At 68.3% G+C, this 106,546-nt stretch carries 117 protein-coding genes and 1 pseudogene (2 of these 118 running past the window's edge); 54 read left to right on the top strand and 64 right to left on the bottom strand.

The genetic code is table 11. From position 1 onward, the window contains the following. Positions 1-301, top strand: partial view of a hypothetical protein gene (locus ACOZ4N_RS14850; RefSeq protein ID WP_424017144.1) — the 3' portion only. Its footprint begins 188 nt before the window's first position; only the last 301 of its 489 coding nucleotides appear in the window; its start codon lies off the left edge, out of view; its stop codon occupies positions 299-301. Here the strand turns inward: ACOZ4N_RS14850 and ACOZ4N_RS14845 are convergent. Together ACOZ4N_RS14845 and ACOZ4N_RS14840 are read right to left on the bottom strand one after the other, a co-directional pair. Then, positions 298-507, bottom strand: coding sequence for a hypothetical protein (locus ACOZ4N_RS14845; RefSeq protein ID WP_424017143.1), 210 nt, complete (start codon positions 505-507; stop codon positions 298-300). The two genes, ACOZ4N_RS14850 and ACOZ4N_RS14845, sit on opposite strands and share 4 nt — an antisense overlap. A gap of 44 nt (positions 508-551) precedes the next feature. Next, the gene (locus tag ACOZ4N_RS14840) at positions 552-1,739 is read right to left on the bottom strand and encodes an anion permease (RefSeq protein ID WP_424017142.1); all 1,188 of its coding nucleotides are present in this window, start codon (positions 1,737-1,739) and stop codon (positions 552-554) included. 130 nt (positions 1,740-1,869) lie between these two features. Here ACOZ4N_RS14840 and ACOZ4N_RS14835 point away from each other — a divergent pair, with 130 nt between their 5' ends. Both ACOZ4N_RS14835 and cysK read left to right on the top strand, forming a co-directional pair. Beyond that, positions 1,870-2,013 (top strand): hypothetical protein, encoded by a 144-nt coding sequence (locus tag ACOZ4N_RS14835; protein ID WP_424017141.1) that lies wholly within the window; start codon positions 1,870-1,872, stop codon positions 2,011-2,013. A gap of 101 nt (positions 2,014-2,114) precedes the next feature. Continuing rightward, entirely contained in the window at positions 2,115-3,068 is a 954-nt protein-coding gene (gene cysK, locus ACOZ4N_RS14830) for a cysteine synthase A (protein WP_424017140.1), read from the top strand. 16 nt (positions 3,069-3,084) lie between these two features. On the opposite strand, the gene ACOZ4N_RS14825 is transcribed toward cysK, so the two are convergent. The 3 genes from ACOZ4N_RS14825 to ACOZ4N_RS14815 form a co-directional block, all read right to left on the bottom strand. Next, positions 3,085-3,531, bottom strand: coding sequence for a DUF5518 domain-containing protein (locus ACOZ4N_RS14825; RefSeq protein WP_424017139.1), 447 nt, complete (start codon positions 3,529-3,531; stop codon positions 3,085-3,087). 54 nt (positions 3,532-3,585) lie between these two features. Then, positions 3,586-5,751, bottom strand: coding sequence for a catalase/peroxidase HPI (gene katG / locus ACOZ4N_RS14820; RefSeq protein WP_424017138.1), 2,166 nt, complete (start codon positions 5,749-5,751; stop codon positions 3,586-3,588). A 138-nt stretch (positions 5,752-5,889) separates the two neighbouring features. Beyond that, on the bottom strand, positions 5,890-6,615 hold the full coding sequence (locus tag ACOZ4N_RS14815) for a DUF5828 family protein (protein WP_424017137.1): 726 nt from the start codon (positions 6,613-6,615) through the stop codon (positions 5,890-5,892). A 110-nt stretch (positions 6,616-6,725) separates the two neighbouring features. On the opposite strand from ACOZ4N_RS14815, the gene ACOZ4N_RS14810 reads away from it, so the two are divergent. Both ACOZ4N_RS14810 and upp read left to right on the top strand, forming a co-directional pair. Then, complete coding sequence (locus tag ACOZ4N_RS14810; protein ID WP_424017136.1) at positions 6,726-7,412, top strand: type 1 glutamine amidotransferase domain-containing protein; 687 nt, start codon at positions 6,726-6,728, stop codon at positions 7,410-7,412. 70 nt (positions 7,413-7,482) lie between these two features. Beyond that, positions 7,483-8,157 (top strand): uracil phosphoribosyltransferase, encoded by a 675-nt coding sequence (gene upp / locus ACOZ4N_RS14805; protein ID WP_424017135.1) that lies wholly within the window; start codon positions 7,483-7,485, stop codon positions 8,155-8,157. Between the two features lie 152 nt (positions 8,158-8,309). Here the strand turns inward: upp and ACOZ4N_RS14800 are convergent, their stop codons facing one another. Next, on the bottom strand, positions 8,310-8,906 hold the full coding sequence (locus ACOZ4N_RS14800; protein ID WP_424017134.1) for an IMPACT family protein: 597 nt from the start codon (positions 8,904-8,906) through the stop codon (positions 8,310-8,312). Positions 8,907-9,005: 99 nt separating this feature from the next. Between ACOZ4N_RS14800 and ACOZ4N_RS14795 the strand changes: the two genes are divergently transcribed. Beyond that, positions 9,006-10,385, top strand: a complete 1,380-nt coding sequence (locus ACOZ4N_RS14795) for an RAD55 family ATPase (protein WP_424017133.1) — start codon at positions 9,006-9,008, stop codon at positions 10,383-10,385. 1 nt (position 10,386) lies between these two features. Here ACOZ4N_RS14795 and ACOZ4N_RS14790 read toward each other — a convergent pair whose 3' ends face one another. Together ACOZ4N_RS14790 and ACOZ4N_RS14785 are read right to left on the bottom strand one after the other, a co-directional pair. Further along, entirely contained in the window at positions 10,387-10,743 is a 357-nt protein-coding gene (locus ACOZ4N_RS14790; protein WP_424017132.1) for a 2Fe-2S iron-sulfur cluster-binding protein, read from the bottom strand. Continuing rightward, positions 10,740-11,243, bottom strand: coding sequence for an amino acid-binding protein (locus ACOZ4N_RS14785; protein WP_424017131.1), 504 nt, complete (start codon positions 11,241-11,243; stop codon positions 10,740-10,742). The genes ACOZ4N_RS14790 and ACOZ4N_RS14785 overlap by 4 nt, the downstream gene beginning before the upstream one ends. A gap of 142 nt (positions 11,244-11,385) precedes the next feature. Between ACOZ4N_RS14785 and ACOZ4N_RS14780 the strand changes: the two genes are divergently transcribed. Together ACOZ4N_RS14780 and ACOZ4N_RS14775 are read left to right on the top strand one after the other, a co-directional pair. Then, the gene (locus tag ACOZ4N_RS14780) at positions 11,386-12,489 is read left to right on the top strand and encodes a mandelate racemase/muconate lactonizing enzyme family protein (protein WP_424017130.1); all 1,104 of its coding nucleotides are present in this window, start codon (positions 11,386-11,388) and stop codon (positions 12,487-12,489) included. After that, positions 12,486-13,283, top strand: a complete 798-nt coding sequence (locus tag ACOZ4N_RS14775; protein WP_424017129.1) for an SDR family NAD(P)-dependent oxidoreductase — start codon at positions 12,486-12,488, stop codon at positions 13,281-13,283. The genes ACOZ4N_RS14780 and ACOZ4N_RS14775 overlap by 4 nt, the downstream gene beginning before the upstream one ends. A 112-nt stretch (positions 13,284-13,395) precedes the next feature. Here the strand turns inward: ACOZ4N_RS14775 and ACOZ4N_RS14770 are convergent, their stop codons facing one another. Next, entirely contained in the window at positions 13,396-13,686 is a 291-nt protein-coding gene (locus tag ACOZ4N_RS14770) for a hypothetical protein (protein WP_424017128.1), read from the bottom strand. Positions 13,687-13,937: 251 nt separating this feature from the next. Between ACOZ4N_RS14770 and ACOZ4N_RS14765 the strand changes: the two genes are divergently transcribed. Both ACOZ4N_RS14765 and ACOZ4N_RS14760 read left to right on the top strand, forming a co-directional pair. Continuing rightward, positions 13,938-14,369 carry an SCP2 sterol-binding domain-containing protein gene (locus tag ACOZ4N_RS14765; protein WP_424017127.1) on the top strand — a complete coding sequence of 144 codons (432 nt, stop codon included), beginning with the start codon at positions 13,938-13,940 and terminating at the stop codon, positions 14,367-14,369. A 45-nt stretch (positions 14,370-14,414) separates the two neighbouring features. After that, entirely contained in the window at positions 14,415-15,074 is a 660-nt protein-coding gene (locus tag ACOZ4N_RS14760; RefSeq protein WP_424017126.1) for a helix-turn-helix domain-containing protein, read from the top strand. Between the two features lie 157 nt (positions 15,075-15,231). Here the strand turns inward: ACOZ4N_RS14760 and ACOZ4N_RS14755 are convergent, their stop codons facing one another. From ACOZ4N_RS14755 to hisB, 3 genes are read right to left on the bottom strand one after another with little or no spacing between them, the layout of a single operon-like run. Continuing rightward, positions 15,232-15,369 (bottom strand): hypothetical protein, encoded by a 138-nt coding sequence (locus ACOZ4N_RS14755; RefSeq protein ID WP_424017125.1) that lies wholly within the window; start codon positions 15,367-15,369, stop codon positions 15,232-15,234. A 4-nt stretch (positions 15,370-15,373) separates the two neighbouring features. Beyond that, positions 15,374-15,874: a type II toxin-antitoxin system death-on-curing family toxin gene (locus tag ACOZ4N_RS14750; protein ID WP_424017124.1), complete on the bottom strand. Its 501-nt coding sequence runs from the start codon at positions 15,872-15,874 to the stop codon at positions 15,374-15,376. 7 nt (positions 15,875-15,881) lie between these two features. Beyond that, complete coding sequence (gene hisB / locus ACOZ4N_RS14745) at positions 15,882-16,469, bottom strand: imidazoleglycerol-phosphate dehydratase HisB (RefSeq protein ID WP_424017123.1); 588 nt, start codon at positions 16,467-16,469, stop codon at positions 15,882-15,884. A gap of 127 nt (positions 16,470-16,596) precedes the next feature. On the opposite strand from hisB, the gene ACOZ4N_RS14740 reads away from it, so the two are divergent. The 3 genes from ACOZ4N_RS14740 to ACOZ4N_RS14730 all read left to right on the top strand — a co-directional run bounded on the left by ACOZ4N_RS14740 (position 16,597) and on the right by ACOZ4N_RS14730 (position 18,422). Next, entirely contained in the window at positions 16,597-16,782 is a 186-nt protein-coding gene (locus ACOZ4N_RS14740; protein WP_424017122.1) for a hypothetical protein, read from the top strand. Positions 16,783-16,835: 53 nt separating this feature from the next. After that, positions 16,836-17,702 (top strand): rhodanese-like domain-containing protein, encoded by an 867-nt coding sequence (locus tag ACOZ4N_RS14735; protein ID WP_424017121.1) that lies wholly within the window; start codon positions 16,836-16,838, stop codon positions 17,700-17,702. A 63-nt stretch (positions 17,703-17,765) separates the two neighbouring features. After that, a complete protein-coding gene (locus ACOZ4N_RS14730) occupies positions 17,766-18,422 on the top strand; it encodes a hypothetical protein (protein WP_424017120.1) in 657 nt (218 codons plus the stop codon). Here ACOZ4N_RS14730 and hisA read toward each other — a convergent pair. Next, the gene (gene hisA / locus ACOZ4N_RS14725; protein ID WP_424017119.1) at positions 18,419-19,144 is read right to left on the bottom strand and encodes a 1-(5-phosphoribosyl)-5-[(5-phosphoribosylamino)methylideneamino]imidazole-4-carboxamide isomerase; all 726 of its coding nucleotides are present in this window, start codon (positions 19,142-19,144) and stop codon (positions 18,419-18,421) included. The two genes, ACOZ4N_RS14730 and hisA, sit on opposite strands and share 4 nt — an antisense overlap. Before the next feature lie 128 nt (positions 19,145-19,272). Here hisA and ACOZ4N_RS14720 point away from each other — a divergent pair, with 128 nt between their 5' ends. The 3 genes from ACOZ4N_RS14720 (at position 19,273) to ACOZ4N_RS14710 (ending at position 22,077) form a co-directional block, all read left to right on the top strand. Further along, positions 19,273-20,478, top strand: coding sequence for an anion permease (locus ACOZ4N_RS14720; protein WP_424017118.1), 1,206 nt, complete (start codon positions 19,273-19,275; stop codon positions 20,476-20,478). A 91-nt stretch (positions 20,479-20,569) separates the two neighbouring features. Continuing rightward, positions 20,570-20,959: a ferredoxin Fer gene (gene fer, locus ACOZ4N_RS14715; protein ID WP_424017117.1), complete on the top strand. Its 390-nt coding sequence runs from the start codon at positions 20,570-20,572 to the stop codon at positions 20,957-20,959. Between the two features lie 83 nt (positions 20,960-21,042). Next, the gene (locus ACOZ4N_RS14710) at positions 21,043-22,077 is read left to right on the top strand and encodes a prepilin peptidase (RefSeq protein WP_424019962.1); all 1,035 of its coding nucleotides are present in this window, start codon (positions 21,043-21,045) and stop codon (positions 22,075-22,077) included. Here ACOZ4N_RS14710 and ACOZ4N_RS14705 read toward each other — a convergent pair. Continuing rightward, on the bottom strand, positions 22,074-22,589 hold the full coding sequence (locus tag ACOZ4N_RS14705; protein ID WP_424017116.1) for a twin-arginine translocation signal domain-containing protein: 516 nt from the start codon (positions 22,587-22,589) through the stop codon (positions 22,074-22,076). The two genes, ACOZ4N_RS14710 and ACOZ4N_RS14705, sit on opposite strands and share 4 nt — an antisense overlap. A 197-nt stretch (positions 22,590-22,786) precedes the next feature. On the opposite strand from ACOZ4N_RS14705, the gene hisI reads away from it, so the two are divergent. Further along, a complete protein-coding gene (gene hisI, locus ACOZ4N_RS14700; protein WP_424017115.1) occupies positions 22,787-23,161 on the top strand; it encodes a phosphoribosyl-AMP cyclohydrolase in 375 nt (124 codons plus the stop codon). Then, the gene (locus ACOZ4N_RS14695; protein ID WP_424017114.1) at positions 23,154-24,290 is read left to right on the top strand and encodes a DUF7118 family protein; all 1,137 of its coding nucleotides are present in this window, start codon (positions 23,154-23,156) and stop codon (positions 24,288-24,290) included. Before hisI ends, ACOZ4N_RS14695 begins: the two co-directional genes overlap by 8 nt. Here the strand turns inward: ACOZ4N_RS14695 and glmM are convergent. From glmM to ACOZ4N_RS14660, 7 genes are all read right to left on the bottom strand, one after another. Then, a complete protein-coding gene (glmM, locus tag ACOZ4N_RS14690) occupies positions 24,287-25,651 on the bottom strand; it encodes a phosphoglucosamine mutase (RefSeq protein ID WP_424017113.1) in 1,365 nt (454 codons plus the stop codon). The genes ACOZ4N_RS14695 and glmM overlap by 4 nt on opposite strands. Before the next feature lie 41 nt (positions 25,652-25,692). After that, the gene (locus ACOZ4N_RS14685) at positions 25,693-26,580 is read right to left on the bottom strand and encodes a ketopantoate reductase family protein (protein WP_424017112.1); all 888 of its coding nucleotides are present in this window, start codon (positions 26,578-26,580) and stop codon (positions 25,693-25,695) included. Positions 26,581-26,589: 9 nt separating this feature from the next. After that, positions 26,590-26,889 carry a DUF7130 family rubredoxin-like protein gene (locus tag ACOZ4N_RS14680; protein WP_424017111.1) on the bottom strand — a complete coding sequence of 100 codons (300 nt, stop codon included), beginning with the start codon at positions 26,887-26,889 and terminating at the stop codon, positions 26,590-26,592. Between the two features lie 46 nt (positions 26,890-26,935). After that, positions 26,936-27,739, bottom strand: a complete 804-nt coding sequence (locus ACOZ4N_RS14675; RefSeq protein WP_424017110.1) for a type IV pilin — start codon at positions 27,737-27,739, stop codon at positions 26,936-26,938. Positions 27,740-28,003: 264 nt separating this feature from the next. Beyond that, positions 28,004-33,679, bottom strand: coding sequence for a DNA polymerase II large subunit (locus ACOZ4N_RS14670; RefSeq protein WP_424017109.1), 5,676 nt, complete (start codon positions 33,677-33,679; stop codon positions 28,004-28,006). Beyond that, on the bottom strand, positions 33,679-34,101 hold the full coding sequence (locus ACOZ4N_RS14665; RefSeq protein WP_424017108.1) for a PPC domain-containing DNA-binding protein: 423 nt from the start codon (positions 34,099-34,101) through the stop codon (positions 33,679-33,681). The genes ACOZ4N_RS14670 and ACOZ4N_RS14665 overlap by 1 nt, the downstream gene beginning before the upstream one ends. Positions 34,102-34,206: 105 nt before the next feature. Continuing rightward, positions 34,207-34,371 (bottom strand): DUF7556 family protein, encoded by a 165-nt coding sequence (locus tag ACOZ4N_RS14660; protein ID WP_424017107.1) that lies wholly within the window; start codon positions 34,369-34,371, stop codon positions 34,207-34,209. Positions 34,372-34,586: 215 nt separating this feature from the next. Here ACOZ4N_RS14660 and ACOZ4N_RS14655 point away from each other — a divergent pair, with 215 nt between their 5' ends. From ACOZ4N_RS14655 to ACOZ4N_RS14645, 3 genes are read left to right on the top strand one after another with little or no spacing between them, the layout of a single operon-like run. Further along, entirely contained in the window at positions 34,587-35,438 is an 852-nt protein-coding gene (locus ACOZ4N_RS14655; protein WP_424017106.1) for a CBS domain-containing protein, read from the top strand. After that, on the top strand, positions 35,435-37,204 hold the full coding sequence (gene glyS / locus ACOZ4N_RS14650; protein ID WP_424017105.1) for a glycine--tRNA ligase: 1,770 nt from the start codon (positions 35,435-35,437) through the stop codon (positions 37,202-37,204). Before ACOZ4N_RS14655 ends, glyS begins: the two co-directional genes overlap by 4 nt. Then, the gene (locus ACOZ4N_RS14645; RefSeq protein WP_424017104.1) at positions 37,204-37,776 is read left to right on the top strand and encodes a dolichol kinase; all 573 of its coding nucleotides are present in this window, start codon (positions 37,204-37,206) and stop codon (positions 37,774-37,776) included. Before glyS ends, ACOZ4N_RS14645 begins: the two co-directional genes overlap by 1 nt. 3 nt (positions 37,777-37,779) lie before the next feature. On the opposite strand, the gene ACOZ4N_RS14640 is transcribed toward ACOZ4N_RS14645, so the two are convergent. The 3 genes from ACOZ4N_RS14640 to ACOZ4N_RS14630 all read right to left on the bottom strand — a co-directional run bounded on the left by ACOZ4N_RS14640 (position 37,780) and on the right by ACOZ4N_RS14630 (position 40,766). Further along, a complete protein-coding gene (locus ACOZ4N_RS14640) occupies positions 37,780-39,336 on the bottom strand; it encodes a response regulator (RefSeq protein ID WP_424017103.1) in 1,557 nt (518 codons plus the stop codon). Continuing rightward, on the bottom strand, positions 39,329-39,943 hold the full coding sequence (locus tag ACOZ4N_RS14635) for a hypothetical protein (protein ID WP_424017102.1): 615 nt from the start codon (positions 39,941-39,943) through the stop codon (positions 39,329-39,331). The genes ACOZ4N_RS14640 and ACOZ4N_RS14635 overlap by 8 nt, the downstream gene beginning before the upstream one ends. Before the next feature lie 223 nt (positions 39,944-40,166). Next, complete coding sequence (locus ACOZ4N_RS14630) at positions 40,167-40,766, bottom strand: PaaI family thioesterase (protein WP_424017101.1); 600 nt, start codon at positions 40,764-40,766, stop codon at positions 40,167-40,169. Between the two features lie 113 nt (positions 40,767-40,879). On the opposite strand from ACOZ4N_RS14630, the gene ACOZ4N_RS14625 reads away from it, so the two are divergent. Beyond that, entirely contained in the window at positions 40,880-41,635 is a 756-nt protein-coding gene (locus ACOZ4N_RS14625) for a helix-turn-helix domain-containing protein (protein ID WP_424017100.1), read from the top strand. A gap of 73 nt (positions 41,636-41,708) precedes the next feature. Continuing rightward, the gene (locus ACOZ4N_RS14620; RefSeq protein ID WP_424017099.1) at positions 41,709-44,273 is read left to right on the top strand and encodes a DEAD/DEAH box helicase; all 2,565 of its coding nucleotides are present in this window, start codon (positions 41,709-41,711) and stop codon (positions 44,271-44,273) included. Between the two features lies 1 nt (position 44,274). Here the strand turns inward: ACOZ4N_RS14620 and ACOZ4N_RS14615 are convergent, their stop codons facing one another. Together ACOZ4N_RS14615 and ACOZ4N_RS14610 are read right to left on the bottom strand one after the other, a co-directional pair. Then, entirely contained in the window at positions 44,275-45,021 is a 747-nt protein-coding gene (locus ACOZ4N_RS14615) for an Sjogren's syndrome/scleroderma autoantigen 1 family protein (protein ID WP_424017098.1), read from the bottom strand. 72 nt (positions 45,022-45,093) lie between these two features. Next, positions 45,094-46,848 (bottom strand): histidine kinase N-terminal 7TM domain-containing protein, encoded by a 1,755-nt coding sequence (locus tag ACOZ4N_RS14610; protein ID WP_424017097.1) that lies wholly within the window; start codon positions 46,846-46,848, stop codon positions 45,094-45,096. Between the two features lie 299 nt (positions 46,849-47,147). Between ACOZ4N_RS14610 and mdh the strand changes: the two genes are divergently transcribed. Further along, on the top strand, positions 47,148-48,062 hold the full coding sequence (mdh, locus tag ACOZ4N_RS14605; RefSeq protein ID WP_424017096.1) for a malate dehydrogenase: 915 nt from the start codon (positions 47,148-47,150) through the stop codon (positions 48,060-48,062). Positions 48,063-48,379: 317 nt separating this feature from the next. On the opposite strand, the pseudogene ACOZ4N_RS14600 reads toward mdh, so the two are convergent. The 5 genes and pseudogenes from ACOZ4N_RS14600 to ACOZ4N_RS14580 form a co-directional block, all read right to left on the bottom strand. Further along, positions 48,380-49,375 (bottom strand): annotated as a pseudogene (locus ACOZ4N_RS14600) (formate/nitrite transporter family protein); the annotation flags it as partial. Continuing rightward, entirely contained in the window at positions 49,372-49,611 is a 240-nt protein-coding gene (locus ACOZ4N_RS14595; RefSeq protein ID WP_424017095.1) for a hypothetical protein, read from the bottom strand. The gene ACOZ4N_RS14595 and the pseudogene ACOZ4N_RS14600, both read right to left, overlap by 4 nt. A 90-nt stretch (positions 49,612-49,701) precedes the next feature. Then, entirely contained in the window at positions 49,702-50,451 is a 750-nt protein-coding gene (locus ACOZ4N_RS14590; protein ID WP_424017094.1) for an OapC/ArvC family zinc-ribbon domain-containing protein, read from the bottom strand. Then, positions 50,451-50,843, bottom strand: coding sequence for a DUF2073 domain-containing protein (locus ACOZ4N_RS14585; RefSeq protein ID WP_077206245.1), 393 nt, complete (start codon positions 50,841-50,843; stop codon positions 50,451-50,453). The genes ACOZ4N_RS14590 and ACOZ4N_RS14585 overlap by 1 nt, the downstream gene beginning before the upstream one ends. 4 nt (positions 50,844-50,847) lie before the next feature. Next, positions 50,848-51,477, bottom strand: coding sequence for an Era-like GTP-binding protein (locus ACOZ4N_RS14580; protein WP_092663780.1), 630 nt, complete (start codon positions 51,475-51,477; stop codon positions 50,848-50,850). Between the two features lie 1,414 nt (positions 51,478-52,891). On the opposite strand from ACOZ4N_RS14580, the gene ACOZ4N_RS14575 reads away from it, so the two are divergent. Further along, a complete protein-coding gene (locus tag ACOZ4N_RS14575) occupies positions 52,892-54,535 on the top strand; it encodes a Cdc6/Cdc18 family protein (RefSeq protein WP_424017093.1) in 1,644 nt (547 codons plus the stop codon). 46 nt (positions 54,536-54,581) lie between these two features. Here the strand turns inward: ACOZ4N_RS14575 and ACOZ4N_RS14570 are convergent, their stop codons facing one another. Then, complete coding sequence (locus ACOZ4N_RS14570) at positions 54,582-55,268, bottom strand: S26 family signal peptidase (RefSeq protein ID WP_424017092.1); 687 nt, start codon at positions 55,266-55,268, stop codon at positions 54,582-54,584. Positions 55,269-55,374: 106 nt separating this feature from the next. Between ACOZ4N_RS14570 and ACOZ4N_RS14565 the strand changes: the two genes are divergently transcribed. Continuing rightward, on the top strand, positions 55,375-57,078 hold the full coding sequence (locus tag ACOZ4N_RS14565; protein ID WP_424017091.1) for a DNA-directed DNA polymerase II small subunit: 1,704 nt from the start codon (positions 55,375-55,377) through the stop codon (positions 57,076-57,078). A 21-nt stretch (positions 57,079-57,099) separates the two neighbouring features. On the opposite strand, the gene ACOZ4N_RS14560 is transcribed toward ACOZ4N_RS14565, so the two are convergent. Beyond that, positions 57,100-57,483, bottom strand: a complete 384-nt coding sequence (locus ACOZ4N_RS14560) for a hypothetical protein (RefSeq protein WP_424017090.1) — start codon at positions 57,481-57,483, stop codon at positions 57,100-57,102. A gap of 156 nt (positions 57,484-57,639) precedes the next feature. On the opposite strand from ACOZ4N_RS14560, the gene ACOZ4N_RS14555 reads away from it, so the two are divergent. The 3 genes from ACOZ4N_RS14555 (at position 57,640) to ACOZ4N_RS14545 (ending at position 62,426) form a co-directional block, all read left to right on the top strand. Further along, positions 57,640-58,830, top strand: coding sequence for an aspartate kinase (locus tag ACOZ4N_RS14555; protein ID WP_424017089.1), 1,191 nt, complete (start codon positions 57,640-57,642; stop codon positions 58,828-58,830). Positions 58,831-58,953: 123 nt separating this feature from the next. Further along, a complete protein-coding gene (locus ACOZ4N_RS14550; protein ID WP_424017088.1) occupies positions 58,954-60,627 on the top strand; it encodes a hypothetical protein in 1,674 nt (557 codons plus the stop codon). 125 nt (positions 60,628-60,752) lie between these two features. After that, positions 60,753-62,426, top strand: a complete 1,674-nt coding sequence (locus ACOZ4N_RS14545) for a hypothetical protein (protein ID WP_424017087.1) — start codon at positions 60,753-60,755, stop codon at positions 62,424-62,426. Positions 62,427-62,440: 14 nt separating this feature from the next. Here ACOZ4N_RS14545 and ACOZ4N_RS14540 read toward each other — a convergent pair whose 3' ends face one another. Both ACOZ4N_RS14540 and ACOZ4N_RS14535 read right to left on the bottom strand, forming a co-directional pair. Continuing rightward, on the bottom strand, positions 62,441-63,100 hold the full coding sequence (locus tag ACOZ4N_RS14540) for a metallophosphoesterase family protein (protein WP_424017086.1): 660 nt from the start codon (positions 63,098-63,100) through the stop codon (positions 62,441-62,443). A gap of 44 nt (positions 63,101-63,144) precedes the next feature. Further along, entirely contained in the window at positions 63,145-63,723 is a 579-nt protein-coding gene (locus tag ACOZ4N_RS14535) for an IMP cyclohydrolase (protein WP_424017085.1), read from the bottom strand. 90 nt (positions 63,724-63,813) lie between these two features. On the opposite strand from ACOZ4N_RS14535, the gene ACOZ4N_RS14530 reads away from it, so the two are divergent. Both ACOZ4N_RS14530 and ACOZ4N_RS14525 read left to right on the top strand, forming a co-directional pair. Further along, a complete protein-coding gene (locus tag ACOZ4N_RS14530; protein ID WP_424017084.1) occupies positions 63,814-64,236 on the top strand; it encodes a hypothetical protein in 423 nt (140 codons plus the stop codon). Between the two features lie 92 nt (positions 64,237-64,328). Then, positions 64,329-64,982 carry a lactate utilization protein gene (locus tag ACOZ4N_RS14525; RefSeq protein WP_424017083.1) on the top strand — a complete coding sequence of 218 codons (654 nt, stop codon included), beginning with the start codon at positions 64,329-64,331 and terminating at the stop codon, positions 64,980-64,982. 75 nt (positions 64,983-65,057) lie between these two features. Here ACOZ4N_RS14525 and ACOZ4N_RS14520 read toward each other — a convergent pair whose 3' ends face one another. Then, positions 65,058-65,477: a DoxX family membrane protein gene (locus tag ACOZ4N_RS14520; protein WP_424017082.1), complete on the bottom strand. Its 420-nt coding sequence runs from the start codon at positions 65,475-65,477 to the stop codon at positions 65,058-65,060. 81 nt (positions 65,478-65,558) lie between these two features. Here ACOZ4N_RS14520 and ACOZ4N_RS14515 point away from each other — a divergent pair, with 81 nt between their 5' ends. The 4 genes from ACOZ4N_RS14515 (at position 65,559) to ACOZ4N_RS14500 (ending at position 66,842) form a co-directional block, all read left to right on the top strand. Further along, on the top strand, positions 65,559-65,804 hold the full coding sequence (locus ACOZ4N_RS14515; protein WP_424017081.1) for a BolA family protein: 246 nt from the start codon (positions 65,559-65,561) through the stop codon (positions 65,802-65,804). A gap of 62 nt (positions 65,805-65,866) precedes the next feature. After that, positions 65,867-66,208, top strand: coding sequence for a glutaredoxin family protein (locus ACOZ4N_RS14510; RefSeq protein ID WP_424017080.1), 342 nt, complete (start codon positions 65,867-65,869; stop codon positions 66,206-66,208). A gap of 60 nt (positions 66,209-66,268) precedes the next feature. Further along, on the top strand, positions 66,269-66,565 hold the full coding sequence (locus ACOZ4N_RS14505) for a ribbon-helix-helix domain-containing protein (protein WP_424017079.1): 297 nt from the start codon (positions 66,269-66,271) through the stop codon (positions 66,563-66,565). Beyond that, positions 66,555-66,842: a type II toxin-antitoxin system RelE family toxin gene (locus tag ACOZ4N_RS14500; protein WP_424017078.1), complete on the top strand. Its 288-nt coding sequence runs from the start codon at positions 66,555-66,557 to the stop codon at positions 66,840-66,842. Before ACOZ4N_RS14505 ends, ACOZ4N_RS14500 begins: the two co-directional genes overlap by 11 nt. A 36-nt stretch (positions 66,843-66,878) precedes the next feature. On the opposite strand, the gene ACOZ4N_RS14495 is transcribed toward ACOZ4N_RS14500, so the two are convergent. After that, positions 66,879-68,057: an LLM class flavin-dependent oxidoreductase gene (locus ACOZ4N_RS14495; protein WP_424017077.1), complete on the bottom strand. Its 1,179-nt coding sequence runs from the start codon at positions 68,055-68,057 to the stop codon at positions 66,879-66,881. 219 nt (positions 68,058-68,276) lie between these two features. On the opposite strand from ACOZ4N_RS14495, the gene ACOZ4N_RS14490 reads away from it, so the two are divergent. Both ACOZ4N_RS14490 and ACOZ4N_RS14485 read left to right on the top strand, forming a co-directional pair. Then, positions 68,277-68,858, top strand: a complete 582-nt coding sequence (locus ACOZ4N_RS14490) for a hypothetical protein (protein ID WP_424017076.1) — start codon at positions 68,277-68,279, stop codon at positions 68,856-68,858. Further along, positions 68,858-70,228: a cytochrome P450 gene (locus ACOZ4N_RS14485; protein WP_424017075.1), complete on the top strand. Its 1,371-nt coding sequence runs from the start codon at positions 68,858-68,860 to the stop codon at positions 70,226-70,228. The genes ACOZ4N_RS14490 and ACOZ4N_RS14485 overlap by 1 nt, the downstream gene beginning before the upstream one ends. Before the next feature lie 18 nt (positions 70,229-70,246). Here ACOZ4N_RS14485 and ACOZ4N_RS14480 read toward each other — a convergent pair whose 3' ends face one another. The 3 genes from ACOZ4N_RS14480 to ACOZ4N_RS14470 all read right to left on the bottom strand — a co-directional run bounded on the left by ACOZ4N_RS14480 (position 70,247) and on the right by ACOZ4N_RS14470 (position 72,053). Continuing rightward, positions 70,247-70,777 (bottom strand): hypothetical protein, encoded by a 531-nt coding sequence (locus tag ACOZ4N_RS14480; protein WP_424017074.1) that lies wholly within the window; start codon positions 70,775-70,777, stop codon positions 70,247-70,249. 111 nt (positions 70,778-70,888) lie between these two features. After that, positions 70,889-71,341, bottom strand: a complete 453-nt coding sequence (locus ACOZ4N_RS14475) for a cupin domain-containing protein (protein WP_424017073.1) — start codon at positions 71,339-71,341, stop codon at positions 70,889-70,891. 52 nt (positions 71,342-71,393) lie between these two features. Beyond that, on the bottom strand, positions 71,394-72,053 hold the full coding sequence (locus tag ACOZ4N_RS14470; protein WP_424017072.1) for a hypothetical protein: 660 nt from the start codon (positions 72,051-72,053) through the stop codon (positions 71,394-71,396). A gap of 239 nt (positions 72,054-72,292) precedes the next feature. Between ACOZ4N_RS14470 and ACOZ4N_RS14465 the strand changes: the two genes are divergently transcribed. Beyond that, on the top strand, positions 72,293-73,186 hold the full coding sequence (locus ACOZ4N_RS14465) for a DMT family transporter (protein WP_424017071.1): 894 nt from the start codon (positions 72,293-72,295) through the stop codon (positions 73,184-73,186). On the opposite strand, the gene ACOZ4N_RS14460 is transcribed toward ACOZ4N_RS14465, so the two are convergent. Next, complete coding sequence (locus ACOZ4N_RS14460) at positions 73,175-73,651, bottom strand: hypothetical protein (RefSeq protein ID WP_424017070.1); 477 nt, start codon at positions 73,649-73,651, stop codon at positions 73,175-73,177. The two genes, ACOZ4N_RS14465 and ACOZ4N_RS14460, sit on opposite strands and share 12 nt — an antisense overlap. Before the next feature lie 82 nt (positions 73,652-73,733). Here ACOZ4N_RS14460 and ACOZ4N_RS14455 point away from each other — a divergent pair, with 82 nt between their 5' ends. Continuing rightward, the gene (locus tag ACOZ4N_RS14455; RefSeq protein ID WP_424017069.1) at positions 73,734-74,033 is read left to right on the top strand and encodes a DUF7526 family protein; all 300 of its coding nucleotides are present in this window, start codon (positions 73,734-73,736) and stop codon (positions 74,031-74,033) included. Here the strand turns inward: ACOZ4N_RS14455 and ACOZ4N_RS14450 are convergent. Together ACOZ4N_RS14450 and ACOZ4N_RS14445 are read right to left on the bottom strand one after the other, a co-directional pair. Further along, positions 74,030-74,977, bottom strand: coding sequence for a TIGR03571 family LLM class oxidoreductase (locus ACOZ4N_RS14450; RefSeq protein WP_424017068.1), 948 nt, complete (start codon positions 74,975-74,977; stop codon positions 74,030-74,032). The two genes, ACOZ4N_RS14455 and ACOZ4N_RS14450, sit on opposite strands and share 4 nt — an antisense overlap. Positions 74,978-74,989: 12 nt before the next feature. Beyond that, on the bottom strand, positions 74,990-75,823 hold the full coding sequence (locus ACOZ4N_RS14445) for a hypothetical protein (RefSeq protein WP_424017067.1): 834 nt from the start codon (positions 75,821-75,823) through the stop codon (positions 74,990-74,992). 214 nt (positions 75,824-76,037) lie between these two features. Between ACOZ4N_RS14445 and ACOZ4N_RS14440 the strand changes: the two genes are divergently transcribed. From ACOZ4N_RS14440 to ACOZ4N_RS14425, 4 genes are read left to right on the top strand one after another with little or no spacing between them, the layout of a single operon-like run. Beyond that, positions 76,038-76,619 (top strand): biotin transporter BioY, encoded by a 582-nt coding sequence (locus ACOZ4N_RS14440; protein WP_424017066.1) that lies wholly within the window; start codon positions 76,038-76,040, stop codon positions 76,617-76,619. Next, positions 76,616-77,314, top strand: a complete 699-nt coding sequence (locus ACOZ4N_RS14435; protein WP_424017065.1) for an energy-coupling factor ABC transporter ATP-binding protein — start codon at positions 76,616-76,618, stop codon at positions 77,312-77,314. The genes ACOZ4N_RS14440 and ACOZ4N_RS14435 overlap by 4 nt, the downstream gene beginning before the upstream one ends. Continuing rightward, entirely contained in the window at positions 77,308-78,012 is a 705-nt protein-coding gene (locus ACOZ4N_RS14430) for an energy-coupling factor transporter transmembrane component T family protein (RefSeq protein ID WP_424017064.1), read from the top strand. The genes ACOZ4N_RS14435 and ACOZ4N_RS14430 overlap by 7 nt, the downstream gene beginning before the upstream one ends. 48 nt (positions 78,013-78,060) lie before the next feature. Next, on the top strand, positions 78,061-79,017 hold the full coding sequence (locus tag ACOZ4N_RS14425; protein WP_424019961.1) for a hypothetical protein: 957 nt from the start codon (positions 78,061-78,063) through the stop codon (positions 79,015-79,017). A gap of 6 nt (positions 79,018-79,023) precedes the next feature. Here the strand turns inward: ACOZ4N_RS14425 and ACOZ4N_RS14420 are convergent, their stop codons facing one another. The 8 genes from ACOZ4N_RS14420 to ACOZ4N_RS14385 form a co-directional block, all read right to left on the bottom strand. Further along, complete coding sequence (locus ACOZ4N_RS14420; RefSeq protein WP_424017063.1) at positions 79,024-79,161, bottom strand: hypothetical protein; 138 nt, start codon at positions 79,159-79,161, stop codon at positions 79,024-79,026. Then, positions 79,161-80,090, bottom strand: coding sequence for a hypothetical protein (locus tag ACOZ4N_RS14415; protein WP_424017062.1), 930 nt, complete (start codon positions 80,088-80,090; stop codon positions 79,161-79,163). The genes ACOZ4N_RS14420 and ACOZ4N_RS14415 overlap by 1 nt, the downstream gene beginning before the upstream one ends. Next, positions 80,087-81,154, bottom strand: a complete 1,068-nt coding sequence (locus ACOZ4N_RS14410; protein ID WP_424017061.1) for a signal peptidase I — start codon at positions 81,152-81,154, stop codon at positions 80,087-80,089. Before ACOZ4N_RS14410 ends, ACOZ4N_RS14415 begins: the two co-directional genes overlap by 4 nt. Further along, positions 81,151-82,284: a hypothetical protein gene (locus tag ACOZ4N_RS14405; RefSeq protein WP_424017060.1), complete on the bottom strand. Its 1,134-nt coding sequence runs from the start codon at positions 82,282-82,284 to the stop codon at positions 81,151-81,153. Before ACOZ4N_RS14405 ends, ACOZ4N_RS14410 begins: the two co-directional genes overlap by 4 nt. Next, positions 82,281-83,093, bottom strand: a complete 813-nt coding sequence (locus ACOZ4N_RS14400) for a hypothetical protein (RefSeq protein ID WP_424017059.1) — start codon at positions 83,091-83,093, stop codon at positions 82,281-82,283. Before ACOZ4N_RS14400 ends, ACOZ4N_RS14405 begins: the two co-directional genes overlap by 4 nt. Before the next feature lie 220 nt (positions 83,094-83,313). Next, positions 83,314-85,017: a VWA domain-containing protein gene (locus ACOZ4N_RS14395; protein WP_424017058.1), complete on the bottom strand. Its 1,704-nt coding sequence runs from the start codon at positions 85,015-85,017 to the stop codon at positions 83,314-83,316. A gap of 27 nt (positions 85,018-85,044) precedes the next feature. Next, positions 85,045-86,469, bottom strand: a complete 1,425-nt coding sequence (locus tag ACOZ4N_RS14390; RefSeq protein WP_424017057.1) for a VWA domain-containing protein — start codon at positions 86,467-86,469, stop codon at positions 85,045-85,047. Positions 86,470-86,472: 3 nt separating this feature from the next. Then, the gene (locus ACOZ4N_RS14385; RefSeq protein ID WP_424017056.1) at positions 86,473-87,345 is read right to left on the bottom strand and encodes a SipW-dependent-type signal peptide-containing protein; all 873 of its coding nucleotides are present in this window, start codon (positions 87,343-87,345) and stop codon (positions 86,473-86,475) included. Positions 87,346-87,649: 304 nt separating this feature from the next. Here ACOZ4N_RS14385 and ACOZ4N_RS14380 point away from each other — a divergent pair, with 304 nt between their 5' ends. Both ACOZ4N_RS14380 and ACOZ4N_RS14375 read left to right on the top strand, forming a co-directional pair. After that, complete coding sequence (locus tag ACOZ4N_RS14380; RefSeq protein WP_424017055.1) at positions 87,650-88,183, top strand: DUF7344 domain-containing protein; 534 nt, start codon at positions 87,650-87,652, stop codon at positions 88,181-88,183. A gap of 136 nt (positions 88,184-88,319) precedes the next feature. Next, complete coding sequence (locus ACOZ4N_RS14375; RefSeq protein ID WP_424017054.1) at positions 88,320-88,943, top strand: DUF7344 domain-containing protein; 624 nt, start codon at positions 88,320-88,322, stop codon at positions 88,941-88,943. A gap of 95 nt (positions 88,944-89,038) precedes the next feature. Here ACOZ4N_RS14375 and ACOZ4N_RS14370 read toward each other — a convergent pair whose 3' ends face one another. From ACOZ4N_RS14370 to ACOZ4N_RS14355, 4 genes are all read right to left on the bottom strand, one after another. Then, positions 89,039-89,311, bottom strand: a complete 273-nt coding sequence (locus ACOZ4N_RS14370) for a Sec-independent protein translocase subunit TatA/TatB (RefSeq protein ID WP_424017053.1) — start codon at positions 89,309-89,311, stop codon at positions 89,039-89,041. A 69-nt stretch (positions 89,312-89,380) separates the two neighbouring features. Further along, positions 89,381-89,530, bottom strand: coding sequence for a hypothetical protein (locus ACOZ4N_RS14365; RefSeq protein ID WP_424017052.1), 150 nt, complete (start codon positions 89,528-89,530; stop codon positions 89,381-89,383). Positions 89,531-89,535: 5 nt separating this feature from the next. Continuing rightward, positions 89,536-89,718, bottom strand: coding sequence for a hypothetical protein (locus tag ACOZ4N_RS14360; protein WP_424017051.1), 183 nt, complete (start codon positions 89,716-89,718; stop codon positions 89,536-89,538). A gap of 98 nt (positions 89,719-89,816) precedes the next feature. Further along, positions 89,817-90,611 (bottom strand): enoyl-CoA hydratase/isomerase family protein, encoded by a 795-nt coding sequence (locus tag ACOZ4N_RS14355; RefSeq protein WP_424017050.1) that lies wholly within the window; start codon positions 90,609-90,611, stop codon positions 89,817-89,819. A 138-nt stretch (positions 90,612-90,749) separates the two neighbouring features. On the opposite strand from ACOZ4N_RS14355, the gene ACOZ4N_RS14350 reads away from it, so the two are divergent. Continuing rightward, positions 90,750-92,681: a PAS domain S-box protein gene (locus ACOZ4N_RS14350; RefSeq protein ID WP_424017049.1), complete on the top strand. Its 1,932-nt coding sequence runs from the start codon at positions 90,750-90,752 to the stop codon at positions 92,679-92,681. A 79-nt stretch (positions 92,682-92,760) separates the two neighbouring features. Next, entirely contained in the window at positions 92,761-93,039 is a 279-nt protein-coding gene (locus ACOZ4N_RS14345; RefSeq protein ID WP_424017048.1) for a hypothetical protein, read from the top strand. 40 nt (positions 93,040-93,079) lie between these two features. Here the strand turns inward: ACOZ4N_RS14345 and thiE are convergent, their stop codons facing one another. Continuing rightward, positions 93,080-93,712, bottom strand: coding sequence for a thiamine phosphate synthase (gene thiE, locus ACOZ4N_RS14340; RefSeq protein ID WP_424017047.1), 633 nt, complete (start codon positions 93,710-93,712; stop codon positions 93,080-93,082). A gap of 416 nt (positions 93,713-94,128) precedes the next feature. Here thiE and ACOZ4N_RS14335 point away from each other — a divergent pair, with 416 nt between their 5' ends. Then, positions 94,129-94,380 carry a DUF7577 domain-containing protein gene (locus ACOZ4N_RS14335; RefSeq protein ID WP_424017046.1) on the top strand — a complete coding sequence of 84 codons (252 nt, stop codon included), beginning with the start codon at positions 94,129-94,131 and terminating at the stop codon, positions 94,378-94,380. Here ACOZ4N_RS14335 and ACOZ4N_RS14330 read toward each other — a convergent pair whose 3' ends face one another. The 5 genes from ACOZ4N_RS14330 to ACOZ4N_RS14310 all read right to left on the bottom strand — a co-directional run bounded on the left by ACOZ4N_RS14330 (position 94,381) and on the right by ACOZ4N_RS14310 (position 98,174). Further along, the gene (locus ACOZ4N_RS14330) at positions 94,381-95,196 is read right to left on the bottom strand and encodes a hypothetical protein (RefSeq protein ID WP_424017045.1); all 816 of its coding nucleotides are present in this window, start codon (positions 95,194-95,196) and stop codon (positions 94,381-94,383) included. Positions 95,197-95,305: 109 nt separating this feature from the next. Continuing rightward, positions 95,306-96,028, bottom strand: coding sequence for a hypothetical protein (locus ACOZ4N_RS14325; protein WP_424017044.1), 723 nt, complete (start codon positions 96,026-96,028; stop codon positions 95,306-95,308). A gap of 60 nt (positions 96,029-96,088) precedes the next feature. Then, the gene (locus ACOZ4N_RS14320) at positions 96,089-96,334 is read right to left on the bottom strand and encodes a hypothetical protein (protein ID WP_424017043.1); all 246 of its coding nucleotides are present in this window, start codon (positions 96,332-96,334) and stop codon (positions 96,089-96,091) included. A gap of 32 nt (positions 96,335-96,366) precedes the next feature. Beyond that, complete coding sequence (locus tag ACOZ4N_RS14315) at positions 96,367-97,167, bottom strand: ABC transporter permease (protein WP_424017042.1); 801 nt, start codon at positions 97,165-97,167, stop codon at positions 96,367-96,369. Beyond that, positions 97,164-98,174, bottom strand: a complete 1,011-nt coding sequence (locus tag ACOZ4N_RS14310; protein ID WP_424019960.1) for an ATP-binding cassette domain-containing protein — start codon at positions 98,172-98,174, stop codon at positions 97,164-97,166. The genes ACOZ4N_RS14315 and ACOZ4N_RS14310 overlap by 4 nt, the downstream gene beginning before the upstream one ends. 181 nt (positions 98,175-98,355) lie before the next feature. Between ACOZ4N_RS14310 and ACOZ4N_RS14305 the strand changes: the two genes are divergently transcribed. Then, positions 98,356-98,520 (top strand): hypothetical protein, encoded by a 165-nt coding sequence (locus tag ACOZ4N_RS14305; protein WP_217630121.1) that lies wholly within the window; start codon positions 98,356-98,358, stop codon positions 98,518-98,520. Between the two features lie 17 nt (positions 98,521-98,537). Here ACOZ4N_RS14305 and ACOZ4N_RS14300 read toward each other — a convergent pair whose 3' ends face one another. Together ACOZ4N_RS14300 and ACOZ4N_RS14295 are read right to left on the bottom strand one after the other, a co-directional pair. Beyond that, positions 98,538-98,945, bottom strand: coding sequence for a hypothetical protein (locus ACOZ4N_RS14300; RefSeq protein ID WP_424017041.1), 408 nt, complete (start codon positions 98,943-98,945; stop codon positions 98,538-98,540). Continuing rightward, on the bottom strand, positions 98,942-99,706 hold the full coding sequence (locus tag ACOZ4N_RS14295) for a hypothetical protein (RefSeq protein WP_424017040.1): 765 nt from the start codon (positions 99,704-99,706) through the stop codon (positions 98,942-98,944). The genes ACOZ4N_RS14300 and ACOZ4N_RS14295 overlap by 4 nt, the downstream gene beginning before the upstream one ends. Before the next feature lie 86 nt (positions 99,707-99,792). On the opposite strand from ACOZ4N_RS14295, the gene ACOZ4N_RS14290 reads away from it, so the two are divergent. Then, positions 99,793-101,040, top strand: coding sequence for a hypothetical protein (locus ACOZ4N_RS14290; RefSeq protein WP_424017039.1), 1,248 nt, complete (start codon positions 99,793-99,795; stop codon positions 101,038-101,040). Between the two features lie 40 nt (positions 101,041-101,080). Continuing rightward, positions 101,081-102,094, top strand: coding sequence for a sensor histidine kinase (locus tag ACOZ4N_RS14285; RefSeq protein WP_424017038.1), 1,014 nt, complete (start codon positions 101,081-101,083; stop codon positions 102,092-102,094). A gap of 2 nt (positions 102,095-102,096) precedes the next feature. Here the strand turns inward: ACOZ4N_RS14285 and ACOZ4N_RS14280 are convergent, their stop codons facing one another. Further along, a complete protein-coding gene (locus ACOZ4N_RS14280; RefSeq protein ID WP_424017037.1) occupies positions 102,097-105,069 on the bottom strand; it encodes a PAS domain-containing protein in 2,973 nt (990 codons plus the stop codon). Positions 105,070-105,217: 148 nt separating this feature from the next. Between ACOZ4N_RS14280 and ACOZ4N_RS14275 the strand changes: the two genes are divergently transcribed. The 3 genes in view from ACOZ4N_RS14275 to queC are tightly spaced (at most 25 nt apart) and all read left to right on the top strand, a layout consistent with a single transcriptional unit that may run on beyond the window. Beyond that, positions 105,218-105,679 carry a 6-pyruvoyl trahydropterin synthase family protein gene (locus ACOZ4N_RS14275; protein ID WP_424017036.1) on the top strand — a complete coding sequence of 154 codons (462 nt, stop codon included), beginning with the start codon at positions 105,218-105,220 and terminating at the stop codon, positions 105,677-105,679. Next, positions 105,679-106,488: a 7-carboxy-7-deazaguanine synthase QueE gene (locus tag ACOZ4N_RS14270; RefSeq protein ID WP_424017035.1), complete on the top strand. Its 810-nt coding sequence runs from the start codon at positions 105,679-105,681 to the stop codon at positions 106,486-106,488. The genes ACOZ4N_RS14275 and ACOZ4N_RS14270 overlap by 1 nt, the downstream gene beginning before the upstream one ends. A 25-nt stretch (positions 106,489-106,513) precedes the next feature. Further along, positions 106,514-106,546 carry the 5' end (the start) of a 7-cyano-7-deazaguanine synthase QueC gene (gene queC / locus ACOZ4N_RS14265; RefSeq protein ID WP_424017034.1) on the top strand. The gene runs 708 nt beyond the window's last position, so the window shows 33 of its 741 coding nt (coding positions 1-33); it begins with the start codon at positions 106,514-106,516; its stop codon lies beyond the right edge, outside the window.

Genomic DNA, 106,546 nt, shown 5'->3' with positions numbered 1-106,546 from the left:
GGATCTCGGACTGATTCTCGGCGGCGTGGTTCTCGTGGTGGGCGGCGCTCGCGCGAGCAACTACCTCCGTGGGTTCACGAGCGACGAGGCGATTCCCCTCGACGACGTGGTGCGCGTCACGGCCACGGAGGGACGGAAGGGCCTCACGCGCCCGCGGTTCGTGGTCCACTACGACCGGGACGGGACGCGCAAGAAGCGGTACGTGATGATGCCGTCGCTGTGGCTCGACTACGGCGAGGCGGCGTTCGAGCGGGCGAACGCGGCGTTCCGTGAGGCCGGAGTTCCCGTCGAGGACGGTTAACCGCGCAACTGCGCGAGGGCGGCCCGGAACTGGTCGTCGCCGCGGACGACGTGGGCGGACAGGTCCGCGAGACCACCCAGCAGGCCCGCCAGCACGACGCCGGCGGCGAGGTCGAGACCCGCGGCGAGCGCGACGGCAGTCCCGAGCAGGCCCCCGACGACGGCGGCCGCGACGGACTGGCCCGGCGTGTCGCAGTAGGGGATCACGGGCGTCCTACGGTGTGAACGCGAAAAAGGCTGTCTCCGGCCGATCAGACCAGCAGTACGTCGACGGCGGTGAACACGCCGTAGCCCAGGGTGAAGGCGAGGACGAGCGACCCGAGCCACGCGAGGACGGTGTAGCCCATCTTCGAGCCGCTGACGCCGCTGCCGCCGGCGGCGAAGCCGCTCCCGATGATGGCGCTGACGATGATCTCGTTGAACGAGACGGGGATGCCGAAGAAGACGGCGGTCTGGGCGATGGCGAAGGAGGGAATGAGGGCGGCGATGGAGCGGCGCGGCCCCAGCGCCGAGTAGTCCTGGCTGAGCGCCTTGATCATCCGGGGCGCGCCGGTCCAGGAGCCGAGCAGGAGGCCGAACCCGCCGCCCAGCAGGACCGCGACGAGTGGAATTGCGAAGGGGTCGAGCAGTGGCAGGAGGGGGCCGAGCGCTAGCCCCACCTGACTGCCGCCGGCCGAGAACGCGACGAGGCCGCCGAGCGCGAGCAGGAAGTGCCGCTGGCCGGCCTCGGGGCTCCCGCGGAGGTCCCACCAGAGGACGAGAGCGACCAGCGCCGCGGCCGCCAGCGTCACGCCGACACCGACGGCGAGCGACGGGAACTCGGGGAGCGCGGCCGCGGCGACGCCGGTCAGCGACGCGGCCTCGCCGGGCGGGCCGAGGACGACGAACCGGACGTTCGCGAGGATCGCGCCGACGAGGCCGGCCAGCAGGGGGACCGCGAGCGACTCGGGGACGCGCTCGTCCCGGAGCGTCTTGGCGGTACCGTAGGCGATGCCGCCGCCGACGAAGGGAACGGCGACCCACAGCGCGACGATCTCCTGGTACTTGGCCCAGGCGGGGTCGCCGCCCAGCGCCAGGCCGACGCCGACGACCGCGCCGGTGACGGTGAAAGCGGTGGCGATGGGATACCCCGCGAACACGCCGATGGCGACCAGCACCGCCGCGGTGATGAGCGCGACGACGGCCGCGGTGGGCGAGAGCGTCGCGTTCAGGATGAGTTCCCGACCGACCGCCTCGGTGACGTTCGCGCCCTGCAGGACGGCTCCGGCCAGTCCGAGCAGGCCGACGATGAAACCGGCCCGCATCACCGAGATGGCGTTGGCACCGACCGCGGGGGCGAACGGCGTCGACCCCGACGATCCCGCGCCGATGGCCCACGCCATGAACAGACTCGCCGCTCCGGCGACCAGAAACGTCGCGAGCGTACCTCCTGCGACCATTCGATAGACGGCTACTGCCGGCACGCGTAATAACCTGCCGCCATCCGGCGCTCGGCACGGCGGTAGAGGGCGTTTTTTGCGCCGTAGTTGCCGAATAATTATACGTGATGGCGTGGACAGTGGGTGGTAGGTGGGGGCAGTGGTACTCGAACGACTACGGCGGTTCGCCGGACGGCACGGGGAGTACGAGTGTCAACGCTGTGGGTCACAGTACGAGGCCCGGCGACAGGTCTGCCCGGACTGTGGCGGGTTCTCCATCGAACGGGACTGGTGACCGGCCGGGGGAGCGAGGGTCGTCCCCCGCAATGTTTTGGGTGTCGGTTGAGGGGGGCACGGCGACAACTGCTCGTGTGACGAGCGAGCCACGGCGATACTATGAGTGAGACGAGTCTGTCCGACGACGCGCGGAGTACAGGGACGGTCGAGGCCGCCGAATCGGCGACGGACCTGATCGGTGGGACCCCGCTGGTCGATCTCTCGGCGTTCGCGCCGAACTGTTACGCCAAGGTCGAGGCGGCCAACCCCTTCTCCGTCAAAGACCGGATCGCCCGCGAGATGATCGCACAGGCCGAACGGGAAGGGCTGGTCGACGAGGGCACCCACGTCGTCGAGCCCACGAGCGGCAACACCGGCATCGGACTGGCGTTCGTCTGCGCCGCGAAGGGGTACGACCTGACGCTGACCATGCCCGCGTCCATGAGCGAGGAGCGCCGCCAGTTGCTCCGGGCGCTTGGCGCGGACCTGGAACTGACGCCGGCCGACGACGGGATGTCCGGCGCTATCGACCGCGCCGAGGCACTGCTGGCCGAGGCCGACGACGGGTTCATGCCCCAGCAGTTCGAGAACGACGCCAACCCACGGGCCCACCGAAAGACGACCGGCCCGGAGATCTGGCGGGACACCGACGGCGAGGTCGACGCCGTCGTCGCCGGCGTCGGCACCGGCGGGACCATCACGGGCGTCTCGAAACACATCGAGGACGACCGCGGGGCGTCGCTGCGCTCGGTCGCCGTCGAACCCGCGGGGTCGCCCATCCTGTCGAAGGGGGAGGGCGGCTCACACGGCATCCAGGGCATCGGGCCGAGTTTCGTCCCCGACACCCTCGACCCGGACGTGATCGACGAGGTCCGGACGGTCCACGAGGACGACGCGAAGACGACCACCCGACGACTGGCCCGGGAAGCGGGTCTGCTCGTCGGCATCTCCAGCGGTGCGGCCGCCGCCGCGGCGTTCGACGTGGCCCGGGACTACCCCGAAGAAGTGACCGTCGCCATCCTCCCGGACACCGGCGAGCGATACCTCTCGACGGGGCTGTTCGACGACGTGTGATCGGGGGCGGCCCGTGTCAGCCACCCGCTGGCGGTGACGACCGGCGCTCCCGGCCGAGCTTTCCGGCGAGCCACTCGCCGAGGGCGCCGCCGACCGCGCCCGCGAGCGCCGTGAACGCGATCACTACAGCCGCGACACCGACGAGGAGCAACGTCTGGACGACACCGAACCACGCCGGCTGAGCGAACGTCGGGATCGAGCGCGCGACCGCGCCGACGGGGAGCAAGAGCGGGACGGCCGCGACCGCACCGGTGCGGAGTCCGACGGTTTTGCCGGCTATCGTCGTGTTCGCGAACAGTACACCGCCGAACACCGCGGCGAGCGCGACCGGGCCGAGGCGGGCGTCGAGTTCGGTCGCTCGCCAGCCGGCGAGGAGGACGGTCGCACCCGAGACGAGGCCCGCGACGAGCGCGTATCGCCACGCGGCGTCCGTCCGGGGATCGGGGAGGGCAGGACGGGCCATACGTTCGTCTGTGGCGACAGGAACAAAAAGGTTGGTCGCGGGTACCGGCGCGGCCTACTCCAGGTCGAACCGGTCGAGCGTCATGACCTTGTGCCAGGCGTCGACGAAGTCCTGGACGAACTGTTCTTCGCCGTCCTCGCTCGCGTAGACCTCGGCGATGGCACGGAGCCGGTCGTTCGACCCGAAGATGAGGTCGAAGCGGGTGGCTTCCCACACCTGCTCGCCGGTCTCGCGGTCGTAGCCCTCGTAGACCTGTCCGGCCTCGTCGGCCTGCTCCCAGTCGTACTGCATGTCGAGCAGGTTGACGAAGAAGTCGTTGTCGAGGGTGTCGGTGTCGTCGGTGAGGACGCCGCGGTCGGAGTCGCCGTAGGTCGCACCCAGCGTGCGCAGTCCGCCGACCAGCACGGTCATCTCCTCGGGACTCAGGTCGAGCAGGTCGGCCTTGTCGACCAGCAGTTCCTCCAGTTTCCGGTCGTGTTCGCCGCCGACGTAGTTGCGGAAGCCGTCCGAGTCCAGTTCGAGCGCCTCGAAGGACTCCTCGTCGGTCCACTCGTCCTCGGCGTCGACGCGGCCCGGCTCGAAGGGCACGTCCACGTCGTAGCCGGCCTCGCTCGCGGCCTGCTCGATGGCGGCGTTGCCGCCCAGCACGATGAGGTCGGCGAGCGAGACGGCGGTCCCGTCCGACCGGGACTCGTTGAACTCCGCCTTGATCTCCTCGTAGGTCTCCAGCGCGGTCTCCAGTTCCGCGGGTTCGTTGACCCCCCAGCTCCGCTGGGGTTCCAGCCGGATGCGCGCGCCGTTGGCTCCGCCGCGCTTGTCGCTGTCGCGGTAGGTCGCCGCGGCCGCCCAGGCGGTCTTGACCAACTGGGAGCGCGAGAGGTCCGAATCCAGCAGTTCCTCCGCGAGCTGTTCGGCGGCCTCGTCGCCGATTGGCTCGAAGTCACGGTCGGGCAGGGGGTCCTGCCAGATCATCGTCTCGTCGGGGACTTCCGGACCGAGGAACCGCTCGGGCGGGCCCATGTCGCGGTGGATCAGCTTGTACCAGGCCTTCGCGAAGGCGTCCAGGAACTCCATCGGGTCGTTCTGGAACTCCTCGATGATCGCCCGGAAGTCGTCGTCTTTCTTCAGCGCCACGTCGGTCGTCAGCATCATCGGCGTCTGGGTCCCGTCGCCGTGGGCCTCGGGCGCGTCCTCGATCTCGTCCGCGTCGACCGGCGTCCACTGCCAGGCACCGCCGGGGCCCTTCTCGGGTTCCCACTCGTGTTCGAGCAGGTTGTCGATGTAGGAGGTGTCCCACATCGTCGGCGTGGAGTTCCAGGGGCCTTCGATGCCGCTGGTGATGGTGTCGTCGCCTTTGCCCTCGCCGTAGTCGCTCTCCCAGCCCAGGCCCATGTCCTCGATGGGGGCGGCCGCTGGCTCGGGACCGACGTGTTCGTCGGGGTCGTCGGCACCGTGGACCTTCCCGAACGTGTGGCCGCCAGCGATGAGCGCGGCCGTCTCCTTGTCGTTCATGGCCATGCGGCTGAACGACTGGCGGATGCGGTCGGCCGACCACTCCGGATCGGGTTCGCCCTCGGGCCCTTCGGGGTTGACGTAGATGAGGCCCATGACCGTCGCGCCGAGGTGGTCCGCTAGCTGGTCGTCCTCGTCGAACCGGTCCCAGGACTCCATCTCGTTTTCGGGACCCCAGTCGGTGGACGCGTCGGGCTCGAACTCGTCTTCGCGCCCGCCGGCGAAGCCGAACGTGTCGAAGCCCATCGACTCGAGGGCGACGTTGCCGGCCAGGACGATCAGATCCGCCCACGAGAGCTTGCGGCCGTACTTCTGTTTGACCGGCCAGAGCAGCCGCCGGGCTTTGTCGAGGTTGGCGTTGTCCGGCCAGCTACCGAGCGGCGCGAACCGCTGGGTCCCGCCGGAGGCCCCGCCGCGGCCGTCCGTGGTACGGTAGGTGCCGGCGCTGTGCCACGCCATCCGGATGAACAGCGGCCCGTAGTGGCCGTAGTCGGCCGGCCACCAGTCCTGGGAGTCGGTCATCACCGACTCGATGTCGTCTTTCACCTGCTCGAAATCGAGAGATTCGAAGGCTTCGGCGTAGTCGAAATCGTCGTCGTACGGCCCTGCGTCGCGCGCGTTCTGGTCGAGGGCCGATAGATCGAGCATCTCCGGCCACCAGTCCTGCGGGGACCTGTTCTGCGTCGGGAATGGCGTATCCTCTGTCATAGGGTGGTCTCCAATCGAACGGTCGTGTTCCGCGATTACAAAGCTATTGGTTGCGATCCGCGGTCTTCGTTTTTGTATTCAGAAAATATATTGCCTAAATCCTAAGGGCGGTACCGCGTGGTGCCACGGCGTGCCCGCTCACTCGCCGTCGTCGGGGGCGGGTTCGTTGGACTCGGCGACGAGGTCGTCGCTGGGTTCGGGCGGTTCGACGCCCTCGGCGGCGGCGGCGGTGTCGGTGTCTTTGGGGGTGTCGACGTGCCAGCGGTCGACCGACGACTCGTAGTCGGCGAGTTTGTTCGACACCCGGATCTTCAGGTCGTCGTCGTTGACGTTGACCTCGAAGACGTACTCGGGGGCCTCGCCGCGGCCGGATCGCTGGAGGTTGGCGCTGACGAGTTCGTTGTCGAAGTAGTAGGGGGCGATCTGGGTCATCACGTTCTTGTAGACGGCCCCTTCGACGGCCCGGAGGGCCTTCCGGCCGGCCGAGTCGGCGGCGCGAGCCACGTAGTCGATGGACTCGCCCCACTTGTCGACGGCCTCGTCCGGGTCGTCGTCGAGTTTCTCGTAGGACTCGGTGAGTTTCTCGCCGGCTTTCTGGAGGTCCTCGTCGGGGTCTTTGCCGGCCTTTTCGCCCTCGCCCTCGCCGACGCTCGCCTGTTCGGCGGTCTTCTCGTTGACGTGATCGTCGAGGCGTTCGTCGGACTTGGGCCGCCAGTCGTCGAATTCCGCCAGTGCGTCCTCCGCGACGGCGTCGACGTCGGGGTCTTCCGCGAGGTCCGTCAGCGCGCGCACGATCCGTTCGCCGTGTTCCACCACGTCGACCCAGCGCCCGCGCTGTTTGAACCCCGAGACACTCTCTTCCATCGGTTCCCCACAGGTAGGGCACGGCCGAATATACCTTTTCCCCCATCCTCGGCAGTCGTCAACGGATCGGAAAACGAGCTTTTCCGTCCGAAACTCCTACCCCGGGTTCCATGCCATCCGCACTGTTCGTCGTCAGCGAAGAAGGCTACTGGGGCGAGGAATGTATCGAACCGCTCACCACGCTCACCGACGCCGGGGTCGACATCACGGTCGCCACCCCGAGCGGGCGCGAACCGGTGATCGACGAGCGCTCGATCGACCCCGAGGAGGTCGGCGAGGAGACCGCCGAACGCGTCCGCGAGGTCGCCGAGTCCGACGAGCGACTGGCCGACCCGACACCGCTCGCACGGGTCGACGCGAGCGGGTACGACGCGGTCGTGTTCCCCGGCGGGCACGGCACCGCGTGGGACGTGAACCAGGACCGCCACGCCCGGGCCGCGCTCCGGACGGCGGTCGAGGAGGGCGACAGCAAGGCGCTGGTCGTCTGTCACGCCGCCGGTATCCTCGCGTTCACCCGCGACTCCGACGGCGGGTTCCTCGTCGAGGGTCGCGACGTGACCGGCTTCCCCAACGCCTGGGAGGAGGGCATCGTCGACGAGAACGACTGCATGCCCGACGGGCGAAAGCTCCCCTACTGGGTCGAAGACGAGGTGCGCGCGGCCGGCGGGAATTTCGACCCCGACCTCGGTGAGGACACGTCCGTCACCGTCGACGGTGACCTCGTGACCGCGCGGGGGCCGCCGTCCTCGCACGCGGCGGCCGTGACGCTGCTGGCGGAGATGGGCATCGAGCACTGACGGCGGTCGGCCAGCCGGGCAGCGGCCGCGATCCGTCCGATTTTATGCTATCGGCGGTGACACCGCCAGTATGGCCATCGAACGACGCGGCGACGCGTATCTCGTCACGCACGCACTCGCCAAGCACACGCTCTCGGACCTGCGCAGTGTCGAGACCGAACAGGTCGCCTTCCGCAAAGGGCTCGTGAAACTCGGCCGCATCTGTGGCTACGAGATCATCGACGGCGCGATGAGTACGGAGTACGTCGAGATCGAGACGCCACTGACCGACACGATGGGCGAGCGCGTCACCGGCCTCGACGACGTGGTGATCGTCAACGTCCTCCGTGCGGCCACGCCCTTCGTCGAAGGCCTCCTGAAGGCCTTCCCGAACGCGAAGCAGGGGGTCATCAGCGCCGGCCGCGACGAGTCCGCGGGGATGAACGAGGACGGCCAGTTCCCCATCGACGTGGACTACGAGAAGATGCCGGAGATCACCCCCGAGGACACCGTCATCGTCGCCGACCCGATGCTGGCGACGGGATCGACCATGACCGCCGTGCTGGAGCGGGTCACGGCCGCGGGCGACCCCGACAACCTCTTTGCCCTCTCGGCGGTCAGCGCCCCCGCCGGCGTCACCCGCGTCGCCGAGCAGTTCCCCGAGGTCGACCTGCTGACCGTCAGCATCGACGACCACCTCGACGACGACGGCTTCATCGTCCCCGGCCTCGGCGACGCCGGCGACCGCGCGTTCCGCACTACCTGACCGGTCGGTGTGTGTGATGTCGACGCACGTCGAAACCCCCTGGTTTCACCTGGAAAACCGCAAGACTGCAACCGAACTGTAACCTGCATCCGAACACCAGTTCGGCTATTTATATGTCAGGCAGTTCGACCGTGCTGGCGGGTGACCGCGTGTCACTCGATGGTCGCGCGACCGCTGGTGGCGCTGCGGATTCGATCCCGGAGGGCGGCGGCGTCGGCGACCGGCACGCGCACGTCGAAGGCCACCTCGGCCCGGTAGTCGGCGTCGAACTCGACGCCCTCGGATTCGAGGATGCCACGGACAGTTCCGGAATCGTCGTATTCGACGGTTATCGAGAACGACTCGTGGGGACGGCGCTCGGTGATCCCGGCGTCCTCGACGGCGACCTTGACCCCCTGTGAGTATGCGCGGGCCAGGCCGCCCACGCCGAGTTTCGTCCCGCCGTAGTAGCGGGTGACGACGGCGACGACGTTCTCCAGCGCCTCGCCCTGGAGGACGTTCAGCGCGGGTTTGCCCGCCGACCCGGAGGGTTCGGCGTCGTCGGAACTCCACTCGGTGAGCGGGTCGGTCCGGACGCGGTAGGCCGGGACGTTGTGGGTCGCGTCGGCGTACTCCTCGCGGATCGCCTCGACGAAGCGCTCGGCGTCCGCGACGCTGGTCGCGGGGGCGGCGTGGCCGATAAACTCCGAGCCCCTGATCTCGAAGGCGGCCTGCCCGCGGCCGGCGAGGGTCCGGTAGCGCTCGGTCACGGTCGGGGATAGCGGGGCGGGGATCAAACCCCTTCCGCCGTCGTTTTCGGGGCCGAGCCGTGCCGACCTTATTTGTCACTCGGGCACCCTGTAGGGGGTATGTCACGGTCGACCGGTGACGAAATGCTCGACGAGATGCTCGGTGGGGGCGTGCCCGAGGGCCGGACGCTCCTGCTCCGCGGCCCGTCGGGCGTGGGAAAGAGCCGCCTCGCGATGCAGTTTCTCGACGCGGGCGCCGACGCGGACGAGGACTGCCTGTACGTGACCACCGACGAGCCCCTCGGGGTCGTCCGGACATCGCTGGACCCGGCCGAGCCCATCACGCTCGCGGCCGTCCACCGGGACACGAGCGGCGGCGGCGTCCGTTTCGTCACCGCCGACGGTGCCGACACGATCCCCTTCGGCTCGCTGATCGAACGGCTCTCGGCCGACGAGTGGGACCGGCTGGTCGTCGACGGGGCCGGCGGGCTGGTCGAACTCGCGCCCGACCGCGAGCGGGGCCGCCACGGCCGCTTTCACCTGCTCGAACGGCTCGACGACCACGAGACGACGGCGGTGTTGACCGCCACCGACGACGAACCGGGGTCGGTCGCGCGCCTGGCCCACGGCGTCGTCGACTGCTGGCGCGAGGAGATCGAGGGCGACGCCCGGCCGTTCTGCCGGGTCGAGAAACTCCGGAGCCGGGACCACGACACGCGCCGGCACGCACTCGCCCACGACGACGACGGCGTCACCGTGTCGGCACGGGAGTGGGCGACCCACGAAGACCCCTTCCGGACCGGCATCCCGAGCCTCGACGACCTCACCGGCGGCTTCGTCCGCAACGGCACCACCCTTTTCGAACACGACGGGACGGCCGACCACTGGCCCTTTACCGCCGCGCTCGCGGCTCGCGCCGTCGAACAGGACGCACCCGTAGTGCTGGTGACCGCGCCGGGGACGCTCGTGAACCGGGTGGACGACCTGCTCGCCGACGCGGTCGCTCCGGTGACCGAGTTGATGGACCGGAACCTGCTGTACCTGATCGACCCCATCAGCCGAAGCCCGGGCGAACCGGTCGTCGCCGGCCTCGACACCGACAACGTCGTCCTCCAGGAGGAGGAGGGCAGTATCCAGGAGGCGTTCCGGACGCTGGTCGCGGAACTGGGCGGTCGGGTCGAGGAGGCCGTCGCGATCATCGAACACTCGGCGATGGCCCACCTCGTCACGGAAAACGAGTCGCGGCAACTCTACTACTGGGCCGACGGCAACGTGATGAACGGCGAGTACGACCTCACGCTGGTGCTGGCCGGCGACCGCGCGGTCGCCGGCGACCGCCTCACCGCCTTCTTCTCGGGCGTCGCGGATCAGGTGATGCGCACCTGGCGCGGGAGCGACGAACTCCAGTACCTCTCGGTCCCCAAATCGCCCGCCGGGACGCCCGGCCACACCCGCGTCGTCGAACCGCTCGAAGACCCGCCGTACGTCCAGTTGCGCTGACTCACTCGCGGCCGCCCCAGACGCGTTTCTCCGGGATCTCGACGGTCACGTCCCGCGTCAGCCGGTACTGACAGGAGAGTCGCGGGTAGCCGAACCGGTCGGCCAGCCGGTCGTGCCAGTGGTCGGGGTCCGTCTCGCCCTCGCGGATGCGCACGCCACAGGTCGCACAGATCCCCCGACCCCCGCAGTTCAGCCGCTCGGTGTAGCGAGTGTAGGGGGAGATACCGGCGTCGCGCAACACGTCCCGGAGGACGGAACCGACGGGCGCGGTGAGTTCGCGGGTCCCGCCGTCGGTGCGGACCGTGACGGTGACGGTCTCGTCGGGCCCGCCGTCGGCGGGCGGCGACTGGTCGGTCACTGCAACTCGATCTTGCGCACGTAGTCGCGGTCACGGATCTCGTTGAGGAGGTCGCCGGGCAGGGCCTCCTCGGTCACGATGTAGAGTTTGGGGTCGACGGCGAACTCGGGGTCTTCCGAGACGGTCTGGCGCATCGAGATGCCCTCGTCGGCGATCATGCCGGCGATCTCGGCGACGATGCCGGGCTGTTCGGTGTCGTACACGTCGACGGTCAGGACGTGCAGGTCCAGCACCGGGGCCAGGTCCATCAGGCTGGGGATCTGGGAGATGTTCTGGAAGATGCGCCGCAGTTGTTCGTCGGCGAGGATGGCGTCGGTCGTCGAGTCCACGACCCGGCGATCCACGTCGATCTCCCGGGCGATGCCGGTGTTGGGGATCTCGATGCCGCCCGAGACGACCCGGCCGTCGTCGTTGACCGAGAAGCCCCGTTCGAGGAGGAGTCGAATCACCGCCTGCTGGGAGGGACTGCCCTCGAATTTCTCCATGATCTCCGCGAACATACTCACCAAGACGACCGCCGACCGTAGTATGTCTTGGCATCGGACGGTTCGGGCGGCGGCCGAAACCGTGACTCCCGGGTCATAAAGACGCGTCCCGATTCGTGGGAACCGCTACCGGTAGGGACGACGACGGAGAGACGAGATGCAGATAACCGGAGTCACGCAACATCACGTCAGTCACGAACTGGCGGACAGTTTCCGACCGAACTGGATTCCCGGCTACCCGCAGGGGAGCCACGAGGCCGAAGTGTTCGAGATCGAGACCGACGCCGGCATCACGGGCGTCACCGCCAGCCCGAGTTTCGCCGGCGGCCTCGACTACGCGACACCGCTGTCGCTGTTCCTGCAGGGCGAGGACCCCCACGACATCGAGGGGATCATGCGCAAGCTGGAGACCGTCGACCTGATCGGCCCGCGGCCGTGGCACCTCGAACTCGCGCTGTGGGACATCGTCGGCAAGGACGCCGGCAAGCCCGTCTACGAGTTGCTCGGCGGGAGCGACGACCCGATCCGGGCCTACGCCAGCACCGGCGAGGTCCAGCCGGCCGAGGACCGCATCGCGTACGTCGAGGACCGCGTCGACGAGGGGTTCGAGGCCGTCAAACTCCGGATCGCCGAGCGGTCCGACCTCGACGTGGTTCGTGCGGTCCGCGAGGCGTTCCCCGACCTGCCGCTCATGGTCGACGCGAACAAGGGGTGGACCGTTCGCGTGATGGAAGACGAGACCCAGTGGTCGGTGGCCGAGGCCGAGGCGGTGGCCCGCGAGCTGGCCGACATCGGCGGGATCGAGTGGTTCGAGGAGCCGCTGCCCCGTCACGACTACGCGGGGTACGCGCGCCTGCGCGACGCCGCCGAGGTCCCCATCGCCGGCGGCGAGTTCAACGGCGGCCCACAGGAGCTGTACGAGTTCCTCGACCGCGACGCCGTGGACGTGCTCCAGCCCGACGCGGCGCTGGTGACCGGCATCAAACGGGCCGTCGAGGTCGCCGGGGCCGCCCGGAACCAGGGCGTCAAGTTCGTGCCCCACACCTGGACCAACGCCATCGGCTTCGCCGCCAACCTGCACGTGATGGCGGCGGTCGGGGCCGACTGGTGTGAGTTCCCCCACGACCCGCCGTGGACGCCCGAGGCATGGTCGGCACCGATCCACGGCGAGTTCGCCGCCACGGACGGCACCGTCACGCCGCCGCAGGGGCCGGGACTGGGCGTCGAACTGGATCGGGACCTGCTGGAGGGTGACCGATGACCGTACTCGACGAGTTCCGGCTGGACGGCTCGGTCGCGCTGGTGACCGGCGCGGCGGGCGGCCTGGGCAGTGCCTTCGCGGCCGCGATGGCCGAGGCCGGCGCGGACGTGGTGGTCGCGGACCTCGACGAAGCCGGCGCGCAGGCGGTCGCCGACGACATCGAAGACGAAACGGGGGTCGAGACGCTGGCTCTCGAAGTGGACGTGACCGACGAGGCGGCCGTCGAGGGGATGGTCGACGCGACGCTCGACCGGTTCGGCCGGCTCGACGCCGCCTTCGCCAACGCGGGCATCGGCGAACTCGAACGCCCGGTCGAACACTACGAGATGGCCCAGTGGGACCGCATCGTCGACGTGAACCTGCGGGGCGTGTGGCTCACCGACTGCTACGCCGCCCGCGCGATGGCCGAGCAGGACTCGGGTGGGGCCATCGTCAACACCGCCTCCGTCTACGGGCTGGTGGGGAGCGACGCGATGGGGTACAACCCGGCCTACGCCGCCTCGAAGGGCGGCGTCGTCAACCTCACGCGGACGCTCGGGGCCGAGTGGGCACCCGAGATCCGCGTCAACGCCATCGCGCCGAGTCACGCCCGGACGAACATCGGCGGCGGCTACCTCGACGAGGACAGCCGCGTCGGACAGGACATCGCCGACGAGATCGAGGCCGAGACCCCCGTCGACCGGATCGCGGAACCCGAGGAACTCCAGGGAATGGCCCTGTTCCTCGCCAGCGAGGCCGCCCGCTACTGCACCGGCTACACCTACGCCGTCGACGGCGGATGGCTGGCGCGGTAACAGCGCGGCGTCGGTTCGTCTCCGATTTCTCCTCGTCCAGCACGTACGGGTCGATCAGTCGACCTGACGCGAACTGACACACCCGTTCGGTACTCCAGTCTCCGCAACTCGCTCAGTCCAGGAACAGGTCCGGTGCCGCGGCGAGAACGACGAGGTAGATCACCATGATCGCGACGGCGAGTATTCGCAGTACGCCGGCCACACGGCGTCGGTTCGGCGGCAACGATTCGGCGACGCCGAGGGAAGCAAACGCAGTCGCCTGAAAGAGCAGGATGGAGAGGCCATCGAGCCGGGCACCGAAATACAGCCACGCGAGGAGGGCCACGACCGACAGGGACAGAAAGATGAACCCCCGCCGTGGCCCATTCGGCTCGCGAAACAGTATCCGTGAGTGGCGCTCCATACCTGCCAGTGAACGTTCCAATTCATAAACCGTTCGGATGGCTGAAAAGCGGCTGCTAGTCACTCGTTCCCGTCGCTACCGGCTCGACTCGTGCGATCACGCGGCGAGTCGCACGTGCCCGACCTGCGCTGCGTCCTGCACGCGAGTCCTGACACCGGCAGTGCGTGTTGGGCTTCCCGTGACACGCTGTCTGATAAAGACACGGCTCGATTAGCGGGAATCGCTACGGTCCGTGCGGCGAGTCAGCGGGTATGGCACTCACACTACCGAGTGACGCGGACGAGTGGATCGAAGCGTGGGGCGAGAAGCTGAACGAGTCCGACGAGTACAGCGAGGTCGGCGAGGGCTGGGGCGTCGACTTCAACGGCGACTTCCTCTTTCACATCCGGCCCGACGACACCTACGACGGCGAGGACCTGTACTTCTTCGTCGGCCTCGAAGACGGCGTGTGTACCGACGCGTTCCGGACGGACGACCCCGACGGCGTGGACTGGGGCTTCGCCTTCCGTGGCGAGTACAGCACCTGGAAGCGGCTGATCCGGCAGGACCTGGGGGCCATCGACGGGCTGATGAGCGGCGAGTTCGAGCTGGACGGCGACATGCAGCGGACCCTCCAGTACAGCGACGCGGCCGTCGTCATGACCGAGGAGGCCGCCGCCGTCGACACCGAGTTCGAGTACTGAGCCGGGGGACAGAACCATGCCAGCAGGTCTCGTGAGGGAACACTGATGCGCGCAGTGGAACTCCGGCTGTTGCCCGACGGACAGGCGTTCCCGGGCGTCGACGCGGCTATCGGGAGCGTCGAGGGCATCCGCCGGGAGGCGCTGGTGGCTCTGGAGTGGCACAGCGACGGGACCTACGCGCTCCTGTACCGGCTGGCCGGCGACGACGCCGCGGCGCTCGATGCTGTGTTCCGCGACCGCGCGGACGTGTACGACTACGACGTGATCGACGGCGGCGACGGCCAGCTGTTCGCGTTCGTCCACGTCAGCGAACGCGAGACGCTGAGCGAGTTGCTCGCCATCGCCGAGTCCTACGCCCTCCTGCTCGATCCGCCCTTCCGGTACACGGATCGGGGCGTCCGGGTGACGGTGGCGGGCACGGAGGCGGCCCTCCAGGCGGCCTTCGCCGAGGCGACCGACCGGATCGCCGTCGAGATCGAGTGGACCGGCGAGTACACGCCCGACGAACCGGGCTATCTCGGCCGGCTGACCGACCGCCAGCGCGAGGCGGTGCTGGTCGCGCACGAACTGGGCTACTACGAGACGCCGAGAGCCACCTCCTTCGAGGCGGTCGCCGACGAGCTGGCCTGTGCGCCCAGCACCGCGAACGAACTGCTCCGGCGGGCCGAGTCGGTCCTGCTGGACGCCTTGCTGGCTGAGTCCTAGAGTTCGCCTTTCGTACTGGGCGTGTCGGTGCTCGCGGTTCAGTACGGTCACCGCTCGCGCAGTCGGCGGCCGCACTGCGCACGGCCGCCGGTCCGGCGCTCGTCGGTACGGGTGGCGTCAGCGACCGACAAACCGATAAAACAGATCGCGAGGGGAACTACTCCCTGGCGAGTTCCGCGTAGATCTCCTCGTGGGCATCCATGTCCTGTCGCGTGATCAGCCGCATGAGGCGGCGGCGTGCCTCTTCAGGAGAGAGATCATCGGAGATTGACCGACTCTCGTCGTCTGCGGCCATCGTGTTACTCATTTTGCGCTGTGTCATCATAATCGTTCTGCTCGGGGTCGCTGGGCTCCGTGTCGACGAGCGACAGCCAGAGACGGTACGTATCGGCGTATTCTGCTTCGAGCGGATCGGTGTGTTCGTCCAGATACGTGATCAGCGCCGTGGCGTCCACCTCCGATTCGTCAGTCCCGAGTCGTTTCAGGACCGATTTTATCTGCCGATCGTAGTCGAATCGGATATCGTTCAGCGCGTAGAACGCGACAGTTGCGGCCAGAGCAGTCCGTTTGTTTCCATCGACGAACGGGTGGTTAGCGACGAGCAGACGCATGATCTGGAATGCCTTTTCGTGAAGCGTTTCGGGCCCTCGTCCAAACTGTCCAGCTCGGACGTGGTCGAGTGCGTACTCGATGTCACCCCGAGACGAGATGCCGGGTTCGGTCTCATCACTCGATTCTACGATGAACTCGTGTATGGCAAGAATATCCTCGACGGACAGATGCTCGAAATCACCGCTCATCGCAGTCCTAGAGTTCGCCTTTCGTACTCGGCGTGTCGCTACGGCGCTCGTCGATGCGGGTGGCGTCGTCCAGCGCCCGCGCCAGCGCCTTGAACAGCGCCTCGACCTGGTGGTGGGCGTTCTCGCCGGTGACGGAAGCGTGCAGGGTGAGGCCGGCGTTCGTCGCCAGCGAGCGCAGGAAGTGCTGGCCCATGTGGCTGGTAAAGTCGCCGACGGACGCCTGGGCGAACGCCCCGTCGAACTCGAAGAACGGGCGGCCCGACACGTCGACGACGACCTCGGCGACGGCCTCGTCGAGGGGGACTTTCCGGTCGGCGTACCGGCGGATACCGCGCTTGTCGCCCAGCGCCTCGTCGAAGGCCTGGCCGAGGGTGATCGCCACGTCCTCGACGGTGTGGTGGTCGTCGATCTCCAGGTCGCCGTCACAGTCCACGGTGAGGTCGAACAGGCCGTGCTTGGCGAGGGCTTCGAGCATGTGGTCGAAGAAGCCGACGCCGGTGTCGACCGTCGCCTCGCCGTCGCCGTCCACGTCGAGGGTCACCTCGATCTCGGTTTCGGCGGTCGCACGGGTCACCGCCGCCGTCCGGTCGCTCATGAGTCGAGCAAGACGGGCCGAGCATAAGGTGGTTTCGGGCCGCGGAGCCCCCGTCGGCCCCGCCGCTGACGCGCCGATGACGGCCGTCTGACTGAGCTATTTGTGTGAGACTCGTGACCACACTGGTATGCACAAGCGCGACGCGCTCGGCGTGCTCGTGGCGGCCACAGGACTGTTGTTCGTCGACACCGGCCCGACGCTGCCCGTCGCTGTGGTGCTGTTCGCGGCCGGGGCGTACCTGCTCGCCGCCCCGCGGATCTCCGGGTCTCGGCGGCGCGTCGACCGTCCCGGCGGCCGGCAGGGCCGGACCTGAACTCGAACACGACAGGCGTCATCGTTTTGCCTCCGGGGTGCTGGATTACTGACATGGATCGCCGTCGATTCCTGGTGGCGGTGGGGGCCGCCGCCGGCCTGACGGGTTGTATGGGGGGGTCTTCGGACGGGACGCCGACCGACGCCGGACCGGGGAACCGCGGAGCCGACGGTGGGACGCCGGAACCGATCTCGGCCGAGAACGACGGGTATCCCGATCCGTCGGTGATCGACGAGACACCGCCGGCGCCGGACGCGGACACGTCGTCGTTCCAGACCATCACCTACGAACAGGGGATCGAGGTCCCGCTGGTGCCCATCGACGTGGCCTACGACTGGTACCGCCGGCGCGAAGCGCGCTTCGCGGACGCCCGCGGCCAGCGACAGTACGCGACCTCGCACATCACCGGCGCAGTCCTCAGTCCGGCCAGCGGCCGGCAGAACGACCCGGCGGCGGCCTGGCCCGAGGGCGACCGGATCGTGACCTACTGTGGCTGCCCACACCACCTCTCGTCGATGCGAGCGGCCCAGTTCTACCAGAACGGCTACGAGGAAGTGTACGCCATCGACGAGGGCTTCTGGGAGTGGCACCGGCTGGACTACCCGATGACCGGCGAGAACGTCGAGTACCAGCCCTACGGCCACGTGATCGAGGGGGCCGCCGATCCCGCGAGCGCCGGCGAGTACGCCTGGGCGCGAACGGCCGACGGGGAGCAGGAGGAGGCCCGCCCCATCGGCCCGGACGGCTCCTACGAACTCGTCTTGCACTTCGCCGACGTGACCGACGGGACGCCGATCACCGTCGAGACGCCCACATACAGCCTCACGAGACCGCTGGGCGAGTTGACCGACGGCGTCGTGACCCGGGAGGGGGCCGTCGCTGGCGGTCGGGGGACGGCGGGCGGCGCGCGACGGAGTTAGGCCGGGGAACGAGTAGTGTGTCAGTCGGAAAGTGTTAAATTTAGTTTCTACCACGGACGAGATATGGAGGCAGAACCCGGTGGTTCCGGTGGCGGGTCGATGCCGGTACAGGTGACGGTCAGTGGTGTCCTGTCGGACGCCGTCGGCGTGGTCACGAGTCGTCCCGAACTGCTCGGTGTCGTGTTGGTCGGCGGGATCGTCGGCGTCGTTCCCGTGCCTATCGTCGGCTTTCTCGCCAGTTTCGTCGCGAACGGTGTGGCAGTCGCGATGGCCTGGACTGAGCTATCGCCGAACCGCTCGCTCCCGGATATCCTCGACATCCGGCTCCTGTTTCTGGTCGCCGCGGCCGTCGTCTTCGTCATCGGTGTCGGGATCGGGATGGTGCTGCTCATCGTGCCCGGCCTGTACCTCGCCAGTCGGCTGTTCCTCTACCCCGCACCCGTGATGATCGACGAGATGGGGCCGATCGACGGGCTCGCCGAGAGCTGGGACCGAACCAGCGGACACACGTTGACCGTGTTCGGCATCCTCCTGATTCTGGGCCTGCTGTCGCTCGTGGTCGGGCTGGTCGCACTGTTCGGGCTCGGCGGCCCGGACGTCTTCCGGAATCCGCAGTCGCTCCCGATAGCGGTCCGGCTCGCCTCGAGTATCCTCGGCGCGCCCATCGGTGCCGTCAGCGCCGCGGCCGTCGCCGTGCTGTACGAGCGGCTGGGCGCTTAATCCTCGACCGCCGCCATCGCCTCTTCGAGCGTGAACTGCCCCTCGTAGAGGGCGCTGCCGACGACGACGGCGCTCGCGCCGGCCGCCTGCAGGTCGCGCACGTCCGCCAGCGTGGCGACGCCGCCGCTGGCGATCACGGGGATGTCGACAGCCTCGACGACCCGCCGGACGGGATCGGTCCGCACTCCTTCGAGCTGGCCCTCCACGTCCACGTCGGTAAAGAGGATCGCGCCGGCGCCGAGGTCCTCGTACCGGGTCGCGGCCTCGGCCGGGTCGAGACCGGTGCCCTCGGTCCAGCCGGAGACGACGACCTCGCCGTCCTTGGCGTCGAGACTGACCGTCACGCTCCCGGGATGGGCCTCGCTGATCTCCGCGACGATCTCGGGGGTCTCGACGGCAGCGGTGCCGAGAATGACGCGGTCGACGCCCCGGTCCAGCAGGTCGGTGGCGTCGGCGACGGTGCGGATGCCACCGCCCAGTTGCACGTCGACGTCGACTGCGTCGAGGATGGCGTCGACGGCGGAGGCGTTCTCGCGCTCGCCCTCGAACGCGCCGTCGAGGTCGACGAGGTGGAGCGTGCGTGCGCCCGCGTCGACCCAGCGGCGGGCGGCCTCGACTGGATCGCCGTACTCCGTGCCGGTGCCGCGCTCGCCGCCGACGAGCTGGACGACCTGGCCGTCCTGCATGTCCACGGCGGGGACGACCTCGAACTCGGGAAACATGTGCTCGACTCCGCGGGCGAGTCCGGAAAGCGTGTCGGTCACAGGCGCCGAGCGACGGTTTCACCCCGAGGGCGGCGGGTATCGTCGAAAGCGCCATCGTTTAATTTGGGGCACTCGCAGGGGCGGACATGGTATCGGTCCTCCTCCTGATCGGGCTTCTGGTGGCCGTGTTCGTCGGATTCAACATCGGCGGGTCCTCCACGGGGGTGGCCTTCGGTCCCGCGGTCGGCGCGGGGACGATCTCGAAGGTCGGTGCGGCAGTGTTGATGACGGGCTTCGCGCTGCTGGGCGGGGTCACCGTCGGGACGGAGGTCGTCAAGACGCTCGGCGGGCAGATCGTCCCACAGAGCGCGTTCACGCTGGGGACTTCCATCGCCGTCCTGTTTTTCATCGGGTTCGCGCTCTTTCTCTCGAACGTCGTGGGCGTGCCCGCCTCCACGTCGATGACGGCGGTGGGGGCCATCGCGGGGCTGGGGCTGGCTCAGGGCAATCTCAACTGGGCGGAGATCGGGGCGATCGTCTCCTGGTGGCTGTTCGCGCCAGTCCTCGCGTTCTGGGTCTGTGGCGTCATCGGGCGGTACTTCTACCCGCGGCTGGTCGAATCGTTCGCCATCTCCCAGTCGGAGGGGTCACTGCTCGTGCTGGACCGCTCCGGGACGCTTCCACGGCCCACGCTGGGGCCGGGGACGACCCGTCGGGAGTTCGTGGGGACGCTGTCGGTGGTCGGCATCGGCTGTTACATGGCCTTCTCCGCGGGGGCCTCGAACGTCGCCAACGCGGTCGCGCCGCTGGTCGGCAGCGGGTCGCTCGGCCTCTACGACGGCGTCCTGCTGGGCGGGGCGGCCATCGGGCTGGGCGCGTTCACCATCGCGCGGCGGACGATGGACACGGTGGGCAACGACCTGACGGACCTGCCGATCCTGGCGGCGCTGGTCGTCGCCGTCGTCAGTTCCACGCTGGTGACGGTGCTGTCGGCGCTGGGCGTGCCGGCCAGTTTCGTCATCATCGCGACGATGAGCATCGTCGGCCTCGGCTGGGGGCGGGCGACCCGGACGGCGACCATCGGCGACGCGGTCCGGGGCGATCAGCCCGCGGTCTCGCCGGGCGCGCTGGCGGCCGAGTCCGACGACGCGCCGACGGTCGGCGGTGAGGGCGGGACGCCCGACGTGACCGAACACAAGGCCATCGGTGAGGAAGAACCCGAAGACCTGCCCAAGGCCTCGGACCTGTTCGAGCCGGCGACGACCGCGCGAGTAATCTTGCTCCAGAACATCGTGCCGGCCATCGCGACGGTCGCGTCGTACCTCCTCTTCCGGTTCGCGCCCGTGTTTTGACCAGCTCACCGGAAAAATCCGGCATAATTGTTCATCGGGGGAACCCGAAAACAGCAAAGTCTAACAGTCAGGGGGCCGAACGACAGAGTTGATGCCCACGGTAGAGTACCTTAATTACGAAGTACTGGACGATCACGGTTGGGACATGTACGACAGCGAGACGTTCGACAAGGCCGCCGACGCCGACCTCGACGACGAGGACTACGGCAGCCTGGAGGTCAACGAGGGCGAGTACATCCTCGAGGCCGCCGAATCCCAGGGTTACGACTGGCCGTTCTCCTGTCGCGCCGGCGCGTGTGCCAACTGCGCCGCCATCGTCGTCGACGGCGAGATCGACATGGACATGCAGCAGATCCTCAGCGACGAGGAAGTCGAAGAGAAGAACGTCCGCCTGACCTGTATCGGCAGCCCCGACGCCGACGAGGTCCGGATCGTCTACAACGCGAAGCACCTCGACTACCTGCAGAACCGCGTCATCTGACGCGGCCCCTTTTCCGTTTCGAACCGTTCGCAAACGCTTTGCCCTAGCCGTCGCTGGGCCTCGGTGTGGTATCGACTGGTTTCCTGACGGCGTCGATCCCGGATTTGCTACGGTTAGTGGCCGTGCCCGCGCTGGGCTGGGCCGCCTGGCGGGACGTGAAGACCCGACGGGTCCCGAACCGGACGTGGCTCCCCCTGCTCGGGGTCGCGGTGCTCGCGCTCGCCGTCGAGGTCTGGCAGGTCTGGACGGGGACGACGGTGGGCTACGTCAACCAGCGGGCGTACTTCCTGCGGGTGCTGATCAGCGTCGGGTTCGTGGTGCCGCTCGCCTACGGCTTCTGGTGGATCGGCGGCTTCGGCGGGGCCGACGCCAAGGCGCTGATCACGCTCGCCGTGCTCTTTCCGACCTTCCCGACGTACCTGTTTCCCGACTTCGCGCTCCCGGTCGTCGTCCCGACGCTGGGCGTGTTCGCGATGTCGGTCCTCTCGAACACGGTCGTCGTCGGGCTGTTCTACCCGGTCGCGCTCACGCTTCGCAACGCGGCCGGCGGCCACGTCGCCAAGGCGATGGTGATCGGCCGACCCGTCGCCACCGAGCGGGTCACCGAGGAGTACGGTCGCCTGCTCCAGACGCCCGACGGGTTCACCCGGCGCGGGCTCGACCTGGACGCGCTCCGGATGTACCTGACCTGGCGGGGCGCGAACTTCGCCGAATTGCGGGCCGAACCCGACGAGTTCCGCGATCCCGAGAGCATCCCGGCGGAGACGAACCCGCCCGGCGACGGGGCGATTGCGGTGCCCGACGGTGGCCGACCGGCCCCCGACGACGAGGCCACAGCCGGCGACCCACCCGCCGACGCCGACGAGGAGGACGTACCCGAGGAGACGGAGATCGCCGATCCCTGGGGAGCAGAGCGGTTCTTCGAGGAGATCGAGGGGAGCGCGTACGGGACGACGCCCGAGCAGTTGCGGGAGGGACTCACCGTCCTGACCAGCGAGGACGAGGTGTGGATCACGCCCGGCATTCCGTTTCTCGTGCCGATGTTCCTCGGGCTCCTGCTGGGGCTGACCTACGGGGACGTGCTGTACGCGGTGATCGAGGGGCTCGGCGTCTTCTAGAACCCGAACCGCTGTCGCGTCACGGTCAGATCGAGGTAGATCGTCCGGCGTTTCGGCATGTCACTCGGCCAGGCACCGCCGGCGGCCGGGTAGTCGGAGTGATCGAGGACGAAGTAGTACGGTCCGGTCTCGTCGATGGCCTGGCGGCCGCCGTCGTTTTTCGTACTGGCCTTGTAGTCCCCGCCCGCAGTTTCCGTGGCGGTACGCCCGATGTCACGGTCGCCGGTCGGGTGTTTCTCCGGGTCTTCGCCGCTGGTGTAGGCGTCGTACCGGTGCATCTGCTTCTCGCTGGTGAAAAAGTACACGTCGAAGGGGACCTGTGACCGGGAGATGTACGAGATCGAACCGCCGGGGTCGGACACGTCGGGGATCTCCCTGATCCAGCCGGTCCCGGGCTGGACGGTCACCTCCCGGCTGACGGTCACGACGACCTCGCCACCGCTGCCGAGACAGCCGACGGTCCCGAGGGCCACTCCGACCGCCCCGCGCTGTAGAAACCTCCGACGTTCCATCGACACAGCCTCTGTCTCCCAGTGGCTTCAATCCTCACACCCGATTACAGTTTCTGAGAACTCAGAGAGCAAGGAATACCGCGTTTTTCGTCGCGATAATCAGTTCTGAAATCGGCGTGATGGCGAATTCACAGCTGATATCGACGGGCGGCGACGGCGACACAAAGCATATCGGTACCACGGTCACAGAGGGGAGTATGGACAACGCCGACGTCGAGTTAGCCTTCGACGAGCAGGATCTGCTCCCGGCGGTCGCCCAGGACGCGACCTCGGGGGACGTGCTCATGCTCGCGTTCGTCACGCGCGAGGCCGTCGAGCGGACCCGCGAGACCGGGCGGGCTCACTACTACTCGCGCAGCCGCGACGAACTCTGGGAGAAGGGGGCCTCCAGCGGCCACATTCAAAGTGTGGAGGAGATCCGCGTCGACTGCGACGGCGACTCGCTGTTGTACCTGGTCGAACAGGAGGGCGGTGCCTGCCACACCGGGTATCGCTCGTGTTTCTACCGCACCATCGACGGCGAAGTCGTCGGGGAACAGGTGTTCGATCCCGACGACGTGTACGATGAGTGACGGCGCGGGCCCCGACGACGTGGCGGGCCTGATCGCGGACCTCGAATCGGCCCACCGCGCGGCCGAGAACGCACAGGCCCGCGTCGACGAGCGCGTCGAGGGGGACCTCGAAGCCGTCGCACGGCAGTACGACCGGCTCCAGGCGCTGTTCGACGACTACGAGGAGGAAGCGACCGGGGACGGCGATTTCAGGGTCTTCATCGAGTTTCAGGAGGAGATGGAGAAGTTCGTCGACAGCCTCCCCGAGGACCTGCCCCATCGGGAGTGTTTCGAGGAGGTCGACGACATCATGCAGCAGCGCCGGCTCACGGAATCGGACTTCGACCGGGCCCGGGAGGCGCTCTCGCCGGCCGCCGACGACGCCGCCCTGCTCGAAGAGCGCGAGGCGACGCAGAATCGGTACGACGAACTGCGGACTCGCGCCGAGCGTCGCGTGCGGGAACTGGACGAGCGGATCGCCGACCTCGAAGCGCTCGTGGCGATGGGGGAGGCCGACCTCGACGCCCCGGTCGAGCGACTGCGCGAACCCATCGACGCGTACAACGACGCCGTCGAGGCGGCGTTCCGCGAGTTCAAGCGCGACGCGAGCGCTCGCGAGGTGCTCGGCTTCGTCGAGACGACGGCGTCGTTCCCGCTCGTCGACTACCGCCAGCCGCCCGCGAAGCTGACCGAGTACGTCGAGCACAACCCGCCGGGAACCGAACCGATCCCGACCCTGCTGGACTACGCCGACTACTCCAAGTCGAAGCTCGACCACTACGTCGACGACGCGACGGCGCTGAAGACCGCCATCGGGACCAACCAGACGTACCTCCGGCGGCTGGACGGCGGCCCGCTGACCGTCTCGTGGCCGCCGCCGGCCGCCGAGGAACTGCGCTTTCTCGCCCGGGAGCTGATCCAGGTCACGGGCCGGTTCGCCCCCGAGGACGTGGTCGCGAAGGCCCGCACCGTGCGGGCGCTGACCGACCGGGCGGACTACGGCCGGCTCCGAACGAGTGCGCAGGCACGCGAACAACTCGACGACGACGAACGCGAGCGGCTCCAGTCGGGCGCGGTCCAGGCGGATCTGGAGGCCACGCGGGCGGCACGGGAGGAACTGGCGACGACGCTCTCGGAACTGCCCGGCTAGTCCTCGTCGCGGGCGGCGACCATGGCCTCGTGCATCCGTTCGACCAGGTCGGCCGACCGCGCGGGGTCCTGCGACTCGGCGTAGACGCGGATCACCGGCTCGGTCCCGCTGGGCCGGGCCAGCACCCAGCTGTCGCCGTAGTCGAGCCGGTAGCCGTCGGTGGTGTCGAGAGTCGCGTCGGCGTCCCGGGCGACGGCCTCGACGGCGTCGAGCAGGCGGCGGCGCTCGTCGTCGGTCTCGTATTTCACGTCGGTCCGGAGCAACTGGTAGTCGTCGTACGGCGCGACCACCTCGCTCGCGGGCTGGTCGGCGAGGAGTTCGAGGAACCGCGCCGCGGTGTAGGCCCCGTCCCGGGTGATCCGGTAGTCGGGAAAGAGGATGCCGCCGTTGCCCTCGCCGGCGACGGGGACCGACTCGCCGTCGGCCTGGAGGTTGCGGATGCGCGTGATGATGTTCGTGCTGCCGATGGCCGTCAGCGACAGGGCCGCGCCGGCCCGGTCGGCCACGTCGACCAGCCGCTGGGAGACGTTGACCGCCGAGACGGCCGTGTCGCCGGCGTCGAGTTCCGCGGCCGCGAGCGCCGCCAGCGCCCCGTCACCCTCGACGAACTCGCCGTGTTCGTCGAAGAAGATCGCACGGTCTGCGTCCCCGTCGTGGGCGACCCCCACGTCGGCGTCGGCCGCCCGGACCAGCCGGCCGAGGTCGGCGAGATTCTCCGCGACGGGTTCGGGGTCCCGGCCGGGGAAGTGGCCGTCGGGCTGGGCGTTGACGGTGACCACGTCACAGCCCAGTTCCCGGAAGATCCGGGGGCTGGTGAGCGCACCCGCGCCGTGGCCGGGATCGAGCGCGACCGTCAGGTCGGCGTCGGCGATGCGCTCGCGGTCGACGGCGGCCAGCAGTTGCTCGACGTACCGGTCGCGCGCGTCGTCGATCCGTTCCACTCGGCCCGTCCCGTTCCAGGCGACCGAATCGAAGTCCTCCGCGAGCAGGCGCTCCTCGACGCGTTCGAGCGTGCCCCGCGAGAGTTCGATCCCGTCGGCCCCGACGAGTTTGACGCCGTTGTACTGGGGCGGGTTGTGCGAGGCGGTGATCATCACGCCGGGGACCCCGACCCGCTCGCAGTAGGCCTGGAGTCCGGGCGTCGGGACCACGCCGAGTCGGTGGACGTCCGATCCGACGCTGGCGAGGCCGCTGGCGGCCGCGTTGCCCAGCATCTCGCCGGTGGTTCGCGTGTCCCGGGCCAGCGCGACGGCGTCGGCGTCCCAGACCGAGCCGGCGGCCTGCGCGATGTTGCAGACGAATTCGGGGTTGAGGTACTCGTTTGCCACCCCGCGGACGCCGCTGGACCCGAAGATTTCCATCACCAGACGCTCCGGACGGCGACCCACTAAACCTTTGCAACTTATCGGCGGTCGCGCGCCCGCTCCCAGGCCCGGAGCAGTCCCGCCAGCGTCCGGTTGACCGGCGCGTCGATCCGCTCGGCGACGGCCCCGTTGATCGCGTCCACCTCGGTCCGGCGCTCGGCCAGCACGTCCTGGTACATCGAAGACGTGTTGTCCGCCGTCGCATCGGCGACTTCCCGGACGGCGTCGACCGCCGCCTCGTCGGAGAGGGCGACCCCCGCCTCGCGTGCCGCGCGGGCGGTCTCGCGGGCGGCCGCCGCCGCCACCTCGCTGGCCGGCCCGTCCAGTACCGCGCCGTTTTCGATCCGAGCCAGCGCCGTGGTGGCGTTGATCCCGGCGTTGACCGCCAGTTTCTCCCAGGTGCGGCGAGGCATGTCCGCCGCGACGGTCGTCTCGATGCCCGCCGCCTCGAAGGCCGCGCCGGCCCGGTCGGCGGCGGGGGACTCGCCGCCCTCGCGCGGCCCCAGCACGACCTCGCCGACGCCGGTGCAGGTGACCCGGCCCGGTTCTTCGAGCATCGCGCCGTAGGTGCAGGTGCCAGCCAGCACCGGACAGTCGAGACGGTCGGCCAGTCGGGCCTCGTTGTCGAGGCCGTTCTGGAGTGAGAGGACAGTACTGGGCTCGCAGTCGGTCAGTGCGGCGGCGGCCGCGTCGGTGTCGTAGGCCTTGACGGTCACGAGCGCCAGGTCGGGGGCGGCGTCGGACGGGACTGCGGTCACCCCGTCGGGGTCGGCGTGGCACTCGACCGCTCCGCCGACGGTCAGGCCATCTGTGGCGACGGTTCCGACGTGGGGGTCACGCCCGACGAGCGTCACGCGGTGCTGGCGGGCGAGCAGGCCGCCGACGAGCGAGCCGAGGCTCCCGGCCCCGAACACGAGGACGTCCACGGTCGCCGGTCAGTCCTCGGTCCAGTAATAGATGTCCTCTTTGGGCGCGCCACAGGTGGGGCAGGCTTCGGGGATGTCCTCGTCGATGTCGCCCATCTCGCCACACTCCCAGCAGCGCCACATCAACTCGGCCTCGCCCCACTCGTGGCCGGAGGTGATGTGTTCCGAGGAGAAGCCCTCGATGCCCTGGTCGAGGGTGACGTAGAAGCCGTGTTCGTCGAACCCACGGATTCGGCCCAGTTCGTTGCCCTCGTCGTCGTAGACGCTCTGTCCGAACGACGGCGTGATGCCCTCTTGACTGTCGCTCATACGCGTAGCGGTTCGTCTGGCCCGGGGTTAAAACTACGGCCGAATCTCAGCCGACGGTAACGCTCCCGGTCTTCGTCACGTCGCCGTTGACGTTCACCGTCGTCGTGTAGGTCCCGGCCGCCGTCGGGTTCTCGATGCCGGCGAACCGCACCACGATCTCGTCGCCCCGCTTCACGTCGTAGTTGCCGATAAAGCCGAATTCGACCGTCCGCCCGCCGTTGCTGACCGTCACGCTCTGGAGGTCGCTCCGTGCGGACACGTCGATGGCCGCGTCGCCGTCGCGGTCGAACCCGACAGCGGTCACGTCCCCGACCGAGACGCCCGAGGCGTCCACACCGGCCCCCGACTCGTAGGTCACCGTGATCTCGTTGAGCGAGTTGCCGACGGTGCCCGACCCGCCGTTGTAGGGCACGTCGAAGCGGACACCGTGGGCCGTCTCGATCCCGGGTGCGGCACTGCCCGCGACCGACAGACAGTCGACGCGCGTGCCACGGAACTCGTCGAGGACGTAGATTTCGCCCGACCGATTCGCCAGCACCGTCACGTCCTCGCGGGGCGGGAGTCGGACGCCCTCGCCCGCTTCGGTCCGGCCGTCGCCGTCGTCGTCGAGGACGACCCGCTCGCCGTTCTGGCGGTAGAACGCGAGGCCGCCGGACCCACCCTCGACGGCGGCGCGAGCCACCGTACACCCGTCGACGGTCGCCTGTGCCCGTTCGACTGCGATCTGTGGCGGTTCGCCCGGGTCCGAAACCAGTTGCTGGAAGAAGACCACGCCCGTCGCCGCCAGCAGGACGACGATGGCGACCAGCAGGACCGTCCCGATCACCGGGCTGACCGCTCTGTCCGTCACTGTCGGGCCGTTCGACTGGAGCCTGTTGAATGCCGGGCCGGGTTCGAGAGCGTGAAGTGAGCGAGAACGGGGGATTCAGTGGTGGCGGTGCGGTGGCGGTCGCCGTGGCGGCAAGGTTCGGTCGCGGTGGCGGTATCGGTGCGGTGGCGGTCGCGGAGGCCGCAAGCACAGCACCGGAACGCGCGCCGTGGCGCGCGTTCCGCTTTTTCGCCCACGTTTTTGGCGAGGGGGTCGCCCTGCGACCCCCTCGCGAAAAAGGTGGGTTCACATGAAATCGCCAATCCCGCTCTGTTTGTTGTTGTCGTTCTCGAAGATCCGTTTGATGGATTTCTTCAGAATCTCCAGGCGTTGCGTGGTGTACTCGCGGGTGCCGTACTCCTCGGCGACTTCCAGTGCGGTGTCGATGTACTTGTTGACCGAGCCGTGATGCACGGTGAGGGTCATGTCCCCGCCACACTTCCGGCAGTCGCCGGTCAGCGGGACGCGCCGGTACTTCTCGCCGCAGTCCAGACAGCGGGTCTCCTGCTGGGAGAACGCCCGGAGGTTGCCGATGATGTCGGGCAGGAAGTGGTACTCGATGACCCGTTCGGCCACGTCGGTCTCGTCGACGGCCCGGAGTTTCCGGGAGAGTTCCAGCTGGGCGTTCATCTTCTTCATCATGTCGTCCAGCGTCTTGTACGCCGACAGATCCGGCCCCAGCGCGATGTTGCTGGTGTCGTGGCTGTGCCGGAAGTCCGTGTACTCCCGGTCGGTCCCCAGGTTCTCCTCGGCGATGGTCATGATGTCCTCGACGTCCTCGGGGTCGGCCATCTCCCGGGTGGCCTCGTAAAACTCGCGGGGGTACTGGTCCATCACGTCCATGTTGTGGGCCTCGTCGTCGATCTCGGTGGGGTCGATCCGGGAGGACATGACCAGGGGCGCGTCCATGGAGTTGTGGGCGTACAGCCAGTTGGCGGTGAAGATCGGGTCGCCACCGACCTGGAGATCGTAGAGATAGCCGTCGTAGTCGACGCGGTCGACGGTTTCGACCCGCAGATACGAGAGGTCACCGTCGACAAGCGGGCGCAGGTCGCCGAGTCGCTCCGCAGCGGCGTCGGGCAGGTTCCGGGATTCGAGTTCGCGGACTATCTCGCGGAGTTTCTCCAGCGAGATGTTCTCCCGGCGTTTCAGATACTTCGGGATCAATTGTCTGATTCCCTCGATGTCCATCTCCCGAACCTCCATCAGCGCGTCCGGGATCGAGACAACGAGGCTCTTCGGATAGTACGGTTCCTCGCCGTCGAGAATCCGGTGGAGTGGGTTGTCCGTCGCACCACCCGAGACCGTGATCGTGTAGATGTCCTGGCGGTTGCCCTCGCGGTTGGTACGTTCGGAAATGTTGGCGACGAGACCGAGGCGGTGCAAGAGGAACACGATGCCGTCCTTCACGTCGTCGCTCGTGGTGTGGAATCCGACCGTCGTCACGTTCTCGTCCGTGCTGTCACTGCCATCGCCAGCGATGAACCCCCGGAGGAACGAGAGGACGACTTCCCGCGGTGCGTCGAGAATACAGTCGGGCACGACCTTCTCGCTGGAGTCGTAGGAATCGGCGTCCTCGAACCCGAGATCGTACAGTACCTCTCGAAAGACGGCCGGGAACCGGAGTTCGTAGGTCCGGTTCGACCACCGCCTGCCGGGTTCGTGGCCGAGCGTGTCCTCGATGATCTCCGCGGCGCGGTCGATGAGGTCCTCGTCGGCGTTGTGGATCGCCGGACAGACGCTGGACGTCGTTCCCTCGGCGACGAACAGGCCGAGCAACCACCCGAAGTCTTCGTCGACATCAACGAGCCGGGAGACCCCATCCGATGACCCTTCCAGTCCGATCTGTACGTCGTGTGGGACCTCGAAGCCGGCACGGCTGAGGATCCGTTCGAATCGACCGTACGGAATCTTGCCCTTGTTCAGGCGGTACGAGAGGCCCGATTTGAACGCCTGATGGGTCGGACTGCCGTGGTCTGTCGTCTCCCACGCCGTCGTCAGCAGGTCCTCGACGTGATCGTCGATGACGACGTACGGCTCGTCGACGCACTCGGCCACGTCGATAGTCGTCCTCTCGGTCTCGACATCGAGTTCGCGGGGCGCGACGACGAGATCGCCCTCTTCGAGGTCCCCACCGGCTACTTCCTCGATTCCGTCGTCGTACCGGAACAGACTGTGGTGGTCGGTGATCTCCAGTGACCGGCCGAACTGCGTCTCGATCTCGACCAGCGATTCGTCGTCGTCGGCCCGGTACCTGATCGCCTTCTCGATGGGTTGCAGCGTCGCCTCGTGGTTCTCGTCGAAGGCGTACGTCTTCCAGCCCTCGGCGTAGCAGGTCCGCTTGCGGAACTTCCCCTCGACTTCCAGCGGTGATTCGAGTTCGTCCCAGAATTCGTCGAAAGTCAGGAACCGGACGTTGTCGTCCGGATCGACGGCGACGAGTCTGGAGTCTTCGGCGACGCTCCCGCCGCGCTTGTCGGGCAGGTACTTCTTGCTGAAGTTCAGGAGGCCATCGAGCAGGAGCATCACACAGTCCTCGTCGCCGTCACACTGGGCGGTGAGGATGCCGTTCGCGACGACCCGGTTCGTATCCGCGACCGTGAGACAGTACGTGTGTTCGACATCGGACGGCCGGAACTGGACCCGGTCTACTACTTCAACGTTCGTGCCGCCGTCGCCGACCGCTTCGGGCGTCGTGGTGGGAGGTATCGCATGATCGCTCCCGTCGACCGGAATCGCGTCCCCGGGTTCGAGTTCGTGTGCGCGAACGGACTCGATGCCGCCCGTCCATCGGACCATCTCGTGGTCCGGGGTGACGGTGATCGACCGTCCGGTTTCGGTTTCGATCTCGACGAAGTGGTCGGGTGCAGGGTGTTTCGAGACGGCTTCGACGCGTTTGCGTACCCAGTTGCCATCGTCGTCGAGCGACTGGACACGTACTGTCTCGTCGAGTTCCTCGACCTCGACCCCGAAGTCGTCGGTTTCGGGATCGTCGAGTCGGCGTTCGACGAACGATTCGATGGACACGTCACGAAGTCGTCCGCTCCCGTCCTCGTACCGGATTTCGGTCTCCGGATGGAAACAGTTCCGGCGTTTCGCGGCGTGAAAGTAGGGATGTGCGTACCCAACTGCGGCTGACGTAAATCCGACAATTCGGCCAACTGTCGCCGCGCTGGTGTGCGGTGCCATCCCGAAGACCAGTTCGCCGACGAGTTCCTGCCGGTCGTCGAGATCGTAGAAGGAGTCGAGGCCGTAGTAGGATTCCAGCAGGTCGTCGACGAAATCGGCCGTCTTGAGCATGTGTTCGGCCGCGCCGTCCGAGAGGACGATGTCCTGGACTTTGAGTTCCACGAGTTGATCGTCGTGGCGCAGGGGTTCGCCCTGCATGTCCTCCTCGTAGCCGAGTTCGCGGAACTGGTCGGCGGTCACGTCGAGTTCGGCGGGGCGGACGGCGGTCACGGGCAGGTCGGTCATGTCGTAGCGGACGGTGCCGTCCTTGAACGCCGAGACGCCGTGTTTCGCTCTGAGAATCCCCTTCTCGATGGGTTCGGGGGTCTTGGTCTTCGAGGAGAGTCCCTTGACGCCTTTGACGATATCGAAGGCGTTCTCGCGGAGGCCCACGCTGTCGAGGGCGTCGCGGAACTCCTCGCGGACGCTGATGGTCTTGGTCTGGACGGGCGAGGCCAGCGACTCACACCGGTGACACTCCGCGCGGCCGGAGGGGTCGGGTTCGACCTCGATGTCGCAGTCCCGGCAGACGTAGACGGCGTCGGTGACGCCGTTGCAGTCGGGACAGCGGGCGTGGTAGGTACGTGTGCCGCACTCGGTACACTCCCGGCGGCCGACCTGCACCTCGATCTCGCCCTGGGTCCCCTCGACGGCGTCGCCAGCGTCGGCGGCCTTGGACACGTCGCGCTGGCTCCCACCGGCCTCGCCGATGGGAAAGAGGGTGTGGACCGCCGGCGAGAGTTCGCGGGATTCGGACTTCTCGGGGCGGCCCATCCGGTTGCCGATGCGGGTCGGCGCGCGCTCGCGGATCTCGAAGGGCGCGACGGCGTTGACCGCGCGGATCGCGTTCTCGCCGTCGGCGTACTCACGGGCCGCGGCGGGAAGGTCCTCAGGCGTCCACTCCCGTTCGAGGCGTTCGCTGAGGCCCAGCGACAGGACGAGCGGCTTCCAGTCGGGCACGACCAGTCGGTCCTCGTGCTGGTGGTGTTCGACCAGCAGGCTCTCCAGAACGCCCGACACGTCCTCCTCGGGGTCGTCGGGCCGGGGGACGATCAGGTCGCCATCGGCGGGGTCGTCGTCGCTGTCGCCCGAGATGACCGCGCCGTCGGTCTCGGCGACCTCGCCATCGGCCACGGCCGCCGCCAGCCGCTCGAACTCGTCGACCGAGATGTCGTGCCAGCAGTAGGTGTATTTCGGGTGGAGCGGTGCGTCGTACTCGCTGGCCCACTCGATGGCCTCGTCGGTGCTGGGATCGGCCAGATCGACTCGCACCGAGTCACGCATGGCCTGTACGTCGGCGGTCGACGCTTCGAGGTCCTGCTCCCACCACTCGACGGTGTAGCTGGCTGGAGCCAGGGGATGATTGTTCTCGACGAACTCGCCGTAGTTGACGAGGTACTCCCCCAGATCGAGGATCTTCTCGACGCCGTTGCGGACTTCCAGCGCCTCCGCGGGGTCGTCGATGCGGCGCACGTCACCGTTGGCCAGCCGAACCGTCGGTCCCTCGATGGTGTCGACGGGGACGACGCCCGCGGCCTTGCCGGGGCGTTCGGTCTTGATCTGGGTCCCGGTCGCGAGGAAGTCGTCGACCAGGTGCATCGTGGCGGGATGGACGCCGGCGGTCGCGAACCCGTGATTGCGCGCCCGGCCGTAGCGCAGGCGGAAGCCGCCGGGTTCGCTCGGGTGGGTGAACACCGGCCGGCCGGCGATGAGGTCCCGCAGGAACTTCTCGGAGGGGTCGACGCGGGGCGGTCCCGCCGGTTCGTCAGCATCGTCCGCGGCGGCGTCCTCGGTTTCGCCGTCGCTCGCCTCGGCTTCCTCGCCGTCCTCGTCCTCGTCGTCGGCGTCGTCCTTTCCGATCGTGCCGTCGATGAGGTCCTGGAGCCAGGGCCACTCCACCTCGTCGAGGTTGCGGGTGTACCGCTGGATCTTCGGGGCCTTCAGGGCGATCCCCTCGGCGAAGACCAGACACATCCCGCCGCGGGCGGAGTTGGTGTCGATCCGTTCGAGATCGCGGTAGCCCGACACCTCCTCGTCGCCGGTGGCCTCCCCGTCCAGCATGATCGGCATGTGTTCGGCGATGAACTTGCTTTCCTTCTCCTTGGGGGAGTACTGCAGGCCCGTCTCCTGATCGTAGAGGTCGACCTCCTCGGCGTAGCGGCCGATCTCGTCTTTGCGCGCCTTGAACTCGTCCATGCCGAGCAACGAGCGGGCGTAGTCCGCGACCAGCACGGAGAGGGCCTGTGCGGTCCCGCCCGCAGAGCGGATCGGACCGGCGTAGTAGACGTTGACGAACTCCGTCCCGTCGTCGTTCTCCAGCACTTCGACGCGGTCGATCCCCTCGATGGGGGCGGCGACGACACCCTCGGTGAGCAGGGCGACCGCCGTCCGAACCGCACCCTCGATCTTGCCCGCGTCGGTGTCGTAGTCGCCCACCGACCCGTCCACGAAGTCCTCGACGAGTTCGAGTGCGGCCTCCTCACGGCTCATCTCGCCTTCGAGGTCCCGCACGCGTTCGGCCACGCCGTCGATCCCGAGGATGTTCTCGACGCGGTCGGCCATGTCCCGCGCCGTGGGGATCTCCACGTCTTTCGTGGGGTCGCCGCCGCGCTCGCGGGCCGCCTGCGCCACCTCGAAGGCGTCGTCGAGGTCGGCTTCCAGCCGCTCGAAGTACCGCCGATCAGCCTCTCGCATCAGAGCGGCCAGAGATCCAGATCGGTGGTCTCGTCGTGTTCCCGGTCGAGTTTCGTGTCGAACTCGCGGACGTACAGTTCGCCCGCGAACGTCGTCGCCTCGTCCAGGTGACCGGCCACGACCGACCCGTCCTCGCGCGAGAGGGTCATGTGCGTGTGGGCGAAGCGCTCGCCCTCCAGCCAGGAGACGTTCCCGACCGCGGGCACGACCTCGAACGGTTCGTCGAACTCGATATCGTAGTACTCCTGGACCTCCTGATCGTAGAACAGCAGCGTCGCGTCCTGCACCGCGCCGAGGCCGACGAAGAAGGCCGCGTCGATGCCCTCCTCGTCGGCGAACGCCTCGATCTGACTGCGCCAGCCGACGCCGTGGTCGAGCCGGGCAACGTACTCCCGGGCACCCTCGACTTCACGATAATCCATACCGACCCGGAAGACGCGAGGGGGCAAAAATCTTCACCGTTCGCCGCGACGGCTCCGCCGCTGTGGGCGGTCGATGCCGGCGGTCGAAAACGAGTCCGAGTGGCCTCAACACCACTCGTCGAGCGAGGCAGCGTCTGTAAGCGGGATGGACGCCCAGGCGTCGTCCTGACACGGGTACGCAATGATGAACTGGTCGATCTCGCCGCTATCGACCGAGCCCATCGCTTCACAGTCTGCGACCGATTCCCTGGCAGCGCCATCCTGTGCCATGCATGTGAGTCTTACACACGACAATAAAAATGTGCCGGATTATTACGGCGTCCTTTTTCAGTGGTCGTCGGTTCGGCCCGATTGGCCCGGGCGAACGGGCCGACTCGTTCGGGTGGTTCCGGGCCGACGCCCGGGTGTGATTCGGTCGGGGATCGCGGGCACGGGCGGGGTCAATGTGAAGGCCTTTGTAGGTGCAGGCAGGACTTGGACCCAATATGAAGGTCGCAGACGCCATGACGCCCCGTTCGGCGGTCGTCACGGTCGAGTTGCCAGGGACGCGTGACGACGTCCTCGAGTATCTGCAGGAGCGGGCGTTCTCGTCGGTCCCCGTGATCAAGGAGGGCGAGGACGGCGAGGAGTTCCGGGGGCTGGTCTCCCGGGACGCGCTGATCGAACGGCCCGACGAGGACCAGCTCGCCCTGCTGGTCGAGGAAGTTCCCACGACCACCCAGGACGCCGATCTCACCGAGGTCGCCGAGTTGATGGTCACCGAAGGCGCGCGCCGGGTGCCCGTCGTCGACGGACAGCTCGAAGGGATCGTCACCATCACCGACGTGATCCACGCCATCGCCGAGGGTGAGGTCGACGGCGACACCGAAGTCGGCGACCTCGCGACCCGGGAGATCAACTGCGTCTACGTCGAGACTCCCCTCCCCGTGGCCGAGCGGGAACTCTCCCACGCGGGCGTCCCCTACGCGGTCGTCCTCGATTCGGACGGCGACATGGACGGCATCATCACCGAGGTCGACATCCTCGAGGTGGCCCGCGTCGTCGAGGGCGAGGCCGACACCGGCGAGTCCATCGCCGACGACGACGACGACTGGAAGTGGGAGTCGGTCAAGGCCGTCGGCAACAGCTACATGCCGACCCGCAACGTCGAGATCCCCGCCAAACCCGTCCGGGAGTTCATGAGCGACGGCGTCGTCACCGTCTCGAAGCGCCGCACCGCTCAGGACGCCGCCCAGTTGATGATCGACAACGACATCGAGCAGATCCCGCTCGTCTCGGGCGACACCCTCGCCGGCGTCGTCCAGGACGTGGACTTGCTTCGCGCACTCTACCGATGACCGACGACACCGCAACCGACCGACTCACGGAACTGGCCAAGCGACGGGGCTTTTTCTTCCAGTCCAGCGAGGCCTACGGCGGCGTCTCCGGCTTCTACGTCTACGGCCCCGAGGGCGCGACCCTGAAGGAGAACCTCGAAGACGCCTGGCGCGACCGCTTCGTCCGCCGCGAGGGCCACATGGAGATCGAAGCCCCCAACGTCATGCCCGAACCCGTCTTCGAGGCCTCGGGCCACCTGGACGGCTTCGACGACATGATCGTCGAGTGTCCCGAGTGTGGGGCCTCCCACCGCGCCGACCACATCGTCGAGGACAACACCGACATCGAGGAAGCAGAATCCATCGCCATCGCCGAGATCGAGGGGATCATCGCCGAGAACGAACTGGTCTGTCCCTCTTGCGGAACGGACCTCGCGGGCGAACCCGTCGAGGACTTCAACCTCATGTTCGAGACGAACATCGGCCCCGGGAGTTCCTCGCCGGGTTACCTGCGCCCCGAGACCGCCCAGGGCATCTTCGTGGAGTTCCCGCGACTCAAGGAGTACGCCCGCGGGCAGTTGCCCTTCGGCGTCGCCCAGATCGGTGCGGCCTACCGCAACGAGATCAGCCCGCGGAAGGGGCTGGTCCGGCTCCGGGAGTTCGCACAGGCCGAACTCGAACACTTCGTCGACCCCGAGACCGACGAACCCGACCTGGAATCGGTCGAAGACGTGGAAGTCACGCTGTACTCGGAGGCCCGCCAGGACGACGCGGACGGCGAACCGGTCGAGATGACGGTCGGCGAGGCCGTCGACGAGGGCGTCGTCGGCAGCGCCTGGGTGGGCTACTACCTCGGCGTCGCCCAGGGCTGGTACGAGCGTATCGGCGTCGACATGGACCGGTTCCGGTTCCGCCAGCACCGCTCGGGCGAACTGGCCCACTACGCCGCGGACTGCTGGGACGCCGAGGCCGAGATCGGTGGTGACTGGATCGAGATCACCGGCTTCGCCTACCGCGGAGATTACGACCTCACCAAGCACGGCGAGTACGCCGACGACGACTTCACGATCTTCAAGCAGTACGACGATCCGATCACCGTCGAGCGCGCCACGGTCGACCCCGACATGAGCTATCTCGGACCGGAGTTCGGCGGCGACGCTGCCGCCGTGAGCGAGGCCCTCGAAGCCCTCGCGGAACGGGACCGCTCGGCGTTCGACGGCGACGAAGTGACCGTCGACGTGGACGGCGAGGAGTACGTCGTGCCGGTCGAGAAGACCGGCTTCGCCGTCGAGGAGGTCACCGAGGCCGGCGAACACGTCACGCCACACGTCGTCGAACCGTCGTTCGGTGTGGACCGGCTGGTCTACACGGTGCTGGCCCACAGCCTCACACAGGACGACGCGGGCGAGGGGAGCGAGGACGACAGTGAGGACGAGGAGCGCACCGTCCTGACCCTGCCGCCGGAACTCGCGCCGACCACGGTCGCCGTCTTCCCGCTGATGGACAAGGACGGCCTGGGCGAGCGGGCCGGGGAGATCGCCGAACGGCTCCGGCGAGCGGGCTTCGAGGTCGCCGAGGACGCCTCGGGCTCCATCGGCCGGCGCTACCGCCGCCAGGACGAAGTCGGGACGCCCTACTGCGTGACCGTCGACTACGACACGCTGGAGGACGGGACGGTGACGATCCGCGACCGGGACACGACGGCACAGGCCCGGGTTCCCGTGGACGACCTGCCGGGCGTCGTCGCTGACCTGCGGGCCGGCGAGACGACCGTCGGCGACCTCTGATGGCGAACGAGGTGGCTCGCCGACTCGTTCACGCGAGCGGCGCGGGGGTGCCGGGACTCTACCTGCTGGACCTGCTCACCTGGCCACAGATCCGGTACGTGCTGGTGGGCGGACTGGCCTTCACCGTCCTGCTGGAGACCGCCCGTCTGGGCCTGGGCTTCGAGTGGGTCGTCTTCGACGTGCTGACCAGGGAGTACGAACAGGACAACCCCGCCGGGTACGCGCTGTACGTGTTCAGCGGCTCGACCACCGGGCTCGTCTTCGGCCCGACCATCGCCGTCCCCGCGATCCTGATGCTCACGCTCGGCGACCCGATCTCCGGCCTGCTCGGGTCCGACGAGCTCCGGACGATCAAGCGACCGCGCGTCCTCGTCACGATGTTTCTGGTCTGTACCGGGCTGGCGCTCCCCTTCGTCCCGCCGGTGGCGGCGGTACTCGGAGGCCTGGCCGCGATGCTGGCCGACGGCGTCAAACCCGTGATTCGCGAGTACGTGATCGACGACAACCTGACCATCCCGCTGGTCGCCGCGGGGGCGATGACCGTCGGAATGACGCTCCCACCGATACTCTGAGCCTCAGTCGATCTGGACGCCGCTGATCAGGACTCGCGTGCCGCTGTCGGGGGAGTCACCGTTCTCCCGTGTCCCGCCGGGGTCGGTGATCTCGACCTCCCAGCCGTGGGCCTTGGCGATCTGTTCGACGATCGCCAGCCCGAAGCCGCTGCCTTCTTCGGCGGTGGAGTAGCCCGACTCGAACACCTTCTCCTGTTCGTCCTCGGGAATCCCCGGACCGTCGTCCTCGACGTACAGGCCGACGATGCTGGCGTCGTCGTCGGTGTCGGCGGCCGCCGTGGTCCCGACCGTGACCGTCACGTCGGTGTCGGCGTGGTGGGTCGAGTTGTGAAAGAGATTTTCGAGGAGTTGCTGGAGGCGGCTCTCGTCTGCCCGGATCGTGGGCGTGTCGGCGAGTTCGAGCGTGGCGTCGTCGCCGCCGGCCATCTCCCAGGCGGCCCGGACGGTGGCTTCGAGGTCGATAGGTTCGGTCTCGGCCACGCGCTGGCCCTGCTGGGCCATCGTGAGCATATCGCTGATGATGACGTCCATCCGGTCCAGGGCGCGCCCGAGGCGGTCGAGGTGTTCGGGCACGTCCTCGCGACGGTCGGGGTCCTCGAAGTCCTCCGTCGCCAGGTCGAGGGTCGTCTTGGCCACGTTCAGCGGGTTCTTCAGGTCGTGGGAGACGACGCTGCGGATCACCTCCAGTTGGTCGTTCTGCCGTTTCAGCTCCTGCTCGTGCTCCCGGAGTTCCGTGATCTCGCGGCTGTTGACGACGAATCCCTGCACGTCGGGGTCGTCCAGCAGGTTGCGACCCCGGGATTCGAGGACCGGCCAGGAGCCGTCGGGGTGTTTGAACCGGAACTCGACGGTCGGTTGCTTGTCGGGGTCTTTGACCGTCTCGAAGAACTTCTCCATGGCCTCGTCGCGGTCCTCGGGGTGGGCGTAGTCGAAGATGTACTCGCCGACCATCTCGGCGGGTTCGTAGCCGAGGATGTGTTCCGCCGAGGGCGAGAGATACTCGAAGCGGGCGTCCGGGCTGATGATCGAGATGACGTCCGTCGAGTGTTCGATGAGTTTGCTGAACCGCTTCTGGGTCTGCTCGACGGCCTTCTTCGCGCGGTACTGATCGACGAGGTTGACGATGCGGTTTGCCAGCACCGTGTACTGGCCCTCGTCGGGTTCCTTCTGGAGGTAGTCGGTGACGCCGGCCGAGATCGCCTTGCTCGCGATCTCCTCGCCGCCCTTGCCGGTAAACAGGATGAAGGGGAGGTCGGGATACTCCTTCCGGACGGCCTCCAGAAACTCCAGCCCGTCGGTCCGTGGCATCTCGTAGTCGCTGACGATACAGCCCACGTCGGCCTCCTGGAGGTACTCCAGGCCCTCCTCGGCGCTCGTCCGGGTGGTCACGTCGATGTCCCGGCGTTCGAGCATCGTCTTCGACAGCGACAGCATGTCGGGGTCGTCGTCGACGTGGAGGATCGACACCTGTCCGTCGCTCCCCTCGCCGGTTCCGTCGCTGGTGATCGCGGCGTCGGCCAGTGGCCCGGGTGAGAGCCCGGTCGAAGTATCGTCAGTCATGCGCCTCCAGTATCGCCTCGAAGTACGGTACCATCACGTCCATCGCCTGCTGCCAGTGCCGATCCGTGTGCATATCGTGGAGTTCGACGGCCAGTGCGTACCGGGCGGCTTCCGGCCCGAACCCGGACTGCCCGTAGCGCGGTTTGTGCGGGTACTCCTCGTCGTTCATCGCCGCGCGGAGTTCGATCACCTGCGCCCGCTGGATCGGCGTCCAGTAGTCCCGGCCGGTCTTGTGATTGCGCCAGGCCGTCGTCGACAGTTCGGCGTAGCGGGGGTTCATGCCGACGATAGAGGCGCGTTCGCGGAACTTCTCGCGGACGGGTTCCCAGTCGGCGTCCGCGAGGTCGTCGTCGTCGATCTCGCCGTCGGCCATGTGGTCGACCTCCACGTCGTCTTTGGCCCACAGCGCCTCGACGTAGGCTGTCGCCGCGTGCGTGGCGGTCTCGGCGTCGACGTGTTGAAACTGGAGCGCGTCGACGGTCCCGAACGCCTCGATGGCCTCGTCGCGCTGTTTCCGGTCGTGAGCCTGGAACCCCAGACAGACCTGTTCGGCCATGTGTTGGGCCGTCTCCCGCTCGGTCCAGTCCCGGTTCTCGGGCTCACGCATCGGTTCTCACTCCGGATTCCCCCACCGTCCGTGACGGGTAGCGACGGCGTTTGGCCGTCGGGCGGAAAGAGTATCCGACGGCGTCGACGACCGACAGCCCGACGGATACGCCCGTCGCTCCCGATTTCCGGACATTGGTGTACGAGTACCTCGTAGCTCCAACCATTAATATCTCGGCGTGTTTCGAGATTCGATTCGCCGGACTGTCTGCCTGACCGACAGGCTACCGCCCGTCGGCGTCGTCGCCACGGAGCGTCATGCAGACGCTCTCCAGATGGGCGATCAACTCGTCGTCGGGCCCGGTCACGTCACACTCGACCAGCCCGACCGTCCGGCCGTCGTGGGTGATCGTCGCCTCCGCGGTCAGGCGCTGGTCCCACACCGGCCGCAGGAACTTCACGTCGAGTTCCAGCGTCGTGAACGACTCGTCGGGCCCGAGCGTACTCCCGTAGGCGTACCCCATCGCGGCGTCCCCCAGGTCACAGAGGACGCCGCCGTGGAGCGTCCCCATCGGGTTGGCGTGTTCCGGTCCGGGCTGGAGCGACAGGACTGCTCGTCCCGGCTCCGCGTCGTCGAGTTCGAACCCCAGCAGTTGCCCGATCGGCGGGCCGAAGTCGGCCAGCGCCGCCATCGTCGCGGCCTGCCCCTCACCCATCGGTGGCTCGCCACCCTCGTCGGTGAACTGGGCGATGGAGCGCTGTAACTCGGCGTGATCGGCCGCCAGCGTCTCTAACGTCTCGGCCACGGCCTCGTCGTCGCCGCCCAGTCGCTCGTACACGTCGCCCGGCAGGGCGACCGTCGTCTCTCGGCGTTCGTCTGCCATACCGTCCGGTTCACACCAGGGGATAGTAAGCGTATGTTCGTGCATACGCAAATTTTCCCTAAGCAGCAGAAACAGCCGGTAGAGCTATCCGATTCGAGTTCGAGTAGTTCCGTATGCGCGAATACGTCCTCACGGCGGCGTACGAGCCGGGGGCCGACGCCCTGGCGGACGTGTTCATCGACCACCCGGATCTGCTGGGGACGGCACTGACCGTCACGGTCTCCAGCGCCGGGGTCTGGCGGGTCGACCGGCTGGTCGGGCCGCCCGACGCGCTGGACGCGGTGGAAGCGGTCTACACCGATCACGCCGTCTGCAACGAGTGCCTCGGCGAACACGAGGCCTGCACCGTCACCGCCGAGTACGAGGTCGTCCGGGAAGGGCCGGAGAGCCGCGTGATCTACGGCTACTCCGACGGCGGGCGGTACTGCCACTCGGTCCCGTTCCACGCCGGGCGGGCCTTCGGGGACGGCGTGTCGTTCGACGCTCGTCGCCGGGGCAACGTCTACGAGTGGCGCGTACTGGTGCCGGGCGACCCGCCCATCGGCGACCTGTTCGACGGCCTCCGGGACGGCCTGCCCGAGGGAATCACCCTCTCGCTGTCGCAGGTCGGCACCCCCTCGTCGTGGGGGACGCCCACGGCGTCGCTGTCGGATCTGGCCCCCGAACAGCGCCGCGCACTCGAAACCGCGGTGGCGATGGGCTACTACGAGACGCCGCGGGCCGCCGACCTCGGCGACGTGGCCGAGGAACTCGGGCTGGCCAAGTCCACGCTCCGGTACCGGCTCCGCCGGGCCGAGGCCTGGCTGACCGAGACGGTCGTCGCGGATCACGACCTGCTGGGGGCCGGCAGTGCGACCGCCGTGGACTGACCCCGAGACCGGATCGCTTCACTTCCGCCCCGGTACGCGAACGCTTAACCGGCGGTAGCGGGTATCCCGGACAATGGCAGCGACCGACGAGGTCGGACACGTCGAGCATCCCATGCTGACCGAGGGACTGCTGGAGGACCGGCAGTATCAGGTCACGCTCGCCGACGCCGCCGCCGCGGACCACACGCTGGTCTGTCTCCCGACGGGGCTGGGCAAGACGACGGTGAGCCTGCTGGTCACCGCCGACCGCCTGCACGAGGTCGGCGGGAAGGCGCTCTTTCTCGCGCCGACGAAACCCCTCGTGACCCAGCACGCCGAGTTCTACCGCGAGGCCCTCCAGATTCCCGACGACGAGATCGTCGTCTTCACCGGCGAAGTCAGGCCCGACGACCGCTCGGACCTGTGGGACGACGCCCGCGTCGTCATCGCCACCCCGCAGGTCGTCGAGAACGATCTGGTGGGGAATCGCATCTCCCTGTCCGACGTGACCCACCTGACCTTCGACGAGTGTCACCGCGCCAGCGGCGACTACGCCTACAACTACATCGCCGAGCGCTACCACGACGACGCCGAGGAGCCGCTGGTGACGGCGATGAGCGCCTCCCCCGGCGGCGACGAGGAGGCCATCCTCCAGGTCTGTGAGAACCTCGGCCTCCGGGAAGTCGAGGTGATGACCGAGGACGACGCGGACGTGGCCGAGTACACCCACGACACGGACCTCACCTGGGAACGCGTCGAGTTGCCCGACGAGGTCATCGAGATCCGGGACGCCCTGAACGACGTGATCTCGGATCGGCTCGGCAAGCTCAAAGAGCTGGGCGTCACGAACAAGACCAGCCCGGACCTCTCGGAGAAAGAGCTGGTCCGCATCCAGGGGAAACTCAGGGAGCTGATGAACAACGACCAGTCGGAGGGATACGAGGGGATGAGCCTCCACGCCGAGATCCGGAAGCTCAACACCGCGGTCAACTACGTCGAGACCCAGAGCGTGGAGTCCCTTCGCAGGTACTTCGAGCGGTTGAAACAGGCCGCCCGCGCCTCCGGGGCCTCCAAGGCCGACCAGCGGCTGGTGTCCGATCCGAAAGTCCGCGAGGCCATGCGGCGGGCCGAGGACTACGACGACCTCCACCCCAAGTTCAGACAGGCCCGCATCCTCCTGGCCCAGACGCTCGGGCTCGACGGCGGCGAACGCGTCATCGTCTTCACCGAATCGCGGGACACCGCCGAGACGCTCGTCGAGTTCCTCGGCGATCACTTCGAGACCCGGAAGTTCGTCGGGCAGAGCGACACCGAAGGGAGCGAGGGGATGACCCAGAACGAGCAACAGGAGACGCTGGACGCCTTCCGGGCCGGCGAGTTCGAGGTGCTGGTCTCGACCTCGGTCGCCGAGGAGGGCCTGGACGTGCCCGAGGTCGACCTCGTCCTCTTTTACGAACCCGTCCCCACCGCGATCCGGTCGATCCAGCGGAAGGGGCGGACCGGCCGCCAGACCGAGGGTCAGGTGGTCGTCCTGCTGGCCGAGGACACCCGCGACGAGGCCTACTTCTGGAAGTCCCGCAACGACGAGAAACGCATGGAACAGGAGTTGCGCGACCTCAAGTCGGTCGCCGGGGAGATCGAGTCCGAACTCCACGGGACGAAACTCGACGACTACGCCGACGGGGACGGCAGTGGGGGATCGGATGACACGTCCGCCGGTGGAGACGAAACCGGGGGGTCGAGCGACGAGGGCGACGACGGGAGTGATCGGACGACGGCGGGCCAGACGAGCGGCCAGTCGGGACTCTCGGCCTTCGCGGCCGACGGCACGGATCGGTCGGTCGGTGGAGACGAAACCGAGGGGTCGAACGCGAGCGTGGGCGGCGAAGGGTCGGCCAGTGGAGACGAAACGGAGGGGTCCGGGAGCAGTGGCGGTGACGGTGACGACGGGGCGGACGACAGCGACGATCCGGCGGGCGTCGTCGCGGAGGCCGCCCCGGACGGCGAGACGGTCGAGATCGTGGCCGACCAGCGGGAACTCGACTCGACCATCGCGCGGGACCTCTCGACGCGGGACGGGATCGAGACGCGCCTGGAGACGCTGGCGGTCGGCGACTACATCCTCTCGGACCGGGTCGTCGTCGAGCGAAAAACCGTCGGGGACTTCCTGGACACGCTCACCGGCGGGGACCGGTCGATGTTCGAGCAGGTCGGCGACGCCACCCGCCACTACGCCCGCCCGGTCGTGATCGTCGAGGGCGAGGACCTCTACGGCGAGCGCAACGTCCACCCCAACGCGATCCGGGGGGCGCTGTCCTCGCTGGTCGTGGACTTCGGCGCGAGCGTCCTCCGGACCGACGACGAGGACGACACCGCCGACCTCATGGAAGTGATCGCCACCCGCGAGCAGGAACAGGAGGACCGGGAGATCAGCGTCCACGGCGAGAAACAGTCGAAGACGCTGTCGGAACAGCAGGAGTACGTCGTCGCCTCCATCGCGGAGGTCGGGCCGGTCACCGCCCGCGCGCTCCTCGAACACTTCGGGAGCGTCGAAGGCGTGATGATCGCCAACGAAGACGACCTCCAGAAGGTCGAAGGCGTCGGTGCGGTGACCGCCGAGCGCATCCGGGAGATCGTCGGGAGCGACTACGAGCGCTGAGTTATCGATCCGCGCGTTTGACCGCCGCGAGCGCGTCGGCGGCCTCCTCGACGGCCGCGAGATAGGCCCGGGTCCGTTCGAGGTCGTCGCTGGCCGCGGCCTGCCGGGTCAGGCTGACGATGGTCCCTTCGAGTGACTCGCGTGCGCCCGCGAGTGCGCTCGACCCGTCCCCGCCGGCCGGTGCCGGGTTCGGCGCGGTTGCCTGCGCGGCGCTCTCGGACTGGCCCTCCGTTTCGACTGCGTCGGCGACCGACGGGTCCATGCTCGACGTCCAGTCGGCGGGCTGGTTCGACGCGTCGGTGGTCTCCGTGTGGCCGGCCAGGTCGGGCGTGGCGCTGGTCCCGGCGTCGGCCCGTCCGTTCCCGGAGGGCTGGGAGGGCTGGGCGTCGCTAGCGGTGGCTGCCTCCTCGGGCGCACTGGGCTGGTCGCCGGTCGTCCCGGCGGTCGCTCCGTCGGCGGACTGCGTGTCGGTGGGCTGGTCCGTCTCGGCCGGCTGGTCGTCGGCCGCCTGGTCGGCGTCGCCCTGCCCGTCGTCGGCCTCGCTGACGACCTCCTGGCAGGTCGAACAGAACTCCTGGCCCTCGTAGCGGAAGATGGGGTCGCCACAGGTGCCACAGTGGGCGTTGGTCATCGTCGCGCCCTTCAGGAGGAGGTCGCTCATGCGCTCGGTCGCCTCGCGGTCGTCCTCGTCGTCCCCGTACTTCTCGCGCAACTTCTCGCGTTCGGCTTCCTTGTCGAAGTCGCTCATACACGGGTAGAGACGGCCAGGCGGAAAATGGCTTGCGGGGTCGGTCGGGGGCGCGAGCGGTCGGCCGGGCGGTCACCCCGTCGGCGGTGTGGACGAGCGGGCGGCGTCGGTTCCGGTGGCCTCCGCGGCCGGGGCGTCGTCACCGCCGTCGGCCCGGGGGAGCGAGAGGGTGACGAACGACCCTTCGCCGTCGGCGTCGATGGACACGTCCCCGCCCGAGGCGGTGACGTGCCAGTAGACCAGCCAGAGACCCAGCCCCTGACTGTGTTTGAGCTGGGTCTCGGTCCCGGAGACGAACACGTCCTGTTCGAGTTCCGGGATGCCCGAGCCGTTGTCGGCGACCGTGAGCCGGACCTGCTCGGCGTCAACCTCGACGGCCACGCCCACGACGGGGTGGTCGGCGTCGTTGTGTTCGATGGCGTTGTCGAGCAGGTTCTCGACGGCGACCGCGAGCGGTTCCTCGCCAGCGGCGAGGGCACTGGCCGACGGCGGCGCGTCGAATCGCCAGGCGACGTTCGGGTGAGTCCCGCGGTAGCGGCCCAGCGCCCGTTCGACGACGGCGACCACGTCGACCGGTTCGCGAGCGAGTTCGCCGTACCTGGTGTGTTGGATCATCTCGCGGGCCTTCTCGCTGACGTCCATGATGTCGTGGACGGTCTCGCGGATGATCTCGACGGCCTCCAGTTCGTCGTCGACGGTCGCCGCCAGCTCGTCGGCCCGCCCGAGGATCACCGTCATGTCGTTGCGGAGGTTGTGCCGGAGGACGCGGTTGGCGACCTCCAGACGCTGTTCGTAGGCGCGGCGTTCGGTCACGTCCCGGAGGACGACGCCCCGTCCGGTGAGCCGGTCGTGGTGATCGTAGAAGGGGGTGACGTGGCAGTCGTATGTGCGGTCGGTGCCGTCGATGGTCGCGGTGACAGTCTCGCCGTCCAGCCCCGCCAGATCGGTCTCGGGGAAGACCGTCGCGACCTGGGACCCCTCGGTCGGCGTCGGGTCGAACACCTTCCGGGCGACCGCGTTGACCTCGACGATCTCGCCGACCCCGTCGACGACGATCAGCCCGTCACCCATCCGCTGGAACGCCTGCTCGCGGGCCACCGGCGACCGGTCGAGCAGGTCGAAGTGGAAGATCGAGAGCCCGAACGCGAGGGCCGCGATGGACAGTGCGAACGGGGTCAGATCGAGGTCGGTGATCGGCCCCGCCCGGAGCGTGAACAGGACGTGGGTCAGCATCGACGGGAGACCGCCGAGGATGAGCAGGCCGATCTGCCGCCGGTACATCGTCGACGCCCGGACGAACTCCCGGAGCAACATGACGAGCCCGATCCCGACGACGAGGTAGCCGTAGGTGATGTGGACGTGATAGAGCGGGCCGAGCGAGAGGTCCAGCACCGGCCCCCAGCCGGTCGCCGTCAGCCCGGCGTGGGTCCACGCGAGCGCGTGGTAGCCGTTCGTGAGCGCGATCACCGCGAACGCGGCAGGCTCGACGGCCAGAACCGCGACGCGTCGGCGCGTCAGCCAGCGGTCCGCGCCGATAAATCGCAGGGAAAACAGGAACCACAGCGTCGGAACCGTCCCGCCGAACGCGAGCGCGACCCGCTGCCAGGGAATCTGGCCGGCCGGGGTCGTGTACCCCAGCTGGATCGCGTACGTGAGCGCCCACCCGGACGCGGCGGCCAGGAGGCCGACGAACGCCGGTCCGTGCGGGTCCGAGCGCGCGTCCCAGACGAACCAGACGGTCCCGGCCGTCACCGACGCGGCCACGAGCCCACAGACCGTGTAGAGCGAGAGGGTCCAGGTCATCGTCACGTCGTCGCGGACCACCACGCCGGCGCGACTCGACCCGAAACGCCCCCACGTGGCACACGACTGAGTAGGTTCCTCTCTCTGCAGGATCGAGTTAAGTGTGACTCCCAGTTATCACGTCTGAGTCCGAGGGACGGTCGCCACGGGACGCGTGGCGACAGTTCGTCTCTCGACACGCACCTCGTGTTCCAGTGGAGTCGTTCCGGAATCGGTTCCGATAGCGACGGACGATGACGGGGGCCGTTCGGCGAGTGGGTCGGCGACGGGGAGCGGATCAAAAAGAAGACTTTAATTCGCCGGGGCTGGGACTTCCAGCCGATATGACGAAAGTTAGCATAGTGGGCGCGGCGGGCACCGTCGGTGCCGCAGCGGGGTACAACATCGCCCTGCGCGACATCGCGGACGAACTCGTCTACGTCGACATCCCGGACCAGGAGGACGTAACCATCGGGCAGGCAGCCGACACGAACCACGGGGTCGCCTACGACTCCAACACGACGATCCGGCAGGGCACCTACGAGGAGACGGCGGGCTCCGACGTGGTCGTCATCACCGCGGGGCTGCCCCGGTCGCCGGGCCAGACGCGCATCGACCTGGCCGACGACAACGCCCCGATCATGGACGACATCATCAGCCAGCTCGAGGAACACACCGACGACTTCGTCTCGATCACCACCTCGAACCCGGTCGACCTGCTCAACCGCCACCAGTACGAGGTCGGCGACCGCGACCGTCACAAGGTGATCGGCTTCGGCGGCCGCCTCGACTCCGCGCGGTTCCGCTACGTCCTCTCGGAGCGCTTCGACGAACCCGTCCAGAACGTCGAGGCCACGATCCTCGGCGAACACGGCGACGCACAGGTCCCCGTGTTCTCGAAGGTCCGGGTCAACGGCACCGACCCCGAGTTCTCCGACGACGAACAGGAGACGATCCTCGAAGAACTCCAGGAGAGTGCCATGGACGTCATCGAGCGCAAGGGCGCGACCGAGTGGGGCCCCGCCACGGGCGTCGCCCACATGGTCGAGGCCGTCGTCAACGACACGGGCGAGGTCCTGCCCGCCTCGATCAAGCTCGACGGCGAGTACGGCTACGACGACGTGGGACTGGGCGTCCCCGTCAAGCTCGGCGCGAACGGCGTCGAGGAGGTCGTCGACTGGGACCTCACCGCCGACGAAGAGGAACTGCTCGACGAAGCGGCCGACAAGCTCTCCGAGCAGTACGAGAAGATCTCCTGATCGGCCGACTGCGGCCCGAAATTCGCGTTTCTTTGTCGACGGTACCGTCCGACGGCCAGCCCGACGGCCCCTCAGTTGTCGCCGCGCGGACCCGGTTCGTCACGGTACCACGTCGCCGGACCGCTCACTTCGCGCCCCGCGAAAGTCGGTTCTGAAACCCGTTCCCCGACATCCTCTCCCACGAGGGCGGCCCACTCGTCGACGTGGGAGTCGTCTCGGTGTCGCATGGTCCTCAGAGGAGTGCATATTCGGCCATTTATATAACGATTATGTCAACACATCGATAGTCGAGCGGAGCCGCCGGGTCAGTCGTCGCCGCTACGTGGATAGTCCTCGTCGTAGGAGGGGACGTAGGATCGGCCGACGAGACTGCCGAACAACCACTCGCGGAGCGAGAGCATCCGTTTGGTCCCGCCCTTGCGCGCGGCTTCGACCCGGCGCTCGGTCGTCTGGAAGTAGTTGACGACCGTCACGAGCAAGACACCGCCCAGCGTGTTGCCCAGGAGAACCGGGAGGACGAACCCGGTGAGGCTCGACACCACGGCGACCTGGCCGGTGTAGACCAGAAACATCGTCTCGGTGAAGGAGACGACGACGTGGAACAGGTTGGCGTAGGGGATGACCAGGAACGCCATGTAGATCAGGACGAGCCGTGAGATCGTGTCCCGGGCGGAGTAGTCGAGCCAGACGACGCCGGCGACGACCAGCCCCGCGAACCCGGCCTTGAAGAACAGGTCCCAGAACGGCGTCTCGATCCCTTTCATCGCCAGAGTCGTCGCCGCGGCGGTCGCAGGGTCGGACAGGACACCGGTGTACGCGAGGACGAGCGCGCCGAGCGCACCGCCCGCGAAGTTGCCGATCAACACGAGCGTCCAGGTGCGAAAGAGCGCCGGGAAACTCGCCAGCCGTTCGAGGACCAGCGCGACCGGCGGGAGCGTGTTCTCGGTGTACAGCTGGTACCGGCCGAGGATGATGTAGACGAACCCGATGGGGTACAGCAACGCACTCAGGATCGGATCGCCGCCGGTGCTGGCCGTCAGCGAGGCGTACACCAGGTACGTGATGGTGATGGCGAACCCGGCGGCCAGCCCGCTGAAGAACAGCTCGCGGACCCCGGTTCCCATCTCCTCGTCGGCGGCGACGAGGATGCGCTGGAACACCTCGTCCGTGTCGAAGCGATCACGAACCACCGCGCCGGCCGCGGGTGCGCCGTGGCGGGAGCGTTCGACGGCCTCGCGAACGGATTCGTTGGATTCCGGGTCCGCGTCGCGGCCGGTGTCGCCTGCGCCGGCGTTCGGATCGCGATCAGTCACCGGTCGTTCACCCCCAGTTTCACGGCCAGCCGGTAGAGGACGACTATCGCACCACCGAACACGATCAGTTCGATCACGTACAGCTCGATCAGTTCGAGCGTCGAGAGTTCGGCCAGTAGTACCGCTTCGCTGAACTGGAGGAACGCGAGCGCGAGACCGATAAACAGTGCCGGGAGAAACAGGAACAACAGCCCGAGAGCGATGGTCGGTAGCCTGTCCGCTTTGGATGTGGTCATCGGGCCCGCAGTTACAGCGGCCGAGTCAAAAAACCCAGCTACACAGCCTGGACCAGCCGGATAGCCGAGACCCGTGTCGAGCGCGGCCGCTCAGTCGTGCCAGTTCTCGGGTACCTGGATCGTGTACCGGCCGTCCTCCTGGAGTGCGATGATGTACTCCTCGCGGTCGTACAGTTCCATGAGGTTGAGTTCGTACTGGCCGGGGCTCAGGACCTTGATGCTCTCGAACTGGTCGTTGAGTTCCTCGCGGAGTTCGCTGAGGTCCGGGCGGTCCTCGCTCGGTTCCTCGGCGACGCGAGCGCCGGCATCGCCCGTCGGATCGGATGCGTCGCTCCGGTCGGGCGTGTCGGGTTCGGCGTTCCCGGTCGCCGACGTGTCGTCGTGTACGGGCGTCTCGGTGCCCGTGGGTGGGTCACTGCCCGCCGGGATCTCGTCGGGACTGACGACTTCGCTCCGCGCGTCGGCCTGTGCCGCGTCCTCGCGGGACGCCGGGGTATCGGTCGGCGTTCGGTCCGGGGCCGGGGCCGGCTCCGAGGGAATGGAGTCGGCCGGCGCGGGGTCCCGGCCCGACGGCTCGTCGTCGGGTGTGCCTGCGGACTGTGACCCCGAACTGCCGACCAGGTCGCGAACCGTCGCGGCCGCGTTCCCGACGGTGCGGGCCACGGAGCTGTCGGGCGTCGGTGGATCGGGTGGCTCGGCCGACGGCTCGGGTTCCTCGGGCACGTCCTCGGTCGAGGCGTGGAACTGGAACTTGTTCCCGCCACAGTCCGGACAGCCCGACAGCATCTCCTTGGAGCCGTCGTCGAACACCTGGCCGCAGCTCGTACACTGATGGGGCATTATTTCCGTGAGACCAGGGCGCTGATCAGCGTCTCGTCCTTGTGAAGCGTCTCGATCTGGTTCGCCGGCCCGATGACGGTCAGCTTCTTCGTCTCGTTGTTGCCCATCAGGCGATTGAGCAGGCCCGAGTCCGTACTGCCGGACTGGGGGTAGGTCTCGATCTCGATCCCGTTGAACTCGTCGGGACTGATCTCGGTCATCGTGACCTCGATGAGTCGGGACTCCTCGTCGGGCGAGAGCCCCTCCTCGAGGATGACGATGTTGCCCTCGTGGACGCCGTCGAGGATCATCCGGATCTTCTCCATGGAGGTCATGTTCTCCATGCGCTCGCCGCTGATGAGGTCGATCTGCACGCCGTCGTCGCCGTCGTCTGCCTTTTTCACTTCCGGCATGCGATCACCCGAAGTACTCCGCGATCTTGTCGTAGACCTCGTCCATGTTGTCGCCTTCCAGCGCCGACAGTGGCAGCGTCTCGTGCTGTGGGAAGGCGTTCTCGATGCGGCGGACGTTCGAGTCCTCGAGGTCGGTCTTGTTCGCGAGGATCAGGACGGGGAGGTCCTGACTCTCGATGATGCCGACCAGCATCGTGTTCACCTGCGTGAACGGGTCCTCCGTCGAGTCCAGCACGTAGAGGACACCGTCGACGTCCTCACGCAGCCAGTGCATGGCCTCGGCGACGCCTTCGGTGGCCTCGCGGGAGCGACGCACGGCGTCGTCTTTCTCCATGTCGTGTTCGAGGAACTCGGTGTAGTCGACTTTCGTCGTGACACCGGGCGTGTCGACCACGTCGATGGTGACCGACTTGCCGTTGCGCTCGATCTCGACGTTCTCCTTCCTGCGTGCGCGGCGTGTTTCGTGTGGAATGTGACTCTCCGGGCCGATTGCGTCACCTGTCCAGTCGCGAGCGATGCGGTTCGCCAGCGTCGTCTTCCCGGCGTTTGGTGGACCGTAGATACCGATTCGCTTCGGGTCCTGCGCCGAGAACAACGACGAAATACTGTCTCGGATGTCCGTGATCAGTCCCATCCTGGGCCTCCCGCTCTCTCCGTGAGAGAGCTTCTGCGGGTACTTCCCGACCGAATTTACTTAAGTGTACGTCAGACATACATAAATATTCCGATACTATTCAGCGGGAGTGGTTCCGGCCCGTTCGGGAGTGTCCGGACGAAACAGGGAGACGGGATGGGGACGAGGTGAACGAAGACGAGAGAGGCACGAGGTGAACGAGGACGAGAGAGGCACGAGTGAGTGAAGACGGGAGGTGGTAGGACTGAGATGGGTGAGTCCAGCCGGGACGACCGGCCCCGGTGAGAGTTCGGATCGACGGGGGGTGGCGGACCCGAAACGATACGGGGTGGTGTCGGCGGGAGCGAATACCACGACAGTCGGCACCACGATTCGGACGAGAATCGGGACGGAACCAGTCGGGACGTGAGCCCCCCACCCCCTCGTTTCAGGTGGAACGGCGAGAACGGGAGGGAGGGGGTGAGAGACGGATTGCGGTCGGGAACGCGGGACACTGCACGGGAGCGCGCCTCTAGCCCTAGTTTCCGCTAGTCTAGCCGTTTTCCCTAGCACTAGCCACACAACATACTAGCTCCACTAGAAGAAAGGGTGTTTCGAAGTTCTACGGGTTTGGTTTATGGAGTGGTAACTTAACCGTTTCCCTCTCTAGAGAGGGGGGACCCCCCACCCCTTCCCGCACCGTTCCACCCGAAACGAAGGGGTGGGGGGGTCACCACCTCCCCATCCTTTCCTGTCGAACCGCCCTTCCATCTCCATCGTCCCCGTCGGTTTCCGGATCGCGGTACCGTTCGATCCACGTCCCGGCCGGGGTTCGTCTCCAACCAGCGGTCCGACGGGCGGTCTCCCGGTGGACTCTCCACAGCCGGACGTTTCCCGTCGAAGCGCCCTTCTCCTCCGCCGACGAACCCCCTCCCTTCGTGTCCGGACCGCGTCGAATCCTGATCCCATCGTTTTGACCACAGTTTAGCTGTCATTCGTTAACGTACCGCACTGGCCGTTCTCGACCGACGCACGCGTGCCCACGATGGTCGACGCTGACGACCGAGCCGGGATCGTTCGGCTCACGCTGGGTATCGTCACGGTTCGGGTGGCCAGCACGACCGCGGTCGGACTGGCTCACCTCGCTTCACCCGAAACACAGGTGTTCATCCGACTCCGTTGCACCCGCGTCGCTCCCGCCAGGCGTCGAGACCGGCGACTATCCGGTCTGATACCGCCTGCAATCGGCCCATACTGTCCCCGCCCGACCCCTCAACAATCGAAATATTTAATAGGTCGTCAACCACGGGTTCTTGTGGTTCAACTGGACGTCCCCGAAGCACCCGATTTCCACGGAGAACGGATCTTCGACGACTCGCGGGCTGTTTCTGGGACGCGAGGTGTCTCTCTCCACCCGAAACAGAGGGGTACGTTTATGACAGGAAGCGGGAACGAATCCGACGGACCGGACACGGGAGCGGGGAAGCCAGACGGGCGGGACGGGCCCGGTGAGCAGGCACCGCTCGACGATACGGCCGGCGAGGGCCGACCCAGCGTCGACGTGGCGGCGGCCGACGCCGACTCGTCGCTGGACGACGTGGTGCTCGACGACGTCGAGGAGGACGACGACCTCGACGAGGCCTCGCGCGGGCTGTTCGACGACCTGCTCAGCGGCGCGCCCATCTTCGAGAACAAGGAGGTGTTGCGCCCGTCGTACACACCGCGGGAGCTTCCCCACCGACAGGAACAGATCAACAACATGGCGACGATCCTCGTCTCCGCACTGCGCGGGGATACGCCGTCGAACATCCTCATCTACGGGAAGACCGGGACGGGCAAGACCGCGAGCGCGAAGTTCGTCAGCGAGGAGCTCGAAACCACCTCACAGAAGTACGAGGTCCCCTGTGAGGTCCAGTACATCAACTGCGAGGTCACCGACACCCAGTACCGGGTCCTCGCACAGCTGGCCAACAAGTTCATCGACAAGAACCGCGAGGTGATCGACGACCGCATCGCCGAACTGGAGAGCCTCCGGGACCGGGCCGAAGACGACGCTTCCGTCCTGGAATCGACCGACGGGAGTGCACTCGAAACCGGGGTGTCGGTGGGGTCCGGCCCCGGCATCGACGAGGTCGACACCCTCGAGGAACTGGACGCCCTGATCGAGGATCTGGACGAGGACCGCGCGGAGTTCGAGGAGGTCCCGATGACGGGGTGGCCGACCGACCGCGTGTACAACAGTTTCTTCGAGGCCGTCGACTACCACGAGCGCGTGGTCGTCATCATGCTCGACGAGATCGACAAACTCGTCGAGAAGAGCGGCGACGACACCCTCTACAACCTCTCCCGGATGAACTCCGAACTCGACAACTCCCGGGTGTCGATCATGGGCATCAGCAACGACCTGAAGTTCACCGACTTCCTCGACCCCCGCGTCAAGTCGAGCCTCGGCGAGGAGGAGATCGTCTTCCCGCCCTACGACGCCAACCAGCTCCGGGACATCCTCCAGCACCGCGCCGACGACGCCTTCGAGGAGGGTGCGCTGTCCGACGACGTGATCCCGCTGTGTGCGGCCTTCGCCGCACAGGAACACGGGGACGCCCGCCGCGCGCTCGACCTCCTGCGGACCGCGGGCGAACTCGCCGAGCGCGGCCAGACCGAACGCGTCGAGGAGGACCACGTCCGGCGCGCTCAGGAGAAGATCGAACTGGATCGGGTGGTCGAGGTCGTCCGGACCCTGCCCACGCAGTCGAAACTGGTCCTGTTCGCGATCATCCTGCTTGAGAAGAACGGCGTCCACAACATCAACACCGGCGAGGTGTACAACATCTACAAGCGCCTCTGTGAGGAGATCGACGCCGACACGCTCACCCAGCGCCGCGTGACGGACCTCATCTCGGAACTGGACATGCTGGGCATCGTCAACGCCGTCGTGGTCTCGAAGGGGCGGTACGGCCGCACGAAAGAGATCAGCCTCTCGGTGCCCATCGACGAGACCGAAGCGGTCCTGCTGAGCGATTCACGACTGGGCGACATCGAGGACGTGCAGCCGTTCGTGCAGGCGCGGTTCGACAACTGAGCGACGGACACGGCGCCGGGCAACCGAGCGGCGAAAATCGGAATTCTCAGGTCGACGCCGCGACGGCGTCGGCGGTCCCGACCGGACTCGTCTGGAAGTTGAGGCGGAGCCAGCCCAGCCCGGGCATCCGGAACTCCGCGGTGCCGATCACCCATTCCGGCCTGACGGGCTTGGAGACGCCCTGTACCTGGTCGTACTTCTTGTTCGACGCGGGGTTGTCCCCGCGGGTGATGAACGCGTCGTGTTTCGCGGGGCAGTATCTGAGGTCTTCACAGGAGTCGGCGTCTTTCGGGAGGTGTTCGGCCTCGGCCTTGTCGTACCAGTTCTCGCCCTCCTCGACGAAGAACTGGGCCCGGTGTATCACCGGTGTCGCCTGGCTGTCGCCGTTGGGTTCGTAGACGATCACGTCACCGGGTCTGTTGAACTTCCGGAAGTCGGTCTCGTTGGTGCTGTAGACGGTGGCGACGCCGGTGCCGTCGATGGCGTTGTCGCTGGGGAACCGTTCCTCCTCCATGACGAACACGAGGTCCCCGACGCCGATGTTCGGTTGCATGCTCCCACTCTCGATGGCGACCATCGGCGGCCAGACGCCGCTGATGGCGAACAGCAGGACGCCGATCCCGACGACGGCCAGCACGCTCGTGGCGAAATCGTCGAGGAACGACCCGGCGCGCTCGTCGGTGTCCGGGGGATTCGGCCCCCGCCGGCCCCCCTCGTCGCTACGCTCGGTCATTGCTACCCGGTTGTGCCGAACCACGCTTCAACTTTCTGCCTCTCGATGATTGCCGGCGGGTTTCGGGTCCGATACGCTTTAGCTTCGCCACCCGTTCTGTGGATTCGTGCCGCTGGAGACGCCTGCCCGCATCGTCAGCGTCCTCGCGACGCGCGGGTACAACGCCGACCGCGAGGCCGTGACCCTCCTCGCCAACGCCGACGATCCAGCCCGCGCCATCGAGCGCGCACTCGAGGCCGCGCCCGACGACGCGATCAAGCTCTCGGCCGATCACGTCGAATCGGTGCTGGCCGAATCCGACGGCCGCCCGGACCCCTCGACCGCCGCAACGGAAACGACGGACTCGGATTCGGGAAGCCCCACGAACCCCACCGAACCGGGGGCAACGACGGCCGACACCACGGACCCCGACCCCTCCGTTTCGAGTGGAACGAACCCCACCACGTCTTCCGAATCCGGGTCCGCTGTTCCACCTGAAACAGAGGGGTCTTCGGACGCGGTGGGGGCGGCCGAATCGGCCGCCGCCACGGCGACCGACCGCCGGACGACGACCGGGTCAGTCGCGACCGGCGAGCGGTCCATCGACACCGACCTGCACGACGTGGAGATCGAGGGAGACATGACCGGCCAGTCGACCGGGACCGGCGAGTACAGCGACTTCGTGGCCGTGTTCCGGGACCGCTACGAACGGCTCAGCCGGCAGTTGCGCGGTCGCATCAACCACCGCCCGACGAACACGCTCTCGTCGATGGCCGGCGGGAGCGAGGCGGCCATCGTGGGGATGGTCTCGGACATCCGCTCGACGGCCAGCGGACACTGGCTGATCGAACTCGAAGACACGAACGGGGTCTACCCCTGTCTCGTGATGAAAGACCGGGACACCGCCGAGCAGGTCGACGAGTTGCTCCACGACGAGGTGATCGCCGTCGAAGGGACCCTCTCCGACGACAACAGCGACGGCGACGGCATCCTGTTCGTCGACGACCTCTACTTCCCGGAGATTCCCCGCACCCACCAGCCCTCGACGGCCGACCGCGAGGTCAGCGCCGCCCTCGTTAGCGACGTACACGTGGGCAGTCAGGAGTTCATGGCCGACGCCTGGACGCGCTTCGCCGACTGGCTCCACACCGAGGAGGCCGAGCGAGTCGAGTACCTGCTGATCGCGGGCGACATGGTCGAGGGCGTCGGCGTCTATCCCGACCAGGACGAGGAACTGGACATCGTCGACATCTACGACCAGTACCGGGAGTTCTCGGAGTTTCTGAAGGAGGTCCCCGGCGACATGGAGATCGTCATGATTCCGGGCAACCACGACGCCGTCCGCCTCGCGGAGCCACAGCCGGGCTTCGACGAGGAACTCCGGGACATCATGTCGGCCCACGACTGCCGTATCACCTCCAACCCCTCGACGGTGACCGTCGAAGGCGTCTCGGTCCTCATGTACCACGGCGTCTCGCTGGACGAGGTGATCGCCGAGTTGCCCGACGAGAAGGCCAACTACGACGAACCCCACAAGGCGATGTACCAGTTGCTGAAGAAACGTCACGTCGCGCCCCAGTTCGGCGGGCACACCCGGCTGGCCCCCGAGGAGCGGGACTATCTGGTGATCGAGGAGACGCCCGACGTGTTCCACGCCGGCCACGTCCACAAGTTCGGCTACGGCAAGTACCACAACGTCCTCACGATCAACTCGGGGTGCTGGCAGGCCCAGACCGCGTTCCAGGAGAGCGTCAACATCGACCCCGACTGTGCGATGGCCCCCATCGTCGATCTCGACACGCTCGACCTGACCATCCGGAAATTCGCCTGAGAACCGCCTGTTCGGTCCCGGTCACCCGTCCAGGCGGTACTTCACGGTCGGTGTCCCCTCGAAAAGGGGGCCAGCGCCCACGCGAGTGAAGCCGGCGTCGTCGGCGGCCGACTGGACAACGTCGTCGGGTTCGGGGACGAGCAACTCGACGGCCATGCCTTCGCCGCGGGCGAACCGGACGGGTTCTTCGAGCAGGCGGTCACAGACCGCGGGCTCGCCCTCCAGTTGCGTGACGTGGACGGTCTGGGCGCGGGCGTCGTAGCTGACGAAGCCGACGATGTCGCCGTCCCGTTCGGCCACCCGGACCGTCCGGTCGTGGACGAGGTTGCGCATCACGTCGGTCGGGGCGTCGGTCAGCTCCGACAGCCGCCCGGCGTCGGCCTCCACGGCGTCACGGACGTCCATGTTCGTGCATGGCGCTCTCCGGGGAAAATAGTTGCTCCGCCCCGGCCGTCGAAACCGGGCGTTGGGCCCGTCCTCGTCGCTAATGAACACAGTTATCCCGGGGGCTGGTCAACGCTGGCACATGAGCAGCGCACACACGCCAGTGGCGGTGATCGCATGCGCGTAGTCGCGAAGTTCGGCGGGACGAGTCTGGGGAACGGTGACCGGGTCAACCGGGCCGCGGACTCGATCACGGCGGCCGTCGAGGCCGGCCACGAGGTCGCCGTCGTCGCCAGCGCGATGGGTTCGACGACGGACTTCCTGCTCGACGAGATCCAGTACGAGGCCGACGAGGCCGACCGGGCGGAGATCGTCAGCATGGGCGAGCGCACCTCCGTCCGGATGCTGAAGGGCGCGCTCTCCTCGCGGGGCGTCAACGCCGTCTTCCTCGAACCCGGCAGTGACGACTGGCCGGTCATCACCGACGAACACGGCGAGGTCGACGTGGCGGAAACGACCCGCCGGGCGAAAGCTCTCGCCGAGCAGATGCACAACGACGACGTCGTTCCCGTGATCACGGGCTTCCTCGCCGAGGACCACGCCGGCAACGTGACCACGCTCGGCCGCGGTGGCTCGGACACCACGGCCGTCATGCTCGGGAAGTACATGAACGCCGACGAAGTGGTCATCGTCACCGACGTGGAAGGCGTCATGACCGGCGACCCGCGCGTCGTCGAGGGCGCGCGCAACGTCGGCGAGATCACCGTCGACGAACTCCGCAACCTCTCCTTCCGCGGTGCCGAAGTCGTCGCCCCGAGCGCGCTGACCTACAAGGGCGAGGACATGAGCGTCCGGGTCGTCCACTACCAGCACGGCGACATCATGACCGGCGGGACATCCATCGAGGGCCAGTTCGAGAACCTCATCGACATGCAGGAGGACAAACTGGCCTGTCTCACCGTGGCCGGGCGCGCGGTCCGGAACGAACCGGGTGTCCTCTCGAAGCTGTCGACGGCGCTGGCCGACGCCGGCATCAACGTCGACGCCGTCTCCTCGGGGATGGACTCGATCACGTTCTACATCGACGAGGACCACGCCGAGGAGGCCGAGACGCTGTTGCACGACGAGGTCGTCGAGTCAAGCACGCTCTCGTCGGTCACCGTCGACGACCCCTACGCCGTCATCCGGGTCACCGGCGGCGAACTCCAGACCGAACCCGGCATCGTCAACCAGATCGTCGCCCCCCTCGCGGACGAACACATCAACGTCCAGGACGTGATCACCAGCGCCACCTCCGTCGCCGTCTTCGTCGACTGGGAGAACGGCGAGGAGGCCCTCGGCCACATCCAGACCGTCTTCGACGACTGATCACGCCCCGATTCCTGTCCGATACTCTGTCACTCGAATTGACACCAAAAGACATTCATATCCGCTGAATAGTTTCTCGCGTATCCGCCCTGAACGAAACGTGCAATCGGGTGGGATGGACAGATGACCACGACACGACAGCACGTGGCCGCCCTGGCCCTCTGCGCGCTCGCGCTCGCGAGCGTCGCGGCGGTCGCCACGGCACCGGCCGCGGCACAATCCGACGACGGCGTATCGAACACGACCGACACGACGAACGCGACGGGGGACCTGACCCTGGACGCGTCGTTCGCGGCCGCGACGTGGCCCTCCAGCGACGTGACGGTCCCCGAGACGCACAACCCGCTGACGCTGACCGCCAACCGGGCCAACTACACCGTGACGGTCCACAGCGAGGAACTCGATTCCTCGACGCTCGCGGACCTGTTCGCGGACGAGCTGGCGACCGACGACCCGGCCGTCGCCGACTTCGGCGAGACCGAGGGTGGCGTGTTCCGGATGCGCGTGCTGGACCGGAACGCGACGATCCTGGCGAACTTCACGACCGCCGTGACCCAGGAGTACACCTTCGAGTTCGAGGCGGGGAACGCGACCACGACGGCGACGACCGAGATCGTCCGCTGTACGTGTCGCGGTGCTGGCTTCCTCGACGAGCGGGGTGACGGCGCGACGTTCACGACCGGCCAGTCGGGCGTCGTCACGCTCCCGATCGGGCTCAAACACGTCGAGACGGCCAGGGTGCGACTCGACGGCGACGACGTGGACGTCACCGCGACCGTCGTGGACGGGAACGACGACGACCGCGTCACCCTCACGATGAACACGCACCTGCTCGGCCGCAACGCGCCGTTCGACGACCACGCGCTCCCGTACTGGACCGAGCGCGGACTGTGGGTCGCAGACACCGCCGACACCCTCGAGTCGGTCGAGGTCCGGGAGGGACAGGGTGGTGACAACCCGCTCCCCGTCGGAGAGTACGACCTGACGATCACCGCCGACGGCGACACGCTCGCCACCTCGACGCTGACGGTCACCGATCCCGCGGTCGCGGACTTCGGTGCCCGCGTCGGTCCGGCCGACACGCTCGCGAATCCGACGGCCGCCAGCCTCAGGCGCGCCGCCGCGGACGGGACCCTCGCCGCCGACGAGTCCGTCTCGAACGGCTCGGCGCTGGTCTACGAGATCGAGAGTGCCAGCGTGTTCGGCCCGCTCTGGACCGCGGCGAGCGGATACGGCGGCCCGGACCGCTACGCACGGGCCTTCCTCGACACCGTCACCGACCGGAACGAATCGGCGGTCCCCGGTGACGTGGTCACCTTCGACATCGGCGGGCCGTCCGCCGACCGTGTCGACCTCCTGAACACGTCCCGCAACGACGGGCTGGTCGTCGTGCCCGACCGCGAGAACGCGACGCTGTACGTCGGCGTCCGGACCGATCGCCTCGCCGTCGCCAACGGTACCGCGCTCGGCAGTGGCGAGACGTTCACGGCCAACGTCGGCGTCTACGACCGGACCGCCAGCGAGGCGGTAGCGTTCGCCGAGGCCAGCGACGACGCGGCGCAGACACCCGAACAGCCGTCCCCGGAACCGCCCGCCACGCCGGAGCAGGGGACCAGTCCCTCGCCGGACACGGGTGACACGCCGTCGCCCGAGACCGCGGCACCGCCGGCCGACGACCCGGCCGAGGACTCTCCCGACGCGACGACGACCGCCGACGGCCCCGGCTTCGGCGTCGCCGGCGTCGTGGCCGCCGTGCTGGCCGTGAGTGCGTTCGCGGTCGGCCGCCGCCGCGACTGAGGCCCCCTCGTCGTCGGCCACTCGACCGATCAGCCCTTCTGTCAGTCTGTGTGACACCACAAGACATTCGTACTGGGCTGGATATTTTCGTGACAGCTCACTTCGAGGAGAAGTGGGGGGGACGAATGACGACACGACAGCGACTTGCCGCCCTGACCCTCTGTCTGCTGGCGCTGGCGAGCGTGGCGGTCGCCACAGCACCAGTCGCGGGCCAGACGAGTGGGGGCAACGACGACGGCGAGGTATCGCATCCGACCGAACTGGACGCCTCGTTCCGGTACGACGAGGTAGACGGATGCAACCCCAACGTCCAGGGAGAGACGACCCCGATCACGCTCACTGCGGATCGGGAGACGTACGACGTGACGGTCAGCGCCAACGACCTCGATGCCGACGAACTGGTGGAGATCTTCGACGACGAACGGGACACGGACGACCCGGCAATCACTGACATCGAGCGCGTCGACGGGGAGTCGATCCGGATGACCGTTCAGGGTCGCAACGTCACTGTTCCGGCGAACCTCTCGGACATCGACGTGGGGGACTACGAGTTCACCTTCGTGGCCGGGGAGGACGCCACGTCGAGCGCAGTCGTGACGAAGGCCGAGGTCTCGTGTGTTCGCGCGTACTTCCTCCAGGGTGTGTCGTACGCGGTCGGTCGATCGGATGTCGCTACCATCCCGATCCGTCTCGAAGAGACCGACGAGGTGCGACTCTCGATTACGGGCGACGACGCGGCGCTCGCACTCGATATCGAAGACGGGAACGACGACGGAATCGTCACGCTCTCGCTGAACACCCACTTGCTCGGTCGCAACGGCCCCGACGACGGGCACGGGCGCGGGTACTGGACCCGTGAGGGGATCTCGGTCCACGACTCGAACGACACGATTACCGAGGTCACTATCGAGGACATTCCGGGCGGTGACGACCCGCTCCCGGCCGGCGAGTACGAACTGGCCCTCGACCGCGAGGGGATCGACTACACGCTCGGCACGGAATCGCTGTCGATCACCGGGACCGCCGTTGCGGACTTCGAGTCCTGGATGGGACCCGCCGACACCCTCGGGAACGCGACGGCTGGCGATCTCCGCCGTGCTATCGGGAACGGCACGCTCGTCGACAACGAGTCCGTCTCGAACGGGTCGGCGCTGGTCTACGAGATCGAGAGCGCCAGCGTGTTCGGCCCGCTCGAAGCCGCAGCGAGTCGGCACGACGGAGCGGATCGCCACGCGCAGGCGTTCTTCGACATCGCGGCTGACCGAGAGGTCGCGGCCGTACCCGGGAATCCGGTGATGTTCGACATCACTGCCGACTCTGGTGCCCGGATCGACCTGCGGGCGACCTATCGAAACGACGGGCTGGTGTTCGCACGCGACGAGTCCAACAGGACGCTGTACCTCGGATTCCGAACCGACCGGCTCGTCGTCCGGAACGGAACAGCCGCCGGAAGTGGAGCGGAGTTCGACGCGAGCCTCACGATCCACGCCGAGACCAGCCGGCAACCGGTGCGGTTCCGCGAGGTGAACGCCACGCTCGTCCTCCCGTCGACGCCACAGACGCCAGTCGCGTCGACACCGGACGACACGACCACCGAGCAGGATCGACTCGCCGAGACGACGATGCCGGTGACCAGCGAGTCGACCACGATCCAGACCACGGCTCCCTCGGCGGACGATTCGACCGGGGAATCACCCGACGCGACGACGACGGTGAACGGTCCCGGCTTCGGCGTCGCCGGCGTCGTCTTCGCGGTGCTGGCGCTGTCCGCGCTCGCGGCGGGTCGCCGCCGCGACTGATCGGGTGCCCGTCCTCACCGCCCCTTCCGCAGTCGCTTCCCGATCTTCGCGGGGAGGTCGGCCTCGTCGACGGCCTCGACGACGGCGTCGATGTCGTACTCCACGCGGCGTTCGTCGACGGTCATCGCATCGAGATCGAGGATCGAGTAGGCCGCACGCGGGTCCTCGTCGCGGGGCTGGCCGACACTACCCGGGTTCATGACGATGCCCTCGTCGAAGACTTCGTGAGCCTGGACGTGCGTGTGGCCCATGATCAGTACGTCCTCTTGGTCGAGGAGAGCGGGCTTGAAGAGTCCAGGATAGGTGTAGCGGTCGGGGTCGTCGGGGTGGCCGTGGACGACCTTCACGCGGCCGTCGTGTTCGACCCGGTCGTCGGGGAGGCTCCGGAGCCACTCGATCTGGCCGGCCGAGCAGTGTTCGCTGGCGTACCTGACGCCGGCGTCGGCCATGCTGTTGAAGCCGAAGCCGGTCTCGGTGGCCACCGCGCGGTCGTGGTTGCCCATGACCGTCGGGGCCCCCAGCTCTCGAACGCGGTCGACACACTCGGCGGGCCAGGGGCCGTAGCCGACCACGTCGCCGGCACAGAGGTACCCGTCGACCGGTGGCATATCCGAAAGCACCGCCTCGAAGGCCACGAGATTCGCGTGAATGTCGGAGACGACGGCGAGTCGCATGCTGGAGTGGAGCGGTTCGAGGCTGGTAAGTGTTCGTCCGCGCCCTACTCGCCGTTCTCGATGGCCGTCTCGATCCCGTCGTCGTCCCGGACGACACCTGCGGCACAGACGGCGTGTTCGAACTCGTGGTCGTACACTTCGCTGGCGATCTCCTGCGGTGTCTCGCCGTCGAGGTCGAAGGCGGTCGGACTGTCTTCCTCGTAGGTGGCGACCAAGGTGGGTTCGTCGACCTGTTCGACCAGCAGGGCGTCCTTGCGGACGGTGCCGATGTAACTGTCTTCACCGACTACGCCGGCGATCCGGGGCGTGTCGTAGTCGTCTTTCTCGTAGTCCAGCGCGAGCAGGGACTCGGCCAGCGCGTCCCGGGCGGGATAGCCCAGGCCGATCTTCTCGGTGATGGGGTCGACGTGGCTGCCGTTGCCGACGACGACCGCGCCGTCGACCTCGCGGACGCAGTTGTACGAGATGTAGGGGTTGTCCGTCTCGGGAGCGTCTTCGGTCGGGCCGACGGTCAGGGTGGCCCCGCCCTCGCGGGCGACGATCCGGCGGTTCGGGAAGGATCGGGAGGAGACCCGATAGGCCGCCCGGTCCGGTGCGACGACGACGAATCTACCGACGTACATACTCCGTTCTCCCGCGCTCGCCGGAAAGTAGGTGTCGATCCCCGACGGGCCCCGAAAAAGTACATGACGCTCGACCCCCTATCCCCGGACGTGTCAGAGGGATACGCGCCGGCGGAGGTTCCGCTCTACCGGGACCTGGACACCCGAGACGAGCAGTACGAGCGGGCACAGGACAGTGCCGAACCGTTCTTCGCGGTCGAGCAGTACGAGGAGGGCTACGCCGTCACCTACGACCTCCTTCCGGCGGGCTTCCAGCTCGCCGAGCCAGCCCGGCAGGAACTGGACGAACGGCTCACCCGCGCCGTCGAGGAGATCGTCGGCGACGCCGACCGGCCCACGACGGAAGTGAGCCGCACGGTCGGCGATTCGCTGGGCAACGTCTCCTTTTTCGGCCGCGAGGAGAGCGCCCGCGAGGTCGCGGCGGTGATCTCGACCATCGTCCTCGACGAGAACAACTGGGTGACCGGCCAGCCCCCGGATCTGACCGGTCCCGACCCCCGCCGGAACGACTGACCCGAACACTCCGGTAACACCGGTGTCACCCGCTAACACCGGCGTCCGCGATTCTTTATGCACCTGGCGCGGGTAGGATGGGGCGAGACCAGATGTCCCAGAAAGCAGACTACGCCGACGAGACCGAGATCGACGAATCGCTCGACCAGTTGCCCGACGACGAGACCATCGACGAGGCCGTCCAGAACCTCGAAGCCAACGGGTTCGAGGTCGTCGTGGTCGACTCCGCCGAGGAAGCACTGGAGACGCTCAAATCGCACATCCCCGACGGTGCGTCGGTGATGAACGGCCACTCCACCACACTCGAGGAGATCGGCTTCGACGAGTACCTGACGGAGGGCGATCACGAGTGGGAGGCCCTGCCCAACGAGATCTGGAGCATCGACGACGACGCCGAACGGCAGGCTGCCCGCCGTGAAGCCCAGACCGCCGATCACTTCCTCGGGAGCGTCAACGCCATCGCGAAGACGGGCGAACTGGTCGCCGCCGACCGCTCGGGCAGTCGCATCGGTGCCTACCCCTTCGCCGCCGCCAACGTCACCATCGTCAGCGGCGTCAACAAGATCGTCGAGGACCTCGACGCCGCCCTCGACCGGCTGGAGTCGGTCGCCTATCCCCTGGAGAACGAGCGCGCCAAGGAGGCCTACGGCGTCGAGAGCGCCATCGCCAAACAGCTCATCTTCCGGCAGGAACTCGAAGACGGTCGCACGACGGTCGTCCTGGTCCGCGATCAGCTGGGGTACTGACCGGCTCCGTTCCGCTCCTGTTCCACCCACTTCCGTAGCGTCCCACCCCATCCATCGTAGCGTCCCACCCCTGTTTCAGGTCCGTACCGCATCCGCCAGCACAGCCCACGCCAACCCAGTGAGCGCGATGTCCCGGATCATCACGTCCGCGAACAGCCCGCCCCGCGTGAGTGCGACCACAGCCAGATAGCCCGTCGTGACCGTCAGCGAGACGGCGGCGATGGCCGACCCTATCGCGACGAACCGGTCGGTCAGCAGGCCGAACCCGACGGCGATCTCGGGCGGCCCGTTGAGCACCATGAACAGCCGCGGCGAGACGACGAGCCACGGCGCGAGCCAGTCGACGACGTAGACCGCCCACGCCTCCGGCGCGAGGAGTTTGTGGACGCCGGCGACCACGAGCATCGCGCCCAGCCCCGCGCGAGCGAGCGTCGGGGCCGGCGGGAGCACGGTCGCGAGGCGCGTCCGGAGCCGGTCGATGACGGGAGACGACATATCCCACCGTTGGGACCGGCCACGGAAAACCCCGGTACTCCGGACGAAGCGGTTTTCCCCTCGCGGGCGCTCCCTGCCTGTATGGACGAAGCCGCCGTCGCCGACCTCATCGAATCGGAACTGCCCGACGCGACCGCCGAGGTCACGACACCCCGTGACCCCGACGACGACAAACACTACGCCGTCACCGTCGTCTCCCCTGCCTTCGATGGCAAGAACCTGGTCGACCAGCACCAGCTCGTCCACGACGCGCTCGGTGATCACCTCACGCGGGACATACACGCCATCGAACTGGAGACCTACACGCCCGAGGAGTACGAGGACTGAGTCCCGGGGGACTGCGACCGGCTAGCACAATCCATTTACTCGTCGGCGTCCTGCTAGCGTCTATGAGCTTCGATCCGGAACCCGATCTGTCGCCCGAGGAAGTCCGTGAGCGCGTCGACGAGACCATCGAGGACAACGAGGTCGCGCTGTTCATGAAGGGCACCGAACTCATGCCCCAGTGTGGCTACTCCCGGAAGGCGCTGAACCTGATCCAGCAACACCGCGACGACGTGGCGACGGTGAACGTGCTGGACGCGCTGGACGAACACCGCGAGGCGCTGGAGCGCCACAGCGGCCGCGAGACGATTCCCCAGACCTTCGTCGACGGCGAGTTCGTCGGCGGGAGCGACATCCTCGAACAACTGCACGAGCGCGGGGAACTCGAAGCCACGCTGTCGGCCTGAGATGGCCGCGGCGTGAGTCGTGAGAACGTTTATTGCTATACGCCGGTAAAGCATCTGTATATGTCCGATGCCGACACCGGGGCCAGTGACGAGGGGCCGGAGATGGTCCAGATCAATCTTCGATTGAGCAAAGCCTTCCTCGAAGACATCGACGCGACATGGGAACGTGAGGGATTCAACTCCCGTAGCGAGTTCCTCCGCTACGCAGCCCGTGATGCGGTCAAGCACCCCGACTTCTCCCGGGAAGGGTGGAAGCAAATCGCCGTCAGCGAACACGAGTTACGGACCGGTGACGCCGAACTGGTGTCACGTGACGAAGTCGTCGAGATGATGGACCGGGACGAGGATGCCGAGTGACGACGACTGGATCTGGACGTTCACGTCACAGGCTACCGATCAGTTCGACGAACTCGACCCGCACGTACAGGACCGAATCGTCTCGAAACTCGACGAGGTGATCGAGTCGGAGTGGCGAGACCCGGTCGATTTTCTCGAACCACTGACTGGTGGTCCGTTCTCGAAACTTCGGGTCGGTCAGTACCGCCTTGCCTGTGTCCTCCAACACGACGATTCCGTCCTCGAAGTCCATCGAATCGAACACCGGAGTGGCGCATACACCGCTGACGACGATTGATGCTCCAGCGGGTGACCCGTCGATTCGATCTATCGTTCACGACTCCACTGCCGGAATCTCCTCCAGCGGCTCGCGCTCCTCCCGACGCTGGAAGGCATCTTCGATGTACGGCTGTAGCGCCGCCGCTTTCTCGGCGACGTGGGCTTCGTCGCGGTCGTGGAACTCACCCATCACCTCGTCGGCGAACAGTTCCAGCGAGTCACAGATGTGTTCGTGGCGGTTGTCCCCGCCCTCCTGGACGAAGATGACCTGATCGACGCCCGCGTCTTCGAGGTCCCGGAGGTGGTCGCGGATCTGCCCGGGCGTCCCGATGGCACCGTCGCCCTGCTGGCCTTCGAGGATGGCCTCCGCGCCGATCTCCTGGAACTGCTCCCAGATGTTCGTCTCGCCGGGCCGGTGATCGCCCGCGCCGTAGTAGTGGGCCAGCGCGTACTGGAAGAAGGCGAAGCCCTCCGCGCCCCGCTCCCACGCCGTGGCCTCGTCCTCGTGACAGGAGAAGCCGGTGACGATGGCGAAGTTCGGGTTGACGGCGTGACCGATGGGCGTACACTCCGCCTTGAGCGTCTCGTAGTACAGGTCGACCCACTCGCTGGCTTTCTCGGGGGAGGCGAAGTCGAAACTCAGCACGCCGAGTCCGAGCCGGGCGGCCTGTTCGATGGTCGAGCGGCCCGAGCAGGCGACCCACAGCGGCGGATGCGGGTCCTGGACAGGTTTGGGGACGACGTTGCGGGGCGGCATCTCGAAGCCCTCGCCCTCGTGGCCCGGGTACGGCTCCATGGTCATCATGTCGGTGACCTCGCCGAGGCTCTCCTGCCACAGCGGTTCCTTCTCCGTGCGGTCGATGCCGAACCCGTCGAGTTCCATGTTCGAGGACGACTCGCCGGTGCCGAACTCGACGCGACCGTCCGAGACGAGATCGAGCGTCGCGACCTGCTCGGCGACGCGGGCTGGGTGGTTGTACTGGGGCGGCAGGAGCTTGATCCCGTGGCCCAGCCGGATCTCGTCGGTGCGCTGGGCGGCGGCCGCGAGGAACACCTCCGGGGCCGCCGAGTGGGAGTACTCCTCCAGAAAGTGGTGTTCGACTTCCCAGACGTAGTCGTACCCCAGATCGTCCGCGAGTTCGATCTGGTCGAGCGCGTCCTCGTAGAGGGCCTGTTCGTCGCCGTCGTGCCAGGGTCGTGGGAGCTGGTGTTCGTAGAAGATCCCGAATTTCATGGTTGCGCGTCGGGAGCCGGCCGGACGCCTCGTCCACCCCGCTCCGCGTGGCTTGGTAGCGATTCACTTTCACCCCACGCCGGACAAAACGTTGCGCGTCAGTAGCGAGGCCGCTTTTAAGCACCCTCAGATACCGTGCGGTGGAGTCATGTGGCGGGTCGGTGCAGTATGCAAGCAGTTACCACGGGGTGACGGTCGCCCCAGGGGGAGCCTTCAGGTATGTCAGATTCCACGACACCCGATCTCGGCGCGGTCGTCGACCAACCGGACGAACAGTTCAGGGCGAACCTCGGCCCGGCGCTCGCCGGACTCGACGACGAAGACGCGCTCGCGGAGTTGCTCGTCACCCAGCCGACGGTGTACGAGCGGCTCACCGACCGGATGGCCACCTTCGAGGGGATCACCGAGTTCGCGAACGACGACCCCGAAACCGTCGAGCAGTACCTCCGGGTGCTGTGGGGCGGGATGGGGTTGATCGCCGAGAACATCTCCGCCGTCGGCGACGCCGTCACGGTCGACACCACCGTGAACTGGGAGGCCACCGACTCGCCGATCACCTTCCACGCGACCACCGATCCGGAGCGTGGGTCGATCTCCGGCGGGCCGTCACTGGCCGACGACCCCGAGATTACCTTCGAGGGACAGACCGACGTGCTGTTCTCCATGCTCGGCGACGACGACTTCAACGGCCAGCTGGCGTTCGTCCAGAACCGCTTCGACATCGTCGGCCCGCTCGAACGCTCTCGACAGTTCAACGAGATGATGGAGGCCGTCGGCGAGGAGATGGAGGCACTGGCCTGATGGCCCGGAACCAGCGCTCCGGCGCGACCCCGCCCGGCCCCAGCGTGATCGAGCGACTGGGGCAGGCCCGGCGGATGCTGACCGAGGACGTGACCGGCGTGTTGACCCGCACCCGCCAGCGGTACGGCCCCGTCGTCGACCTGACGATGCCCAACGGCGATCCGGGCGTCCTGCTGGCCGACCCGTCGGCGGTCCGGCACGTGCTGGAGGGCAACCCCGACAACTACCGGCGCGCGTCGGTCTATCGGGAGGAACTCTCCGAACTGTTCGGCGACGGCCTCCTGACGAGTGAGGGCGACCTCTGGCACCGCCAGCACCGCCTGATCCGCCCGATGTTCGGGTCGGGGAGCGTCCAGTCGTTCACCGACCTCATCGTCGCCGAGACCGACGCCATGCTCGACCGGTGGGCCAGTCGGGACGAGATCGACCTGTTACAGGAGATGGAACGAGTCACGCTGTCGATCATCGGGAAGGCGATGTTCAGTGCGGACATGGAGCGCCACGCCGAGGACATCCGGGCGGCCCTGCAGGTCCTGCGCCGGGGCTTCCAGCGCGAGGTCGGCGTGATCCCGACCTTCCCGGAGTGGGTCCCCTCGCCGCACAACCGCCGGATGCAGCGCGCCATCGACGACATCGACGCCGTCGTCCACGAGTTGATCGACGCCCGCCGCGGCCGGGCCGACGAGTACGACGACCTGCTGTCGAAACTGCTGACCGCCCGCACCGACGAGGGCGCGCGGATGGACGACGAGCAGATCCGGGACGAACTCGTCACATTCCTGCTGGCCGGCCACGAGACGACGGCGGCCGCGCTGACCTGGACCTGGTACCTGCTGGCGAACAATCCCGGCGTCCACGAACGCCTCCACGACCACGTCGTCGACGCAGACCCGACCGACGTAGTGGGCTTTTCGGCTGGCGCGGCGGGCGACGAGGCGTTCGTCAAACAGTGCGTGCAGGAGGCCATGCGGATCTACCCGCCGGTGCCGGTCATCACCCGCGAGGCCGTCGACCGCGACGAGATCGCCGGCTACGAGATTCCGGCGGGTGCGGAGGTCGTCCTCAGCCAGTTCGTCGTCCACCGCGACCCCGACCTCTGGGAAGATCCGCTGGCCTACCGCCCCGAGCGGTTCGCGCCCGGCGCGAGCGAGGATCGGCCGCCCTACAGCTTCTTCCCCTTCGGCGGCGGCCAGCGCATCTGTATCGGCCGGCTGTTCGCGCTCGCGGAAGCCCAGTTGATCCTCGCCCGCGTCGTCTCCGACGTGCGGCTGACCCTGCGCTCGCCGACCCACGACACGCCCGCCGTCGATTCCGCCGTCACGATGGTCCCCGACGAACCGATCGAGATGGCCGTCACCGAGTGGGCGTAGCTTCCGGTTCCCATCCGGTCAGTGCAGGGTTCCCTCGCGCACGTCGTCGTCGTAGGCGAACAGCGCGTACCCGACCTCGGCGGTGGTGTAGCCGGTCTCGGCAGCGATCTCTCGGATCGGGTCGAGCATCGTCACGTAGTCCGCGGCGTCGAAGGTCTCCTTGCGGCCGTCGAGGTAGTCCAGTCGATCCAGCGTCGCCCAGACGCGGGTGTCGACGACCGCGTGGCGCTCCGGGTCGAGCGCGGCCAGCACGCAGGAAGCCGTCGGTGCTTTGAACCCCGACAGCCCGCAGAGTAGCTGGATCTTCGAGAAGTCACCGTCGACCGCGAGGACGTTGGCAGTCACCTCCCGACACCGTGATTCGGGGTTGTTCTCGACGTGGTAGGCGCTCCGGGTCGAGGATTCGTAGGCGATGTCGTACAGCTGGTCGCGCGTGAGATGGCCCTGTTCGCGGTAGCTGTCGCCGAACGATTCGAGGCGTTCGGGGAGGACGCCCTGTGTCTGTTCGTAGTACTCGAGATACTCCTCGATCAGCGCCGGCAGGTCCATGCGAGACAGTGTGGTCGGGAGCCAGTGGCGATTTTCGGTTCCGGCTTCGATTGCCTCGCGGTTCCCCCGGTCACCGCTCGACCGTCCGAGACCTCCCTGCGGTCGGCCTCGTTACATCTCCACGACGTTCCCACACTCCGGACAGGTCAACTCCACGCCGTCGGCCGTGACCTCCGCGACGTGGTACTCGGCGCCACACTCCTGGCAGGGGAGTGCCGAGCGTGTCTCGCCGTCCTCCTGGGGTGCGCCCATCGCGACCGCGCGGACCCGCTCGTCGCCGTCGTTGCGCCCCTCCTGGTACTCCCCGGGCGCGAAACGGACGATCTCGTTCGCGCCGACTTCGATCTCGTCGTCTTTTGTGTGGAAGGTGGCCGTCCCTTCCATCACCAGGAAGACCTCCTCCTGGTTCATGTGGGTGTGCAGACCGCCCGAGAAGGAGTCGCCGGGTTCGAGTTCGTAGTAGTTCAGCGCCATGTCGCTGAGGTTCAGCGGAGCGGTGGCGTGTTTCTGCACGGTCGCGACCCGTGGGTGGTTCTCCATGTCGTCCAGTGAAACGTGGTCCATCGCGAGGGAACACACGGACGGACCCGACATATTCCTTGTCCCGACAGGTCGCCTACTCGACGGACCGGATCAGGCTCAGGAGGTCGTCCCGGTACCGCCCGGGGTCGATCTCGGGTCGCTCGTCCTCGGGGAGCCCGTCGAGCAAGTCCGTCAGGCCGCGGGTGGGATAGGCACCACCGGCGATCCGGAACGACCCGTCCCGGGACCAGACGGCGATCCAGCCTTCCACGTCCAGTTGCCCGCCGTCCAGCGGATAGGTCGCCGTCACCTTCGTCAGCGTCGCCCGGTCGCCGGTGTCGGTCCGGACGCGCTGCCGGCGGCCGGCCTCGACGCGCTCGAACCCGCGGGTCCGGAGGTCGTCGAGGAACGACTCGCGGGACTCCCGGACGACCGGGCCGCGCATCGACGCCGGACCGATCCCGGGGGCCAGCGGCGGGCGAAAGGAGAGTGCGGTGGCGAAGAAGAACCGCCAGAACCCACCCGTGTCACCGTCGGCCACGTCGACGAGCGTCCCTTCGCCGCCGGGGTCGAGGTGGTCGGCGACGCCCGCCCGGTCGAGTGCCACCCGGAGGTCGGCGTCGTCGTACACCAGCGTGTGGCCCCTGACGGTCGCCGTCGGGGTCCGGAAGACGGTGTCCTCGCTGCGACTCCGCAACGCCCACGGCCCACGCTCCAGCGCGGCCGCGTCGACCGCCGGGAACTGGTCTGCCATGCCGGACTGGTAGGGCTACTGCCGGTTTTCCGTTTCGGTCAGTTCACGCCCGCGGTCGGATTGATATGCGAGCGGCCCGTAGTCCCGTTATGGACGGCGCAGACCGGTTCATGTTCTACGGCTTGCTGTTGCTGTTCGCGCTTATCGTCGGTGGGCTGTTGCTCGCCCTGCTGTTCGGCTGACTGTCACGTCTTCGGCCGAATCCGTGCGCTTTTCGGGATCACACGTCTACGACGGCTGTGTCTACCCTTCGTTCCGTCGCGCCCTTCCTCCTGTTGGCGACGCTGTGGGGTCTGTCCTTTCCGGCCATCTCCGTCGGTCTCGACGCACTGCCGCCGGTGCTGTTCGCGGCCTTCCGCTACGACGTGGCCGCCGTCATCCTGCTCGGCGTGACGGCGGTCCGCGCCACGGGGCGGTCCTGGCTCCCGACGACCCGCGCCGACTACACGGCGGTCGCCGGTGGGGGGCTGTTCCTGATCGCGGGGAACGGCTTCCTCTTTCTCGGGCAACAGACCGTCCCCAGCGGCGTCGCGGCGATCATCCAGGGGCTGGTCCCCATCGCCACGGTGCTGTGGGCGCTCCTTTTCCTCCCCGAAGAACGCGTCTCCGCCGTCGGGGCCGTCGGGATCGTCGTCGGCTTTGCGGGCGTGGCGCTGGTGATCCGGCCGGACCCGGCGAACCTGCTGACGGCCGACCTCGTGGGGAAACTCCTGATCTGCGTGCAGGTCACCCTCGTCGCGCTGGGCGGTGTCGTCGTCCAGCGGGCCGCCCCCGATATCGGCGGGACGACGCTGGCCGGTTGGTCGATGGCCGTCGGTGGCGTCGTCCTCCACGCCGCCAGCCTCGGCCTCGGCGAACCGCCCACGGTCCCCACCGACCTCGCACTCGCGGCCGTCGCGTACCTCGGCGTGTTCGCGACCGCCGTCGCGTTCTTCCTGTACTTCCGGTTGCTGGACCGCTACGGTGCCACGGAGACGAGTCTCGTGGCCTACGCGGTGCCGGTCGTCGCGACGCTGGCGGGCGTCGTCCTGCTGGACGAACGGATCACCGTCGCCTCGCTCGCCGGTTTCGCGGTGATCTTCGTCGGCTTCCTGCTGTTGAAGCGGTCGGCGATTCGGCAGTTACTCGCCTGAGTTCTCACTCGCCGCGGCCTCCAGCACGGTCTGGCGCTCGGGGAAGTACGCCGGGGCGTCCCGTTCCTGCTCGAATTCGAGGACGCGTTTCAGCGCCGTCCGGCCGTCCTCGGCGTCGGCGAGGTCGGCCCCCAGTTCCGTGTAGCCGACCGCGAGGTCCTGGAAGGCCGACATGCGGGCCTGCTTGGCCGCGGCGACGGTCTGGCGCTGTTCGAGATCGGTCTCGATGTCCTCGATGGCGTCGAGGTCGGCACCGTCGCCCGATCCGGGCGTGACGGTCCCCTCCACGGTGTCGGTGTGTTCGCCGAGGCGCTCCCGGAGGTCGGCCATCTCCGCGTCGAGGTCCGAGAGCAGGTCGTCGAGTTCGTCCTCCATCGTCTCGACCTGCCCCCACAGCAGGCGCGCCTGGGTCTCGCAGTACTCGACGAACTCCGCGACCGTCAACTCCGCGTCGCCCTCGGCCATACCCACTCATTCGACTGCCGGCCGAAGTCAGTTTCCCACGCCGGAGGGGAAGGTCCATTTCCGTCGAGTCCGTCCGGCCGGTATGGGCGAACGCCTCCGGGGGGAGGTCCTCCACGTCGTCAGTCCCGCCGAACTGGACGACTACGACCTCGACGACGACGTTCGGGCCCTGGCCGAGTCGCGCTACCTGCTGGTCTGCTGGAGGGGCGGGTCGCCCTCCATCTTCCAGCGCCTGAAGCTGATCCTCGCGCGCTCGACGCTCGAACCCGTGACGCTGATCGCCGACGACGGCGTCGAAGAAGGTGAGATCATCACCGCGACCGTCGAAGAGACCGACACCGCGGGCGTCTACGACGTGCTCGACGTCGAGTACGACGACTAGAGCCGCTCGATCACGTCGTCCGCGAACCGCGTCAGGTCGGCCTCGGGATTCTCGCCGGCCGGCGACACGAGGACGTGATCCACGCCCAGCTCGTCCAGCCGCCGGAAGTACTCCCGGAACCACGCCGTCCCCGCGCGATACCCCTGGTGGACGTGTTCGGGGCCGGCCTCGGGGTCGTCGGCTAGCTCCGTCCGGACCGCCATCGCGTACGGTTTCTCGCCCGCCGCTTCGCGCCAGTCCTCCAGGTAGGATTCCAGCGTCGACTCGGGCAGGTGGTAGAAGAACCAGCCGTCGCCGTGTTCCGCGATCCACTCGACCTCCTGGCGGGCGTGCCCTGTCGGCAGGAGCGGCAGGGTCCCCGTGGTCGGTTCGGGGACCAGATCGAGGCTCCCGTCGAGGTCGCCCCACGATCCCTCGACTTCGGGAAAGTCCTCGCGCCAGACGGTCCGCAGCAGGTCGACGGCCTCGCGAAAGCGTGCGCCCCGTTCCTCGCGGTCCACGCCGAAGGCGTCGAACTCGGGGTCGCGGTCGCCGGTGGCGATCCCGAGGACGAGTCGGCCGTCCGAGAGGCGGTCGAGCGTGGCGGCGCTTTTCGCGACGTGGAGCGGGTGGCGAAGCGGGAGGACGACGCTGGCGGTGCCCAGTGCGATCTCGTCGGTCCGGGCGGCGACCTGGCTCAGCCACGGCCACACGTCGAAGCTCTGGCCGGCGTCGCCGAAGCGGGGCCAGTACAGCGGCACGTCCCGGGCCCACAGCGCGTCGAAGCCGACCGATTCGGCGTGGGCAGCCAGTTCCAGTTCCCGCTCGACCGGCGGGCGCGACGTGCGGTTGTCGGTGAGCGGGAAGCCGGTCCCGAAGGTCAGCCCGTCGCCGTCGAACAGCCGCCGATACCCGGCGTTCGCGTGGTCCGCCGTCACTGTCCGCGTTCGGGGCCCGAGGGACATGGGGGCTGTGGTTCAGAGATAGCGCGTGACGACGCCGGCCGTTCCGCGGTCCAGCGCCGTCGCGGCGGCGTCCAGGACCGCCCGCTCGTCGATGACGAACCACCGGTCACGGTACGCGGCCAGGAGCGGCCGCTCGCCGTACTCTCTGGCGTACTCACCGGGAGCGATTGACTCGACCCCCTCGACGTAGACGAACTCGATGCCGTCGAGCGTGACCGTCAGCGGCGCGGACGCGACCAGCCCGGTCGGCAGGTCGTCCCGTGCCACGAGCGTCGCGCAGTGATCGCGGGGCATCACCAGCCCGGTCCGGCAGTCCAGGGCCGGTCGCGAGAGCAGCGCCGACAGGAGGACCGCCTTGTCGTCGCAGTCGCCCTCGCCGTCGACGAGCGTCTCGGCGGGGTGGCGAACGTACTCCCGCTGGCCGGTCGACGCCGCGTCGGTGGCGTAGGGGAGCGACGCGGTCAGTGACTGGGCCGCGCGGACGCCGGCGGCCGGCGAGCCGGCCCGATCCAGCAGGCGAGCCGCGAGGTCGTCGAGGAAGTCGGCCGCCTGCGCTGCCGCGGCGGCGTCGGGCACCGTCGGGTCCCGGTCGCGTGCGGCCCGGTAAGCCGCCGCCGGCACGCCGTACGAAACACGCGTCACGTCGTGGTCGAACGTGACCTCGGCCGCCCCGCGGAGCGTGCGACCGGGGCCGGTCGACGACTGGCCCAGTACGTGGCCCACACAGCCACCCAGTCCCGTGAGGACGCCGGCCCCGAGCGCACCGAGCAGTCGCCGGCGCGTGGAGTCGGCCGCCTTCGATCCGTCTCGGTGCCCGTCGTCTCGCCGCGACGTTCGTGGAGCCATGATGGAGACCCTCGGATAGTCGACGCGGGGAGTGGAACCCGAAAAACGACTGCTATGACCCGTACATCGAGAGACGTTGACGAACGGGGCCGAGCCGTGGGACCGGTGCAACCGGGCGACGATCACTCGACCCGGACGGTCAACCGAAGTGTTCAATGGGGTAGACGGGCGAGAGGGACGAAATGACACGGAATACGTTCGCGGAGGGACGGCCGTGAGTACCGACACCGACAACGTGGATCTCGTCGACGCGGCGGTCGTCGAGAACCTCGGGCGGGTCGCGCTGTTCGCGGCGCTGATGGGCGCGTTCGCCTACGTCAGCTTCCCGAACCCGTTCTCGCCCGCCCCGGTCACGCTCCAGGTGCTGGGCGTCTTCCTCGCGGGCATCTTCCTCGGCCCGGTCTGGGGCGGCGTCTCCATCGTGGTGTACCTCGCCGCCGGCGCGGTCGGTGCGCCGGTGTTCAGCGGCGGTGGCGCGGGCCCGACCGTACTCGTTGGCTCGACGGCGGGCTACCTCTGGTCGTACCCGGTCGCCGCGTTCCTCGTCGGCCTGCTGGTCCACGGCGGACTCTCGGTCGGTGACCCCCGTGAGGCCGGGATCGTCCGCCTCGTCGGGTCGATGGTCGCCGGCACGGCCGTCGTCTACGCGATGGGCGTCGCGGGGCTGATGCTCGTGCTCGGTCTCGGGCCGGTCGCGGCGTTCATGGCCGGTGCGGCCGCGTTCATCCCCGCCGAGGCGTTCAAGATCGCCGCCGCCGTCGGCATCGTCCGGAGCGACGCCTTCGTCGCCGAATGATCGAGACCCGGGAGCTGGTCGCCAGCCGCGGCGAAACGAGGGTGCTGGACGGCCTCGACCTCACCATCGAGGACGGCGAGTTCGTCCTGCTCGTGGGTCCGAACGGGGCCGGCAAGACCACGCTCGTCCGGCAGTTCAACGGCCTCGAAGACTCCGACAGCGGCGCGGTGCTGGTCGACGGCCAGCCGGTGCAGGAGGATCTGGTCGCCGCCCGCACCGCCGTCGGAATGGTGTTCCAGGACCCCCGCGACCAGTTCGTCGCCGCGACGGTCCGGGCCGACGTGGCGTTCGGCCCCGAGAATCTCGGGCTCGCCCACGACGAGATCGACCGCCGGGTCGCGGACGCCCTGGAGACGGTCGGGATGGCCGGCCGTGGCGAGGAGCGCATCGACCGGCTCTCGGGCGGCGAGCAGGCCCGGGTCGCCATCGCCGGCGCGCTCGCGATGGCCCCCGACCACCTCGTGCTGGACGAACCGCTCGCCAGTCTCGACCTGCCCGCCCGCCGCGCGGTCTGTGACCGCCTCGAAGCGCTCCACGACGCCGGCACCGGTATCGTCCTCGTCACCCACGACCTCCGGGACGTGGCCGAGCTGGCCGACCGGATCGTCGTCCTGGCCGACGGCAGGGTGGCCCTCGACGGCGAGCCCGACGCCGTCCGGGACCGCCTGGAGGGGTTCGACGTACGCCCATGCTGAGCTACGAGCCGGGGGCGACGTTCGCCCATCGGCTGGACCCGCGGACGAAACTCGCCTTCCAGGCGGGCTTCGCCGTCGCCGCGTTCGCGTACACGACGCCACGCGGCCTCGCGGTCCTGTCGGCCCTGGCGCTGGCCGCGCTCGCGGCGGCCCGGCGCTCCCCGCTCGCGGCGGCCTCGGACCTCCGATTCGCCTTTCCGATCCTGCTGGCCGCGCCGCTGTTCGAGGGGGTGGTGCTGGGGCCGCCCTGGTTCTCGCTCGCACAGGCGCGGTTCCCGGCGCTGGCGAGCTATCGCGTCCTCGTCCTCCTGCTGGTCAGCGCCGCCTACGTCTACACGACGCCGGCCCGTGACTCGCGGGCGGCGATCCAGTGGCTCGTCCCCGGCCGACCGGGCCGCTTTCTCGGCCTCGGCGTCGCCGTCGTCTTCCGGTTCCTGCCGGTGCTGATCGCGGACCTCCAACGGGCCCGGGCGGCGATGCGGGCCCGCCTCGGGACCGAACGCTCGCTGGCCGAGCGCATCCGCATCGTCACCACCGCGGGACTCCGACGGGTCGACGCCCGCGCCGACGCCCTCTCGCTCGCGCTCCAGGCCCGCTGTGTCGCCTGGAACCCCACGCTCCCGCGGCTGGCCCTCGGTCGCCGGGACGCGCCCGTCCTCGCGCTGGCGCTGGTGCTGGCGCTGTCCCCGTTGCTGTGACTGGGGGCAAATCGCAACGTTCAGGGGTGTTCACCGGTGAGCGGGGATGTGTCCCGGACGGCGCAGTACGCAGGCTACGTCGCGCTGGTCGTGACGCCGCTGGCCCTGCTCGGCAGTGCGGTCGCCGCGCCGCCCGCGCTCACGACCGGGCGCGTCACGCTGGGTGGCGGCGTCGTCCTCGTCGGTGGACTGGCCGCCGTCACCGAGCGCGAGCGCGCCCTCGACGCCGCGACGGCCTCCGGATTCGACCGCCGCGACGCCCGCGACGCGGCCGCCGTGGTCGCCGGTGCTATCGCCGCCTACCTCCTGAGCGTCCACGCCGGTCTCGGCCCGGTCGTCGGCTCGGCGGCGGTCGGCCTCGCGGCGGGCCTCGCCCCCACGGACGGTGACGTTGCGGCCTACTGCGGTTCCTTCGTGGGAATGGCGTCACCGGCGGTGTTTCCGGGCGTCGTCCCCCTCGCGCTCGCGGCGGGTGTCTCCGGCCTCGCGTTCGTCGCGGCCCGCGACGCCTTCGGCGGCGTCGGCGGCAAACTCGGCACGCTCGCGCTCTTTGGCTGTGCCACGACGGTCGCGCTGACGGGCTTCGACTACGCCAGCGGGGCCGCGCTCCCGTGGACGATGGCCCCGGAGATCGTCGCCGTCGCGGTCGTCGGTGCGGTCGTCACCGTCGTCCTGAGCGTCCGCCTCGGGCTGGGCGCGGTCGTCGGCTCCGCGGCGGTCGGGCTGGTCGCCGGGCTCGCGTTCCCGGCACTCCTGCCCGCCACGGGGGCGACGCTCGCGACCGTGGCGTTCTGTGCCTCGTTCGTCGGGATGTCCTCGACGGAGCGACTGGCGGACGAGCGACAGGTCGCGGTCGCCGGCGTCCTCTGTGGCCTGGTGTTCGTGTTCGTCTCGCCGGCCTTCGTCGGTGCCGGCGGCAAACTCGGCACCGTCGCGTTCGTCTCCGCCGTCAGCACCGTCGGCCTGTCCGAACTGTACGAGAGAACCCGTCGACGCCTGCGGTAGCCCCTTTCAGAACAACTGCAAAAGAACGCTTCCCAGCAGCGCGAGGACGAGCAGGTAGACGAGCAACACGACCGCGTTGCGCCGCGGTGCCCCGGCGGCCATGCCAGGTGGTCGACGCCCCGCGGTCCCGGCGCTGGGGGACATCAGGCCGGTCCGCCCGTGGCTGCCGACGGGTCACTGTCGCTCCCGACTCCGGTGCCGCCAGCGCCGGCGTCAGTCGTCGAACTGCCGTCGGATTCGCCGGCGTCGCTCGCCGCTCCATCGTTGGCCCCGGCGCTTTCGTCGCCGTCACCGTCCGAACCGGGTGCGTCGCCGCTCGAACTCGTGGTCGTGTCGGACTGGCCGCTGTCCGGATCGATGCTGGTGCCGTCCGACCCGCTCGAATCGGTGTCAGTGTCCGATCCACCGCTGCCGGTCTCGTCCGAGTCGGTGCCGTCGGCGTCGCCGCCGGTCCCGGGTTCACCGGTCCCACCGGTGGCGTCACCGCCGTCGTCGGTCGCGTCGCCGTCTGTGGCCTCGGAATCGGTCCCGCCGACCGGCTCCCGAGCATCCGCAGTGTCGGTCGCCCCGTCACCGTCGTCCGTGGAACCGTCGCCGGACCGCTCGCCGCCGGTCGTCGATCCGTCGTCCGTCGCATCGCCAGCGTCGGTGGTGTCGTCCTCGGCGTCGGTTTCACCGCCGGCATCGGTGGTGTCGTCACCACCATCTTCTGGCGCGTCCGGCGCGGGTTCGGGACCGGTCCCGTCGCCGCTGTCGTCGGTCGCGGGCGGCGTCTCCGCACCGTCACCGCTCGCGCTCGACCCGTCGCCGGTGCCGTCCGCGTCACCTTCCGTGGGATCGTCCTCGCCGGTTCCGTCGTCCAGCGCGAGCGGCTGGACGGGTTCGCCGGCCGTCGTCGCCTCGAACTCGGGACTCTCGCGCACGTCGAAGCGGTCGGCGTCGACGCTGGCCCCGAAGGTCGCGTCGAACCCTTCTTCGTCGGCGAGGAGGCCAGCGGAGCCGCCGAAGCCGGCCGTCGCGGCCGCGAAGATCACGACCGCGGTGACGAAGCAGGTGACCGTTGCGCGGCTCATCGCTCCGCCTCCGTCCGGTCGTCGGCTCCGGCCGCGCCATCGTCGATCCCGCCGTCAGACCGTCGGTCTGACGAGGCGTCGTTCCAATCGCTCGCGACACCGCCGTCCGTCTCGGGCATCGGCCAGTCCGCCTTTCCCGCGTCGGGTTCGACGGCCGCTCTCCGGGCCGTCCGGGCGCTGTACCACGCGTGGCCCGTCACCCAGCTGGTGAACAGCAGGCCGAGCAGGCCGGCCGTCAGCGCGCCGACCGAGATCGGATCGGGCGCGTCGAACAGCTGGACCTCCGCGTAGACGTTCAGCGCGGCGTAGACGGTCAGCGCCAGCGACGCGAGAACGCTCAGCTTCAGGTCCGCGACGGCGACCGTCACCGACGCCGACCCCGCCGACTCGGCGGCCGTCGCCGTCGCTCCCGACCGCCCGTCCTGCGTCACGTCTGCTGTCTGTGTCATGGTGGTCTCCTCCGTCCCGTCGTCGTTCGTCGCCCGTTCGTCGTCTCCGGCCGCCGCTTCGGCCGCGACGGTCGGGATCGGGTCCGCCGGTTCGTCCTCGTCGCCGCCCTCGGTGTCGTCGCGGGCTCGTGCCCACGAGAGCAGTTCGTTGCCCAGCAACAGGACCAGAGGCACCAGCACGAGGCTGACGTAGCCCACCGGCGTGTTCGCCCAGAGGACGACGTGCCCGATCAACGGGATCGTGAGCACGACCTTCCCGAGGACGTTCTCGGGCGGCACCGGCCGCGCGTCGCGGTTCTCGTTCGCGTCGCCTTTCGTCACCCACTGCCCGTCCTCCTCCGCGACGATCCGGTGTGTCACCGGCACGTCGCTGTCTTCGGAGAACGTCACGATGTCGCCCACCCCGACCGGGGCCGAGGCGTCGACGATCACCACGTCACCGGGCGCGATGTCCGGTTCCATGCTCCCAGAGAGGATGACGAACCCGTGGTCCGCGCCGATCACCTGCGGGACGGCGAAGACCGCGAAGGGCACGACCAGCGCGAGCAACAGTAGCGTCCCGAGGACGGCCCCGACCTGTCTGGCCGAGGGGGCCCGCGCTCGCAGGCCGCTCATCGTCCCCACCCCTTGCCGCGATCCCGGTCGTCGCCGCTGCTGGCGGACCGGGCCAGATCCTCGGGGCAGTCCCGCCCGATCTCGGGCGCACACACCTTCACGAGGACGTAGCTGATCCCGTACCCCTTGCCGTTGCTCAGGTTCGGGGGCGTGTAGACCAGTCCGTCTGTGTTGCCGTCGAGGGAATCGGTCGTCGTCCCGTACGTATCGGCCGCGCGACCGTAGACTTCCTCGTTGCGGCCGCCCTTGACCCGGACCTCACAGAGCGGCGGGACGACCCCGCCGTCGGTGGCGACCAGTTCGAAGGCGACGCCGTCGTCGCCGTCCGTGTCGGTCACGTGGATGCCGTAGCCCACGACGCCCTCGGTGAACTCGTAGGTCTCTCCGGCGGTGAACCCGCCGTCGTCGATCTCGACTTTTCCGATGGCCCAGCAGCAGTCACAGACGTACCCCGGTGGGCAGTCCGTCTCGTCGACCGCCGGGAACGGGTTCGCCGTCGGGTCGGCGTTGCGACACTGCGTCGCCGCGACGTACAGCGGGAGACTGGTCGTCCCCTCGCCGACGTAGAGCCCGAGGTCGTACTCCACGAGGAGGAACGTCTCGTCGGTGAGACAGCCGTCCTCGTCGGTCGCGTTGGCCGGGTCGAGCCGGACGCCCGTCCGGAACTGTTCGGCGACCTCGCGGAGCGACCCCGCGGCGATGGTCGTGTCGACCGTCCCGTCCGCGGTGGCGTAGGACAGCCGGAGTTCGAGGAACTCCGCCAGCGGGTCGGGCGTCGGACACGCCGTCCGGAGCCAGAGGTTCGCGGGGTTGTTGACCCCGCCGTCGGGCTGGGGCAGTGCGAAGCGCACGAGCATACTCCCGCGCGGTTCGTCGTCGTCGAGCGTCTCGACGGGCACGTCGATGCGCGGCCCGTCGACGACGCCGTCGGGGTCGGCCGGGTCGATCCCGCCGACCGCGCCGGGGCCGTCCACGAGCCAGTACTCGACCCGCAGGTCGACCAGTCCCGTCGTCAGGCTGTGCCGGCCGGTCTCGGTGTCGCCCAGTAGCGCGGCCGACCCGGTCCCGGTGAGGGCACCGGCACCGCCGGCGGCCAGCGAGGCGAGCACGTGCCGTCGGGTCAGGCTCATCGCCCCTCCGCGGTGAACGGGCTCTCGCCGCCTTCCGGCACCGCGCCGAACGCCACGTCGAACGTCGCGCTGTCGCCCTGCGAGCGGTTCGTCGCCGCGTCGTACGGGAACGTCCACGCGAGCGCGACACACCGGCTCTCCCCCGGATCCAGTCCAGTGAGTGCGAGCAGGCCCGTCGCCGACCCGACGGCACTCGCCGAGCCGAACGCCTCCCGCATCGGGGCCTGCTCCACGAGCGGCCCTTCGAGGGCCTCGTCGAACTGTTTGGTCCCGTCGCAGGTGCCGAGCGGCGAGCCGTCCTTCCAGACCTCGACGAGGACCTCCTCGTCGAGTTCGCCGTCGTCGGCGGTCGTGTCGCCGGCCGCCGATTCGGGCCCGTTAACGCCGTGTTCTTCGTCACCCGTCACGGCGGCGCGGAGCCACACGTCGACCGGTTCCGGGACGAAATCCGCGTCCTCGACCGCTTCGAGGCCGACGACCAGCACGCCCTCGTCGCCCGGCATCACGTCGCCGACCGAGATCACCGGTCCCGACGCGTCCGTGACGTACGTGGCCTCGGCCACGTAGGCCGGGGCCGTCTCGGGGTCGAGCGTCGCGTCGAGGCTCGCCTGTGCGGTCCCGTTCTGGTTCTCCCGAAAGTCGCCGTTGTACCGCTCGTACCAGGCGACCCTGACCCGCCGGTCGTCGAGGTCCGCGGTCGCCGCGTACGTGTAGTGAGTGTACTCCGGCCCCCCGCGGCCGCCCAGCACACCGGCACCGACCGCTCCGATGCCGATGGTCCCCAACAGTTTCCGTCGTGTCAGTTGCATTGTTGTCTCTCCGTGCCGTCGTTCGCTACTCTCTCCAGGCTACCCGTCGGCATAGGTATGGACTCGTGGCCGACCGATACGGTCACCCTGTGGACCGATCCCCCGGCCCTCGACCGCCGGTACGGTGCCCGTACACCCGCGTTCACCGGCCCCGTCGCCGCGTTCGAAAACCGACGGACTGGGTCCGCGTGAACGATCCGTGAACGGTCGGCCCGGAGGCTCAGGCGCTCACCGGCCCGCTCCCGTCGTTGTTGCGCTCCTGTTCGGTGTAGAAGCCCAGGTCGAACGACACCGTGTCGCCCTGGACCTCGTTGCCCACCTCGAAGGGCAGTTCCCACGACAGCGCGACACAGTACATCAGGCCGTTACCCTCGAAGGCATCGCGGTCCTCGTCGGTGTCGTCGTCGTTCAGTTCGTCGTACAGCGTCAGGACGTTCCCGTCGAGCGGGACGCCGTCGTCGGCGGACAGTTCCGCGAGGACGTTGGCCAGCGTGTCCTGCATGATGATCTTCTCGGCGACGAACTGGCTCGCCAGCACCCCGAACACGGTCGGGACGGTGGTCGGGTCGTCCACGTCGAAGAAGTACTGCGGATCGTTGCCCGCACTGCCGGCCGCGCCGGCCATCGACTGGAGGACGCTGTCGTTCGCGCTGCCGACCGAGACGGTGTACACGTCGGTCGCCGGTGCGGGCGAGGCGGCGCGTGCGTCGGCCGCTGCGCCCTGGGGGGAGCTGAACTGCGTCGAGCCCTGCCCGTTGAACGACTCGCCGTCCGAGAGGACGACGTTCGCCGCGCGGACGCCCGAGCGTCCGTTGTTGGCCAGTTCGGCCTGGGCGTCGTCGACACCCTCGCCGATGTAGGTGCCCGTGGCGATGCCGCCGCCGGCCGCCGGGTCCGGGTTGCCGTCCCCGTCGAAGGGGGTCGAGCCCGCCCCGCCGCTCACCACGTTGGCGAGCTTCTGGCGGAGACCCGACAGCGCCGTGTCGACCGTCGAGAGGTTCGACGTGAGCGACTGGAGGATGCCCGTGCGGGGCACCGAGTCGTCGCTCCCCTCGCCGTCGAAGTAGGCCACGCCCACCTGCACGTCGGCGTTCTGGGCGTCCAGGTACGCGACGAACTCCCGGGCGGCCAGTTCCACGAGGTCGATCTTCGTCGTCTCGTCGTAGGTCGTCCCGTCGACGGTGATGTCGTCTTCGTTGACGACGCCGCCGTACCGGCGGTACAGCATCGACCCGGAGAAGTCCAGCGTCAACACGATGTCACTGGGCTCGGCCGCGTCGTGGACGTTGTCACAGTCCGCGTCGTACCACAGCGTCGCCTCGATGGCGTCGGCCAGGTCGCCGCCGTCCGGCGTGTCCACCGCGAGTTCGGGGTCGGTGTCGATGCCCTCGCTCTCGCCGACGTTGTCGGCCTGCATCCAGACGTAGCCCGGGTTGTCACAGAGGTGGAGGCTGAACGTGACCTCGCCGCTGTCGCCGGGTTTCACGTCGCCCAGCTGGACGAGCGACTCCATCGCCGCGCCGGTCGTCGGGTCGGTCCCGAACGACGCCTCGTCGATGGGCGGAATGTTGTCACACCCGAGCATCGGGAGGTTGCGCCCGTTGCTGTCGGGGTCCTCGTCGTCGAGGAAGTCGCTGTATTTCAGCTGGCCACCCTGGCCGTCCGGGATCGACTGCTCGCCGTCACCGTCGTGGTCGGGGTGGGCGTTGACGAACGTCGTCTCGCCGTTCATCCGGTAGTGCTGTTGCCAGTCGACCAGCAGGTCGAGTTCGCCGGCGACGAGTCGGTTGTCGGTGAAGCTCTCGCGGTCCGAAAAGAACGCGGAGGTGCCGAGGCCCGCACCGGCAGAGGCGAGGCCGATGGCCCCGAGGCCCGCCAGCACGTTCCGTCGGCTCAGGTCGTACAGTTGTTTGTCTTCTGTCATGATAAATTTGGGGTGCCGGGTCGGGCGCTAGATCGACTGCCCGAACGGCGCGTCGTTGTTGCGGCTCTGTTCTGCCTCGACGCCGATGTCGAAGGAGACGGAGTCGGACTGGACCTGGTTCCCGACCTCGAAGGGCAGTTCCCACTCGAAGCCGAGACACTGGGTGGTCACACCGGGGTACGGCTGGACGCCCGCCTCCTGGCGGTTGCCGTCGAGCAGGACGCCCTGTGATAGCTGGGCGAACACGTCGGTCATCGAGCCTTCGAGGATCTTCTGCTCGCCCGCGAGGACGATCTGTGCGATCTCCGCGTAGACGGTGTCGAGGTCGGCCGGATCGGGCGCGATGAACGCGTCGTCCGGGCTGGACGCGAGCGATTCGAGCAGGCTCGTGTTCGCGTTGCCCAGCGCGATGGTGAAGATGCGGATGCCCGCGTTCTGTGCCGCGGTGGCCGCGGACTGGGCCGCGCTTGCACTGGAGTTCCCGTCGCTCAGCAGGATCATGACCTTCGACGCACCCGCGGTCGCGTTGGTCCCGTTGAGGAGTTCGTCGGCCCCCTCGTTGATCCCGGCGGCGATGGAGGTCGACCCACCTGCCGAGTAGTTGTTGATCGCGGCTTTGACGGCCTGGTAGTTGGTCGTCAGCTCCTGGTCGGTCTGGGCCGACCCGCTGAACGAGATGGCCGCCGCCTCGTCGGGCGAGGACAGGTTGTCGACGAAGTCCGTCGCCGCGGTCTTCAGCGCCGACAGCGGCGTCCCCTGCATCGACCCGGACACGTCGCTCACGAGGGCGACTTCCAGTTCCTGTTGCTGGCCGGTGCCGGTCGGCTCGTAGACGTTGTCACAGTCCTCGTCGTACCAGACGCAGACCTGGATCTCGTCGGCGAGTTCGCCGATGCCGTCGGTGTCCGCTCCCTCGGCGTCGAGTTCGGGGTCGTTCTGGCCGTTCTCCGCGTTCTCGACGATGTCGCCGACCAGCCGGAGGTACGCCGGGTTGTCACAGATGTGGAGGCTGATCGTCACTTCGCCGGAGTCGCCGGGCTTGATGTCCTCCAGGGAGAACACCGGGATCTCGTCGCCGTTGACGAGGAACTCGTCGGCCTCGGGCGAACAGAACTGGAAGTCGTCGCCCTGGACGTAGTTCTCCCACTCCTGGAGGTCACCCGGGCTGGGTGCCTGACCGAGCAGGTAGACGCCGTCTTCGATCTCCTCGGCGTCCGGGTAGCCCATCGCCTGGACCGCACCGAGGCGGCCCGAACCGCCCGTGTAAGTCGCCTTGTAGTCGAGTTTGAGGTCGAGTGTCCCTGCGGTGAGGCTGTTTCCGAGGAACGATTCACTGTCGCTGAAGAACGCCGAGGTACCGAGGCCGGCGCCAGCAGAGGCGAGACCGATACCACCGAGTCCAGCGAGCACTTTGCGCCGGCTGAGGTCGTAGAGTTGGTTGTCGTCAGTCATTGTTCACGGGGAGGGGGTCGCGGTGGTGTTCGCGAACGGGGTGTCGTTGTTGCGGACCTGTTCGGTCTCGAAGACCAGATCGAAGGAGATGCCGTCGCCCTGGATCTCGTTGCCCACCTCGAAGGGCAGTTCGAGCAGGAGACAGAACTCGTAGGTGTCGGCCACCTCGGGGTCGCTCCCGTCGGCGTCGCTGCCGACCATCATCGGGTCGCCGTTGTCGTCCTTGACCACGTACCCGCCCGAGAGGACGCCGTCGGCCTCGACCGCGTTGGTGTAGTGGGCGTCGGGGCCCGCCACGCCGTCCTCGTCGGGGTCGGCGTAGTCGATGGTCAGGAGGTCGCTGGCGTTGTTGAACACGGGGTCGAGCGTCGAGAGACCCGCGCGGTCGCCGCTGTCGTCGTAGCTCTGCCAGACCGTGGTCAGCAAGGCGTTCCCCAGGTCGGCGTCGTTGTTCGCGTCGCCCTCCTCGGCCTGTTCGGGTTCGGGGTTCACACCGCCGGACTGCGCGAAGTTCTCCGTCGCGACCTGCACGTAGCCGGGGTTGGTCCCGACGCTGATCTCGAAGCAGATGATCGCCCAGTCGCCGGGCTTGATGTCGTCGACCTGCAGGCCCACGACCGGGTCCTCGCTGTCGGCGACGACCGAGATGTCGAGCCCGCCCTGGTCGACCCAGTAGTCGTTCGCGGCCACCACGTCGGCCGTGACGCTCATGTCGAGTGTCCCCGCGGTGAGGCTGTTCCCGACGAACGATTCGGAGTCACTGAAGTACGCGGAGGTACCGAGTCCCGCGCCCACGGAGGCGAGGCCCACGGCACCGAGGCCGGCGAGCATTTTGCGGCGCGAGAGGTCGTACAGTTTCGGGTTGTCGTCTGTCATGGTTGTTTTCCACCCCGCCCGGTCGCGTCCCACCCAGGGTCGGCCCGGTTCGGGTTATCTCCCTCCAGGTGGGACGGGGTATTACTTATGCAGTGATTCAGGGGTTACACGGCCTCAAACGGCCGTTTGTACGGTCTTGATACCGCTCTCGACCCGCAGAATATGGTGACCGTATCGCCTCCGATTGATCGCGTAGCCCCACCGTACCGGTCGGTCCGGCCCCCGTACCGATCCGTAACAGGCCGCTGACCGCTCGGTACGCGGACTATACGTAATATTCGGGGCCGCGTCCCTGGAATCAAGAATGTTTTCGCACGCGCCGATCCCGGAGTCGGACGTTCACCACCTGTTGAGCAACGCGCGGCGGCGCGAGACACTGGCGGCCCTGTGGCGCCGGCCCGAGGAAGTGACGCTCCGGGAACTGTCGGAACTGATCGCGGCCGCCGAGGCGGGCGTCACGCCCGCGCCACGGCCGTTGCGCGAGAGCGTCTACAACGCCTTGCACCAGACTCACCTCCCGAAACTGCAGGCGTTCGGCCTCGTCGACTACGACCCCGACCGGAAACTCGTCCGCCCGCGGCCCGAGAGTCGCCAGCTCCATCGCTACATGGACACCGTCAACGGCCTCGGCGTCACCTGGGGGGAGTACTACCGCGCGCTCGGGATCGGGGGCCTCTGTTCGGTCGTCGCGTCGCTGGCGGATCTGCCGGTGTTCGGTGCGGTCGATCCGCTCGTGTTCGCCAGCGGCTCGCTCGCCGTGTTCGCGCTCTCGACGGGCTACCAGTTGCTCGGCGGTCGGGGCGGTCGCCTGCGTGGACTGGTGAACGGACTCCGCTGACGAACGGACGGGAACCGAACCACTCGTTACTATTCTGGCGTTATATCCCCGCAAACTCCCACAATCGAGGCAAAATAGGTCCGATACACGCTAGGTTTTTATCTCGGATGACCACTACGATACTACGGGTGGGTTAATGGCAACTACGCAGGCGGCAGAACCAGCGGCGACTGACGAGGGGTCGCTGTCCACGGAGACGATATTCGAGACGTTGAGCAACAAGCGACGGCGCTACACCTTGCATTACCTGAAACGGATCGGCGAACCCGTGGCGATCAGGGACCTCTCCGAACAGCTCGCCGCCTGGGAGAACGGCGTCGAACGCGAGCAGGTCAAGCCCAAGGAACGCAAGCGCCTGTACACGGCCTTACACCAGACGCATCTCCCGAAGATGGATCGACTGGGTGTCGTAGCGTACGACAGCGACCGCGGCGTCGTGGCCCTGACCGAAGCCATCGACCAGTTCGACATCTACTTCGACCTGGTCGCCGCCGACGAGATCCCCTGGAGCCAGTTCTACCTCGCACTGGGAGGCGTGACGACCGCGCTCGTCGCCATCGCGGCGCTTGGCGTCCAGCCCTTCGCCAGCCTCGGCGGCTTCGGCTACGCCCTCGCCGTCACGCTGCTGTTTACCGCCGTGGCGAGCTACCACACGCTCCGTGACCAGCGTCGGGTCGTCGGCTCGGCCGACACGCCGCCCGAGACGACGATTCCGCCCGCCGACGAGATCGAGGCCACGTCCGACGGACGCGACGACTGAACGCACGCTCTTTTCCGATCACACGGTGCCGTCGCTCGCTCTGAAGTCGCTCGGAAAAATAGCGCCGACAGTCACTCCCCGAACCGAATCGCCGATCAGGCCACGTCCGCCGCCGTGGCTTCCGCCGCGTTCGCGTCCGCCCCGGTCTCGGGCACGTCGTCGCTGTCGGCTTCCGCCGTGTTCTCCGCGGCCTCGCGGAGTTCGGCTTCGATCTCCTGGCGTCCCTTCTTGAACTCGCCGAGTGCCTGCCCCGAGGATCGGGCCAGGGCTGGCAGTTTGTTCGCACCGAACAGCAACACGGCGATGCCGAGGATGATGAGCAGTTCCGGTCCACCGGGGACCCCCACGAACAGTTGGATGGTGTCCATGCCACTACTGGGGTGGCTGCGGGCATCAGTATGACAGCCGTACGTGGCAGTCGACTGAACGTTCTGGGCCTACGAAAACTCGAAGGATTCGATGCAGTGCTGACACCGGTCGGCGTCGATGGGCAGTTGCTCGGTCTCGTCCTCCCGGTCGTCGTCGTCCGGTGAGTACTGACAGTCGGTCTTGTGCCACTTTCCGCTCGATGACTGGACGTATTCCATGTGAACTACCCGTTGATTTCGACGTGTTCGCTCTCCCACCCGTGCCGGGGCCCGTGGGCACCGTTGCCGTGGTTGCTCTCCCCCGCGGCGTCGCCGTCGAACTCGCGCGTGACTTCCAGCCCCGTCGGGCCGTCCGGGCCAGCGATGGCGGCGAGACGGTCCCGCTGGAAGCCAGTGCAATCCTGCATGGTTGTATGCTGACAATCGTGGTCATAATTAGATTGGCGGTCGGTTCGGCTGGCCGGACCGCGCCGCCCCGCGCCCGCGGCGGTGTCGACGACTCCGATCACGACTTGTCGGTCCCGTGGACCCACTCCAGTGCGGCCTGCAGCCCCTTCTCGTCCCGAATCTCGCGGAACCGGGTCGCCGTCTCGCTCTCCATCGTGAGCGTCCCCAGCCCCTCGTCGAGGCGACCGTACCGCCGGTAGCCCTGGGTCTCCTGCACGTCGTTGACCATGTCCTTGACCAGCGCGACCGCGGCGCTCGGCGTCTTGCGGATGTGCTCGATCTCCGCGTCGACGGCCGCGCCCAGCTCGCCGTCGGGGACGACGCGGTTGACCAGCCCCATTGCCCGGGCGCGCTCGGCGTCGACGGTCTTGCCGGTGTAGAGCAACTCGCGGGCGTGTTTCAGCGAGTCGGTCACGAAGGGGAGGACGAACTTCGGCGGCGGTTCGCCGAAGTGCATGTCCGGATAGCCGAACTCCGACCGTTCGGTCGCGAACGTCAGGTCACAGGCCAGCGCGAGGTTACACCCGCCCGCCAGCGCGGGGCCGTCGACGGCGGCGATCACGGGCAGTCGCGAGGAGAAGATCGCCTCCAGGTGGGTCCGCTGATCGAGAATCCGGTCGTCGACCGACCGCTCCGGTTCCTCCGCGCCGATGTCGTACCCCGCCGAAAACGCCTCGCCGTAGCCGGCGACGACGACGACCCGCACGTCCTCGTCCGCGTCGGCCCGGTCGAGTGCATCCTCGAACTCGTCGAGTAGCGTCTCGTTCAGCGCGTTCATCGCGTCGGGCCGGTCGAGGCGGACGTGAGCCGCGGCCTCGTCGCGTTCGTACTCTATCGTGCTGTACTGTGTCACGGTGTGGCTCTCGCGGGGCGAACTGATAATTCTATCTGCGCCAGGACCGCGAAGGGCCGTCGGGGCGGGGCCGTCCTGCCGTTTCGGCCGCCGTTCCGACCGCAGTACGTAAGTCCCATGGGCCCGTACACGTGCTGAATGGACGCCAGTTCGTATCGCGAGGCGATCTACGACGTCTTCGCCGATACGACACGAGCGGCAGACGAGCAGATCGACCGGGCGCTCGACCTCGGTACCGAATACCTCGGTCTCTCCATCGGCTTTCTCACCCGGATCGACGACGGGACCCAGGAGATCGTCCAGGCGACGGGCGACCACGAGTTGCTCCAGCCGGGCGAGACCTGTCCGCTCGACGAGGCCTACTGCCGCCGGACGCTCGAAACCGACAGCCCGCTGGCCGTGGGCGACGCGGCGGCCTCGCCGGCGATCGCGGACCGAGCGATCCGGACCTTCGGACTCGGTACCTACCTCGGCGCGAAAGTCGTCGTCGACGACGCCGTCTACGGCACGATCTGTTTCGCCGACCGGGACGAACGCGACGTGCCCTTCTCCGAGACCGAGGAGCTGTTCATCGAACTGGTCGCGAAGCAGGTCGGACAGGCAATCGAACGGCGGCGCCACGAGCGGGAACTGCGCGAGGAGAAACGCCGGTTCGAGGGCATCGCGGAGACGAGTTTCGACGTGCTCTTTCGGATCGACCGCGACGGGACCTTCACCTACGTCTCGGCCGCCGTCGAACGGGTCCTGGGCTACGAGCCGGCGACGCTGGTCGGCACCGGATTTCCCGAGTTTCTCGCCCCGTCCGCGGTCGAGACGGCGATGAACGCCTACTCGCAGGTACTCGGCGGCGAGACCGTCGAGGCACTCGAAGTGGAGTTTCTGGACACCGACGACGAGGTCGTGGTCCTCGAGATCAACGGCACGCCCATCACCGACGACGGCGCGGTCGTCGGCGTGCAGGGCGTGGGGCGTGACGTGACCGCACGCCGGGAGCGCGAGCGTGAACTCCGGATCAAAAACCGCGCGATGGACGAGGCCGACATCGGCATCTCCATCGCCGACGCCCGCGAGGGTGACAACTCGCTGATCTACGTCAACGACGGGTTCCAGCGGCTGACCGGGTACGACGAGGCCGAACTGCTGGGGCGGAACTGCCGCTTTCTCCAGGGCGAGGCGACCGACCCCGACACCGTCGCGACGCTGGCCGAACGGATCGACGCCCAGGAGCCGGTGACAGTCGAGATCCTCAACTACCGGGCCGACGGTTCCCCCTTCTGGAACCGGGTCCGGATCAACCCCATCGAGAACGGCGCCGGCGAGGTCACCCACTATCTGGGATTCCAGGACGACGTGACCGAGCGCAAACGCACCGAACGGCTCGTCGAGTTGCTCAACCGCGTCCTCCGGCACAACCTGCGCAACGACATGAACGCCCTCCTCCTGTTCGGCGACCAGCTCCAGGAGGGCACCATCCCGGACACCGAAGCCATGGGCGGCCGCATCCGGGCGACCGCCGAGCGACTCACCGAGTTGAGCGAGCAGGCCCGCCGCCTCGAACGGTACGCTCGCCAGGAGCGCGCCCCGCGCCGACTCGACCCGTCGACGGTCCTCGACGACGTGGCGACGGCCGCCCGATCACGACACCCCGAGGCGACGGTCGAGGTGTCCGTCCGGACCGACCGCGGGATCTGTGCCGGCGCGGAACTCGAACGGGCGCTCTCGGAACTCGTCGAGAACGCGCTGAAACACGATCCCGCATCCGAGCCGCGGGTCGCAGTCACCGTCGTCGACGACGGCGAGTGGATCGAATGCACCGTCACCGACGACGGCCCGGGCATCAGCGAGCAGGAGACCGCCATGATCGCACAGGGCGAGGAGACGGCCCTCGAACACGGGTCCGGACTCGGCCTCTGGCTCGTCAACTGGATCGTGACCCGCTACGGCGGCTCCTTCCAGGTCCGGCCCCGCGACGGAGCCGACGGCACCGTCGCGACCGTCCGCGTCCCCGCCATCGAGGCCGACCAGACCGTCGAGGCCGTCGCCCGCCGTCCCACCGTCCTGTTCCGCTGACCCCCGTCGGCGCACCGCCGCCCCACCGTCCCGTTCCGTCGACCCACAGGTACTAGCGAGTGGGAGCCCTAGTCGGGTCGTGACCGAGCAGGCCTACCGCTGTCTGAACTGCCTCGACCGCGAGGTGACTCGCCCCTTCGACGTGTCCCACCTCTCGCGGACCTGCGATACCTGCGACGAGTTCGCACGCTTCGTCAACGGGACCGTTCTGGCCCAGTTCGAGCAGTTCGAGGCCGACCCACCGGCCGAGCTGGACTGGGCCCGACTCGACCGCACGAAGAAGCTGTTCGTCGCCGAGCGACTCGTCCGCCACGGCCACACGCTCGACGACTTCGAGATGGAACCCGCCGAGGACTGATCGCTTTCGTCGCCGCCACCCGCGATGGGACCGCGCAGAGTCACTCGCGGCCGCGCTCGACCGCCGCGCCGAGTTCGCGGGTCGCCGCCGCGGGGTCGTCGGCGGCCGTGATCGCCGAGATGACCGCCACGCCGTCGGCCCCGGCCTCGATCACCGCTGCGGCGTTGTCCGGTTTCACGCCGCCGATACCGACGAAGGGGATCTCGACCGCCTCGGCTACCGCCCGAATCCGGTCGAGACCGATCTCGGTCCCCTCGGGGTCGGTGTCCTTCGAGTCCGTCGGGTACACCGCGCCGACGCCGAGGTAGTCCGCCCCCGCCCGCTCGGCCTCGCGGGCCGCCTCGGGCGTCGAGACCGACCGGCCGACGATGGCGTCCTCGCCCAGCCGGTCGCGGGCCACGGAGATCGGCAGGTCCGCGTCGCCGAGATGGACGCCGTCGGCGTCGACGGCCGCAGCGAGGTCGACCCGGTCGTTGACGATCAGCGGCACGTCCGCGTCGCGGGTCAGCTCCCGGAGTTCCAGCCCGAGGTCGTAGCGGTCCCGTGCGGGCATCTCCTTCTCCCGGAGCTGTACCACGTCGATCCCCCCGTCGATGGCCCCTTCGACGATCTCGACCGTCGAGCGGCCCGCCGAGATCGCCTCGGCGGTCACGAGGTACGTGTCGAGGTTCATGGCTGTGTCCTCGGTGCGCCGATGGGATGTGGATTGGGTTCGGTGGCGGGTGACCCCTGGATCGCCGCCCGCTCGGGGGTTGGTGACAAGTCTTGGGGCTGGTCGACTCCGCAACACATATTACCGGCTGTAGCCAAGCACGTGATAGCCCGTTCACACGCCCCCGTCTGGGGGTTCGACGGGAGACGGCCAGTCCCCTGGGGTAGTGGCCAATCCTGAAGCCTTCTGGGGGCTTCGACACAGGTTCGAATCCTGTGGGGACTATTCCTTCGCGACCGACCATCGAGGAGCGCCGAGTGTCTTCGCCTCTCCGCAACCGACAGCGCCCCGTCTGTGGCCCTGCTGTGGCCTGCCATCCCGTCGCAATATCGGCGGGAACCGACGCGTTTTGAAGCGAGAATCGACTCGGGATAGACATGAGCGCGTTCGTCTGGGTCGCCGTGGCGACGCTCGGTGTCGTCCCGTATCTCTACCGGGGGTGGCACCACGAGGACTCTTTGCTGTCGGAGACCAGTGCCTACGGAACTGCTCGCGCCGAGTCCCGCGAGGGGTCACACCTCGACCTCGCGCTCGGGGAGTCCGACGACGAGGTGGCGTGTCTGAACTGCGGGACGGCGAACGAGCCGACCTTCTCGTTCTGCCGGCAGTGTGAGACGCCGCTGTGCTGATCAGTCGTCGGCGGGCTGTTCGTTCGCCGGTGGGTCCTCGGCTGGTTTGTCCCGCGACGCTGGCCCGTCATCACCGGCCCGTCGCCAGGTCGTCGGGTCGTAGAGGCGCTGCACTTCGCCGCCCTGCTGTCGGATGGCGACGGCGGTGGTGAACAGGAAGGCTCCGGCGAGTACGGTGCCGACGAGGGCGAGGCCGTCGCCCAGCGGTGCGCCGGGGAGCGAGAGCGCGACGGTGTGGTCGGCGACGGCGACGACGGCGAACGCGAGCAGGGCGGGTGTGAACTGGCGGGTGAACGCGGCGATGCTGGTCCCTTCCTCGGTGCGGACGGTGCCGACGGCGTGGTAGAGGGTGTAGGCGGTGGCCAGCAGGAGGCCGACGACTTCCAGGCCGGCGACGGCGGTGGCGCTGGCGAACAGGTAGGCCAGCCACCAGGCGGCGACGAAACCGGCGACGACGGTCGGGCCGACCCACTGGAGCGTGTCGTCACTGACCAGCGACGGGCCGCCGACCGAGCGGTGGATGGCCCGCACACCGATGGCGGCAAAGAGGAACACGAACAGGGTCGCCCCACGGCGGAAGGAGCCCGCGGGGGCGACGCCGGCGGTTTCGGCGATGCCCGCGAGGCCGTAGACGGCGGCCGCGCCGACGCCGACGGCGAGGTAGCGCCACCGCTCGCGGTACGGGCCGGCCAGGATCTGCCGCGCGTACTGCCTGAGATACCAGAGCAAACAGCCGGCGGCGGCCACGACGGTCAGATAGCCGAGATAGCGTGCGACCGTCAGTGTCGCGGCCGGATCGGTCTGTGCAGGGGGCATGTCTGTTCACTCGGGTCGGACGGCAAAGAACGGATCGTTCGTTCCCAGTTTCCCGAAACTGGCTCCGAAACGAACTCCTCCCGGACGGCCGGCAGGATGATTGCGCCGCTCACAGCGTGACGGTCGCGAGGTCGGATTCGAGCTCGTCGACGTACTCGTTGTAGGCTTCGACGAAGCCGGAGAACTGGGGCGCGTACTCCCGGAGGTCGGGCGCGGCCGGCGGGGCGTACTGGGAGAGCAGGTAGATGCCGCCCTCGCCGCCGACGCGGAGGTAGGAGGTGCCGTCCTCGTCCCACTTGAGTTCCCAGCGGGTGCCGTCGACGCGGGTGGCGAAGGTGCCGTAGTCGCCGCCCTCGTACCGGCGGAGGGCGTGGGCGATGGCGTCGCAGGTGTCACGGATCGCGCCGACGATGCGGTCGCGCTCGGCGACGACGCCGTCCACGGGCGCGGGGTCGGGGAACTCGGTGGGCGAATCGTCGAGGACGCCTTCGAGGCTCGTGACGTAGTCGTCGAACGCGGCGACGAAGGCGTCGTAGTCGGCCAGTGCGGTCGCCAGCGGTTCGGGTTCGGGTGGTCGTTTCGTCGAGACCACGTAGACCTCGCTCCCCGACTTCGGGTCGAACCGGAGGTACTCCAGATCGCCGGCCTCGTACTTGACCGTCCACGCGCCGCCGTCGGTGTCGACGGTCCGCTGGCCGTAGTCACCGCCCTGGAGGCGGGCGAGAGCGTAGGCGATCTGCCCCGTGTGGTCGCGAACTGCGGCCACCACCTCGTCGCGGCGGTCGGCCACTGCCTCGGCGTCCGTGATATCGATGTCGGGCCAGCCGGTCATCACCGACGGGAGGGGGGCGGTGGGGATAACGGCTGTGTTCCCGGCGGTCGGGGGCCCGGTTCAGCGGTCGCTTTTCTTCCGGTACCAGACCCGTTCGCCGACGGGCGAGTCGTCGGCGGGGACGTCGAGGCGGGAGACGAACAGGTCTCGGACGGCGAGGGTGACGTGCAGGTCGACGGCGGTGCCGTCGTCGTCGACGGTGACCACGCAGTGGCCGTCCCGCTCGTCGAGGGCGGTGATCCGGCCGGTCGCCCACCGGTCGTGGTCGTGGCTCGGCTCGCGGGCGTGGATACGGTCGTGGTTCACACGCGGTGTTGGGGTCGCCGGCACAAAACCTCTCAGTAGTCGCCCAGGACGCCCAGCCGTCGCGCCCGACGGGTCGCGCGCTGGAAGATCAGGTAGCCCAGCGCGAGGTAGCCGACGGCGGTGCCGACCAGCACGGCCAGGTCGACCACTGGGAAGTCCCAGAGGCGAGTGCCGTCGATCATGGCCCGCTGGAGGAGCGCGCTCCCCTGGGCCAGCGGCAGGAAGCGGGTCCAGCCGAGATCGAAGGCGGGGGCGGAAATCAGGACGATGAAGCCGAACTGGAGGAGGTTGAGCCAGTTGCCGATGCGTTTGTAGAGAACGGAGACGCCGCCGGCGGCGAAGCCCAGGCCCAGCACGGAGGTGATGCTCAGGACGGCGACGACGACGGTCGTCAGGAGGTTCAACTGGAGTGTCGTCCCCGTAATCACGAGCATGACCGCGAGGATCACCGACGAGATCAGGAAGGTGCGGACGACCTTCGCGACGCCCTTGAGCAGGGCGACGGGGGCGAACCCGAACGGGGTCATGATGTGCCGTTCGAGGGTGCCCCACTGGACCTCGCTGCCGATGTCGTTGGAGATCGAGGAGTACGCGCCGACCGAGAGGGTCCACAGGAAGTAGCCGACGACGATGCCCTCGATGGAGTCGGTGAGCGCCTGGCCGGCGAGCATCCGCCCGCCGTAAAAGAGCAGGGCGAAAAAGACCAGCGAGAAGACGAGGCCCCCGGCGGCGTTGGCGGGATAGCGGACGAAGATCAGGTACTCCCGGTAGAGGACCGCTTTGGCGAGATCGAGGTAGCCGGCGGGGCGGCTCTCGGCGGGGGCGTCGCTCACCGGGAGTCACCGCCATTGTGCCCGGGTTCGCTCTCGCCGGTCAACTCGACGAACACGTCCTCCAGATTCGGTTCGACCGTCGCGACGCTGGCGAGGGTGACGTTCCGCTCCCGGAGCAGGGCGGTCAGGTCGTAGAACCCGTCGCTGTCGGTCGCGACTTCGACCGTCGTGGTTCCCTCTCGGGTCGTCGCGTCGGTCACGTCGAAGCGGTCGCGGACGGTCGCGAGCGTGTCGGCGTCGAGGTCGGGGCTGGTGAGCCGGAACGCGCTGGTCTCGAAGCCCTGCCGGAGGTTCGCCACGGTGTCGTCGGCCACAACCTGCCCGTCGTTCATGATGACGACCCGATCACAGACGGCCTCGATCACGTCCATGTCGTGACTGCTGATGATGGCGGTCAGGCCGCGTTCCTCGACGATCCGCCGGAGTTCCCGGCGCAGGGTCAGCGAACTCTCCACGTCCAGCCCCAGCGTGGGCTCGTCGAGAAAGACCACGTCGGCGTCGCTGGCGAGGACGCTGGCCAGCGACACCTTCTGTTTCATGCCCCGCGAGAGGTTCCGGACCGGTTCGTCGGCCTTCTCCGCGAGGCCGAACTGGTCGAGCAGGCGGTCGTGGCGGTCGGCCACGGAGTCGGGAGCGACCCCGCCGATGGTGGCGAAGTAGCGCAGGTTCTCCCGGACGGTGAGCCGCCAGTAGTCGTTGCGCGCGCCCTCCAGCATCGCGTCGACGCGGGCGTAGGCCCGCCGGGGGTCCTCGGCCACGTCGATCCCCTGGACCCGAACGGTGCCCGCGTCGGGCAACACCATCCCCAGGATCGACTTGATCGTCGTCGTCTTCCCCGCGCCGTTGGGGCCGAGCAGGCCGACGACCGAGCCGGGTTCGATCCGGAGCGACACGTCGTCGACCGCCGTCACGGCGTCCTCGCCGCTCCCGAACCGCTTCGTGAGCCCCTCGACGGCGATGGCCGCTGGCACGTCGCCGTCCCGGCTTCGCTCGCCGTCGCTCGTCACGTCCGGCCGGGGCTGGACCCCGGCCGTCCCCTGTCGGCTGGTCACTGAAGCGCTGTACGTGTGGGACGAAGAAAAGGAGCCCGCCGTGTGGTAGTGACTCACTAACGTAATGAAAGACCATGAGGTTTAAGATCCTGGGTGTCGCAGGGTTGGGTACGGACGGAAGTCCGTGAGTACCACAATGACAGCTCGACAGCGGACAGACGCCGACGGTCGACCAGCCCCGATGGTTCCGGAGACGCCCACGCGACGCGTCCAGCCCGACGGCGGGCGCGCGACGACGGCATCGAACGGCAAAGTGGTACTCGCGGAACGCGACGCACCCGTCGTCCCGGACCTCTCCTGAGGATCTCGTAGCGGTTTTCAGTCTTCACTCCGACCGCCCAGCCCCGGGAGCGCCGCCAGCGGGTTCCCGACTCCGAGCAGAACACAGGCCAGCAGGCCGAGGTAGGTCACCAGTCCCCACGCCAGCGCCCCCAGGAGCCACGGGGCGGCCCACAGCGCCAGCACGCCGAGACCGGCCACCGCACCGACGCCAGCGAGCGCCACCGCTGGCCGCGCCCACAGTCCGAGCAGTCGCCCGGGGTAGCGGAGGAAGGCCGCCTCGATGGCGAGCGCACCGCCGACGCCGACGACGACGGCCCGCGGATCGAGAAAGAGCCCGCCGTCGCCGATCAGGGTACCGACGACGAGCAGCGCCGTCAGCGCGCCGCCGGCGAGCGGACCGTCGCGCCGGAGCGTAGCGGGTTCGGGCGACGGCGCGTCGGTCACTGGTCGGCCATCGGCGTCGAACACCGCAGACAGAGCGTGTGGCCGGCGACCCAGTTCACGTCCGTCGCGTCACAGGCCGGACAGCGGTAGTTCGCGTTGCCGTACTCGGTGGTGCCCCGGGGCGCGGCCAGGTGGCCGTCGGCGACGACGCGCTCGACGAGTTCCGGGAACCGCTGGCGCTTGTACCGCGCCCGGTGGGCGAGGAACTGCCCCGGGTTCGAGGGGTCCGGGCCGTGGAGGTCCTCCCAGGCGATGGCGATCTCGCCGTCGGCCACGCTCCGGGCCGCCTGCTGGAGCGGCGCGGCGGCGGCCTCGAACAGCGGCGTCGTCCCCCAGCGCTGGGGGCTCTCGACCGTCTCGCCCGCCGCCTCGTAGGTCTCGGCGGCCTCGCCGTAGGCCGTGGCGGCGTCGTCCAGCCCGCCCGCGACCCGGCAGTCCGCCACGAACTCGTCGAGACAGGCGCGCTGGACGGGGTGATCGAGCGCCCGGTCGAGATCGCGGGCGACCGCGACCCCCTCGACGCCGCGGTGGGTGGCCCGCTCGGGCCGGCCCGCGACGCGATAGGCGAGCGCGCCGACGACGAACGACGCGAGCCCCTTCCCGACCCAGCCGTTCTCGTCGGCCGCGAACGGGTCCTGTCCCTCCCGTGGGTTCGCCAGGCGCGCCCACGCCGCTCGCGTGAACGCGTCGCCAGCCCGTTCGTACTCCCGCTCGGCGAGCGCGGCGACGGCCCGTTCCCGGTGGTCGTCGGCAGTCGACATACCCTATCCAGGGGCCGGGTCGACACAAACGTTGTGTGCGGCATCGCGGTCCCAGTCTTCAAGTCGGAACTCGCCGAAGGCCAGCCATGGCAACCGCGGCGCTGACGGAACCGCACGTCCTCGCGGGCGCGAAGGCGCGCCTGTTCCCCGAGGACGGCACCGACGCCTACGCCGTCGTCGACACCCAGTTCGCACAGGACCGCTGGATCGACGACCGCCGCATCGACCCCGACGTGCAGGACCTGCTCGCCCCGTTCAACCACGTTCAGGTGGGGTCGGGGTATCCCGATCTGGTTGGTGTCCCCGCGCTCGAAAACGACCTCCTGGCCGTCGACCGCGTGGGCGATCACCCGCCACTGCTGGCCGTCGAGGCCAAGGGCCGGACGGCGACGGGAACCGCCGACGTGGAGCGGGGCATCGTCCAGGCCTACGACCGACTGGACGAGGCCAACGTCGCCATGGTCGCCGCGCCGGCGGGGTCGATCCCGCAGTCGGCGCGGACGCTGGCACGGGAGGTGAACGTCGGGATTCTGGCCGTCGCGGAAGACGGCACGGTCTCGCCCGAGATCCGACCCCGCGTCGTGGGCGCGCGGCCGACCGGCGAGGCCGACGCCATCCGCTTCCAGGCCAGCGCCCAGGGGGTCGCCGACCGGAACTTCGGGCTGAACCACCCGAAGAACTACCTCGCCTACCCGCTGGCGCTGGTCCACGAGGGAGACACCGAGACGGTGCTGGCCGAGCGGGTCGTCGGCGCGACCGACGCGGCCCGGGTCGGCGCGGCCTTCCTCGACCTGATCGAGGACCGCCCCGACGGCCCGCGGCTGACGCCGCTGGGCGAGGAAGCCGTCCGCTTCGGCCTCCGGGAGTACGGGAGCGTCGACGCGGCGCTCGACCAGTTCCGCGAGTGGAAACGCTCGCGAAAGCGGTTCTGCGACCTCGCGCCGCGCTGGGGCCAGCTCACCCGCCGCGTGGTGTACCAGTACCCCGCGACGCAACTGCTGGTCGACCGGCTCCAGCGGCTGGCCGACGACGGCCAGCCCGAGCCGTCACTGGTCGAACTGGTCGAGTACTGTCACGAGACCCACCCGACGTTCACCGTCGAGTTGTTCCTCCGGGGGACCGACGACGTGCGCCAGCGGGTCCTCACGGCCGAGGGTGACCTCCGGCCCGAGGCACTCACCGACGGCGGGGTGTACCACTCGCCGACGGTGTTCCAGCTGAAGACGATGCTGTACCACGCCGGGCTCGTGACCGAAACCGGTGTGGAACCGTCGAACCTCGACCCCGAGGGCGAGACGTGGGCGCTCCGGGACCCCCTCTCGCGGTTCCGGTAGCGGTCGGGCAACTAATGTGGCTCCGAATCGATTCGACCGTATGTGCAGTTCCTACTCGGGCGACCTCGACCCGGCCGTCTTCGAGGAGATGGTGGAGGCGGTCGGCGTCGGCGTCGCGATCTACGACGCGGAGGGGGTGTTCCGGTACGTCAACGCCGCGTACGCGGACCTGCTGGAAACGACGCGTGAGGACCTCGTCGGCCGACCCGTCTGGGCGGTCGCGACCGAACTCGAAGCCGACCGGTTCGAGGACTACTGGGACTCCTTCTCGGAGGGCGAGACCCGGACCGCGGACACCGAACACGCGGTGGGCGAGCTGACGGTCCCGGTCTCGACGGTGACGACCCGCCGCCGGATCGACGGCACGCCGTACAACTTCGGGACGATCCGGGACCGCTCGGAACTTCGCGCCCGCGAGCGCGAACTCGAGGAGCGAAACGAGCGTCTGGACACCTTCGCCGGCATCGTCGCCCACGACCTCCGCAACCCGCTGAACGTCGCCCACTCCTACCTCGAACTCCTGCGCGCCGACGGCGACAGCGACGAACTGGAGATGATCGACAGCGCCCTCTCCCGGATGGAGATCCTCATCGAGGACCTCCTGACGCTGGCCCGGGAGGGCGACATGGTCGGCGAGGCCGAACCGGTCTCGCTCGACGCCGTCGCCTACGATGCCTGGTCGACCGTCGAGACCGGCGACGCGACCCTCACCGTCGCGACCGACCGCGAAATCGTCGCCGACCCCCGCCGACTCCGGCAACTCTTCGAGAACCTCTTTCGCAATTCGGTCGAACACGGCGACGGACCGCTCTCGATCCGGGTCGACACCACCGACGACGGCTTCGTCGTCGCCGACGACGGCCCCGGACTCCCCGACGGCGACCGTGACTGGCTGTTCGAGCCGGGCGAGTCCGGCGAGGAGGGCGGCTCCGGCATCGGACTGGCTATCGTCGCCGAGATCGCGAAGGCACACGGCTGGTCGGTCACGACGACCGACCGGGACGGGGACGAAACGGGCGCACGGTTCGCCTTCGCGGGCGTCGAGTTCGCCTGAGGTCACCGCGGGAGCGTGATCGCGACGGTCGTGCCGTCCTCGCGTTCTTCGAGCGTCAGGTCGCCGCTGTGTTTGTCGACGACCCAGCGCACGAGCCAGAGGCCCAGTCCCTGGGTGTGCTGGAGCTGGGTGATCTCCTGCTCGCCAGCCACGACGTTCCACTCGGATTCGGGAATCCCGGGGCCGTCGTCGCTGACACGGATGGTGACGGTGTCGGGCTCCGGCCCGTCCGCGAGTTCGACCCCGACTTCGGGTGTCTCCTCGCCGCTGTGCTCCACCGCGTCACCGGAACTCCCGGAGTTCCGGTTGCTCGTGGAGCCGTGCTTCACGGCGTTGTCCACGAGTTCCTCGATTCCGACCAGCAGGTGGTGGCTAAAGGCGACGGTGCCGTCGGTCGCGGTCGTGAGGTCGGCCTCGGGGTAGCCGCCGAGGACGTCCTCCCGGATCTGTGCGCTGGCCTCCTCGACGGGGACCGAGGCCACTTCGTCGCCGTCCATCCGGAGGACGCGCTGGATCGTCCGGGCGGTGTCGGAGGCCTCGACCAGCGACGAACTCGCCTCGAAGATCCGCCGGGCGAACTCGTCGACCTGATCGTCGGTGTCGGTCTGCAGGAGCGTCTCGGCGTACCCCTGGATGACGGTGGTCTCGTTGCGGAGGTTGTGCCGGAGCAGGCGGTGGAGGACCTGCAGGTGGGTCTCGCGCTGGGCCAGGTCGGTCACGTCGGTCAGGACGACGAAGGCCCGTTCGCCGTCGGCACTCTCGTAGGGCACCGTCTTCAGGATGTACTGCTTGCGCTCGGTGCCGGTCTGGGTCGTCACCTCGCGCTCGACGCTCGCACCCGGCGTCGTGACGGGGGCCATGGCCTCGGCGATGCCCTCGGGCAGCGCCGTCCGCACGTCCGCCAGCGGGCGGTCGGTGAGGTAGCGCTCGGTCTCGTCACAGAGCGCGGCGAAGGCGGCGTTGGCCCGGCTGACGACCGCGCCGTCGTCGCCGTACTCCACGTCCGCGACCGGATCGGACAGCGTCTCGAACAGTTCGGTGAACCGCTGGCGGTTGCGCGAGGCGGCCTGCTGGGCCGAGCGCAACGCCGAGAGGTCCCTGACCGTGCCGACGACGCCGTCCCCGTAGGCACTGGAGAACCGGGCCGTCCGGATCCGGCTGGGGAGGCGGTCACCGTCCCGGCTCCGGAGGTCGGTCTCCACGTCGCTCGGTCGGTCCAGGTCGCCGACCTCGGCGGCGATCTCCTCGGGGACGAACTCCGCGATATCGTGGCCGGTCAGCGTCTCGCGGTCGTAGCCGACCGCGGCCGCGAACTGGTCGGTGGCGAGCGTGATCGTCCCGTCCGCATCGAGCGTGAACAGCTTGTCCTCGGCGGCCTCGACGACGGCCTCGTAGCGCTGGAGTTCCTCCTCCCGGGTGACCATCTCGAAGGCCGCGGCGGCGGTCTCGGCGAGCAGTTCCACCAGCCGGAGTTCGTCGTCGGTGAACCCCGCGTCGTCGCAGGAGCCGAAGCTGAGCGTGCGCCCCTCGCCCAGCGGACAGTAGCCGCCGATCTCGATCCCGCCGCGGTCGTCGTCCGCCCGGTCCCCGAGGTCCTCCCGGACGACCAGTCGGTCCTCGGTGTAGGCGGTCCCGACCGGCCCCTCGTCGGGACGGTAAGCGGGTCGCTCGCCCATCACGTCCGCCAGCCCGTCGGAGGTGGCCACCGGGACCAGCTGGTCGGTCTCGGCGTCGTGTTCGCGGACGGCGGCGAGATCGAACTCGAAGACCTCACGGATGGTTTCGACGACCAGCTGGGCCACCTCGTCGGTCGTGGTCGCGGCCATCATGTCCTGCGTGCTCTCGAGGATGCCGCTGAGGATGTCCTGCCGGCGGCGCTGGCGGCTGATGTCCCGGAGGGTGCCGACGGTCCCGGTGAACTCGCCGTCCTCGGAGAGGGGGCGGAGGGTCATCCGGTCGGTCGCCGGGATGCGCTCGCCGTCGCTGGTGACCAGTTCCACGTCGAGTTTGGCGATGGGCATTCCATCGTGGTCAGCCTGTTTCCGGAGCAGGTCCCGGAGGGCGTCCTCGGCCTCCGCGACGGTCTCGTCGTCCTTGATGATGTGGACCGACGAGCCCAGCAGTTCCTCGCGGTCGTAGCCCGTCATCTCACAGAGCGCGTCGTTGACGAAGGTGAACCGGCCCGCCGGATCGAGGATGTAGACGGCGTCGCCGACCGTCTCCACGAGGTGTTCGTAGCGTGCCTGCTGGGTCTCGCGCTCCTTGCGTTCGGTCACTTCCCGCCCGTACAGCGACAGCCCCTCCGCCGACGGGTAGGCGGTCACCTCGAACCACTGGTCGGTCGCCGCCGTCTGGAACTCCGTCGTGACGGTCGCGCCCTCGTCCATCGCCCGTTCCAGGGCCGGACGGAGCCGCTCGGCCACGTCAGGTGAGAGGTGCTCCCAGAGGGGGTCGCCGCGAACGTCGCCGTCCACGTCCCGCAGGACCGACGCCATCGCGTTGTTCAGATAGGTGATCCGGAACCCGTCGTCCAGCGCCAGCACGCCGTCGCTGATCCGCTGGAGCGCCTGTTCGGGCACCGCTGGCTCCCCCGTCGCCGCCGACGTGCGCTCGTCGAGCCGATGGTGGAGTTTCGCCTCCAGCATCTCCCAGCCGTCCGCGGGCTCCCAGTTGAACACGGCCGTCGCGCCGCGTTCGATGCCGGCCGTCACCACGTCCGCCGTCGTCGTGACCCAGATGGCGGGCTGGTCTGCCAACCCGTCCTGCTCCGGAACCGTCTCGGTGAACACCAGCGTCAACTGCCCGTCCACCGGTTCGGGGGACTGGCCGTCGAGTGGCTCGAACTGCTCGACCGACAGCGACGACAACGACCGGAGTCCGCGCCGCAACGCCTCGGCCGCCACCGGATAGCGCTCGTCGTAGTAGACGACCGCGTCCGGGAGTATTTCGCGTGATACCGACTCCGGCACCGTCATTACCGAATACAATGGCCGGACGTACATCAGCGTTCGCCGCCGTTACCACAATTGATACCGAATTCTCGGGGCTCCGGCTGGACGCCGCCACTGGCCGCCGACTGATCGCGGAAGGTAGCTTTTTGTATTCGCCGGATAATCCTGGAGTATGACCGACAGCGCCACACGGGAGCAACCGGACACCGACGCTCTCACGGACGCGGGCGAGCGGACGCTCCACGTCGGCCGAGACCGACCGATCCGCATCAGTACGGGCCATCGCATCCGGCATCACGACGGAAAGTGTTCGCGACCACACGGCCACAACTACGAGGTCAGCGTCGCCGTGACCGGCGAGTTGACCGATGAAGGGTGGGTCGTCGACAAGGGTGATATTACCCAGGTGATCGACGAGTGGGATCACCGCTTCCTCGTCGAACGGGGTGATCCGCTGGTCGAGGCGTTCGAGGCCAGCGGCGACGGCGACGCCCTGGTCGTCCTCGATCACCCGCCGACGGCCGAGGTGATGAGCGTCGTCCTCGAACGCCGACTCGACGACCGCCTCCCCGAGACGGTCTCGGACGTGGCCGTCGAGGTGGCCGAGACCGGCGAACTCTGTGCGAGTTACTGATGCCGGTCGACGCCGATCCCGAGGACCTGGCCCGCGACGGCGAGTCCGACGCGCCCGCCGAGGACGCCCTCCCGATCAACGAACTGTTCCACTCGTTGCAGGGCGAGGGCCGTCTCGCGGGCGTCCCCTCGGTGTTCGTCCGCACCAGCGGCTGTAACCTCCGGTGCTGGTTCTGTGACTCCTATCACACCTCCTGGGAGCCGTCCCACGCCTGGCTCGACCTGGACGAGATCGTCGCCGAGGTCGAGACCTACGGGGCCGAGCACGTCGTCCTGACGGGCGGTGAACCCCTGCTCCACGACGAGTCGGTGTCCCTGCTCGACCGCCTCGACGCGGCGGGCTATCACACCACCGTCGAGACCAACGGGACGATCTACCGGGACGCTCCCATCGACCTCGCCAGCGTCAGCCCGAAACTGGCCAGCAGTACCCCCTCGGCCGAGCTGGTCGAAGACGGGTCACCGCGCCCCGACGGCGAACCGGTCGACGCCGCGGCCGCCGAGCGCCACGAGGCCGACCGCCTCGACCTGGACGTACTGGCCCGGCTCGTCGAGACCTACGACACCCAGTTGAAGTTCGTCGTCACTGGCCCCGACGATATGCCCGAGATCGACCGACTCGTCGAGCGCGTCCGCGACGCCGCCAGCGCCACCGTCGCCGACACCGACGTGCTGTTGATGCCCGAGGGGACGACCCGCGAGACACTCGACGGGACGCGCGAGACCGTCGCCGAGCTGGCGCTGGATCGGGGGTATCGCTACACCCCACGGCTCCACGTCGACCTCTGGAACGACGCGCCCGGAACCTGACTCGAACCGACCGACTCATCGACCCATGACCGAAGACACGCCAGCCGACGACTCGACC

It is taken from the genome of Halorientalis pallida, from assembly GCF_049605515.1.
In the GTDB taxonomy this organism is placed as follows: Archaea; Halobacteriota; Halobacteria; order Halobacteriales; family Haloarculaceae; genus Halorientalis; species Halorientalis pallida_A.
Note: the sequence above shows the minus strand (reverse complement) of the source record. Positions and strands in the feature narration are given on the sequence as shown.

What these genes read in the sequence shown, in the direction of transcription:
- ACOZ4N_RS14540 (WP_424017086.1), bottom strand. Translation starts at nt 63,100, where the DNA reads ATGCGACTCGCCGTCGTCTCCGACATTCACGCGAATCTCGTGGCCTTC.
- ACOZ4N_RS14755 (WP_424017125.1), bottom strand. Translation starts at nt 15,369, where the DNA reads ATGGCCGCAGACGACGAGAGTCGGTCAATCTCCGATGATCTCTCTCCT.
- glyS (WP_424017105.1), top strand. Translation starts at nt 35,435, where the DNA reads ATGACCGACGACACCGCAACCGACCGACTCACGGAACTGGCCAAGCGA.
- ACOZ4N_RS14815 (WP_424017137.1), bottom strand. Translation starts at nt 6,615, where the DNA reads ATGGAAGAGAGTGTCTCGGGGTTCAAACAGCGCGGGCGCTGGGTCGAC.
- upp (WP_424017135.1), top strand. Translation starts at nt 7,483, where the DNA reads ATGGCCATCGAACGACGCGGCGACGCGTATCTCGTCACGCACGCACTC.
- ACOZ4N_RS14825 (WP_424017139.1), bottom strand. Translation starts at nt 3,531, where the DNA reads ATGGCCCGTCCTGCCCTCCCCGATCCCCGGACGGACGCCGCGTGGCGA.
- ACOZ4N_RS14615 (WP_424017098.1), bottom strand. Translation starts at nt 45,021, where the DNA reads ATGAGCGACTTCGACAAGGAAGCCGAACGCGAGAAGTTGCGCGAGAAG.
- ACOZ4N_RS14795 (WP_424017133.1), top strand. Translation starts at nt 9,006, where the DNA reads ATGTCACGGTCGACCGGTGACGAAATGCTCGACGAGATGCTCGGTGGG.
- ACOZ4N_RS14490 (WP_424017076.1), top strand. Translation starts at nt 68,277, where the DNA reads ATGTCAGATTCCACGACACCCGATCTCGGCGCGGTCGTCGACCAACCG.
- ACOZ4N_RS14475 (WP_424017073.1), bottom strand. Translation starts at nt 71,341, where the DNA reads ATGGACCACGTTTCACTGGACGACATGGAGAACCACCCACGGGTCGCG.
- ACOZ4N_RS14785 (WP_424017131.1), bottom strand. Translation starts at nt 11,243, where the DNA reads ATGTTCGCGGAGATCATGGAGAAATTCGAGGGCAGTCCCTCCCAGCAG.
- ACOZ4N_RS14505 (WP_424017079.1), top strand. Translation starts at nt 66,269, where the DNA reads ATGTCCGATGCCGACACCGGGGCCAGTGACGAGGGGCCGGAGATGGTC.
- ACOZ4N_RS14560 (WP_424017090.1), bottom strand. Translation starts at nt 57,483, where the DNA reads ATGGACGTCCGTGACGCCGTGGAGGCCGACGCCGGGCGGCTGTCGGAG.
- ACOZ4N_RS14405 (WP_424017060.1), bottom strand. Translation starts at nt 82,284, where the DNA reads ATGAGCCTGACCCGACGGCACGTGCTCGCCTCGCTGGCCGCCGGCGGT.
- ACOZ4N_RS14305 (WP_217630121.1), top strand. Translation starts at nt 98,356, where the DNA reads ATGACAGCTCGACAGCGGACAGACGCCGACGGTCGACCAGCCCCGATG.
- ACOZ4N_RS14495 (WP_424017077.1), bottom strand. Translation starts at nt 68,057, where the DNA reads ATGAAATTCGGGATCTTCTACGAACACCAGCTCCCACGACCCTGGCAC.
- ACOZ4N_RS14280 (WP_424017037.1), bottom strand. Translation starts at nt 105,069, where the DNA reads ATGACGGTGCCGGAGTCGGTATCACGCGAAATACTCCCGGACGCGGTC.
- ACOZ4N_RS14515 (WP_424017081.1), top strand. Translation starts at nt 65,559, where the DNA reads ATGGACGAAGCCGCCGTCGCCGACCTCATCGAATCGGAACTGCCCGAC.
- ACOZ4N_RS14620 (WP_424017099.1), top strand. Translation starts at nt 41,709, where the DNA reads ATGGCAGCGACCGACGAGGTCGGACACGTCGAGCATCCCATGCTGACC.
- ACOZ4N_RS14450 (WP_424017068.1), bottom strand. Translation starts at nt 74,977, where the DNA reads ATGTCCCTCGGGCCCCGAACGCGGACAGTGACGGCGGACCACGCGAAC.
- ACOZ4N_RS14665 (WP_424017108.1), bottom strand. Translation starts at nt 34,101, where the DNA reads ATGGATTATCGTGAAGTCGAGGGTGCCCGGGAGTACGTTGCCCGGCTC.
- ACOZ4N_RS14585 (WP_077206245.1), bottom strand. Translation starts at nt 50,843, where the DNA reads ATGCCGGAAGTGAAAAAGGCAGACGACGGCGACGACGGCGTGCAGATC.
- ACOZ4N_RS14375 (WP_424017054.1), top strand. Translation starts at nt 88,320, where the DNA reads ATGGCAACTACGCAGGCGGCAGAACCAGCGGCGACTGACGAGGGGTCG.
- ACOZ4N_RS14350 (WP_424017049.1), top strand. Translation starts at nt 90,750, where the DNA reads ATGGACGCCAGTTCGTATCGCGAGGCGATCTACGACGTCTTCGCCGAT.
- katG (WP_424017138.1), bottom strand. Translation starts at nt 5,751, where the DNA reads ATGACAGAGGATACGCCATTCCCGACGCAGAACAGGTCCCCGCAGGAC.
- ACOZ4N_RS14770 (WP_424017128.1), bottom strand. Translation starts at nt 13,686, where the DNA reads ATGGAGCGCCACTCACGGATACTGTTTCGCGAGCCGAATGGGCCACGG.
- ACOZ4N_RS14365 (WP_424017052.1), bottom strand. Translation starts at nt 89,530, where the DNA reads ATGGAATACGTCCAGTCATCGAGCGGAAAGTGGCACAAGACCGACTGT.
- ACOZ4N_RS14625 (WP_424017100.1), top strand. Translation starts at nt 40,880, where the DNA reads ATGCGCGAATACGTCCTCACGGCGGCGTACGAGCCGGGGGCCGACGCC.
- hisI (WP_424017115.1), top strand. Translation starts at nt 22,787, where the DNA reads ATGGACAACGCCGACGTCGAGTTAGCCTTCGACGAGCAGGATCTGCTC.
- ACOZ4N_RS14575 (WP_424017093.1), top strand. Translation starts at nt 52,892, where the DNA reads ATGACAGGAAGCGGGAACGAATCCGACGGACCGGACACGGGAGCGGGG.
- ACOZ4N_RS14765 (WP_424017127.1), top strand. Translation starts at nt 13,938, where the DNA reads ATGGCACTCACACTACCGAGTGACGCGGACGAGTGGATCGAAGCGTGG.
- ACOZ4N_RS14460 (WP_424017070.1), bottom strand. Translation starts at nt 73,651, where the DNA reads ATGGCCGAGGGCGACGCGGAGTTGACGGTCGCGGAGTTCGTCGAGTAC.
- hisA (WP_424017119.1), bottom strand. Translation starts at nt 19,144, where the DNA reads ATGTTTCCCGAGTTCGAGGTCGTCCCCGCCGTGGACATGCAGGACGGC.
- ACOZ4N_RS14535 (WP_424017085.1), bottom strand. Translation starts at nt 63,723, where the DNA reads ATGTACGTCGGTAGATTCGTCGTCGTCGCACCGGACCGGGCGGCCTAT.
- ACOZ4N_RS14445 (WP_424017067.1), bottom strand. Translation starts at nt 75,823, where the DNA reads ATGGCTCCACGAACGTCGCGGCGAGACGACGGGCACCGAGACGGATCG.
- ACOZ4N_RS14415 (WP_424017062.1), bottom strand. Translation starts at nt 80,090, where the DNA reads ATGAGCCGCGCAACGGTCACCTGCTTCGTCACCGCGGTCGTGATCTTC.
- ACOZ4N_RS14360 (WP_424017051.1), bottom strand. Translation starts at nt 89,718, where the DNA reads ATGCAGGATTGCACTGGCTTCCAGCGGGACCGTCTCGCCGCCATCGCT.
- ACOZ4N_RS14740 (WP_424017122.1), top strand. Translation starts at nt 16,597, where the DNA reads ATGCACAAGCGCGACGCGCTCGGCGTGCTCGTGGCGGCCACAGGACTG.
- ACOZ4N_RS14390 (WP_424017057.1), bottom strand. Translation starts at nt 86,469, where the DNA reads ATGACTGACGACAACCAACTCTACGACCTCAGCCGGCGCAAAGTGCTC.
- ACOZ4N_RS14555 (WP_424017089.1), top strand. Translation starts at nt 57,640, where the DNA reads ATGCGCGTAGTCGCGAAGTTCGGCGGGACGAGTCTGGGGAACGGTGAC.
- ACOZ4N_RS14630 (WP_424017101.1), bottom strand. Translation starts at nt 40,766, where the DNA reads ATGGCAGACGAACGCCGAGAGACGACGGTCGCCCTGCCGGGCGACGTG.
- ACOZ4N_RS14580 (WP_092663780.1), bottom strand. Translation starts at nt 51,477, where the DNA reads ATGGGACTGATCACGGACATCCGAGACAGTATTTCGTCGTTGTTCTCG.
- ACOZ4N_RS14485 (WP_424017075.1), top strand. Translation starts at nt 68,858, where the DNA reads ATGGCCCGGAACCAGCGCTCCGGCGCGACCCCGCCCGGCCCCAGCGTG.
- ACOZ4N_RS14335 (WP_424017046.1), top strand. Translation starts at nt 94,129, where the DNA reads ATGAGCGCGTTCGTCTGGGTCGCCGTGGCGACGCTCGGTGTCGTCCCG.
- cysK (WP_424017140.1), top strand. Translation starts at nt 2,115, where the DNA reads ATGAGTGAGACGAGTCTGTCCGACGACGCGCGGAGTACAGGGACGGTC.
- ACOZ4N_RS14670 (WP_424017109.1), bottom strand. Translation starts at nt 33,679, where the DNA reads ATGCGAGAGGCTGATCGGCGGTACTTCGAGCGGCTGGAAGCCGACCTC.
- glmM (WP_424017113.1), bottom strand. Translation starts at nt 25,651, where the DNA reads ATGGAAATCTTCGGGTCCAGCGGCGTCCGCGGGGTGGCAAACGAGTAC.
- ACOZ4N_RS14325 (WP_424017044.1), bottom strand. Translation starts at nt 96,028, where the DNA reads ATGACCGGCTGGCCCGACATCGATATCACGGACGCCGAGGCAGTGGCC.
- ACOZ4N_RS14370 (WP_424017053.1), bottom strand. Translation starts at nt 89,311, where the DNA reads ATGGACACCATCCAACTGTTCGTGGGGGTCCCCGGTGGACCGGAACTG.
- ACOZ4N_RS14275 (WP_424017036.1), top strand. Translation starts at nt 105,218, where the DNA reads ATGACCGACAGCGCCACACGGGAGCAACCGGACACCGACGCTCTCACG.
- ACOZ4N_RS14285 (WP_424017038.1), top strand. Translation starts at nt 101,081, where the DNA reads ATGTGCAGTTCCTACTCGGGCGACCTCGACCCGGCCGTCTTCGAGGAG.
- ACOZ4N_RS14395 (WP_424017058.1), bottom strand. Translation starts at nt 85,017, where the DNA reads ATGACAGAAGACAAACAACTGTACGACCTGAGCCGACGGAACGTGCTG.
- ACOZ4N_RS14655 (WP_424017106.1), top strand. Translation starts at nt 34,587, where the DNA reads ATGAAGGTCGCAGACGCCATGACGCCCCGTTCGGCGGTCGTCACGGTC.
- ACOZ4N_RS14430 (WP_424017064.1), top strand. Translation starts at nt 77,308, where the DNA reads ATGCTGAGCTACGAGCCGGGGGCGACGTTCGCCCATCGGCTGGACCCG.
- ACOZ4N_RS14385 (WP_424017056.1), bottom strand. Translation starts at nt 87,345, where the DNA reads ATGACAGACGACAACCCGAAACTGTACGACCTCTCGCGCCGCAAAATG.
- ACOZ4N_RS14635 (WP_424017102.1), bottom strand. Translation starts at nt 39,943, where the DNA reads ATGCGTGAGCCCGAGAACCGGGACTGGACCGAGCGGGAGACGGCCCAA.
- ACOZ4N_RS14730 (WP_424017120.1), top strand. Translation starts at nt 17,766, where the DNA reads ATGGAGGCAGAACCCGGTGGTTCCGGTGGCGGGTCGATGCCGGTACAG.
- ACOZ4N_RS14435 (WP_424017065.1), top strand. Translation starts at nt 76,616, where the DNA reads ATGATCGAGACCCGGGAGCTGGTCGCCAGCCGCGGCGAAACGAGGGTG.
- thiE (WP_424017047.1), bottom strand. Translation starts at nt 93,712, where the DNA reads ATGAACCTCGACACGTACCTCGTGACCGCCGAGGCGATCTCGGCGGGC.
- ACOZ4N_RS14590 (WP_424017094.1), bottom strand. Translation starts at nt 50,451, where the DNA reads ATGCCCCATCAGTGTACGAGCTGCGGCCAGGTGTTCGACGACGGCTCC.
- ACOZ4N_RS14760 (WP_424017126.1), top strand. Translation starts at nt 14,415, where the DNA reads ATGCGCGCAGTGGAACTCCGGCTGTTGCCCGACGGACAGGCGTTCCCG.
- ACOZ4N_RS14330 (WP_424017045.1), bottom strand. Translation starts at nt 95,196, where the DNA reads ATGCCCCCTGCACAGACCGATCCGGCCGCGACACTGACGGTCGCACGC.
- ACOZ4N_RS14480 (WP_424017074.1), bottom strand. Translation starts at nt 70,777, where the DNA reads ATGGACCTGCCGGCGCTGATCGAGGAGTATCTCGAGTACTACGAACAG.
- ACOZ4N_RS14810 (WP_424017136.1), top strand. Translation starts at nt 6,726, where the DNA reads ATGCCATCCGCACTGTTCGTCGTCAGCGAAGAAGGCTACTGGGGCGAG.
- ACOZ4N_RS14420 (WP_424017063.1), bottom strand. Translation starts at nt 79,161, where the DNA reads ATGTCCCCCAGCGCCGGGACCGCGGGGCGTCGACCACCTGGCATGGCC.
- ACOZ4N_RS14570 (WP_424017092.1), bottom strand. Translation starts at nt 55,268, where the DNA reads ATGACCGAGCGTAGCGACGAGGGGGGCCGGCGGGGGCCGAATCCCCCG.
- ACOZ4N_RS14550 (WP_424017088.1), top strand. Translation starts at nt 58,954, where the DNA reads ATGACCACGACACGACAGCACGTGGCCGCCCTGGCCCTCTGCGCGCTC.
- ACOZ4N_RS14545 (WP_424017087.1), top strand. Translation starts at nt 60,753, where the DNA reads ATGACGACACGACAGCGACTTGCCGCCCTGACCCTCTGTCTGCTGGCG.
- ACOZ4N_RS14525 (WP_424017083.1), top strand. Translation starts at nt 64,329, where the DNA reads ATGTCCCAGAAAGCAGACTACGCCGACGAGACCGAGATCGACGAATCG.
- ACOZ4N_RS14500 (WP_424017078.1), top strand. Translation starts at nt 66,555, where the DNA reads ATGCCGAGTGACGACGACTGGATCTGGACGTTCACGTCACAGGCTACC.
- hisB (WP_424017123.1), bottom strand. Translation starts at nt 16,469, where the DNA reads ATGAGCGACCGGACGGCGGCGGTGACCCGTGCGACCGCCGAAACCGAG.
- ACOZ4N_RS14640 (WP_424017103.1), bottom strand. Translation starts at nt 39,336, where the DNA reads ATGACTGACGATACTTCGACCGGGCTCTCACCCGGGCCACTGGCCGAC.
- ACOZ4N_RS14410 (WP_424017061.1), bottom strand. Translation starts at nt 81,154, where the DNA reads ATGAGCGGCCTGCGAGCGCGGGCCCCCTCGGCCAGACAGGTCGGGGCC.
- ACOZ4N_RS14400 (WP_424017059.1), bottom strand. Translation starts at nt 83,093, where the DNA reads ATGCAACTGACACGACGGAAACTGTTGGGGACCATCGGCATCGGAGCG.
- ACOZ4N_RS14695 (WP_424017114.1), top strand. Translation starts at nt 23,154, where the DNA reads ATGAGTGACGGCGCGGGCCCCGACGACGTGGCGGGCCTGATCGCGGAC.
- ACOZ4N_RS14470 (WP_424017072.1), bottom strand. Translation starts at nt 72,053, where the DNA reads ATGGCAGACCAGTTCCCGGCGGTCGACGCGGCCGCGCTGGAGCGTGGG.
- ACOZ4N_RS14645 (WP_424017104.1), top strand. Translation starts at nt 37,204, where the DNA reads ATGGCGAACGAGGTGGCTCGCCGACTCGTTCACGCGAGCGGCGCGGGG.
- ACOZ4N_RS14750 (WP_424017124.1), bottom strand. Translation starts at nt 15,874, where the DNA reads ATGAGCGGTGATTTCGAGCATCTGTCCGTCGAGGATATTCTTGCCATA.
- ACOZ4N_RS14380 (WP_424017055.1), top strand. Translation starts at nt 87,650, where the DNA reads ATGTTTTCGCACGCGCCGATCCCGGAGTCGGACGTTCACCACCTGTTG.
- ACOZ4N_RS14660 (WP_424017107.1), bottom strand. Translation starts at nt 34,371, where the DNA reads ATGGCACAGGATGGCGCTGCCAGGGAATCGGTCGCAGACTGTGAAGCG.
- ACOZ4N_RS14455 (WP_424017069.1), top strand. Translation starts at nt 73,734, where the DNA reads ATGGGCGAACGCCTCCGGGGGGAGGTCCTCCACGTCGTCAGTCCCGCC.
- fer (WP_424017117.1), top strand. Translation starts at nt 20,570, where the DNA reads ATGCCCACGGTAGAGTACCTTAATTACGAAGTACTGGACGATCACGGT.
- ACOZ4N_RS14735 (WP_424017121.1), top strand. Translation starts at nt 16,836, where the DNA reads ATGGATCGCCGTCGATTCCTGGTGGCGGTGGGGGCCGCCGCCGGCCTG.
- ACOZ4N_RS14290 (WP_424017039.1), top strand. Translation starts at nt 99,793, where the DNA reads ATGGCAACCGCGGCGCTGACGGAACCGCACGTCCTCGCGGGCGCGAAG.
- ACOZ4N_RS14295 (WP_424017040.1), bottom strand. Translation starts at nt 99,706, where the DNA reads ATGTCGACTGCCGACGACCACCGGGAACGGGCCGTCGCCGCGCTCGCC.
- mdh (WP_424017096.1), top strand. Translation starts at nt 47,148, where the DNA reads ATGACGAAAGTTAGCATAGTGGGCGCGGCGGGCACCGTCGGTGCCGCA.
- ACOZ4N_RS14780 (WP_424017130.1), top strand. Translation starts at nt 11,386, where the DNA reads ATGCAGATAACCGGAGTCACGCAACATCACGTCAGTCACGAACTGGCG.
- ACOZ4N_RS14840 (WP_424017142.1), bottom strand. Translation starts at nt 1,739, where the DNA reads ATGGTCGCAGGAGGTACGCTCGCGACGTTTCTGGTCGCCGGAGCGGCG.
- ACOZ4N_RS14680 (WP_424017111.1), bottom strand. Translation starts at nt 26,889, where the DNA reads ATGAGCGACAGTCAAGAGGGCATCACGCCGTCGTTCGGACAGAGCGTC.
- ACOZ4N_RS14270 (WP_424017035.1), top strand. Translation starts at nt 105,679, where the DNA reads ATGCCGGTCGACGCCGATCCCGAGGACCTGGCCCGCGACGGCGAGTCC.
- ACOZ4N_RS14775 (WP_424017129.1), top strand. Translation starts at nt 12,486, where the DNA reads ATGACCGTACTCGACGAGTTCCGGCTGGACGGCTCGGTCGCGCTGGTG.
- ACOZ4N_RS14510 (WP_424017080.1), top strand. Translation starts at nt 65,867, where the DNA reads ATGAGCTTCGATCCGGAACCCGATCTGTCGCCCGAGGAAGTCCGTGAG.
- ACOZ4N_RS14520 (WP_424017082.1), bottom strand. Translation starts at nt 65,477, where the DNA reads ATGTCGTCTCCCGTCATCGACCGGCTCCGGACGCGCCTCGCGACCGTG.
- ACOZ4N_RS14720 (WP_424017118.1), top strand. Translation starts at nt 19,273, where the DNA reads ATGGTATCGGTCCTCCTCCTGATCGGGCTTCTGGTGGCCGTGTTCGTC.
- ACOZ4N_RS14595 (WP_424017095.1), bottom strand. Translation starts at nt 49,611, where the DNA reads ATGACCACATCCAAAGCGGACAGGCTACCGACCATCGCTCTCGGGCTG.
- ACOZ4N_RS14705 (WP_424017116.1), bottom strand. Translation starts at nt 22,589, where the DNA reads ATGGAACGTCGGAGGTTTCTACAGCGCGGGGCGGTCGGAGTGGCCCTC.